The 113,627-nt window shown below is 68.1% G+C and carries 100 protein-coding genes, 1 tRNA gene, 4 pseudogenes and 1 riboswitch (2 of these 106 running past the window's edge); of the genes and pseudogenes, 53 read left to right on the top strand and 52 right to left on the bottom strand.

Annotated elements, in window-relative coordinates; translation table 11 throughout:
- From HV701_RS04645 to HV701_RS04625, 5 genes and pseudogenes are all read left to right on the top strand, one after another.
- Nucleotides 1-1,024, top strand: partial view of an autotransporter outer membrane beta-barrel domain-containing protein gene (locus HV701_RS04645; RefSeq protein ID WP_254595113.1) — the 3' portion only. Its footprint begins 302 nt before the window's first position; the window shows 1,024 of its 1,326 coding nt (coding positions 303-1,326); the start codon falls outside the window, past its left edge; its stop codon occupies nt 1,022-1,024.
- 43 nt (nt 1,025-1,067) lie between these two features.
- Nucleotides 1,068-1,913: an alpha/beta hydrolase family protein gene (locus tag HV701_RS04640; protein WP_175131897.1), complete on the top strand. Its 846-nt coding sequence runs from the start codon at nt 1,068-1,070 to the stop codon at nt 1,911-1,913.
- 147 nt (nt 1,914-2,060) lie between these two features.
- A complete protein-coding gene (locus HV701_RS04635) occupies nt 2,061-2,540 on the top strand; it encodes a carboxymuconolactone decarboxylase family protein (RefSeq protein WP_175131896.1) in 480 nt (159 codons plus the stop codon).
- Between the two features lie 9 nt (nt 2,541-2,549).
- Nucleotides 2,550-3,305: an SDR family oxidoreductase gene (locus tag HV701_RS04630; RefSeq protein ID WP_175131895.1), complete on the top strand. Its 756-nt coding sequence runs from the start codon at nt 2,550-2,552 to the stop codon at nt 3,303-3,305.
- Nucleotides 3,306-3,312: 7 nt separating this feature from the next.
- Nucleotides 3,313-3,480, top strand: a pseudogene (locus HV701_RS04625) (peroxiredoxin); the annotation flags it as partial.
- Between the two features lie 3 nt (nt 3,481-3,483).
- On the opposite strand, the gene HV701_RS04620 reads toward HV701_RS04625, so the two are convergent.
- The 3 genes and pseudogenes from HV701_RS04620 to HV701_RS04610 all read right to left on the bottom strand — a co-directional run bounded on the left by HV701_RS04620 (nt 3,484) and on the right by HV701_RS04610 (nt 6,048).
- On the bottom strand, nt 3,484-4,488 hold the full coding sequence (locus HV701_RS04620) for a LysR family transcriptional regulator (RefSeq protein ID WP_175131894.1): 1,005 nt from the start codon (nt 4,486-4,488) through the stop codon (nt 3,484-3,486).
- A 132-nt stretch (nt 4,489-4,620) separates the two neighbouring features.
- Nucleotides 4,621-5,056, bottom strand: a pseudogene (locus HV701_RS04615) (cupin domain-containing protein).
- Between the two features lie 113 nt (nt 5,057-5,169).
- A complete protein-coding gene (locus HV701_RS04610; protein ID WP_175131893.1) occupies nt 5,170-6,048 on the bottom strand; it encodes an RNA polymerase sigma-70 factor in 879 nt (292 codons plus the stop codon).
- Nucleotides 6,049-6,362: 314 nt separating this feature from the next.
- On the opposite strand from HV701_RS04610, the gene HV701_RS04605 reads away from it, so the two are divergent.
- The gene (locus tag HV701_RS04605) at nt 6,363-7,475 is read left to right on the top strand and encodes a porin (RefSeq protein ID WP_175131892.1); all 1,113 of its coding nucleotides are present in this window, start codon (nt 6,363-6,365) and stop codon (nt 7,473-7,475) included.
- A gap of 244 nt (nt 7,476-7,719) precedes the next feature.
- Here HV701_RS04605 and HV701_RS04600 read toward each other — a convergent pair whose 3' ends face one another.
- The gene (locus HV701_RS04600; protein WP_175131891.1) at nt 7,720-7,980 is read right to left on the bottom strand and encodes a hypothetical protein; all 261 of its coding nucleotides are present in this window, start codon (nt 7,978-7,980) and stop codon (nt 7,720-7,722) included.
- A 207-nt stretch (nt 7,981-8,187) separates the two neighbouring features.
- Between HV701_RS04600 and HV701_RS04595 the strand changes: the two genes are divergently transcribed.
- The 13 genes from HV701_RS04595 (at nt 8,188) to HV701_RS04535 (ending at nt 20,814) form a co-directional block, all read left to right on the top strand.
- Complete coding sequence (locus tag HV701_RS04595; RefSeq protein ID WP_175131890.1) at nt 8,188-9,312, top strand: cupin domain-containing protein; 1,125 nt, start codon at nt 8,188-8,190, stop codon at nt 9,310-9,312.
- Between the two features lie 90 nt (nt 9,313-9,402).
- Nucleotides 9,403-10,314: a fumarylacetoacetate hydrolase family protein gene (locus tag HV701_RS04590; RefSeq protein WP_175131889.1), complete on the top strand. Its 912-nt coding sequence runs from the start codon at nt 9,403-9,405 to the stop codon at nt 10,312-10,314.
- A gap of 46 nt (nt 10,315-10,360) precedes the next feature.
- Nucleotides 10,361-11,530: an ABC transporter substrate-binding protein gene (locus HV701_RS04585; RefSeq protein ID WP_175131888.1), complete on the top strand. Its 1,170-nt coding sequence runs from the start codon at nt 10,361-10,363 to the stop codon at nt 11,528-11,530.
- Complete coding sequence (locus HV701_RS04580) at nt 11,527-12,441, top strand: branched-chain amino acid ABC transporter permease (RefSeq protein ID WP_175131887.1); 915 nt, start codon at nt 11,527-11,529, stop codon at nt 12,439-12,441. Before HV701_RS04585 ends, HV701_RS04580 begins: the two co-directional genes overlap by 4 nt.
- Nucleotides 12,438-13,424, top strand: a complete 987-nt coding sequence (locus tag HV701_RS04575) for a branched-chain amino acid ABC transporter permease (RefSeq protein ID WP_175131886.1) — start codon at nt 12,438-12,440, stop codon at nt 13,422-13,424. The genes HV701_RS04580 and HV701_RS04575 overlap by 4 nt, the downstream gene beginning before the upstream one ends.
- Nucleotides 13,414-14,181: an ABC transporter ATP-binding protein gene (locus HV701_RS04570; protein WP_175131885.1), complete on the top strand. Its 768-nt coding sequence runs from the start codon at nt 13,414-13,416 to the stop codon at nt 14,179-14,181. The genes HV701_RS04575 and HV701_RS04570 overlap by 11 nt, the downstream gene beginning before the upstream one ends.
- Nucleotides 14,168-14,860 (top strand): ABC transporter ATP-binding protein, encoded by a 693-nt coding sequence (locus HV701_RS04565; RefSeq protein WP_175131884.1) that lies wholly within the window; start codon nt 14,168-14,170, stop codon nt 14,858-14,860. The genes HV701_RS04570 and HV701_RS04565 overlap by 14 nt, the downstream gene beginning before the upstream one ends.
- 21 nt (nt 14,861-14,881) lie before the next feature.
- Nucleotides 14,882-15,919: a carbon-nitrogen hydrolase family protein gene (locus HV701_RS04560; RefSeq protein WP_175131883.1), complete on the top strand. Its 1,038-nt coding sequence runs from the start codon at nt 14,882-14,884 to the stop codon at nt 15,917-15,919.
- 81 nt (nt 15,920-16,000) lie between these two features.
- Nucleotides 16,001-16,762 carry a GntR family transcriptional regulator gene (locus HV701_RS04555; RefSeq protein WP_175131882.1) on the top strand — a complete coding sequence of 254 codons (762 nt, stop codon included), beginning with the start codon at nt 16,001-16,003 and terminating at the stop codon, nt 16,760-16,762.
- Nucleotides 16,755-17,642, top strand: coding sequence for an alpha/beta hydrolase (locus HV701_RS04550; protein ID WP_175131881.1), 888 nt, complete (start codon nt 16,755-16,757; stop codon nt 17,640-17,642). The genes HV701_RS04555 and HV701_RS04550 overlap by 8 nt, the downstream gene beginning before the upstream one ends.
- Before the next feature lie 11 nt (nt 17,643-17,653).
- Nucleotides 17,654-18,568 carry a LysR family transcriptional regulator gene (locus tag HV701_RS04545; RefSeq protein WP_175131880.1) on the top strand — a complete coding sequence of 305 codons (915 nt, stop codon included), beginning with the start codon at nt 17,654-17,656 and terminating at the stop codon, nt 18,566-18,568.
- A 206-nt stretch (nt 18,569-18,774) separates the two neighbouring features.
- Nucleotides 18,775-19,767 carry a Bug family tripartite tricarboxylate transporter substrate binding protein gene (locus HV701_RS04540; RefSeq protein WP_175131879.1) on the top strand — a complete coding sequence of 331 codons (993 nt, stop codon included), beginning with the start codon at nt 18,775-18,777 and terminating at the stop codon, nt 19,765-19,767.
- Nucleotides 19,768-19,869: 102 nt separating this feature from the next.
- Complete coding sequence (locus tag HV701_RS04535; protein ID WP_175131878.1) at nt 19,870-20,814, top strand: M14 family metallopeptidase; 945 nt, start codon at nt 19,870-19,872, stop codon at nt 20,812-20,814.
- A gap of 66 nt (nt 20,815-20,880) precedes the next feature.
- Here HV701_RS04535 and HV701_RS04530 read toward each other — a convergent pair whose 3' ends face one another.
- Genes HV701_RS04530 through HV701_RS04520 form a run of 3 tightly spaced genes read right to left on the bottom strand, consistent with a single transcriptional unit; the run spans nt 20,881 to nt 23,937 of the window.
- Nucleotides 20,881-21,402, bottom strand: a complete 522-nt coding sequence (locus tag HV701_RS04530; RefSeq protein ID WP_175131877.1) for a lipocalin family protein — start codon at nt 21,400-21,402, stop codon at nt 20,881-20,883.
- 38 nt (nt 21,403-21,440) lie between these two features.
- Nucleotides 21,441-23,012, bottom strand: coding sequence for a glutamate--cysteine ligase (gene gshA, locus HV701_RS04525; RefSeq protein WP_175131876.1), 1,572 nt, complete (start codon nt 23,010-23,012; stop codon nt 21,441-21,443).
- Between the two features lie 31 nt (nt 23,013-23,043).
- Nucleotides 23,044-23,937 carry an alpha/beta hydrolase gene (locus tag HV701_RS04520; RefSeq protein ID WP_175131875.1) on the bottom strand — a complete coding sequence of 298 codons (894 nt, stop codon included), beginning with the start codon at nt 23,935-23,937 and terminating at the stop codon, nt 23,044-23,046.
- 60 nt (nt 23,938-23,997) lie between these two features.
- On the opposite strand from HV701_RS04520, the gene HV701_RS04515 reads away from it, so the two are divergent.
- Nucleotides 23,998-24,537 (top strand): hypothetical protein, encoded by a 540-nt coding sequence (locus tag HV701_RS04515; protein ID WP_175131874.1) that lies wholly within the window; start codon nt 23,998-24,000, stop codon nt 24,535-24,537.
- On the opposite strand, the gene HV701_RS04510 is transcribed toward HV701_RS04515, so the two are convergent.
- Nucleotides 24,527-24,772: a helix-turn-helix domain-containing protein gene (locus HV701_RS04510; RefSeq protein ID WP_175131873.1), complete on the bottom strand. Its 246-nt coding sequence runs from the start codon at nt 24,770-24,772 to the stop codon at nt 24,527-24,529. The two genes, HV701_RS04515 and HV701_RS04510, sit on opposite strands and share 11 nt — an antisense overlap.
- A 117-nt stretch (nt 24,773-24,889) precedes the next feature.
- Between HV701_RS04510 and HV701_RS04505 the strand changes: the two genes are divergently transcribed.
- The 3 genes from HV701_RS04505 (at nt 24,890) to HV701_RS04495 (ending at nt 31,837) form a co-directional block, all read left to right on the top strand.
- Nucleotides 24,890-25,789 (top strand): AEC family transporter, encoded by a 900-nt coding sequence (locus HV701_RS04505; protein ID WP_175131872.1) that lies wholly within the window; start codon nt 24,890-24,892, stop codon nt 25,787-25,789.
- Nucleotides 25,790-26,255: 466 nt separating this feature from the next.
- Nucleotides 26,256-27,749 (top strand): hypothetical protein, encoded by a 1,494-nt coding sequence (locus HV701_RS04500; protein WP_175131871.1) that lies wholly within the window; start codon nt 26,256-26,258, stop codon nt 27,747-27,749.
- Between the two features lie 8 nt (nt 27,750-27,757).
- Nucleotides 27,758-31,837 (top strand): putative Ig domain-containing protein, encoded by a 4,080-nt coding sequence (locus tag HV701_RS04495; RefSeq protein WP_175131870.1) that lies wholly within the window; start codon nt 27,758-27,760, stop codon nt 31,835-31,837.
- Nucleotides 31,838-31,918: 81 nt separating this feature from the next.
- Here HV701_RS04495 and HV701_RS04490 read toward each other — a convergent pair whose 3' ends face one another.
- The 5 genes from HV701_RS04490 to HV701_RS04470 all read right to left on the bottom strand — a co-directional run bounded on the left by HV701_RS04490 (nt 31,919) and on the right by HV701_RS04470 (nt 36,613).
- Nucleotides 31,919-32,926 carry an Ldh family oxidoreductase gene (locus tag HV701_RS04490; RefSeq protein WP_175131869.1) on the bottom strand — a complete coding sequence of 336 codons (1,008 nt, stop codon included), beginning with the start codon at nt 32,924-32,926 and terminating at the stop codon, nt 31,919-31,921.
- Between the two features lie 30 nt (nt 32,927-32,956).
- Nucleotides 32,957-33,892 carry a hydroxyacid dehydrogenase gene (locus HV701_RS04485; protein WP_175131868.1) on the bottom strand — a complete coding sequence of 312 codons (936 nt, stop codon included), beginning with the start codon at nt 33,890-33,892 and terminating at the stop codon, nt 32,957-32,959.
- Nucleotides 33,893-33,907: 15 nt separating this feature from the next.
- Nucleotides 33,908-34,921 carry a Bug family tripartite tricarboxylate transporter substrate binding protein gene (locus HV701_RS04480; protein WP_175131867.1) on the bottom strand — a complete coding sequence of 338 codons (1,014 nt, stop codon included), beginning with the start codon at nt 34,919-34,921 and terminating at the stop codon, nt 33,908-33,910.
- A gap of 203 nt (nt 34,922-35,124) precedes the next feature.
- Nucleotides 35,125-36,300: a UxaA family hydrolase gene (locus HV701_RS04475; RefSeq protein WP_175131866.1), complete on the bottom strand. Its 1,176-nt coding sequence runs from the start codon at nt 36,298-36,300 to the stop codon at nt 35,125-35,127.
- Nucleotides 36,301-36,331: 31 nt separating this feature from the next.
- A complete protein-coding gene (locus HV701_RS04470) occupies nt 36,332-36,613 on the bottom strand; it encodes a UxaA family hydrolase (RefSeq protein WP_049070913.1) in 282 nt (93 codons plus the stop codon).
- A 182-nt stretch (nt 36,614-36,795) separates the two neighbouring features.
- Here HV701_RS04470 and HV701_RS04465 point away from each other — a divergent pair, with 182 nt between their 5' ends.
- The 4 genes from HV701_RS04465 to HV701_RS04450 all read left to right on the top strand — a co-directional run bounded on the left by HV701_RS04465 (nt 36,796) and on the right by HV701_RS04450 (nt 40,938).
- Complete coding sequence (locus tag HV701_RS04465) at nt 36,796-37,551, top strand: GntR family transcriptional regulator (RefSeq protein ID WP_175131865.1); 756 nt, start codon at nt 36,796-36,798, stop codon at nt 37,549-37,551.
- A gap of 89 nt (nt 37,552-37,640) precedes the next feature.
- A riboswitch (SAM riboswitch) is annotated at nt 37,641-37,722 on the top strand.
- The gene (metX, locus tag HV701_RS04460; RefSeq protein ID WP_175131864.1) at nt 37,712-38,977 is read left to right on the top strand and encodes a homoserine O-succinyltransferase MetX; all 1,266 of its coding nucleotides are present in this window, start codon (nt 37,712-37,714) and stop codon (nt 38,975-38,977) included. It overlaps the preceding riboswitch by 11 nt.
- Nucleotides 38,974-39,588 (top strand): methionine biosynthesis protein MetW, encoded by a 615-nt coding sequence (metW, locus tag HV701_RS04455; RefSeq protein ID WP_175131863.1) that lies wholly within the window; start codon nt 38,974-38,976, stop codon nt 39,586-39,588. The genes metX and metW overlap by 4 nt, the downstream gene beginning before the upstream one ends.
- A 102-nt stretch (nt 39,589-39,690) precedes the next feature.
- Nucleotides 39,691-40,938 carry a muropeptide transporter gene (locus HV701_RS04450; RefSeq protein ID WP_175131979.1) on the top strand — a complete coding sequence of 416 codons (1,248 nt, stop codon included), beginning with the start codon at nt 39,691-39,693 and terminating at the stop codon, nt 40,936-40,938.
- 38 nt (nt 40,939-40,976) lie between these two features.
- Here the strand turns inward: HV701_RS04450 and HV701_RS04445 are convergent, their stop codons facing one another.
- On the bottom strand, nt 40,977-41,849 hold the full coding sequence (locus HV701_RS04445) for a universal stress protein (protein ID WP_175131862.1): 873 nt from the start codon (nt 41,847-41,849) through the stop codon (nt 40,977-40,979).
- A 257-nt stretch (nt 41,850-42,106) separates the two neighbouring features.
- Between HV701_RS04445 and HV701_RS04440 the strand changes: the two genes are divergently transcribed.
- Both HV701_RS04440 and HV701_RS04435 read left to right on the top strand, forming a co-directional pair.
- On the top strand, nt 42,107-42,745 hold the full coding sequence (locus tag HV701_RS04440) for a trimeric intracellular cation channel family protein (RefSeq protein WP_175131861.1): 639 nt from the start codon (nt 42,107-42,109) through the stop codon (nt 42,743-42,745).
- Nucleotides 42,746-42,832: 87 nt separating this feature from the next.
- The gene (locus HV701_RS04435; protein WP_420867807.1) at nt 42,833-43,558 is read left to right on the top strand and encodes a GntR family transcriptional regulator; all 726 of its coding nucleotides are present in this window, start codon (nt 42,833-42,835) and stop codon (nt 43,556-43,558) included.
- A gap of 77 nt (nt 43,559-43,635) precedes the next feature.
- Here the strand turns inward: HV701_RS04435 and HV701_RS04430 are convergent, their stop codons facing one another.
- The 4 genes from HV701_RS04430 to HV701_RS04415 are packed head-to-tail and all read right to left on the bottom strand — an operon-like array spanning nt 43,636 to nt 46,597.
- A complete protein-coding gene (locus HV701_RS04430) occupies nt 43,636-44,406 on the bottom strand; it encodes a LamB/YcsF family protein (protein ID WP_175131859.1) in 771 nt (256 codons plus the stop codon).
- Entirely contained in the window at nt 44,403-45,410 is a 1,008-nt protein-coding gene (locus HV701_RS04425; RefSeq protein ID WP_175131858.1) for a 5-oxoprolinase subunit C family protein, read from the bottom strand. The genes HV701_RS04430 and HV701_RS04425 overlap by 4 nt, the downstream gene beginning before the upstream one ends.
- Nucleotides 45,407-46,141 carry a 5-oxoprolinase subunit PxpB gene (gene pxpB / locus HV701_RS04420; RefSeq protein ID WP_175131857.1) on the bottom strand — a complete coding sequence of 245 codons (735 nt, stop codon included), beginning with the start codon at nt 46,139-46,141 and terminating at the stop codon, nt 45,407-45,409. The genes HV701_RS04425 and pxpB overlap by 4 nt, the downstream gene beginning before the upstream one ends.
- 24 nt (nt 46,142-46,165) lie before the next feature.
- Entirely contained in the window at nt 46,166-46,597 is a 432-nt protein-coding gene (locus tag HV701_RS04415; RefSeq protein WP_054503561.1) for a VOC family protein, read from the bottom strand.
- A gap of 141 nt (nt 46,598-46,738) precedes the next feature.
- Here HV701_RS04415 and HV701_RS04410 point away from each other — a divergent pair, with 141 nt between their 5' ends.
- Nucleotides 46,739-47,614, top strand: coding sequence for a LysR family transcriptional regulator (locus tag HV701_RS04410; protein WP_175131856.1), 876 nt, complete (start codon nt 46,739-46,741; stop codon nt 47,612-47,614).
- A gap of 11 nt (nt 47,615-47,625) precedes the next feature.
- Here the strand turns inward: HV701_RS04410 and HV701_RS04405 are convergent.
- The 7 genes and pseudogenes from HV701_RS04405 to phoB all read right to left on the bottom strand — a co-directional run.
- Nucleotides 47,626-48,072, bottom strand: a pseudogene (locus HV701_RS04405) (TonB-dependent receptor domain-containing protein); the annotation flags it as partial.
- 67 nt (nt 48,073-48,139) lie between these two features.
- Nucleotides 48,140-49,294 carry a phosphoglycerate dehydrogenase gene (gene serA, locus HV701_RS04400; RefSeq protein ID WP_254595112.1) on the bottom strand — a complete coding sequence of 385 codons (1,155 nt, stop codon included), beginning with the start codon at nt 49,292-49,294 and terminating at the stop codon, nt 48,140-48,142.
- A 195-nt stretch (nt 49,295-49,489) separates the two neighbouring features.
- Nucleotides 49,490-51,277 carry a copper resistance system multicopper oxidase gene (locus tag HV701_RS04390; RefSeq protein WP_175131855.1) on the bottom strand — a complete coding sequence of 596 codons (1,788 nt, stop codon included), beginning with the start codon at nt 51,275-51,277 and terminating at the stop codon, nt 49,490-49,492.
- Nucleotides 51,278-51,400: 123 nt separating this feature from the next.
- Nucleotides 51,401-52,801, bottom strand: coding sequence for a heavy metal sensor histidine kinase (locus HV701_RS04385; RefSeq protein WP_175131854.1), 1,401 nt, complete (start codon nt 52,799-52,801; stop codon nt 51,401-51,403).
- Entirely contained in the window at nt 52,798-53,484 is a 687-nt protein-coding gene (locus HV701_RS04380; protein ID WP_175131853.1) for a heavy metal response regulator transcription factor, read from the bottom strand. The genes HV701_RS04385 and HV701_RS04380 overlap by 4 nt, the downstream gene beginning before the upstream one ends.
- A gap of 51 nt (nt 53,485-53,535) precedes the next feature.
- Nucleotides 53,536-54,843: a phosphate regulon sensor histidine kinase PhoR gene (gene phoR, locus HV701_RS04375; protein ID WP_175131852.1), complete on the bottom strand. Its 1,308-nt coding sequence runs from the start codon at nt 54,841-54,843 to the stop codon at nt 53,536-53,538.
- A gap of 12 nt (nt 54,844-54,855) precedes the next feature.
- Nucleotides 54,856-55,554 (bottom strand): phosphate regulon transcriptional regulator PhoB, encoded by a 699-nt coding sequence (gene phoB, locus HV701_RS04370; protein WP_006386862.1) that lies wholly within the window; start codon nt 55,552-55,554, stop codon nt 54,856-54,858.
- A 161-nt stretch (nt 55,555-55,715) separates the two neighbouring features.
- Between phoB and ubiE the strand changes: the two genes are divergently transcribed.
- Nucleotides 55,716-56,492 carry a bifunctional demethylmenaquinone methyltransferase/2-methoxy-6-polyprenyl-1,4-benzoquinol methylase UbiE gene (gene ubiE, locus HV701_RS04365; RefSeq protein ID WP_175131851.1) on the top strand — a complete coding sequence of 259 codons (777 nt, stop codon included), beginning with the start codon at nt 55,716-55,718 and terminating at the stop codon, nt 56,490-56,492.
- A gap of 365 nt (nt 56,493-56,857) precedes the next feature.
- Here the strand turns inward: ubiE and HV701_RS04360 are convergent.
- The 6 genes and pseudogenes from HV701_RS04360 to HV701_RS04335 all read right to left on the bottom strand — a co-directional run.
- Nucleotides 56,858-57,223: pseudogene (locus HV701_RS04360) on the bottom strand (biotin/lipoyl-containing protein); the annotation flags it as partial.
- A gap of 1 nt (nt 57,224) precedes the next feature.
- Nucleotides 57,225-58,268 (bottom strand): alpha-ketoacid dehydrogenase subunit beta, encoded by a 1,044-nt coding sequence (locus tag HV701_RS04355; RefSeq protein ID WP_175131850.1) that lies wholly within the window; start codon nt 58,266-58,268, stop codon nt 57,225-57,227.
- A gap of 3 nt (nt 58,269-58,271) precedes the next feature.
- A complete protein-coding gene (locus tag HV701_RS04350; protein WP_175131849.1) occupies nt 58,272-59,504 on the bottom strand; it encodes a 3-methyl-2-oxobutanoate dehydrogenase (2-methylpropanoyl-transferring) subunit alpha in 1,233 nt (410 codons plus the stop codon).
- A 312-nt stretch (nt 59,505-59,816) separates the two neighbouring features.
- Nucleotides 59,817-62,291, bottom strand: a complete 2,475-nt coding sequence (locus HV701_RS04345) for a TonB-dependent siderophore receptor (RefSeq protein ID WP_175131848.1) — start codon at nt 62,289-62,291, stop codon at nt 59,817-59,819.
- A 61-nt stretch (nt 62,292-62,352) separates the two neighbouring features.
- Complete coding sequence (locus tag HV701_RS04340) at nt 62,353-63,324, bottom strand: FecR domain-containing protein (RefSeq protein WP_175131847.1); 972 nt, start codon at nt 63,322-63,324, stop codon at nt 62,353-62,355.
- The gene (locus tag HV701_RS04335; protein WP_175131846.1) at nt 63,321-63,833 is read right to left on the bottom strand and encodes a sigma-70 family RNA polymerase sigma factor; all 513 of its coding nucleotides are present in this window, start codon (nt 63,831-63,833) and stop codon (nt 63,321-63,323) included. The genes HV701_RS04340 and HV701_RS04335 overlap by 4 nt, the downstream gene beginning before the upstream one ends.
- 170 nt (nt 63,834-64,003) lie before the next feature.
- Here HV701_RS04335 and HV701_RS04330 point away from each other — a divergent pair, with 170 nt between their 5' ends.
- Nucleotides 64,004-64,330, top strand: a complete 327-nt coding sequence (locus tag HV701_RS04330; RefSeq protein ID WP_175131845.1) for a hypothetical protein — start codon at nt 64,004-64,006, stop codon at nt 64,328-64,330.
- Nucleotides 64,331-64,397: 67 nt separating this feature from the next.
- Here the strand turns inward: HV701_RS04330 and HV701_RS04325 are convergent, their stop codons facing one another.
- The gene (locus HV701_RS04325) at nt 64,398-64,991 is read right to left on the bottom strand and encodes a nitroreductase family protein (RefSeq protein ID WP_175131844.1); all 594 of its coding nucleotides are present in this window, start codon (nt 64,989-64,991) and stop codon (nt 64,398-64,400) included.
- Between the two features lie 130 nt (nt 64,992-65,121).
- Complete coding sequence (gene cadR, locus HV701_RS04320) at nt 65,122-65,556, bottom strand: Cd(II)/Pb(II)-responsive transcriptional regulator (protein ID WP_175131843.1); 435 nt, start codon at nt 65,554-65,556, stop codon at nt 65,122-65,124.
- 96 nt (nt 65,557-65,652) lie between these two features.
- On the opposite strand from cadR, the gene HV701_RS04315 reads away from it, so the two are divergent.
- Nucleotides 65,653-68,022 carry a heavy metal translocating P-type ATPase gene (locus HV701_RS04315; protein ID WP_254595105.1) on the top strand — a complete coding sequence of 790 codons (2,370 nt, stop codon included), beginning with the start codon at nt 65,653-65,655 and terminating at the stop codon, nt 68,020-68,022.
- A gap of 137 nt (nt 68,023-68,159) precedes the next feature.
- Here the strand turns inward: HV701_RS04315 and speG are convergent, their stop codons facing one another.
- Together speG and HV701_RS04305 are read right to left on the bottom strand one after the other, a co-directional pair.
- Nucleotides 68,160-68,744 carry a spermidine N1-acetyltransferase gene (gene speG / locus HV701_RS04310; protein ID WP_175131841.1) on the bottom strand — a complete coding sequence of 195 codons (585 nt, stop codon included), beginning with the start codon at nt 68,742-68,744 and terminating at the stop codon, nt 68,160-68,162.
- A gap of 240 nt (nt 68,745-68,984) precedes the next feature.
- Nucleotides 68,985-69,899 (bottom strand): LysR family transcriptional regulator, encoded by a 915-nt coding sequence (locus tag HV701_RS04305; RefSeq protein ID WP_175131840.1) that lies wholly within the window; start codon nt 69,897-69,899, stop codon nt 68,985-68,987.
- A gap of 181 nt (nt 69,900-70,080) precedes the next feature.
- On the opposite strand from HV701_RS04305, the gene HV701_RS04300 reads away from it, so the two are divergent.
- The gene (locus HV701_RS04300) at nt 70,081-71,382 is read left to right on the top strand and encodes an MFS transporter (RefSeq protein ID WP_175131839.1); all 1,302 of its coding nucleotides are present in this window, start codon (nt 70,081-70,083) and stop codon (nt 71,380-71,382) included.
- An 18-nt stretch (nt 71,383-71,400) separates the two neighbouring features.
- A complete protein-coding gene (locus HV701_RS04295) occupies nt 71,401-72,894 on the top strand; it encodes a M81 family metallopeptidase (RefSeq protein ID WP_175131838.1) in 1,494 nt (497 codons plus the stop codon).
- Between the two features lie 109 nt (nt 72,895-73,003).
- Here HV701_RS04295 and HV701_RS04290 read toward each other — a convergent pair whose 3' ends face one another.
- The gene (locus tag HV701_RS04290) at nt 73,004-73,708 is read right to left on the bottom strand and encodes a riboflavin synthase subunit alpha (RefSeq protein WP_175131837.1); all 705 of its coding nucleotides are present in this window, start codon (nt 73,706-73,708) and stop codon (nt 73,004-73,006) included.
- Between the two features lie 110 nt (nt 73,709-73,818).
- On the bottom strand, nt 73,819-75,255 hold the full coding sequence (locus HV701_RS04285) for an aldehyde dehydrogenase family protein (protein ID WP_175131978.1): 1,437 nt from the start codon (nt 75,253-75,255) through the stop codon (nt 73,819-73,821).
- Nucleotides 75,256-75,588: 333 nt separating this feature from the next.
- Here HV701_RS04285 and HV701_RS04280 point away from each other — a divergent pair, with 333 nt between their 5' ends.
- Nucleotides 75,589-76,392, top strand: a complete 804-nt coding sequence (locus HV701_RS04280; RefSeq protein WP_175131836.1) for a FadR/GntR family transcriptional regulator — start codon at nt 75,589-75,591, stop codon at nt 76,390-76,392.
- Nucleotides 76,393-76,506: 114 nt separating this feature from the next.
- Nucleotides 76,507-77,283 (top strand): 3-oxoacyl-ACP reductase, encoded by a 777-nt coding sequence (locus tag HV701_RS04275; protein ID WP_175131835.1) that lies wholly within the window; start codon nt 76,507-76,509, stop codon nt 77,281-77,283.
- Nucleotides 77,284-77,311: 28 nt separating this feature from the next.
- On the opposite strand, the gene HV701_RS04270 is transcribed toward HV701_RS04275, so the two are convergent.
- Nucleotides 77,312-80,653: a DEAD/DEAH box helicase gene (locus HV701_RS04270; protein WP_175131834.1), complete on the bottom strand. Its 3,342-nt coding sequence runs from the start codon at nt 80,651-80,653 to the stop codon at nt 77,312-77,314.
- 278 nt (nt 80,654-80,931) lie between these two features.
- Between HV701_RS04270 and HV701_RS04265 the strand changes: the two genes are divergently transcribed.
- The 4 genes from HV701_RS04265 (at nt 80,932) to HV701_RS04250 (ending at nt 83,327) form a co-directional block, all read left to right on the top strand.
- The gene (locus HV701_RS04265) at nt 80,932-81,243 is read left to right on the top strand and encodes an addiction module antidote protein (protein ID WP_175131833.1); all 312 of its coding nucleotides are present in this window, start codon (nt 80,932-80,934) and stop codon (nt 81,241-81,243) included.
- A 94-nt stretch (nt 81,244-81,337) separates the two neighbouring features.
- A complete protein-coding gene (locus HV701_RS04260; protein ID WP_175131832.1) occupies nt 81,338-82,273 on the top strand; it encodes a hypothetical protein in 936 nt (311 codons plus the stop codon).
- Nucleotides 82,274-82,397: 124 nt separating this feature from the next.
- The gene (xth, locus tag HV701_RS04255; protein WP_175131831.1) at nt 82,398-83,180 is read left to right on the top strand and encodes an exodeoxyribonuclease III; all 783 of its coding nucleotides are present in this window, start codon (nt 82,398-82,400) and stop codon (nt 83,178-83,180) included.
- 71 nt (nt 83,181-83,251) lie between these two features.
- Nucleotides 83,252-83,327 (top strand) — tRNA-Ala (locus HV701_RS04250).
- A 102-nt stretch (nt 83,328-83,429) separates the two neighbouring features.
- Here HV701_RS04250 and HV701_RS04245 read toward each other — a convergent pair.
- The 6 genes from HV701_RS04245 to HV701_RS04220 all read right to left on the bottom strand — a co-directional run bounded on the left by HV701_RS04245 (nt 83,430) and on the right by HV701_RS04220 (nt 89,130).
- Complete coding sequence (locus tag HV701_RS04245; protein WP_254595104.1) at nt 83,430-84,137, bottom strand: metallophosphoesterase; 708 nt, start codon at nt 84,135-84,137, stop codon at nt 83,430-83,432.
- A gap of 93 nt (nt 84,138-84,230) precedes the next feature.
- Nucleotides 84,231-84,431: a hypothetical protein gene (locus HV701_RS04240; RefSeq protein ID WP_175131830.1), complete on the bottom strand. Its 201-nt coding sequence runs from the start codon at nt 84,429-84,431 to the stop codon at nt 84,231-84,233.
- Nucleotides 84,428-85,492 (bottom strand): Lnb N-terminal periplasmic domain-containing protein, encoded by a 1,065-nt coding sequence (locus tag HV701_RS04235; RefSeq protein WP_175131829.1) that lies wholly within the window; start codon nt 85,490-85,492, stop codon nt 84,428-84,430. The genes HV701_RS04240 and HV701_RS04235 overlap by 4 nt, the downstream gene beginning before the upstream one ends.
- Nucleotides 85,476-86,174 (bottom strand): MarC family NAAT transporter, encoded by a 699-nt coding sequence (locus HV701_RS04230; protein WP_272909348.1) that lies wholly within the window; start codon nt 86,172-86,174, stop codon nt 85,476-85,478. Before HV701_RS04230 ends, HV701_RS04235 begins: the two co-directional genes overlap by 17 nt.
- A 218-nt stretch (nt 86,175-86,392) precedes the next feature.
- Entirely contained in the window at nt 86,393-87,793 is a 1,401-nt protein-coding gene (locus HV701_RS04225; RefSeq protein ID WP_175131828.1) for an amidase, read from the bottom strand.
- The gene (locus HV701_RS04220) at nt 87,790-89,130 is read right to left on the bottom strand and encodes an MFS transporter (RefSeq protein ID WP_175131827.1); all 1,341 of its coding nucleotides are present in this window, start codon (nt 89,128-89,130) and stop codon (nt 87,790-87,792) included. Before HV701_RS04220 ends, HV701_RS04225 begins: the two co-directional genes overlap by 4 nt.
- A gap of 140 nt (nt 89,131-89,270) precedes the next feature.
- Here HV701_RS04220 and HV701_RS04215 point away from each other — a divergent pair, with 140 nt between their 5' ends.
- From HV701_RS04215 to HV701_RS04205, 3 genes are all read left to right on the top strand, one after another.
- Nucleotides 89,271-90,311 (top strand): LacI family DNA-binding transcriptional regulator, encoded by a 1,041-nt coding sequence (locus tag HV701_RS04215; protein WP_175131826.1) that lies wholly within the window; start codon nt 89,271-89,273, stop codon nt 90,309-90,311.
- Between the two features lie 199 nt (nt 90,312-90,510).
- Nucleotides 90,511-91,311, top strand: coding sequence for an N-formylglutamate deformylase (gene hutG / locus HV701_RS04210; protein ID WP_175131825.1), 801 nt, complete (start codon nt 90,511-90,513; stop codon nt 91,309-91,311).
- Nucleotides 91,312-91,336: 25 nt separating this feature from the next.
- The gene (locus HV701_RS04205) at nt 91,337-92,350 is read left to right on the top strand and encodes a LysR family transcriptional regulator (protein ID WP_175131824.1); all 1,014 of its coding nucleotides are present in this window, start codon (nt 91,337-91,339) and stop codon (nt 92,348-92,350) included.
- Between the two features lie 37 nt (nt 92,351-92,387).
- Here HV701_RS04205 and HV701_RS04200 read toward each other — a convergent pair whose 3' ends face one another.
- The gene (locus HV701_RS04200; protein ID WP_175131823.1) at nt 92,388-93,575 is read right to left on the bottom strand and encodes an NAD(P)/FAD-dependent oxidoreductase; all 1,188 of its coding nucleotides are present in this window, start codon (nt 93,573-93,575) and stop codon (nt 92,388-92,390) included.
- Between the two features lie 162 nt (nt 93,576-93,737).
- Nucleotides 93,738-94,709 (bottom strand): LysR substrate-binding domain-containing protein, encoded by a 972-nt coding sequence (locus HV701_RS04195; RefSeq protein ID WP_175131822.1) that lies wholly within the window; start codon nt 94,707-94,709, stop codon nt 93,738-93,740.
- A 93-nt stretch (nt 94,710-94,802) separates the two neighbouring features.
- On the opposite strand from HV701_RS04195, the gene cydC reads away from it, so the two are divergent.
- Nucleotides 94,803-98,417, top strand: a complete 3,615-nt coding sequence (gene cydC, locus HV701_RS04190) for a thiol reductant ABC exporter subunit CydC (RefSeq protein ID WP_175131821.1) — start codon at nt 94,803-94,805, stop codon at nt 98,415-98,417.
- On the opposite strand, the gene HV701_RS04185 is transcribed toward cydC, so the two are convergent.
- Entirely contained in the window at nt 98,383-100,974 is a 2,592-nt protein-coding gene (locus HV701_RS04185) for a penicillin G acylase (protein ID WP_175131820.1), read from the bottom strand. The two genes, cydC and HV701_RS04185, sit on opposite strands and share 35 nt — an antisense overlap.
- A 151-nt stretch (nt 100,975-101,125) precedes the next feature.
- Here HV701_RS04185 and HV701_RS04180 point away from each other — a divergent pair, with 151 nt between their 5' ends.
- Nucleotides 101,126-102,124, top strand: a complete 999-nt coding sequence (locus tag HV701_RS04180; RefSeq protein WP_175131819.1) for a LysR family transcriptional regulator — start codon at nt 101,126-101,128, stop codon at nt 102,122-102,124.
- Between the two features lie 269 nt (nt 102,125-102,393).
- Nucleotides 102,394-104,292: an ABC transporter ATP-binding protein gene (locus HV701_RS04175; RefSeq protein ID WP_175131818.1), complete on the top strand. Its 1,899-nt coding sequence runs from the start codon at nt 102,394-102,396 to the stop codon at nt 104,290-104,292.
- A gap of 82 nt (nt 104,293-104,374) precedes the next feature.
- Here the strand turns inward: HV701_RS04175 and HV701_RS04170 are convergent, their stop codons facing one another.
- Nucleotides 104,375-105,004 carry a LysE family translocator gene (locus tag HV701_RS04170; RefSeq protein WP_175131817.1) on the bottom strand — a complete coding sequence of 210 codons (630 nt, stop codon included), beginning with the start codon at nt 105,002-105,004 and terminating at the stop codon, nt 104,375-104,377.
- 132 nt (nt 105,005-105,136) lie between these two features.
- Here HV701_RS04170 and HV701_RS04165 point away from each other — a divergent pair, with 132 nt between their 5' ends.
- Entirely contained in the window at nt 105,137-105,619 is a 483-nt protein-coding gene (locus tag HV701_RS04165) for an Lrp/AsnC family transcriptional regulator (protein WP_175131816.1), read from the top strand.
- Here the strand turns inward: HV701_RS04165 and HV701_RS04160 are convergent.
- Entirely contained in the window at nt 105,576-106,280 is a 705-nt protein-coding gene (locus HV701_RS04160) for a DJ-1/PfpI family protein (protein ID WP_175131815.1), read from the bottom strand. The genes HV701_RS04165 and HV701_RS04160 overlap by 44 nt on opposite strands.
- Nucleotides 106,281-106,370: 90 nt before the next feature.
- Between HV701_RS04160 and HV701_RS04155 the strand changes: the two genes are divergently transcribed.
- Complete coding sequence (locus HV701_RS04155; protein ID WP_420867806.1) at nt 106,371-107,255, top strand: GlxA family transcriptional regulator; 885 nt, start codon at nt 106,371-106,373, stop codon at nt 107,253-107,255.
- Between the two features lie 20 nt (nt 107,256-107,275).
- Here HV701_RS04155 and HV701_RS04150 read toward each other — a convergent pair whose 3' ends face one another.
- Genes HV701_RS04150 through HV701_RS04140 form a run of 3 tightly spaced genes read right to left on the bottom strand, consistent with a single transcriptional unit; the run spans nt 107,276 to nt 109,400 of the window.
- On the bottom strand, nt 107,276-107,683 hold the full coding sequence (locus tag HV701_RS04150; RefSeq protein ID WP_175131813.1) for a hypothetical protein: 408 nt from the start codon (nt 107,681-107,683) through the stop codon (nt 107,276-107,278).
- A 2-nt stretch (nt 107,684-107,685) separates the two neighbouring features.
- Nucleotides 107,686-108,408 carry an SDR family oxidoreductase gene (locus tag HV701_RS04145; protein WP_175131812.1) on the bottom strand — a complete coding sequence of 241 codons (723 nt, stop codon included), beginning with the start codon at nt 108,406-108,408 and terminating at the stop codon, nt 107,686-107,688.
- Nucleotides 108,405-109,400, bottom strand: coding sequence for a Bug family tripartite tricarboxylate transporter substrate binding protein (locus HV701_RS04140; protein ID WP_175131811.1), 996 nt, complete (start codon nt 109,398-109,400; stop codon nt 108,405-108,407). The genes HV701_RS04145 and HV701_RS04140 overlap by 4 nt, the downstream gene beginning before the upstream one ends.
- Before the next feature lie 157 nt (nt 109,401-109,557).
- Here HV701_RS04140 and HV701_RS04135 point away from each other — a divergent pair, with 157 nt between their 5' ends.
- The 4 genes from HV701_RS04135 to HV701_RS04120 form a co-directional block, all read left to right on the top strand.
- Nucleotides 109,558-110,592, top strand: coding sequence for a cyclase family protein (locus tag HV701_RS04135; protein ID WP_175131810.1), 1,035 nt, complete (start codon nt 109,558-109,560; stop codon nt 110,590-110,592).
- Between the two features lie 4 nt (nt 110,593-110,596).
- Nucleotides 110,597-112,204, top strand: a complete 1,608-nt coding sequence (locus tag HV701_RS04130; protein WP_175131809.1) for an AMP-binding protein — start codon at nt 110,597-110,599, stop codon at nt 112,202-112,204.
- Nucleotides 112,205-112,215: 11 nt separating this feature from the next.
- A complete protein-coding gene (locus tag HV701_RS04125) occupies nt 112,216-112,959 on the top strand; it encodes a GntR family transcriptional regulator (RefSeq protein WP_175131808.1) in 744 nt (247 codons plus the stop codon).
- 170 nt (nt 112,960-113,129) lie between these two features.
- Nucleotides 113,130-113,627: the 5' end (the start) of an ABC transporter substrate-binding protein gene (locus HV701_RS04120; RefSeq protein ID WP_175131807.1), read on the top strand. The gene runs 789 nt beyond the window's last position; the window shows 498 of its 1,287 coding nt (coding positions 1-498); it begins with the start codon at nt 113,130-113,132; its stop codon lies beyond the right edge, outside the window.

The following is a 113,627-nucleotide window of genomic DNA, read 5'->3' as shown; positions in this document are numbered from 1 at the left end:
GCTGCAGCGCGCGCTGGACACGATCGTCAACAGCAGTAACAGCAGCGAAGTCAACGCCGTCGTGCAGCAGACGCTGCCGCTGCTGACGGGCAACGGGCTGTCGCTGGCCAACAATACGATGGCCACGGTCAATTCGGTGGTGCAGGCGCGCATCGACGCCGGTCGCGGCATGGCCTCGGGCGACGGCTTTTTCAGTGACCGTCATATCTGGATCAAGCCTTTTGGCACGCACTCGCGTCAGCAGGACCAGGACGGCGTGACCGGCTACAGCGCCGATACCGGCGGCCTGGTCATCGGCCTGGATGGCAGCTTGAGGCCCGGTACCGACCTGGGCCTGGCCTTTGCCTATTCGCACACCGACGTGTCGAGCAACCCGAGCGGTCCGCGGCAGAAGTCCGACATCGACAGCTATCAACTGATTGCCTATGGCGCGCAGGCGCTGGACAGCCGGTCCGACCTGTTCTACCAGTTCGATGGCGGCCGGATGCGCAACAAGGGCCAGCGACAGATCGACCTTGCCGGCCTGAGCGCGCAATCGCGCTATGACAGCAAGACCGTGCATGCCGGGATTGGCGTGGACCGGCGCTACGCGCTGAGTGAACGCAGTGTCTTCGCGCCGTCGTTGCGCCTGGACTACACCTGGATCAAGGATGACGCTTATCGCGAGCAGGGCGCGGGCGGCCTGAACCTGCAGGTCAAGTCCCGCAGCACGGATGCGTTGGTGCTCGGGCTGGACGGCAAGTTCACGCACGCGCTGACGGACCGCTTCACCGCCACGGCCAATCTGGGCGCCGGCTATGACCTCTACAACCGCGATGCCCGCATCACGGCCGCTTTCGCCGGCGCGGCCGACGCGGCCTTCGTGACCTACGGCACCAGCCAGTCTCCCTGGCTGTTGCGCGCTGGGGCGGGCCTGGCGTACACCACGCAGAATGGCACGGAGATCTCGGGCCGCTATGACGCCACACGTCGCGATGGCTTCTTCGGCCAGACGGCTTCGCTGCGTGTCCGCTGGCTGTTCTAAGGGCGCGCGCCGTCGTCCTGGCGGCCTGGCCTGGCGGGCCGCGTTGGCGGCGCTGCTGGCGCTGGCCGCCGGCTGTAGTGTGCCCCCGACGCGGGATGCGCGCGTCGCGCACGCCGACGCAGTGGCCGCGTCGCGCGGTTGGACCGCGTTGACCTTGCCCGCGGCCGGTTTTGCGCTGCGCGCGTATGTGCCGCTGGCGCGGCCAGCGCAGCCGGGATGGCTGACCGTGTACATCGAAGGCGATGGCCTGGCGTGGCTGACGCCATCCCAAGCGTCAGGGGATCCGACGCCGGCAGAGCCTGTCGGGTTGCGCCTGGCCTTGGCGCAGCCCGACGGGCTGGCCGCCTATCTGGCGCGTCCCTGCCAGTACACGGGCGCGCAACGCCCGCCCTGTTCTGCCGCGTATTGGACCGCGCGGCGTTTCTCGCCGGAAGTGGTGGCCGCTACCAATGCGGCGCTGGATGCCTTGCAACGCCGGCTGGGGCCGCGCGATCTGGTGCTCGTCGGGTACTCGGGCGGGGCGGCGATTGCGGCCCTGGCGGCCGCTCGCCGTCATGACGTGATCGGGCTGGTGACCGTGGCCGGCAACCTCGACCTGGCCGGCTGGGCGCGCTTGCATGACCTGGCGCCATTGACCGGATCGCTCGATCCCGCCCTGGAAACGGACCGGCTCGCGGGCATGGCGCAATACCATTTCACCGGCGCGCGCGATACGGTTGTGCCGCCGGCGCTCGCGCGCGGCTATGCCGCCCGCTATCCCCAGCCCGCGCGGCCACCGGTCGTCAGCGTCCCGGACGCGACGCACCATTGCTGCTGGCAAGCGCAGTGGCCGGAACTGTGGCGCCGCGCCGCGGCTTTCCTGGCCTCCGCCCACGCCGGTACGCGCTGATTGTTGCCGCCAGGGCAACACCGTGTGCCCGGCGCCGTACCTACCGCGGCCTGCCGGGCTGACCTACGATCTGGGCATCATTGTTCCAGCAGGCGCGCCGTCCGGCGCGGTACGGGCTGGACGCACCTGTCCATCGAGGGAATCACCATGAGTCAACGCCTGAACGCTTTCGCCCAATCGCCCGAACTGTTCAAGAAATTCGTCGAGTTCGGCATGCTCGTGAAATCCGGCGCGATCGAGCCGTCAATCCTGTCCCTGGTCGAAATCAGGGCTTCGCAGATCAACGGCTGCGGCTTCTGCCTGGACATGCATGTGAAAGAAGCCAAGATCCACGGCGAGCGCGAACTGCGCCTGCATCACGTCGCGATCTGGCGCGAGTCGACCGAATTCTCGCCGCGCGAACGCGCCTGCCTGGCGTGGACCGAGGCCCTGACCACGCTGGGCGCGCAGGGCGTGCCTGATGAGGTGTACGAGCGCGTGCGCACGCAATTGTCGGAGAAGGAGATTGCCGACCTGAGTTTCGCCATCATGGCGATCAATGGCTGGAACCGCTTGAACGTGGGCTTCCGGACCGTGCCGGGTTCGGCCGATAAAGCCTATGGCCTGGACAAGGCCAAGTTCAACTGAGGAGACAGCATGAAGATCCTGGTAATCGGCGGCACAGGCCTGATCGGCGCCAGACTCGTCAGGCGACTTGTCGAGCGCGGCCATGACGCAATTGCCGCATCGCCCGCGACGGGCGTCAACACCCTTACCTGCGAAGGCCTGGACGCCGCGTTGGCCAGCGTCGACACGGTGGTCGACGTGGCCAACTCGCCATCGTTCGAAGACCAGGCCGTATTGGCGTTTTTCCAGACGTCGGGACGCAATCTGCTGGCCGCCGAGGCGCGCGCCGGTGTGCGCCACCACGTGGCGCTGTCGGTGGTGGGCACGCAGCGGCTGTCCGAAAGTGGCTATTTCCGCGGCAAGATCGCGCAGGAGGCCCTGATCCAGGCGGCCGGCATTCCCTACACCATCGTCCATAGCACGCAATTCTTCGAGTTCCTGGCCGGCATCGTGCAGTCGAGCACCGAGGGCGACCAGGTGCGGCTGTCGCCGGCCTACGTCCAGCCGATCGCTGCTGACGACGTGGCGTTGGCCATGGCCGATGCGACGCTGGCCGCGCCCGTCAATGGCATCGTGGAAATCGCCGGGCCTGAGCGCGTGCGCCTGGCCGAGCTGGCGCAGCGCTATATGGCCCGGATCGGCGACCTGCGAAGTGTGCAGGCGGATGCGCAGGCGCGCTATTTCGGCGCGGCGCTCGATGACGCGACGTTGGTGCCAGCCGCCGGCGCGCGCCTGGGCGCGATCGACTTCGATACCTGGTTCGGCCGCTCGGGCGCGCGACCGTAGCGAAGGGCTCGCCTTTGGTCGCGACCCGGTCGATGGCCTGTTCGCGTTGAGCGCGGACGTCAACATCCATCTGCCCGGCGTCGACCAGGCGCTGGTGCGCGACACCGAGCGCCTGTGTCCCTACGCCAAGATGACGCAAGGCGGCATCGAAAGCGTGGTGGCGCTGACGCAATGAGCGTCACGTGGCAGGCGGCGACAGGCTGTCGATGATCTGCAGGTCCAGCGCGCGGATGCGTTCGGTCATGTAGTCGATGAAGACGCGCATGCGCGTCGGCAGGTGCTGCCGGCTCAGGAAGCACAGGTAATGTCCGCGGTCGTCCGGCGCGTGTTGCGGCAGGCAGGCCACCAGCGTGCCGGCGCGCAGGTGTTCACAGGCCTGGTAGCCGGCGATCTGCGCCAGGCCGTGGCCGTCCAGTACCGCCTGCAACACCAGGTCGGCGTCGTTGAACGTGAGCATCGCGGGTGGGGTCACTTTGCGCAGGCGGCCGTCGACCTTGAATTCCCATTCGTAGACCCGGCCCGAGGCCAGCCGGAAGTTGACGCAGCGGTGGCGGCCGATGGCGTCGACGCTGTCCGGCAGACCGTGGCGTGCCGCATACTCCGGCGAGGCGCACAGCATCATCTGCATGGGAATCACCTTGCGGGCGATCACCTGGCTGTCTTCCATGCGGCCATTGCGGAACGAGATGTCGACGCGGTCGGTGGTGAAGTCGGTGGGGCCGTCGTCCAGCAACAGTTCCACCGAGATGCCCGGATGGGCGGCGCGGAACGCCTGCAGCAGGGGCGCGACCACCTTGCGGCCGAACCCCACGGTCGAGCACACCCGCAATTGGCCCGCGGGCGGCCCCTCGCGCAGCTCGCGCATGTCGTCCAGGGCCCGCACGATGTGTTCCACGCCGGGGTGGCACTGTTCATAGAAGCGCTTGCCTTCGACGGTCAGTGAGGTGCTGCGGGTGGTGCGCAGGAACAGGCGCGTGCCCAGTTGGTCTTCCAGCTTCTGGACGCTGCGGCTGACGGCCGAACGGCCGATACCCAGGCGGTCGCCGGCTTTGGCGAAATTGCCTTCGGCGGCGACGGCGATGAAGGCGACCACGCCGGCATAGCTGGTGGCGAAACTGTCGGCCAGCGAATCCGACGCGGCGCACGCGGGGGAAGAAGACGAGGCGAGAGGGGAGATCGACATGATGGCGGCTCGGCGAGTGGGTTGATCCTACCCTCCAAGACGCGGCGCCCGCCGGCTTTGTGACATCGTCCCCGAAAAAAAGCGGTCTGCATCGGCGGCCCCTGGGGCATGCGGGGCCGCCATGGGTATTGCCTACTGGATGGGAACCAGCGCGGGCGCGCCGGGATTCTTGATCAGCACCACCAGGAAGCGGGCGGGCCGGGTCTGGCTGGCGTTGCGCCCCACCGTGTGAATGTCGTCCGGCCCTTCGTAGTAGGTCTGGCCGGCGGTCAGGGTGACCGCCTTGCCGCCCTTGACCTGCATGACGATGCTGCCTTCGAGCACGTAGACGAAGGCGGAGGCGTCATGGCGGTGGATGGGGTCGGCGGCGCCGGGCGGGTAGTCGACGGTGATCATCAGCGCTTCCTTGCCGGGGACGCCCGGCAAGGCCTTACTCATGAGTTCCGTGACGACCGGATCGGCCGCGCCGCCGGTATGCGGGGAATGGGGGGGCGGCCTGGGCCAGCGGGCCCAGCAGCGACACGCCGGCGGCGGCAAGGGTGATGGCGATCTTCCTGGGCGTTGACATGGCCGGTCCTCGATTCAATGGAGACAGGCGCATCGTAGAAGTGCCGCCGGCCAGGCGGTAGTCCCCTGCAGGGGATCACCATGTTGCCCGCCAGGCACCAACGCGGCGGGCGCTCAGGCGTGGGCCAGCGTGGCGGCGATGCGTGCCAGTTTGTCGGGATTGCGCTGCACCAGGACGCGCGTCAGGCGTTCACCATCCGTGTCGTAGGACTGCACGGATTCGAGCTGGCCGTCGATGAAGCGCAGCAGCGTCCATTGCCCATTCACTTCGACCACCTCGATGCGCAGCGCGTCGCGGTAGCGGCGCTTGCCCGCATAGAACAATTGCGCCAACCGTTTGCCACCCACCAGGCTGGCGAAGCTGCCGACCTTGCCGCCGCCATCGCCGATGAGTTCGGCGTCATCGCTCAACAGGGCGTGCAGGCCATGGAAATCGCTGCGCTGCATGGCGTCGGCGAAGGCCAGCAGCAGGCGCCGCAGCGTGGCCCGCGGCACGGCCTCGCGCGGGGCGCCCTGGCGCAACTGCAAGCGGGCCCGGTGCACCAGCTGGCGGACCGCGGCGGGACGCTTGTCCAGGGTCCGCGCGATGTCTTCGTAGTCGGCGTCGAAGACATCGCGCATCAGGAAGGCGGCGCGGGCGTCCGGCGACAGGCGTTCCAACATGAACAGGAACGCCACCGATACGTCATCGGCCCGTTCGTGGATCTGCTCGGGCGTGGCCGGGGCGGCCATCAGCATGGGTTCGGGCAGCCACACGCCGACGTAGCGTGCGCGCTCGGCCTTGGCCAGGCGCAGGCGGTCGATGGCCAGGCGGGTGGTGGTGGTGACCAGCCACGCCTCGGCGTTGTCCACGCGGGCGCGGTCGGCGCCGTGCCAGCGCAGCCAGGCATCCTGCACCACGTCCTCGGCCTCGGCCACTTCACCGAGCATGCGGTAGGCGATGGCATACAGGCGGGGGCGATGACGATCGAACTGGGTCACCGAATCGGTCATGGCGGGGAGGAGAGAGAAGGCAGGGTACGAACATTTTGCCGCAGCCGGCCGGGGCCAGACAAGCCGCGCGCACTTTCATAGCACATCGCAATGACAGGCCTGGGCGCGTGGGCGAGGCCAGGGCGGATGTCGGCTGCGCGCCACGATGCCGTCCGATTCCCGTGAATTGCGCGGATTGCGCGGCTTTTGCGGCGCCGCGCAAAAAGACTGACATACAGCGTCCCTAGAATCCGTTCCGGTCATGCGCGGAAGCCGCCGCCTGCGTGGCGTGCCGCTCCGCATATGCATGTCTTGTCAATCAACGGGAATCTGTAATGAAGAAAACTCTGCTCGTCACCGCTCTCTTCGCCGCGCTGTCCGGCGTGGCGCAGGCTGAAACCTCGGTGACTCTGTACGGCCTGATCGATACCGGCGTGGGTTTCCAGCGCATCAAGGGTAACGATGGCTACAAGGAATCGAAGGTCGGCATGTCCAACGGCGTGTCCAGCGGTTCGCGCTGGGGCCTGCGCGGTGCCGAAGACCTGGGCGATGGCCTGAGCGCGGTGTTCACGCTGGAAAGCGGCTTCAACTCGACCAACGGCCAGTCGGGCCAGAGCGGCCGCCTGTTTGGCCGCCAAGCCACCGTCGGCCTGAAGAGCAATGCCTGGGGCCAGCTGGACTTCGGCCGCCAGACCAACATCGCTTCGAAGTACATCGCCCCGATCGATCCGTTCAGCGCCAGCTACGGCCAGGCCAACGTGGGCGCTGCCTTCAGCGCCGCCAACACGGTCCGCTACGACAACATGGTCATGTATCAGACCCCGTCGTTCAGCGGCTTCCAGTTCGGCTTGGGCTACTCGTTCAACGTGGCCGACACGACCTCCGCGCAAACCGGCTTCAAGACCGCCGACAACACGCGTGGCATCACCACCGGCCTGCGCTATGTCAACGGTCCCCTGAATGTGGCGCTGACCTACGACCAGTTGAACCCGGCCAACCAGCTCGGCACCGACGAGACGCCGAAACAATGGATCATTGGCGCTTCGTATGACTTCGAAGTGGTCAAGCTTGGCCTGGCTTATGGCCAGACGCGTGACGGCTGGTTCGGCGGCCAATCGATCAACGCCTTCGGCAGTGGCAGCCCCGCCGCCAAGGGCCTGAGCACCAATGCGATCGCCAAGGACTTCAAGTCGAATGCGTACCTGGTCGGCCTGTCGGCGCCGCTCGGTGGCGCTGGCAACCTGATGGTGTCGTGGCAGCGTGCCGACGCCAACAACACCTCGTTGACGGGCGACGATGCGACCATGAACATCTACAGCCTGGGCTACACCTACAACTTGTCCAAGCGCACCAACCTGTACGCGCTGGCGTCGTATGCGACGAACTTCGCCTTCGTCGACGGCGTGAAGAGCACCGTCGGCATGGTGGGCGTGCGTCACCGCTTCTAAGCGGCGGCCAGCGCTCCGGCGGCGCGCGCGGGATGCGCGTTGCCGGAGCGCCGCGGTTGTATTGAGCGGACTGGGCGTCTTACCCGGCCACAGACGCGAAAAAAGCGGCCACCTCCCTAGCTCCACTCTCAGTCCGCTCACCCCAACTTCGGCGGGATGCGCACACGTTCAGCGGTCCATGCGCCGCCGGCGCCGCGATGTGGCGTCGGCGGCGTTGGCATTGGGCGCGGCCAAGGCGGCGCGGTCAGTCGTCCAGCGACGGCACCGTGCCGATCTGCGCCAGGATGCGCGGCGACTCCATGTCGCCGGTTTCCTTGTCGATCATGACCTCGTAGGCGGCCACGCCGGCGAACTTGGCAGCCATGGCGTTGGCGATGCGGATGGCGCCGAACTCGCTGCTGGCGGGCCGGATCTCGCCGGGGGCCACGCCATTGGCGGCGGCGCGGTAGGGAACGACGATGTATTGGATGACGTGAGTCTGGGCGATATGGGCGGCTTCGGACACAGGAGTCTCCTGGACGACGTTTCTGGGGCGAGCGAAATGTAGCACGGTGAACTGTGTTTTTGTACAGTATTTTTCGTGGCGCTGACGGTTTTTTTCGCCAGGAATGACGGGCTCAAGGAAAACCCCTAGCGCGCAATCATTGCCCGATTCCACCGTCACCTCTAATATTTTCGAAAATCTTTTGATTTTTATAAAAAGAGGCAAGGGATGGAAGCGAACAGGTACGACGCCTATCGGGAAGACACCGCCGGCCGCGCCAACGTGGCGGATTCGCCCGAGCGCATCGCCTATTACCAGGACCTGGCGCGGCTCGAAACCGGCGCGCTCTGGACCGTCGCCAACAAGATCGAACCGTGGGCGCCGCGCTCGGCGTCGGTGCCGGTGGTCTGGCGCTACCAGGAGCTGCGCGGCCACGTGTTGCGCTCGGCCGAGCTGGTGTCGCCCGAAGAAGCCGGCCGCCGCGTGATCTACCTGAACAACCCGGGCCGGCGCGACGTCGCCGCCGCGGTCGGCTGGCTGTATTCGGGCCTGCAGGTGATGCGGCCGGGCGAACTGGCCTCGGCGCACAAGCATTCGCATTCGGCGCTGCGTTTCATCATGGAAGGCCAGGGCGCCTTCACGGTGGTGGACGGCCACAAGATGACGCTGGGCGCGAACGATTTCGTGCTCACGCCCAACGGCACCTGGCACGAACATGGCGTGGCCGAAGACGGCACCACCTGCATCTGGCAGGACGGCCTGGACATCCCGCTGGTCAACGCCTTCGAGGCCGGTTTCTATGCCGTGCATCCCGACCTGAACCAGACCGTGACGCACCCGGTGGATGACACCAGCGCCGCCTGGGGCAATGCCGCGCTGCGGCCGCAGACGACGGGCTGGACCAAGCCGTATTCGCCGCTGTTCAAGTACGAATGGGAGCCCACCTACGAAGCGCTGCGCCGCCATGCGCGGGTGTCGGCGGGCAGCCCCTACGACGGCATCCTGATGGAGTACGTCAACCCCGCCACCGGCGGCCCGGTCATGCCGACCATCGGCGCCAGCATGCAGCTGCTGCGTCCGGGCGAGCACACCAAGGCGCACCGCCACACCGGCAGCTTCCTCTACCAGGTGGCCAAGGGCAGCGGCTTTTCGGTCATCGACGGCAAGCGCTACGACTGGACCGAGCGCGACATCTTCTGTGTGCCGTCGTGGGCCGTGCACGAGCACGCCAACCTGTCGTCCAACGACGATGCCTGCCTGTTCTGTTTCAACGACCTGCCGGTGATGCGCGCGCTGGCGCTCTACCGCGAGGAAGCGGTCAAGGACAACGACGGCCACCAGAAACTGATCTAGCGGCTGGCGCCCACCCTACTGAATCTTTATCCGCCGCCCGGCGCAAGCCGGGCGCCTGTCTCAACTCGTTTTGAATTTCCTGGAGTTCCTATGCGCTTGGTAACTTTTCGCGCCCATCCCACCGCCGCCGCCCGCCTGGGCGCGCTGGCCGAAGGCTATGTGATCGACCTGGCCCTGTTGGGCGCGGCCGGCGGCGTGGCGCTGCCGGACGACATGCTGGCCTTCATCGATCTGGGCCCCGTGGCCGTGGCGCAGGCCGCCAGGCTGATGGAGGCGTACCGCGGCGCCTGGCCCGTGGGCACCGCGTTGCCACAGGAGAACGTCAAGCTGCTGGCGCCGATTCCGCGCCCGCGCAAGAACATCTTCGGCATCGGCCTGAACTACGTCGAACACGTGGCCGAGTCGAGCCGCACGCTGGATACCTCGGCCGACCTGCCCAAGCAGCCGGTGATTTTCTCCAAGCCGCCCACTACCGTGATCGGCCCGGGCGATCCCATCGAGCACAACGCCAAGATCACCCAGCAACTGGATTGGGAAGTGGAACTGGCGGTGATCATGGGCCGCCGCGCCTCGCGCGTGGCCGAGGCCGATGCGCTGTCGTACGTGTTCGGCTACAGCGTGATGCTCGACATGAGCGCGCGCGACTGCCGCCGCGCCGGCCAGTGGATCTATTCCAAGGGCCAGGATACCTATGCGCCGTTCGGCCCCTGCATCGTCACGGCCGACGAGATTCCCGATCCGCAGGTGCTGGACCTGTGGCTGACGGTCAACGGCGAGAAAAAGCAGGGCTCGAACACGCGCCACATGTTGTTCAAGGTGCCATTCCTGATCGCGGACATCAGCGCCGGCATCACGCTGGAGCCGGGCGACATCATCGCCACCGGCACGCCGGAAGGCGTGGGCGCGGGCCGCAAGCCGCAGGAATGGCTGTGGCCGGGCGATGTGGTGGTGGCGTGCGTGGAAGGCATCGGCACGCTGCGCCATCCGGTGGTGGCGGTCTAGGCGAAATTCCGGCGCGCGCCGCGCGGCGGTCTCCAAGGGGAAAACAATGATCAAGCAAACACTGTGGGCGGCGGGCCTGGCCTGGACGCTGGGCGGCGCGGCGCAGGCGGCCGAACCGGTCAAGATCGGCTTCATCGCCACGCTGTCGACGCCGGCCGGCTATATCGGCGAGGACGAGCGCGACGCCTTCAACCTGGCGATCAAGCAGGGCGGCGGCATGCTGGGCGGGGTGCCGGTGCAACTGGTGATCGAGGACGATGGCTTGAAGCCGGCCAACGCCAAGCAGGCGGCGGACCGCATGCTGCAATCGGGCATCAAGCTGTTCACCGGCGTCAACTTCTCGAACGTGCTGGCGGCGGTGGTGCCGGGCGTGGTCAGGTCGGGCGCGTTCTACGTCAGCCTGAACCCGGGGCCGTCGAACTTCGCCGGCGAGAAGTGCGACCAGAACTACTTCGTGGCTTCGTACCAGAACGACGCCTTCCACACGGCCGGCGGCGTGGCGGCCAACGAACTGGGCTACAAGCGCGTGGCGCTGCTGGCGCCCAACTACCAGGCCGGGCGCGATGCCATCGAAGGCTTCAAACGCACCTACAAGGGCGAGGTGGGCGCCGAGATCTACACCAAGCTGGACCAGTCGGACTTCTCGGTCGAGCTGGCGCGGGTGCGGTCGCTGGCGCCGGACGCGGTCTACCAGTTCCATCCGGGCGGCACCGGCATCAACTTCGTCAAGCAGTACGCGGCGGCGGGCCTGAACAAGACTGTGCCGATGCTGATGCCGAGCTTCTCGATGGACGCGCGCATGATCAAGGCCACCGGCGAGGCGTCACTGGGCGCGTACACCACCGGCATCTGGTCGCAGGACTTCGACAATCCGCAGTCCAAGGCCTTCGTGCGGGCTTTCAAGGAGGCCTATGGCCGCGTGCCCACCGACTACGCCATGCAGGCCTATGACACGGCGCAGCTGATCGGCGCCGGCCTGAAGGCCACCGGCGGCGACCTGTCGCGCCAGGCCGAGTTCCGCGCTGCGCTGCGCCAGCCGGCGTTCGCCTCGCTGCGCGGCAAGTTCAGCATGAACACCAACCAGCACCCGGTACAGGACCTGTACCTGATGCGGATCGAGAAGGATGCCGACGGCAACCTGGCGCCGCACCGGGTGCGCAAGCTGGTGTCCGATGACAAGGACGCCTACGCCCAATTCTGCAAGATGCCGTCATGACCTTGTTCTTCGAACAGATGCTCAACGGGCTGCAGTTCGGCGCGATGCTGTTCCTGCTCGCGGCCGGGCTGACCCTGATCTTCGGGATCATGGGCGTGGTGAATCTGACCCACGGCTCGTTCTACATGGTGGGCGCGTACTGCGCGGCCTATGCCATCGGCACCACCGGCTCGTTCCTGGCGGGCGTGCTGGCGGCGCTGCTGGGGGCGGGGCTGTACGGCGTGTCGGTGGAGTTGCTGGTGATCCGCAAACTGTACAAGCGCGATCACCTGTACCAGGTGCTGGCCACGTTCGGCCTGCTGCTGTTCTCCAACGAGGCGGTCAGCCTGATATTCGGGCGGCGGCCGCCGCTGGTGGGCATCCCGTCCTTCCTGGAAGGCGCGGTGACGCTGGCGCCGGGGTTCCAGTATCCGCTGATCCGGCTGTCGTTCATCGCGGTCGGCGCGCTGGTGGCCGTGGGGCTGTGGTGGCTGGTGAACCGCACCCGCATCGGCATGCTGATCCGGGCCGGCGCCGACGACCGCGAAATGGTCGACGCGCTGGGCGTGGACATCAAGAAGCTCTACACCCTGGTGTTCGGCCTGGGCGCACTGCTCTGCGGCCTGGCGGGGGTGATGGCGGCGCCGCTGCTGGCGGTGGAAATCGGCATGGGCGAACGCATCCTGATCACCACCTTCGTGGTCATTGTGATTGGCGGCGTGGGCTCGGTGCGCGGCGCGCTGGCGGGGGCGCTGCTGGTGGGCATGGTCGACAGCATGGGGCGGGCCTTCCTGCCGCAACTGCTGGGCGCGGTGTTTTCCCCGGCCACGGCCGATCCGCTGGCGGCGGGCCTGGCATCGGCCAGTATCTATGTGTTGATGGCGATTGTGCTGATCGCCAAGCCGGGCGGCCTGTTCCCGGCGCGGGGATGATGATGGCAAAGAGACTTTCGAATCGCGCGCGCTGGGGGCTGGCCGGGTTGATCCTGCTGCTGGCGCTGCCGGGCGCGGCGGCGGCCACGGACACGCCGTTCCTGGTCGGCGTGGTGACGCGCTTTCTGATCTACGGCCTGGCCGCGGTCAGCCTGGACCTGGTGATCGGCTACGGCGCCATGGTCAGTTTCGGCCATGCGATGTTCTTCGGGCTGGGCGGCTATGCGGTGGGCATCATCGCCTTCCACACCACGGAAGCCGGGCCGTTGTTCGGCTGGGCCGGCAGCAACGCCGCGCTGGTGGTGTGGCCGATCGCGCTGGTCGTGTGCGCGCTGGCGGGCTGGTTGTTCGGCTACCTGGCGCTGCGCACGCGCGGCGTGCAGTTCATCATGATCACCCTGGCGTTCGGGCAGATGGTGTATTTCATCCTGGTGTCGCTGCAGTTCTATGGCGGTGACGATGGCTTGATGATCTCGCAGCGCAACGTGCTGCCAGGCCTCAACCTGGAGAATCCGCTGACGTTCTACTACGTCTGCCTGGCGCTGCTGACGCTCTGGACGCTGCTGTGCATCCGCTTCACCAACTCGCGTTTCGGCATGGTGTTGCAGGCGCTGCGCCAGAGCGAGCGGCGCGCCATCAACCTGGGCGTGGCGCCCACGCCGTACCGCCTGAGCGCCTTCGTGCTGTCGGCGGTGGGCACGGGGCTGGCGGGCGTGCTGTGGGCCAACTACGCCGGGCTGGTGACGCCCGACATGGCGGCCTGGACCAAGTCGGGCGAGCTGATGGCGATCGTCATTCTCGGTGGCGTGGGCACGCTGCTGGGCCCGATCGCCGGCGCGGCGGTGTTCCTGGGGCTGGAGCAGATGCTGTCGTCGCTGACCGAGCATTGGCTGCTGTACATGGGGCCGATATTGGTGCTGGTGGTGCTGTGGGGCCAGAAGGGTCTGTTCGGCCGCCTCTTGGAGACGCGCCATGCGGATTGAACCCACCTCCCTGCTGCGCCTGACGCAGCTGCGCAAGGCGTTCGACGCGGTGGTCGCCACCAATGGCGTGGACCTGGACGTGCGCGCCGGGGAAATCCACGCCATCATCGGCCCGAACGGCGCAGGCAAGTCGACGCTGATCGCACAGATCTGCGGCGAGATCCGGCCCGACTCGGGCACCATCGAGCTGGACGGGCGCGACGTGACGGCGCTGCGCGCCTTCGAGCGCGCCCGACTGGGGCTGGGGCGCTCGTTCCAGATCACCGAACTGTGCCAGGAATACACCGCGCTGGAAAACGTGATCCTGTCCAGCATGCTCAAGGGCGGCCGCGCCTTTGGGGCCTGGTCCGATCCGCGTCGCGATGCCGGCCTGAAAGCGCAGGCCATGCAATGGCTCACGCACGTCGGGCTGGCCGAGCGCCGCCACGTGCGCACCGCGGACCTGGCCCACGGCGAGAAGCGCCAACTGGAACTGGCGGTGGCCCTGGCGCGCGCGCCGCGCCTGCTGCTGCTGGACGAGCCCATGGCCGGCATGGGGCCGGAGGAATCGGCGCGCATGACCCGCCTGCTGCTGGGCATGAAGGGCGACTACGGCATCCTGCTGGTCGAGCACGACATGGATGCGGTGTTCGCGCTGGCCGACCGCATCAGTGTGCTGGTCTACGGCAAGGTGGTGTTCAGCGGCGCGCCCGACGAGGTGCGGCGTCATCCGGAAGTGCGCGCCGCCTACCTGGGAGAAGAGCATGTTGAAGGTTGAGGGCCTGACCGGCGGCTACGGGTCGAGCAAGGTGCTGTTCGGCATGGCCTTCGAGGCCGCCGAGGGCGAGGTGATCTCGCTGATCGGCCGCAACGGCATGGGCAAGACCACCACCATCAAGACACTGATGGGCATGCTGCCGGCCACCGGCGGCCAGGTGCAATTCCGGGGCCAGGCGCTGTCGCGGCCGGCGCCGAGCGCGGTGGCGCGGCTGGGCGTGGGGCTGGTGCCGGAAGGGCGGCGCGTGTTCGGCTCGCTTTCGGTGGAGGAGAACCTGGTGGCCACCTCGCGCGCCGCGCCCGGCGGCTGGGACCTGGCGCGCGTCTACGCGCTGTTCCCGCGTCTGAAGGAACGCCGCGCGCAGTCGTCGCGCACGCTCTCGGGCGGCGAGCAGCAGATGCTGGTGGTGGGCCGCGCGCTGATGACCAATCCCAAGCTGCTGATCCTGGACGAAGCCACCGAAGGGTTGGCGCCGCTGATCCGCCAGGAGATCTGGCGTTGCCTGCGCGCGTTGAAGGCCGAAGGCCAGACCATCCTGGTGATCGACAAGAATCTGCCCGAAATGGCGACGCTGGTGGACCGCCACTACATCGTCGACAAGGGCCGCGTGGCCTGGTCCGGCGCGCCCGCGGAATTGTCCGCGCAGCCCGAACTGGCGCAACGTTATCTCGGCATCTGACCGTATCTGGGAGCCATACGCATGTTGAACCTGCCCGTCTTCAAGGCCGCTGCCGTCCAGGCGGCCCCGGTGTTCCTGGACACCGACGCCACCGTCGACAAGACCTGTGCGCTGATCGCCGAGGCCGCCGGCCACGGCGCCACCCTGGTGGCCTTTCCCGAGGTGTTTGTTTCGGCCTATCCCTACTGGAGCTGGGTGATGAACCCGGTGCAGGGCAGTCCGTGGTTCGAGAAACTCTGCAAGAGCGCGATCGAACTGCCAGGGCCGGAGATCCGCCGCATCGCGCAGGCCGCGCGCCAGCACCGCGTCAACGTGGTGGTGGGCGTGAACGAGCGCAGCCGCCATGGCGTGGGCACGATCTACAACACCATGGTCTTCATCAACGACGAGGGCCGCATCCTCGGCCGCCACCGCAAGCTGGTGCCGACCTGGGCCGAAAAGCTGACCTGGGCCCACGGCGACGGCGAATCGCTGCGCGTCTATGACACCTCGGTCGGCAAGCTCGGCGGCCTGGCCTGCGGCGAGAACACCAACACGCTGGCGCGCTTCGCGCTGCTGGCGCAGGGCGAAATGGTGCACGTCGCCAGCTATATCTCGCTGCCGGTGGCGCCGCCCGACTACGACATGGCCGAGGCCATCCGCCTGCGGGCGGCGGCGCACTCGTTCGAGGGCAAGGTGTTCACGGTGGTGTCCTGCTCCACCATTTCCACCGAAATCCAGGACGCCATCAGCGCCAGCCATCCGGAGGCGCGCGAAATGCTGGCGCGCCGCAACAGTGCGTTTTCGGGGATATTGGGGCCGGACGGCCGCGTGATCGGCGAGCCGCTGATCGACGACGAAGGCATCGTCTATGCCGATATCGACCTGTCGCGCTGCATCCAGCCGCGCCAGATGCACGACATCGTCGGCCACTACAACCGTTTCGATGTGTTCGACCTGCGCGTGAACCGGCGGCCGCTGCAGGCGGCGCGCTATGACGACCTGGCCGACTCGGGCGCGGCCGACCTGGATGGCGGCTTCGAACCCTTGCCCGAGGCGCCGCGTGAGGCGCGCGGGTGAGGGCGGCCGGGCCGCGGGTAGAATGGGCCGCCTGAGCGCCCGCCGGCCCCGGCCCCAGGCCGCTGACATCTGGAGAGCACGTTGAAGCCAAGAATCAAAGCTTCCCGCCAGGACGAGCCCGGCGCCGACGGGAGCGCCGAGGTCGAGGAAATCACGCTGTCCGAGCAGGTCTACCGCCTGCTGCGGCGCGACATCATGAGCGGCGCGTTCGCGCCCGGCCAGTCGTTGCGCCTGGAGTTGCTCAAGCAACGCTATGGCAGCAGTTTCTCGCCGATCCGCGAGGCGCTGAACCGCCTGCGCAGCGAACGCATGGTGATCACCACCACCTCGCGCGGCTTTCGCATCGCGCCGCTATCGGTCGAGGAAATGTGGGATGCCTGCGAAACCCGCATCCTGATCGATTGCGATGCCTTGCGGCGCTCGCTGGCCAACGCCGACGACGCCTGGGAGGCGCGCCTGGTCGGCGCCTACCACGCGCTGACGCGGGCCGCGCAGCGCGCCAGCGAAGCCGTGCCGCCCAGCCAGGAGCTGGAAGACTCGCTGGAAGCGCGCCATCTGGATTTCCATCACGCGCTGATCGGCGCCTGCCGCTCGCACTGGCTGCTGGACCTGTCCACGCAGCTGTATGCGCAGACCGAGCGCTACCGGCGCCCGGCGCGCGCCGGCGCCACCGCCTATGGCCCCGAACGCAATGTCGACGACGAGCACCGCCAACTGCTGGAGGCGGCGCTGTCGCGCGATGCCGAGCGCTCGGTGGCGATGCTGGCGGCGCACTATCGCAAGACCGCGCAATTCATCGAACACATCATTTCCCAGGACGACAGGCAGGCCATTCATGCGTGACTCGGTTATCGATCTCTTTTTCCCCACCATCGCCGAGCGCGAGGTGCAATACAACGCTCGCGAGTCAGTGGCGGATTTCGACGCCTGCGTGCGCCGCTACGCCGAATCGGCCGCCGCGGTGAAATCGCGCCGCCCGGGCCTGCTGGACCTGCGCTACGGCATGGGCGAGGACGAGCGGCTGGACCTGTTCCTGCCCGCCGCCAGCCGCGCGCCGGCGCCGCTGTTCGTGTTCATCCACGGCGGCTATTGGCGCGCGCAGCGCAAGGAAGACGCGCCGGTCATGGCCGAAGCCTTCAACGCGGCCGGCGCGGCCGTGGCGGTGCCGGAATACACCCTGGCGCCCGAGGCGACCCTGCCCGAAGTGGTGCGCGAAATGCGTTCGGCGCTGGCCTGGCTGTACCGCAACGCCGCCACCTACGGCATCGACCCCGACCGCATTTATGTTGGCGGCAGCTCCGCCGGCGGCCATCTGGCGGGGATGCTGGCCGCGCCCGGCTGGCCGGCCCGCTACGGGGTGCCGGACGACATCGTCAAGGGCACGCTGGCACTGAGCGGCCTGTTCGACCTGCGGCCGCTGTGCGACATCCTGCCCAATACCTGGCTGCAGCTGACGCCGGACCAGGCGGCGCGTCACAGCCCAATCTTCAACCTGCCCGAGCGCGCGGGCCCGATGCTGCTCGCGGTGGGTGGCCTGGAGACGCAGGGTTTCAAGAACCAGACCGAGGCGTTCGAGCGGGCCTGGACCGGCGCGGGCCTGCAAGCCACGCGCGTCCCCACGCCGCATTGCAATCACTTCGACCTGGTGAACGAACTGGAGGACCCGGCCAGCGACCTGACCCGCGCCACGCTGGCGATGATGGGCCTGGCGCCGCAGCCGTAAGCGGGCGCGTCATGGCCGACCTGAAGCTGCTCGAAGACCTGATCGCGCTGGCGCAGAGCGGCAGTTTCGTGCGCGCCGCCGAGGCGCGGCACGTGACGCACCCCGCGTTCGGCCGCCGCATCCGCGCCCTGGAGGCCTGGGCCGGCGCGCCGCTGGTGGACCGCCAGCGCGTGCCGGTCACGCTGACCGCCGAAGGCGAGGCGCTGCTCAAGACCGCCACCCAGGTGGTCGAGCAGATGGGCTTGGTGCGCCACCGGATCCGCAGTTCCGGCGCGGGCGGCGAAGCGGTGCTGCGCATTGCCACCGGCCGCAGCCTGGCGCGCACCCTGGTGGCCGACTGGATCGCGCGCCTGCGGCATCGCGCGCCCAAGGTGTTGACCGAGGGCACCCAGCTGGAAATCTCCACGGGCAAGATGGAAGACATGGCGGTGCGGCTGGAGCAGGGCAAGGTCGACCTGCTTTGCTGCTACGAGCATCCGGCCCTGTCGATGCCGCTCAATCCGGTGCGCTACCGCTACATGACGCTGGGCACCGACAAGCTGGTGCCGGTGAGCCAGGCCGATGGCCGCGGTCGCGCCCGTTACGTGTTGGGCGAAGGCGGCCATCCGGTACCGCTCATCACCTACGCCGGCGGCTTGTCGATGGAACGCATCCTCGGCGATCGGCTCGAATCCACGCCCTATGCGCTGGTGCCGTTTGTGCGCAGTGATTCGCTCGACGCCGCCCATGGCGCGGCGGCCAAGGGGCTGGGCGTGGCCTGGCTGCCGTGGTCGATGGTGGCGGCCGATTGCCGCCGTGGCACCCTGGTATCGCTGGGCGGACGCAGCGACGAAATCGCTTTCGAAGTGCGCCTGTACCGCTCGCGGGCGCGCCTGGCGGACGTGGCCGAGGCGGCCTGGGAAGCCACCGCCAACCGCAAGGCCTAGGGCCTGGGCGAGGCGTCTTTCAGGGAGGCTGCCGCGGGCCGCCCGGCGTACGGGCGAACATCGTGAAGCTTGCCGCCTGCCAACCCAATCAGCACGGGAATGTGCTGATTTGGCACATTATGGCCGGGCAGCGCGCCGCAGAATGTCTTCCGACATTTCAAACGAGACGGCGCCGCCGTCCACGACAGCACCCCAGGGAGAAACTCATGATTTCCATTACGCATCCGCTACGCGGCGCGTTGGCCGCGCTCTGCGCCGCGTCGACGCTGGCCATCGCCGCGCCGGCCGGCGCCGCCGGCTACCCCGATCATCCGATTTCGCTGGTCGTCGGTTATCCCGCCGGCGGCAGCGTCGACCTGACCGCGCGCCTGTTCGGCGAGGAACTGGCCAAGCGCCTGGGCCAGAGCGTGGTGATCGAGAACGCCGGCGGCGCCGGCGGCACCATCGGCGCGCAGCGGGTGGCCCGGGCCGCACCGGATGGCTACACGCTGCTGCTGGGCGCGACCAATGAGATGGTCATCGCCCGCATGATCAACAGCGCCGTGAAGTACGACGGCGCCAAGGATTTCACCGCGCTGGGCGTGATCGCGTCCCAGCCCATGCTGTTGGCGGCCAGCAAGCAGTCGGGCGTCAAGAACGCGGCCGACTATCTGCAGAAGCTGCGCGCCGCGGCGCCGGGCACCTTCAATTACGGCTCATCCGGCGTGGGCACGTCGCTGCATCTGGCCGGCGAAATGGTCAACCAGTCCACCGCCACGCGCGCCGAGCATGTCCCGTACCGCGGCGTGTCGCCGCTGGTGACCGACCTGATGAGCGGACAGCTGGACTTCGGCATGCTGGTGCTGTCATCCGGCCTGCCGCAGGTCCGTGGCGGCAATATCGTGGCGGTGGGCGTGACGCAGAAGCAGCGCTCGCCGGTGGCGCCGGACATCCCCGCGCTGGCCGAGACTCCGGGCTTCGAAGCGGTCGATGTCAGCGTGTCGTTCTCGCTGTATGGCCCGGCCGGCCTGCCGGAACCGGTGGCATCGAAGCTGCGCGCGGCGCTGGCCGACACGCTCAAGTCTGAACAATTCCGCACCAAGATGCAGGAGGCCGGCGGCGTGCTGGCGCAAGTGGGCGTGGATCCGGTGGCCTACCAGGCCGAGGAAGCGCGCAAGTACGGCGCGCTGGTCAAGGCCGCCAGGATCGAGGCGCAGTAGCGCGCATCCGGGCCGGACGGCGACGGCCGCCCCTTGGCGGCCGTCGCCGTGTCCGGCTACACGTTTTCCATCATCCTTTTCCGCAGCAACGCAGGCAACACCATGGATTTCACGCTTCCCGTTCCCGACCTCGCCGCCGAGCGCCTGGGCAATACCGACACACCGGGCGTCTGGCATTTCGATTCGGGCTTGCCGGGCCGCGCCCTGATGCTGTCGGCGCTGGTGCACGGCAACGAACTATGCGGCGCCTGGGCGCTCAAGGATCTGCTGGCGGCGGGGCTGCGGCCGCGGCGTGGGCGCCTGACATTGGCCTTTTGCAACCTGCCGGCGTTCGACCGTTTCGATCTGGCGCGCCACGACGCCTCGCGTTTCGTGGACGAGGATATGAACCGTGTCTGGAGCGCCGAGCGGCTGGACAATCCCACCAGCAGCGATCGCCGGCGCGCGGCGCAATTGCGGCCCTGGGTCGAGCGCGCCGACTGGCTGCTGGACCTGCATTCCATGCATGAACCGGGCGCGCCCCTGCTGCTGACCGGTGTGCTGCCGCGCAATATCGCGCTGGCGCGACGCCTGAAGGCGCCGCAGCACGTGATCGTGGACGCCGGCCACAAGGACGGCGTGCGCATGCGCGACTATGGCCGCTTCGGCGATGCATCGAACGACGACGCCTGCGCGTTGTTGATCGAATGCGGGTTTCATGGCGATCCAGCCGCGCGCGGTGTGGCGCGCGACATGGTGGCGCGCATGTTGGTCGAGTCGGGCGTGATCGATGCGGACGATGTGCCGGCCGGCTGGCGGCAGCCGGACGCGGCCACGCAGCGCGTGCTGGAAGTCACCGACGCGGTGGTGGCGCCGTCGATGGACCTGCGCTTCTCGCAACCCTGGCAGGGCCTGGAAACGCTGGAGAAGGCGGGGTCGGAGATCGGCCGCGCCGACGGCCGGGCGATCGTCACGCCCTATGACAATTGCACCCTGGTGATGCCGTCGCTGCGCCAGCTCAAGCCGGGCGTGACGGTGGTGCGGCTGGCGCGTGACTATGCGGGCTGAAGGCGCGCACAGCGCACGGTGAGCGCGGCGCCGCGGTTGTCGACCGCGGGCGGCGCCCCGAGGCCGTCACTGCTGCGGCGTATAGCGCAGCTCGTCGAGCTGATAGCCTTGCGCGGTCGCGGCCGCCAGGGCGCGGTCCAGGTCTTCCTTGGGCAACTGCGGCGAGCGTGACAGGATCCACAGGTACTTGCGGTTGGGCGTGCCGACCACGGCCCAACGGTAATCCGGATCGAGTCCGATGATCCAATAGTCGCCTTTGAACGGCTTGAAGAACGACACTTCGAGCTTGGCGTTGTTGCTGCCTTCGACCACGGTGGCGGTGCCCGAGGCCGAGTCGATGTCGCCGTCCTTGGTGCGGCAGCGGTTGTTCACCCCGACGGTGCCGTCCGGGTGTTGCGTGTACTCGGCGGTGGTGTCGCCCACGCAGTTGCGCTGGAAGAACATCGGAAAATTGGCGATCTCGTACCACTTGCCGGCATAGCGCTTCAGGTCGACCGATGCCACGGTCTGCATGGGCGGCGGCGCGGCGTGGGAGATCCCGGCCGCGCCGGCGGCCAGGGCCAGCAGTAATGTTGCAATGCGGCGCATGGGGAAAGCCTCCTGATCCAAAACCCTAACAATACGCCTTATTTGCGCGGGGCCTTCAGGGCGGCGTGATAGCGGGCGACGTAGGTGTCGAAGTCGACGTCATCGGACTGCTCGATGCGCAATTGTTCGGCGCTGGAATCGAGCGCGGCCTGGCGGTACTCGGCCGCGACCGCTGCGGCCAGCGGCTCGGCGCGCAGGGCCTGCGCATGGCCCCGGCTCTGGCGCAGCGAATAGTCGTGGAACGATTCGCCGCTGTCGTTCAGCGCGGCCAGCAGGCGCGCCGACGGCGTGGCGTCGGGCTGGCCGAGCTTGGCGCGCTGCACGGCCAGGCTGGCGGCGTAGGCGCTGCCGCCCAGGGCCGCGTCGTACAGGGCGGCATAGGGCGCGATCTGGTCCAGCAGTTCCTGGCCCCATTGCGCCAGGCCGATGGCCTGGCCGTCGCGGTTCAGCTGCAGGCCGGGCTTGCGGCCTTCCTTGACCACGGTGGCGAAGTTGTCGGCGCTGCGTTGACAGTAGCCGTTGGCGGGGAAGAACGGGCTGTCGGCGGCGGCGCAGAACAGCAGAAAGGCGTCAACGAAGCGGCTGGTGTCGGCGTCGATGCCCACGGGCGAATCGGGGTTGATGTCCAGGCAGCGCACTTCCACGTACTGCACGCCGCGCTCGGCCAGCGCGGTGATCGGGCGTTCGCAGCGGCCGGTGGCGCGCTTGGGGCGGATGCTGGAGTAGTACTCGTTTTCGATCTGCAGCACGTTGGTGTTGAGCTGGATCCATTCGCCGTTGCGATGCGTGCCGATCTTCTGGTAGTCGGGCCAGGGCTGCGTGACCGCGTCGTACAGGCGGCCCAGGAACGTGTCGAGGTCGTTGTAGCAGAGCTTGAGCTGCGATTGGGCCTTGTTCTGGTAGCCCAGGTCGCTCATGCGCAGGCTGGTGGCATGGGGCAGGTACAGGGTGTGGTCGCCCAGCCGCTGCAGGCCGTGTTCGCCATCGCGCAGGAAGTCGCGCGCCAGCGCGGGCGCGGCGCCGAACAGGTACATCAGCAGCCAGGAGTAGCGCGTGAAGTTGCGGATCAGGCCGATGTAGCCGCGCGAGCGCCGCTCCTGGTCGGTGCCGGGCTGGGTGTCGAGCACTTGCCACAGCGCCTCGGGCAGCGAGAAGTTGTAATGCACGCCGGCAATGCACTGCATGGTCTTGCCGTAGCGCTCGGCCAGGCCGCGGCGATAGACATGCTTGAGCATGCCGGTGTTGGACGTGCCGTACCAGGCGATGGGAATGTCGGCCTCGGCCGGCAGGGTGGCCGGCATCGACTGGTTCCAGATCAGTTCGTGGTCCAGCACGCTGTAGACGTGGAGGTGGGTGGCGGTCAGCTCGGCCAGCAGGGCGTCGACGTTGTCGTGGGTGCCGGTGATCAGTTCGAGCAGGGATTCCGAATAGTCGGTGGTGACGTGTTCGTTGGTCAGCGCGGAGCCGAGCCCGGCCGGGTGCGGCGTGCGGGCCAGGATGCCCTGCTCATCGACGCGCAGGCCTTCTTTTTCGATGCCTCGCAGGGTCTGGGCCAGGAGCGCGCGGTTGGCTTCCAGGCGGGAGAGGCGTTGGGCGGCGGTATCAGTCACGGAATCTTCTCGGAGGGGTCGTCGCCGGATTTTACGGGGTGCTGGCCTCCTCTGCCGAGGGAGCCAGTACTGGAGACAGGGACAATTGTGCGGCGGTGCGCGCCAGCCATTCGTCCAGGTCGGCGTAGACCGGGTCGGCGATGGGGGCGGTTTCGTTGAAAATCTCGTGCCAGGCGGTGTCGTACCAGCGCAATGTCAGCAATTCGGCCGGGGCCCGCTGGGCGAACTGGCGGCTGCCTTCGGCCGCCACGATCGAGTCGTCGCCGGCCACCATCAGCAGGGTGCGACAGGGCAGCAGGTGCGCCTCGCGCAGCGATTCGCGGCCACCTTCGTCGACGAAACGGGCCAGCCGGCCCGTCATGCTGCGGCGCACCAGCGGGTCGGACCGGTACGCCTTGACCACGGCCCGGTCATGCGAGATGCGGGCCGGCGCCAGGCCGTGGGGGACCCGCAGGTCGGGCGCGTGCAGCGACATCCAGGTCAGGGTGCGGCGCACCCAGGGCGGCACATTGACCACAAACGGGGGCGAACTGAGCACCAGGGCGTCGATGGGCGCCAGCTGCCGCAGCGCGAGCCGCACCGCCACCAGGGCGCCCAGGCTGTGGCCCAGCAGGATGGGCGGACGGCCCTGGGCGCTGCTCCAGGCGGCCAGGCGGGCGGCGGCGTCGGTCACCAGGTCTTCCTGGTGCGCCAGGGTGGCCGGGCGTCCGCCCGAGCGGCCATGGCCGCGGTGGTCATGCGCGCCCACGGTCCAGCCGCGGGCGGCCAGCCAGCGCGCCAGCCGGTCGTAGCGCCCGGCATGCTCGCTCAGGCCGTGCAGCAGGTAGATGCTGGGCGTGCCCGGGCCGACTACCGGCGGGGGCACATTCGGGGCGGCGGGCCAGACATAATTGGCCAGGGGCGTGCCGTCGGGCGCTGGGGTCATCGAAATCGGCGACAATTTGGGGCTGTCCTCGAAATGAAAAGACCGTGGGTCTTTACGGTAATGACGATTTCATCGCTGTTTCGTTTCATGTTCAAGAAAGCCGGCGTAATTCTTGCGCTGGCGCTGCTGGTCAGCGCCTGTTCGCCGCGTTACAACTGGCGCGAGGTCGATGTGGCCGACGGCCACGCGCGGGCGGCTTTCCCGAACCGGGTGCAGACCGAGACCCGTAAATTGCGGCTGGATACCCATACGCTGGATTTCACCCTGGCCAGCGCGACCGTTGGCGAGGCGGTGTTCGCCATCGGCTCGGCGCCGCTGCCGCCCGAGATCGCCGCCGATCCGGTAGCCCGCCAGGCGCTGGGCGTGGCGCTGATGCGCTCGTTGTACGTCAACATGCAGGCGCCGCCGCCCACCGCATGGCCGCCCTACGGGCAGGACATCGACGTGCAGGGCAAGGCCATGGGCAAGCCCGGCTGGCTGCGGGCGCGGGTGTGGATCACCGACACCATGCTGATCGAGGCGGTGGCGGCGGGCACCGAGGCCAGCCTGCCCGAGGAGCGGGCGCGTGAATTCCTGAGGTCGGTCGTGGTCAAGCCGTGACCGGATGCAGCAGTCCGCGCCTGATGGCCGTCGCCACCGCGGCGCGCCGGCCCCGCACCTGCAGCTTGCGGCAGGCGTTGCGCAGGTGGAAGTTGACGGTGCTTTCGCTGATGTCGAGGATGCGGGCGGTTTCCCAACTGGTCTTGCCGATGGCGCTCCAGTGCAGCGAGGCCGATTCTCGCGGCGACAGCCGGACGACGGCGGGCGGAGGGGCGAAAGCGGATTTGGCGGACATGGCGGATTCGGCGCGAAGTGGCTGGCAAAGACAACCCATGCTCCGATCGGCGGCGCGCAGCCGACAAGCGCCGATGCCGGCACGTATCTCACTTTGAATCTCTGATGGAATAAACGGATGCTGGCCATCGTGCAGTTCTATTTGTCGGCCATCGTATTGATGTTGCCGCTGCTGTCCTGCGTCGGCATCGGCGTGTTCTGGGGCAAGCGCGACCTGCCGTTCGGCGGCGCCTTCATCACCACGCTGGTGACGTCGGTGACCACGCCGGCGCTGGTGTTCCACACCTTCGTCACCACGCGTCTGGACGACCGCGCGCTGGCCGACGTGGCGGCCGCCACGCTGCTGGCGTTATTGCTGTGCGCGCTGGCTTGCGCCGCGCTGCTCAAGCTGGGCCGCCTGCCGGTGCGCACGCTGCTGCCGACGGCGTTCCTGCCCAACGCCGGCAACCTCGGCCTGCCGATTTCGCAACTGGCGTTCGGCGATGCCGGCCTGTCCGTGGCGGTGGCGTTCTTCGCTGTCAACTCGTTTGTCATGCACACCATCGCGGTGCGGTTGTTGCCCGGGGTCAACACCAAGGGCAGCTGGAAAAGTCCCATCCTGTTGGCGTCGGTGGTGGCGGTCGCGATGCGGCTGCTGAATATTCCGGTGCCCGCCTGGCTGATCGAGACGGCCCGCATGCTGGGCGCGGTGACGGTGCCCCTGATGCTGCTGAGCCTGGGCCACGCGCTGGCGCTGATCCCCGCCAACGGCCTGCGCGATGGCGCCAAGGTGGCGCTGATGCGGTTGGTGACCGGCCTGGCCGCGGGCCTGGCGATTGTCTGGGTCCTCAACCTGGAACCGGTGCTGGCCGGCGCCCTGACCTTGCAGATGGCCATGCCCTGCGCGGTGGTCAGCTACATGTACGCCAAGCGCTACACCGCCATGGGCGATACCGCCGCGGGCGCCGTACTGGTGTCAACGGTGGTGTTCCTGCTGCTGGCGCCACTGATGCTCTGGTTCAGCCACGCCGGCATGTAGCACGGCCGTGGTCCTGCCGCCGCGCGGCGCCGGTCAACGGCGGCCGCGTTTTTTTGCGCCGCGCGCACGTCCGCCGCGCGGGCGCAATGTCACGCACCGTGTCATTTCCTCGCCCGGTTTTCCGGCAATCGACGGCTGCGCATTCAGGCTGTCCGATTCTGGGCGGCATGCGCTTCTTTCACGCCCGGCCTTCAGATATTTTTCATAGCCAATTGGCCGTGATGGTCGATTCACTCACTTGGTTTGGTGTGTCGGACCTGAGGCGCATGGCGCCGCTTCCTGCTACCCAGAATCAACGCGTCACCTGTGATTCCCGGCTCCGGCGCCTCGCCGTGGCCGATGTTGGAAAACAATCAAAATGTCTCAACCTGTCCGTCCGCGGAAACCTCACCGGCCGTCGCGTGGCCCTGCAATCTCCGACTGCCGGCGGGCGGGGTTTCCATCCCGCCCGGTGCCTGTCCGCGGCATGTCGATGCTGTTGCTGGCGCTGGCCGCTGCCTGGTGCGTACCGGCATGGGCCGCGCTGCCAGACCTGCCCGCGCCGCAAGCTTCCGACAAGCGTGAACTCGAACGCGCCTTCGCGTCGTTCCTGCGGGAAGCGGCCCGGTCCGAGCAGGCGCGCCGCGATGCGCGCGGCAATCCGCTGATGGCCGCGGCCAGCGGCGCGCGCGCGGGCGCTTCGAGGCCCAGCCTGACCGTACCCTTGGGCGACAGCCGCCTGTCGCTGGCGCGGGACGCTTTCGCGCTGTCCACGCCCGATTCGCGTTTCCGTATCGGCGGCGGCGCCATGGACGATGCGCCGATCGGCCGCGTCGAATATTCCCGCCTCATCACCGACCGTTTCGCGTTGGGCGCAAGCATGCAGGTGGGCCAGTACCAGCGCGAACTGATCGGCCGCGGCATCTTCGTCGATGCCAGCAAGCAGTATGAGTTCGATGCCGCCGTGTCGCTCATGAAGGGCCGGCCATCGTTCGATTTCGATTCAGGCAGCGCGCGCGTGCCGGTCACGCAGCTGGCCGGCGTGCTGGCCGCGCGCCGGCTGTTCGCGCCGGAATCGGGGGTGGGGCTGCAGTCGCTGGGCGCGTCCGCGTGGGGCGCGCGGGCCCGCAGCCCCAACGACCTTTCCAGCCGCACGGTGATCCAGGACTACGCCGACTACACCCGGCTGCTCTACGATCCGCGGCGCATCTCCACCGGCCGGTTGTACGGCGCCAGCCTGGACCTGCAATACGCGCCGTTCTCCTCGCTCGTGCTCAGCACTTCGCTGGGCATGGAGCACGAACGCTACCCGATGGGCGATGGCTCCGTCGAAAGCCGCCGCCGTCCCTACCTGTCGGGCGGGCTGAAGTTCGAGTTCTACAAGGACTACCTGCTGGACATGCGCGTGTCGAACGGCGTGTCGCGCGATTTCGTCGCCACCCTGGCTGGCGACAAGGCGCGCCTGTCGTTCGGCCTGTCGCGCGGCCGCGACGGCGCCCTGAACAGCAAGACGGTCATGGTCTACGTCGACCTGATGAAGCTGATCTCGCCCGCGCGCTACACGGCTGACGCCAGTTCACTGGCGATGCGCGAATCGTTGCGGCAATTCACGGGCGAGCGCCTGCTCGACAAGGCCGTTTCGCGTCCAGACCATATTCCGCAAACCTTCCTGGCCAAGGTCGATCGCACCGGCGTTCGGGAAGTCTTCGTCGAGAAGGCCGGCCTGCCGCCGGGCGCCACCGTCAGCGCCGACGGCCAGCGCCTGGTCGTGGCCGTGGGCAGCGGCGGCCTGACGCTGGACGCCGTGCAGAGAAACGGCGCCGTGCTGTCCGCGCCGCCGCAGTTCTCGGTCGCGCCGGCGCAACTCACGGTCGACTTGTTCACGCTGCCCGTTCCGGCGCAGATCGACGAGTACGTCGCGCGTGTCACCGACGCCACCATGGCCTCCTACAACGTCAAGATCACCGTGGGCCGTAAATGAACCGTCCGATGAAGATGTCCAAACCCCTCCAAGCGGCTTCCGAGCTGGTTTTCCACTGCCTCATCGGGGCGGGCTTTGTCCTGTCCGTGTCCAGCGCTGGCGCGGCGTTCGCCGCGTCGCGGCTCGACGTGGTCAATGTGGTGATCGAGCGGCTCAGCGCCACCCCGAATATGGTCTTCCGGGACCCGGCCCCGCTCGCGGTCCGGGTCGGGGGCGTGCTGGCCAACCCGGCAAGCAGCGACCAGCCCGCCAGCAAGGGCGCCATCAGCTACCTGTCGAGCGATCCGGCGATCGCGCTGGTTGCCGCCGATGGCTCGGTCGAAGCGGTCGCGCCCGGCACGGTCACCATTACCGCCGTCCAGGCTGCCGACCCACCCGCTTTCGAGGCGGGCACCGGCAGCTATCCGCTCAGCGTCATCGGCGGTTGGGCGGCTGTCACCGCCCTCACGTCGCGGACCTGGCTGGTCGATGAGCCCGTCGAGCCGTTCACGCCCGTGGGCGTTACCGGCGCCATCAACGGCCCGCTGCGCTACACCATCACGCCGGCGTTGCCCGCCGGGCTGACCTTTGCCGCCGATACCGGCGTGCTGTCGGGCAGCGCCACGGCCGAATCGCCCTTGACCGCCTATACCGTGCGGGTCAGCGACACCGGCGCATCGGCGCCGCCGATCGAAGCGACGTTCACGCTGGGCGTGGCGCCCGCGTTGCGGTTCGACGTCACGCATGGCGACATGACGGCGCTGGCGAACACCCCCTTCACCGGAACGGCGCCGCTGACCGTCGCGGGCGGGGTCGGCACACTGCGCTATGCCATTACCCCGGCGTTGCCGGCTGGCCTGACCATGGACCCGGACACCGGGGCCATCAGCGGTACCCCGGCGGCCGTTTCGGCCGCGGCCAACTATACCGTCACCGTCACCGACGGCGCCTCGCCCGCCCACACGATCACTGGCAGTTTCACGCTGGCCGTCAATGGCATGCTCGCGGCGACGCCGGTGGCGGCGAACCAGGACGTCGTGGCCGGCGATGCCATCGACTTCCACCCGGTGACGGCCGCCGGCGGCGTCGGCAGCCTGCATTACGCGGTATCGCCCACGCTGCCCGCTGGCCTGCATCTGGATGCGGCCACCGGCGCCATCACGGGCACGGCCACGACGGCCTCGCCCGCCACCACCTACACCGTCACCGTCGCGGACGACGCCTCGCCCGCCCACACCACCACCGGCAGTTTCACGCTGGCTGTCAATGGCATGCTTGAGGCGACGCCCGCGGTGGCGGACCGGAGCGTCATGGCCGGCGATGCCGTCGACTTCCACCCGGTGACGGCCGCCGGTGGCGTCGGCAACCTGCATTACGCGGTATCCCCCACGCTGCCCGCTGGCCTGCGCCTGGATGCGGCCACGGGCGCCATCACCGGCACGGCCACGACCGCCTCGGCCGCCGCCACCTACACCGTCACCGTGACGGACGACGCTTCGCCCGCTCACACCACCACCGGCAGTTTCACGCTGGCCGTCAATGGCGTGCTCGCGACGACGCCTGCGGTGACGACCCAAAACGTCGTGGCCGGCGATGCCATCGACTTCCGTCCGGTGACGGCCACTGGCGGCGTGGGAGACTTGCATTACGCGGTATCGCCGACGCTGCCCGCTGGCCTGCGCCTGGATGCGGCCACCGGCGCCATCACGGGCACGGCCACGACGGCCTCGCCCGCCGCCACCTACACCGTCACCGTGACGGACGGGGCCTCACCCGCTCACACCACCACCGGCAGTTTCACGCTGGCCGTCAATGGCATGCTTGCGGCAACGCCCGCAGTGACGAACCAAAGCGTCATGGCTGGCGATGCCGTCGACTTCCGCCCGGTGACGGCCGCCGGCGGCATGGGCAACCTGCATTACGAGGTAACACCCACATTGCCCGCCGGGCTGCGGATGGATGCGGCCACCGGCGCCATCACGGGCACGGCCACGACGGCCTCGCCCGCCGCCACCTACACCGTCACCGTGACGGACGGGGCCTCGCCCGCTCACACCACCACCGGCAGTTTCACGCTGGCCGTCAATGGCGTGCTCGCGGCGACGTCCGCGGTGACGACCCAAAACGTCGTGGCCGGCGACGCCGTCGATTTTCGCCCGTTGACGGCCGCCGGCGGCGTCGGCGACCTGCATTACGCGGTATCGCCGACGCTGCCCGCTGGCCTGCAGTTGGATGCGGCCACCGGCGCCATCACGGGCACGGCCACGACGGCCTCGCCCGCCGCCACCTACACCGTCACCGTGACCGACGACGCCACGCCCCGGCATTCGATCAACGCCAGCTTCTCGCTGGGCATCGCCGAGAGCCTGTCGGCCACCAAGGCGGCGACTGTCGCGCAGGTCGTGGTCATGGGCGATACCGTTAGCATCACACCGGTGACAGCCGCCGGGGGCGCCGGCACGCTGCACTTCGGCGTGGCGCCGCCCCTGCCGGCCGGGCTGACGATGAACGCCACCACCGGCGCCATCACTGGCACACCGACGGCCGAATCGAAGGAAACCACGTACACCGTCACGGTCACCGACGACGCCGCGCATTCGGCCACCGCCACCTTCCCGCTGCAGGTCAATGTGGGCCTGACGTCGAATTTATTCAACGCGGCCGAGACGCACCGCGTCACGGACCCGGTGGACTACACGCCGGCCAACACCTTCGGTGGGGTGCCGCCATATCAGTTCTCGGTGACGCCGGCGCTGCCCGCGGGCCTGTCCATGGACGCGGCCACCGGTAACATCAAGGGGGTCGCGACCGCGCCGTCTCCGTACACCACCTACACGTACACCGTGTTGGATAGCGCCACGCCAACGCCCCATTCGGCGAGCGGCAGCTTCTCGCTGGAGATCGCGGCGGCGCTCGCCGCGACGGTCCAGGCGCAGACGATATCCGTGCTTGCCACGGACACGGTCAATGTGACACCGGTCAAGGCTGAGGGCGGCCTTGGGTTGCATCACTTCAGCGTGCAACCCGACCTGCCCGCCGGTCTCAAGATGGATGCCTTGAGCGGCACTATCGAAAGCGTTGCCGGGACCCCCATAGAGGTGTCCGCCGCCCGCGAATACACCGTCACCGTTGTCGACAGCGCGGAGCCCCGCCAAACCGTGACTGGCCGATTCACCCTGGCGGTGGCCCCAGGCATCGTCGCCGCGCCCGCGGCCACGCCGTTGCCGCCGATGGCCCTCAATCAACCGCTGGCCGCCACCGGCAGTCCGGTGACGGTCTCCGGCGGGGTTGGGGCGTTCACGTATAGCGTGAGCCCGCCATTGCCGGCCGGCCTGGCCATGGACCCGGCCACCGGCGTGATCTCCGGGACGCCGACCGCCGAGCAGATCGACGCCGATCCCGAGAAATACACCGTCACGGTCACCGACAGCGCCACCCCCGCGCACACGGCCACCGCCCGGTTCGGTCTCGTGGTGTACGAGCCCGTGACGGCGACCGTCCTGGAGGCCAAAAAGACCTACATGCTCGGCGATGCCATCAGTTTCCAGCCCGTGAAAGGCACGGGCGCGGGCAACCGGCAGCTCAAGTACCGCATGAATGGCGGAGGCTTGCCGGCGGGAATGCAGATAGATCCCGATACCGGCGTCATCACCGGCACCGCGAACGAGGCGCTCGGAGAGGACACCTACAGCGTCGGGGTCTGGGACCCGGCGGTGGCAGGGGTGGTGGCCCAGGGCGGCTTTTTCAGCCTGGAGATCCGTCCAGCGCTTGAAGTGACGCTGACGACGGACGTTCTGGTCAGGTCCAACCAGGTTAATGACGTTTCCGCCGATGATTTCGCGACGGTGTCGGGCGGGGTCGGAAACGTCACCATCACCCTGAAGCCGGATGAATCCACGGACGCGACATTGATGAAGTACATCACGGTGTCGGACGGCGGCCCAACCGGCCGCGATGCGATCAAGGTCGTGGTGGCCCGGCATCCGGAAACGGTTACCGACCCCACCGCGCACATCGTCGGGTTCTTCGAGCTGACGGCCACCGATGCGGCGGGGCACCAGATCATCGAGGAGTTCCAGGTCGACTGGGTTGGCTTGATGGAGGGCTGACGCGGCCAATCCCTAGCGCCCCCGGGGCCGGCCACGACGCGCCTGGCGCGTCGCGGTCGGGCGGTGGCGTGCGGCCAGCGCTTACGCCGCGCCCGCCATCGCGCGTAGTTGTGCCATCAGCGCATCGGGAATCTCCACGCCATGCTTGAGCGCCTCGTCACGCAGTTTGCGACGGCGGTCGCCGGGCAGGCGCACGCCGTCGTCTTCCAGCATCGCTTCCACCAGGGTCTCGACCCGCTCCAGGTAAGCGTCGTCGCCGGCCAGCGCGCCAGGGTCGATGGCCATGAAGGCCTGGCCCAGCCGCGCCGGGCCGCCTGCATCGACGAAGAACGACTCCGTCTCGAAACCGAATTGTGAGCCGGTCAGGGCGCACGCCAGCAGTTCAATGATCAGCGCCAGCATCGCGCCCTTGACGCCGCCGGCCGGCAGCATGCTGCCGGCCAGTCCGGCCTTGGGGTCGGTGGTGGGCTGGCCATCGGCGTCCAGCGCCCAGCCCAGCGGAATCGGCTGGTTGTCGCGCGCGGCGATCATGAGCTTGCCGCGCGCCACCTGCGACAAGGACAGGTCGATGACGATGCGGCCGCCGCCGCGCCGGGGGAACACGGCGGCGATCGGGTTGGTGCCGAACAGCGGGCGTTTGCCGCCCCAGGCCGGCATGGCGGCGGGCGAATTGCTCAGCGCCAGCGCGACCAGGCCGGCGTCGGCCAGGGCTTCCAGGTGATAGCCGGCCTCGCCGAAGTGGTGGCTGTTGGCCACCCCGATGAAGGCCACGCCCTGCTCGCGCGCGCGGCGGCCGGCCTCGGCCACCGCCAGGGCGCAGGCCGGGAACGCCAGGCCCGAGCCGGCGTCGATCAGCGCCGCGCCGCCGCGCTCGCGCACGATGCGCGGCACGGCGCTACCGATGGCGCGGCCGGTGCGCAGGTGGCCGGCATAGAACGGCACGCGCGACAGGCCATGCGAGCTCAGGCCCTGGCTTTCGGCGAAGACCAGCGCGCGGGCGGTGCTATCGGCCATGGCCGGGTTGGCGCCCGCGGCGGCCAGGCCTGCCGCGGCCAAGTGTTGCAGTTCGTCCAGATAAATGTGAGTCATATCCTTCCCGTCAGCGAGGCGCGCCGCGTTTCATTCGGCGCCGCCGGTAAGCGCTATTGTCACCCCGGCGGCCACCATATCGGAAACCCGGGTGTTGGCTTCCTGAGTCAGGCCGGCAATGTGCGGGGTCAGGATCAGGTTGGGAGCGCCGGCCAGCGCGCCGCCGGCCGGCAGGGGTTCCTGTTCGAACACGTCCAGCGCCGCGCCGCGCAACTGGCCGGCGCGCAGCGCCGCCGCCAGCGCGGCCTCGTCGACGATGCCGCCGCGCGCCGTGTTGATCAGTACCGCACCCGGCCGCATGGCGGCGATACGGTCGGCGTCCAGCAGATGCCGGGTGGCGGCGGTCAGCGGCACATGCAGGGTGACGGCGTCGGCCTGGGCCAGCAGCTCGTCCAGTTCCAGCCGCGTGGCCCCGGTCTCGGCCCAGGCCGGGTGGGTCGCCGGCAGCGCCGCGTCGCAGGCGACCACGCGCATGCCCAGGCCGGCGGCCAGCCGCGCGGTCAACTGGCCGATGCCGCCAAAGCCCACCACGCCCAGGGTGCGGCCGTGCGCCTCCAGCCCTTGCGACAGGACCGTGCGCGGCCACTGGCCGGCGGCCACTTCGGCGCTGGCGGCATACGCGCTGCGCAGTAGCGCGAGCAGCGTGCCGATGACGTATTCGGCCACCGCGCGCGCGTTGGCGCCGGTGGCTGGCACCACCTGGATGCCGCGCGCCGCGCAGCCGGGCAGGTCGATGTTGTCCAGCCCCACGCCCAGCCGGCCGACCGCCCGCAGGCGCGGCGCGGCCGCCAGCAGCGCCGCGTCCACCTGGCTGCGGTTGCGCACGATGAGGGCGTCGGCCGCGCTGGCCGCCCGCAGCAGGTCGTCGCGCCGTTCCACCAGGTCGGGGGCGTAGCGCACGTCGAAACGCTGCCGCAAGGCATCGACGGCGGGCGCGTCCATGAACTCCGAGATAAGCACATGCATGGGTCGGCTCCGGCGTCAGGCGATCTGGATGTTGGCGTCGCGGATGATCTTGGCCCAGCGGTCCACCTCGGTGCGCAGGTAGCTGCCGAATTCCGCCGGTCCGCGCGGCTGTGGCACAAAGCCCAGTTGTGTCAGCGCCTGCTTCATGGCGGGTTGCGAGACCTGCTTGACGATGGCATCGCCGATGCGCTGCACGAGTTCCGGCGGCGTGTTGGCCGGCGCCATGACCCCGGTGAAATTCTCCACGATCAGGTCGGGCAGGCCGGCCTGCGCCACCGTCGGCACGTCGGGCAGGTCGGCGCTGCGGGCGCGCGTGGTGATGGCCAGAGCGCGCAGCGAGCCGTTCTTCACGTGCGCCAGCGATTCGGGGTAATTGGAGAAGACCACGTCCAGGTGGCCGCCGATGAGGTCGGTCAGCGACGGCGCGCCGCCTTTGTAAGGCACGTGCATCAACTGGACGCCGGTCAGCTTCTGGTAGAGCGCCAGCGTCAGGTGCGGCGGCGTGCCGTTGCCGCTGGAGCCGGCCGCCAGCGGCTTGGCGGCGGCCGCGCGTGCCAGGTCCGCCATGGTCTTGATGGGGCTCTTGGCGTTGACCACCACCATGATGGGCGAAGACGCCAGCCCGGCCAGCGGCACCAGGTCGCGGGTCAGGTCGTAGCCTGCCTTGCCGGCGAACAGCGTGGCATTGGCGGCATGCGACAGGGTGATCGCCAGCCAGGTGTAGCCATCGGGCGCGGCGTGCGACACATGCGCCGCGCCGATGTTGGCGCTGCCGCCGGGGCGGTTCTCGATCACGATGTTCCAGCTTTCGGCATCGTTCAAGGCCTTGCCTACCTGGCGCGCGGCCACGTCGGTCAGGCCGCCGGGCGGGAACGGCACAACATAGCTGATGGGCCGGTCCGGCCAGGCGCCTTTCTGCGCCAGCGCCCGTTGCCATGGGGTCAGCGCACAGAGGCCGGCCGCGCCGAGCGTGGCCAGTACGCGGCGGCGCTGGGCGTCGTCGATAGGGGGGTGTTGCTCGCGATTCATCTGTCTTCCTCCTTGGGGGTGGCGCCCGGGTAGGAATGCTTACGCCTGTGCTGCCGTGGCGGCTTGCGCCCGGGTCTGCATGCTTTTGTGCGTGTGCTGCGAGGGAACTGCGGTGCTGCGGGAACGCCGTCCGTACGGCATGGACGGCGGTTGGCGCGCGGCGCGGCCGGGTTGCGGCGCAACCCGGCCGCGCCGGTGCGCCGTCAGGCGCTTTCGAAGATGCGGGTCAGGACGAATTCGCGGTGGCCCAGGGCTTCGGCCGCGGTCCAGCGGCCGTTGGCGGTGGCCAGCATGGATTCGAGCAGCTTGTCGCCAGCCTGGTTCAGGTCGATCTCGCGCTGCAGCAGGCCGCTGGTGTCGACGTCGATGTGTTCCGACATGGTGCGCACCGTGCGCGGGTTGGCGCAGATCTTGATGACCGGCAGGATCGGGTTGCCGATGACGTTGCCCTGGCCGGTGGGAAAGAAGTGCACCGCGTAGCCGGAGGCCGCGCACAGCGTCACCATCTCGGCCGCGGCTGAGGACGAATCCATGAACCACAGACCCGGGCCGTCGGGGATCTCGGCCTTGTCCAGCACGCCGTCGACGCGGCACTGCTTGCCGATCTTCTGGATGTTGCCCAGCGCCTTTTCCTCGATGGTGGTCAGGCCGCCGGCGATGTTGCCCTTGGTGGGTTGCGATTCGGACAGGTCGCTGGTCTTCCAGCGGTCGATCATGGCCTGGTAGCGGTCGAACATGAACATGAAGCGCTCGCGCACCGCGTCGTTGGCGCAGCGCGCCGCGACGATGTGCTCGCCGCCGGTCAGTTCCGAGGTTTCGCCGAACACCAGGGTCGAGCCCAGCGCGTAGAGCTTGTCGAAGGCGTTGCCCACGGTCGGGTTGGCGCCGCAGCCGGAGGTGGTGTCGGACTCGCCGCATTTGGTCGAGACCCACAGGTCCGAGATCGGACACGTGCTGCGGGTCAGGGCGGTGGCGTAGTGCACGAACTCCTTGGCGCAGCGCGAGGCCCGCATGATGGTGTCGTGGTCGCCATGCAGTTCGATGCTGAAGCCCATGACCGGCTTGCCGGTGGCGGCGATGCCGTCGACCACGCGCTTGGTCCAGCCTTCCTCGATGCCGATCACCACCACTGCCGCCACGTTGGGGTTGCAGCCGGTGCCGATGAGCGTGCGGAAGTGCAGTTCCAGGTCCTCGCCGAATTGCAGGCGGCCGTAGGGGTGGGGCAGGGCCAGGGTGCCCTTGATGTTGTTGGCCACGGCCTCGGCCGCGGCGTTGGAGATGTCGTCCACGGGCAGCACGATGACGTGGTTGCGCACGCCGACCCGGCCGTTGTCGCGGCGGTAGCCCTGGAAGGTGGTCTGAGCATTGATGACGGACATGATGGTTTCCTGTGTGGGCGAAGGGAGCGGCTTACCAGCGCTTGGTCTTGATGTTGTGCACATGGGCGTGCTGGCCGGCCTGGATCGGCGCCACCACGCGGCCGATGTCCACGCCGTACTTGTAGACCGTGTCGCCCACGGCCATGTCCTTCATCGCCACCTTGTGGCCGATGGGGATGTCCTGCGAGGCCCGCACATGGACGATCTTGTCCTCGTCCATGATCCAGGCATTGAGCTCCGTTCCGGCGGTCAGGCCTTCCACCACGGCGACCGCCACCGTGTCCTTGGCATCGTGCAATACGGCGTGAATCATCGTCTTCCTCTCCTGGGTGAGCGCCGCGGCGGACTGCCGCGGGCGCTTCGGATCACAACGTCCGGCAAATCTTAGGGCCGGCTTTTTTCCATGTCAACTAAATCATATATATGAACTGAATGACTTGAGAAGGTGCCGCGCGCGCCGCTACACTGGAGGTCCTGATTTATTGCGATGCACCCATGAACACCAGCCTGTCATCGACTGTGCCTTTGGGCAGTCCCTTGTACGAGCAGGTCAAGCTGGCCGTGCTTGCCGCGCTGGCGCAAGGCGAGTGGAAGCAGGGCGAGGCGATTCCGCCGGAGAAGCACCTGGCCGAGCGTTTCGGCGTGTCGATCGGCACGCTGCGCAAGGCGATCGACGAACTGGCCGCCGAGAACATCCTGGTGCGGCACCAGGGCCGCGGCACCTATGTGGCGGCGCACACCCGCAACCACCACTTCTTCAAGTTCTTCCGCATCCTGCGCCAGGATGGCCACAAGTCGTACCCGACCACCGAGCTGCTGCGTTTTCGCCGCGTCAAGGCCTCGGCCGAGGCCCGCGACAAGCTCGGCCTGGCCGCGGGCGCTTACGTGTTCGAATTCCTCAACATGCTGTCGCTCAACGGCGACGTGGTGATGGTCGACGACATCTGCCTGCCGGAATCGCGCTTTCCGGGCATGACCGAAGCGCACCTGCGCGAGCGCGCCAGCACGCTGTATGCGCTTTACCAGGATGTGTTCGGCGTCAACGTCATCGCCACCGACGAACGCCTGCGCACCTGCCTGGCGGACCGTGCCCACGCGCGCTGGCTGGGCGTGGCCGAAGGCGCGGCGTTGCTGGAGATCCGCCGCGTGGCCTATTCGTACAACCGCCAGCCGGTCGAATGGCGCATTTCGCGCGTCAACACCGGGCGCTATGAATACCTCGGCCATGAACCCTGGGAGGCGGGCGCCTGAGCCGGACCGGGCGCGGACCCGCTGCCCGCCGCCCGCCCAGCCGCTTGCCGACCCCGCCGCCAGCAGTGCTAGAATTCCTGCCGCACCACCCAATTTTCGGCGCCGATTTGCCTGATCCGCTTGCGGGCGCCTTCCAATAAATCCAGCTAAAGAGGTCCGTATGACCACTCCTGCCCAGAATTTGGCCGGTGATCCGGCCAGTGCCGCGCCCGCGAACCTGCCCGCCGCCATTGTTCGGTCCGATGCCGCTGATCCCGGTTCCGTCGGACCGGTCGCTCCCGTCTTCCTGCGTTTCGACGAGCCCTTGCCGCTGCTCAGCGGCCAGTCGCTGGCCAGCTACGAGCTGGCGGTCGAAACCTATGGCACGCTCAACGCCACCCGCAGCAACGCGGTGCTGATCTGCCACGCCCTGAATGCCTCGCACCACGTCGCGGGCCAGGCCGCGGACAACCCCGGCGACGTCGGCTGGTGGGACAACATGGTGGGCCCGGGCAAGCCGGTGGACACCAACGTGTTCTTCGTCATCGGCGTCAACAACCTGGGGTCGTGCTTCGGCTCGACCGGGCCGGCCAGCATCAACCCCGAGACCGGCAAGCCCTGGGGCGCGGCGTTTCCCGTGTTGACGGTGGAGGACTGGGTGCGGGCGCAGGCGCGGGTCGCGGACCATTTCGGCATCGAGCGCTTCGCCGCCGTGATGGGCGGCTCGCTGGGCGGCATGCAGGCCCTGAGCTGGGCCATCACGCTGCCCGAGCGCGTGGCCCACTGCGTGGTCATCGCCAGCACGCCGCGCCTGTCGGCGCAGAACATCGGCTTCAATGAGGTGGCGCGCCGCGCCATCATCACCGACCCGGATTTCCACGGCGGCGATTACTACGCGCAGGACACCGTGCCGCGCCGCGGCCTGTCGGTGGCGCGCATGATCGGCCATATCACGTACCTGTCCGACGACGACATGGCCGAGAAATTCGGCCGCGCCCAACGCGAGCCGGCCGCCGACGGCGCCTACCGCTATGGCTACGACGTTGAATTCGAGGTCGAGTCGTACCTGCGCTACCAGGGCGAGAAGTTCACGCGCTATTTCGACGCCAATACCTATCTGCTGATCACCCGCGCGCTGGATTATTTCGATCCGGTCCGCGAGACCGGCGGCGATCTGGCGCGCGCGCTGGCGCCGGCCAAGTCGGATTTCCTCTTGGTGTCGTTCACGACCGACTGGCGCTTTCCGCCGGAGCGCTCGCGCGAGATCGTGCGCGCCTTGCTCAAGAATTCCAGCCCCGTCACTTACGCCGAGATCGACGCGCCGCACGGGCACGATGCCTTCCTGCTGGACGATGCGCGCTACCATGCCGTGGTGCGCGGCTATTACGAGCGCATTGCCCGCGAATTGGGGCTGACCGCCGCTCAGACCGAAGGACGCTCCGCATGAATCCCGTGACTCCCCGTCCCGCCGTCAACACGCTGCGCCCCGACCTGGCGCGCATCGCCAGCTGGATCGAACCCGGCAGCCGGGTGCTGGACCTGGGGTGCGGCGACGGCGCGCTGCTGGCGCACCTGCGCGACCACCGCCAGGTGCGCGGCGCGGGCGTCGAACTGGACGACACCTGCGTCATCGCCTGCGTGCGGCGCGGCGTCGAGGTGATCCAACAGAACCTGGAAGACGGCCTGGCGCTGTTCGACGACAAGCAGTTCGACACCGTGGTGCTGTCGCAGACGCTGCAGTCCATGCACCGCACCGAGCACATCCTGCGCGAGATGGCGCGGGTGGCGCGCCATGGGGTGGTGTCGTTTCCCAATTTCGGCTACTGGCCGCATGGCTGGGCCATCCTGCGCGGCCGCATGCCGGTGACGGGCCAGATGCCCTACCAGTGGTACAACACGCCCAACATCCACCTGTGCACGTTGCGCGACTTCGAGCAACTGGCCGCCGAACTCGGCCTGCGCATCCTGGAGCGCGCCACCTTCAACGAAGGGCGCGAGATCAAGGTCTTTCCGAGCTGGCGCAGCACCCTGGCGGTGTACCGCTTCGCCTCGCCCTGACATTCTGAAACGCCGGCTGACGGCCTGGGTGGCAGCGCCTAAAATGCCGCAGGCCCGCCGCGCCCGACCGCGCGTGGCGCCGGCCCGTTTCAGGAGACCGTCATTTTCTTTGCTTCCAATGTCTACACCAGTCGCCGCGTTGCGCCTCTGCTGGTCCTGGGGTTCGCCAGCGGATTGCCGCTGGCCCTGACCAGCGGCACCTTGCAGGCCTGGGCCACGGTGGCCGGCGTGCCGCTGCAGCAGATCGGTTTCCTGACCCTGGTGGGTTCGGCCTACACGCTCAAGTTTCTGTGGGCGCCGCTGGTGGACCGCTATGCGCCGCCGCTGCTTGGAAGGCGCCGGGGCTGGATGCTGGTGACGCAGGTGTTGCTGGGGCTGGCGATCATGGTCATGGGCACGATGTCGCCGTCGTCGGCCTTGCAGGGGCTGGCCCTGCTGGCGGTGCTGGTGGCGTTCCTGTCGGCCACGCAGGACATTGCCTTCGACGCCTATTGCACCGATGTGCTGCGCAAGGATGAACGCGGCGCCGGCGCGGCCATCAAGGTCATGGGCTACCGCGTGGCCATGATCGTCTCCGGCGGGCTGGCGCTGATCATGGCGGATCGATGGATCGGCTGGGGCTATACCTACGTGGTGATGGGGGGGCTGATGCTGCTGTGCGCGTTTGCGACGTTGTGGGCGCCCGAACCGGAGCAGCTGTCGCAGCCCCCGCGCAGCCTGGGCGAGGCGGTATCGGCGCCGTTGCAGGAATTCTTCACCCGGCGCGGCGCGCTGGCGATATTGTTGTTGATCGTGCTGTACAAGCTGGGCGACGCCTTTGCCGGCGCGCTCTCGACTACCTTCCTGATCCGCGGCGCGGGCTACACGCCCACCGAGGTCGGCGCGGTCAACAAGGTCATGGGCATGGCCGCGACCGTCATTGGCGCCCTGGCCGGCGGCCTCGTCATGTCGCGCTGGAGCCTGTACCGCTCGCTGATGGTCTTCGGGCTGCTGCAGGCGGTGTCCAACCTGGGCTACTGGCTGATCTCGGTCAGTCCCAAGAACATCTGGCTGATGGGCGCGGCGGTCGGGCTGGAAAACTTGTGCGGCGGCCTGGGCACGGCGGCCTTCGTCGGGCTCTTGATGGCCCTGTGCCGCCAGCGCTTCTCGGCCACGCAGTTCGCGCTGCTGTCCGCGCTATCGGCGGTTGGCCGCACCTACCTGGCCGGGCCGCTGACGCCGCCCCTGGTCGAGCACCTGGGCTGGCCCGGGTTCTTCCTGGTGACGGTGGCGATCGCCTTGCCGGGCCTGCTGCTGCTGCATGCGATGCGCGGCCGCATCGAGGCCATGATCCAGAACGGCGACGGCTGACGCCGGGGCCGCCTGTGGGCCCGGCGCCCGCCTTCGCGTTATTCCTCGCCGGTCAGCCGGACGATCAGCACGTCGCTGGGCAAGGCTTCCAGCAACCGCTCGGCGACGCTGCCGATGGCCGTGCGCAGCAGGCCGGTACGGCCATGGGTGCCGGTGACGACCAGATCGGAACGATGGTTGAACGAATATTCCGACAGCACCGTTTCCGGCTGGCCGCATTCCATTACGACCTTGGGCGGCGCCACGTCGGCCAGTTCTGGCGTGGCGGCGATGAACTCGCGCGAGCTCTGCTCGGCCGCGTGGTAGAAGCTGCGGGTCACGGCGTCGTCCGGCACGGGGTTCTTGCCCTGGAACGGCACGTCGTAGGCATGGAACAGCGTCAGGCTGGCGTTAGGCACCAGTTGCAGCGCGGCGCGCAGCGCCTGGCGCGAGCCGGCCGAAAAGTCGGTGGCGACCAGCACGTCGCGATACGGCTTGCGCGGCCGGTTCTTGACCACCAGCACGGGCTGGCGCGCCTGGCGCACCAGCTTTTCGACCGTGGTGCCCAGCAGCAGGCGGCCCAGGGTTTCGTCGCGCGCGATGCCGGCGATGATCAGCGAGCAGCCGAAGCTGTCGGCCGTTTCCATGATGCATGTCAGCGGATCGCCCTTGGTGACCACGACTTCGGTGGGCACGCCAGCGTTGGCCAGGTCCTCGGCCAGTTCACGCTCGGCCAGGGCCTTGTGGTCGGCCGCCAACCGCCGCCAGACCGGCGTGGTCAGGCGGGCCGGCGCGGCATGGTTTTCCATGACGTGCAGCACCACCAGTTTGGTATTGAGTTCCTTGGCCAGTTGCAGCGCGCGGTCCAGGGCGCGATCGCCCCGCGCGCTCAGGTCCGTGGCCAGAAGGATGGGGCCGGTGTGTTGTGACATGCGTTTCTCCCGATATGGGGCCGGCCGTTGGCTCCCGCTAGCCTCCGGCTGGCCGAAATCGCCCTTGCGGGCATACCCCATTGTCCCGCCGGACCAGGGGCGGCGGCTTGACCGATATCAACGCGCTTCCAGCGTCAGACAGGCGCGCGCGGGCGGCAATCGCCCGGCGGCCGCGCTGTCAATACAATGAGGCCTGCCGTCCGCCGCGCGACCGTCTCCGGTTCTGCCGCGGACCTGTCCGTCCACCGGCCCGGTCCATGTTCTACGATCTTTCGCCCGTTCTGCTGCATTCCCTTTACCTGGTCGCCATCGTGGCCGAGGCCATGACGGCGGCGCTGTCGGCTGGCCGCCGCGACATGGACTGGATGGGGGTCTGCATCATCGCCTGCGTCACCGCGCTGGGCGGAGGTTCGTTGCGCGACGTGCTGCTGGGGCACTATCCGCTGACCTGGGTGATCCATCCCGAATACCTGTGGATGACGGCGGGGGCGGCGTTGCTGACGGCGCTGATCGCGCCGGTGATGCGGCGCCTGCGCAGTGTGTTCCTGCTGGCCGATGCGCTGGGCCTGGTGGCGTTCACGGTGATCGGCTGCCAGGTGGCGCAGCTGATGCAGCTGCCGATCACGGTGGTGCTCATCAGCGGCATGATCACCGGCTGTGCCGGCGGGGTGCTGCGCGATGTGCTTTGTAACGAAGTGCCACTGCTGTTCCGCAAGGAACTGTATGCCAGTGTGTCAGTGGTGACCGGGGCGCTTTACCTGGGCGCGCAGGCCCTGGGCCTGCCGGCCAATGCGGCGGTGCCGATCGCCCTGGCGGCCGGGCTGGCGCTGCGTTTGCTGGCGCTGCGCTTCAATTGGCAGATGCCGAAGTTCGTGTATCGGGACGATTGGCACTGAGCCGGGTGTCGGTGCGCATTCCTGCAACAATTTTCCTATTTATGTTTCAATTTTTTTCTAGTATCTTCTCGATATCGCAATACTTGCATCACGCAGTACAAGGGGAGACGATTGGACGTCAAAGCGCCCGCCACGATTCCGTACTTCCTACAGGAACAGATTCGTGAGTTGATAGTGGATGGCACTATCAGGCCCGGGCAGCCATTGCGGGAACAAGAACTGGAGCAGCGTTTCGGCACCAGCCGCAGCCCCATCCGGGAAGCGCTGCGCCTGCTGGAACTGAGCGGCCTGGTGACTCATGTCCAGCGCAAAGGTTTCCGGGTCACCCTGTATACCGAAGGCCAGATCCGCCACCTGTACAAGCTGCGCGCGGAACTGGAGGCCTATTGCATTCGCCAGGTCGCCGAGGTGGACGATATTTCGCCGCTGGTGGCCGAGTTGCAAGGCTATGACGCGGCGATTGCCGCCGCCTTGGCCAAGCGCGACGTGCGCGCTTACATCGTGGCGCAGCGCGAGTTCTACCTGGCCATTGCCCGCTACACCGGCAACTCGCCGCTGGCGGACGTGCTGACCCGGCTGTACGAGCAGGTCGAGCCGCTGCGCTACCTGCGGGCGCGCCAGAGCATGGAATCGAACAATCTGCAGGCCTATCCCCACGGCATCACGCAGGCCCTGGCCAGCCGTGATTTCGACCGTGCCGCCGAGCTGACCCGCAACTACGTGCTGGAAGTGTTGCCGGGAATCCTGCGCGCCTACCGCGAGGCTTCGCTGCTGGACGCGGAAGAGCCGGCGCCACGCTACGGGCGCGGCTAGCGCCGGCGGCCCGCCGCGCCGGTGGCGCTAGCCGGCGGCCAGGGCGCGCCTCGCCGGCCGGCGGCCCAGACGGGGTCTCAGGCCTGTGCCGACGGCGTGCGCACGGCGATGCCGGCCTGTTCCAGCGCCTCGCGGATGGCGCGGGCGAAGACCAGCGCATTGGGCTGGTCGCCATGGATACAGAGCGTGTCGGCCTGCACCGCTACGTCCTTGCCGTCGACCGAGCGCACCTTGCCTTCCCTGACCATGCGCACCACCTGCGCCACCGCCTGGCCGACGTCTTCGATCATGGCGCCGGCGCGGGTGCGCGGGGTCAGCGAGCCATCGTCCTGGTAGGAGCGGTCGGCGAAGACCTCGTTGGCCGCCGCCAGCCCGATGGCGCGCGCGGCGTCGATCAGCTTGCTGCCCGCCAGCCCGTACAGCACCAGCGAGGCATCGACGTCCTTGACCGCCTGGCAGATGGCGCGCGCCAGGCCTTCGTCCTTGGCGGCCATGTTGTAGAGCGCGCCATGCGCCTTGACGTGATGCAGCCGCGCGCCTTGCGAAGCGGCCACGCCGGCCAGCGCGCCGATCTGGTAGACCGTGATGTCGTAGGCCTCGTCCGGCGTGGTCGGGATGGCGCGGCGGCCGAAGCCGGCCAGGTCCAGCAGGCTGGGGTGCGCGCCCAGCGCCACGCCCTGCGCGAGGGCGGCGGCCACGGTCTTGCGCATGGTGGCGGGGTCGCCGCCATGGAAGCCGCAGGCGATGTTGGCCGAGCTGACGAAGGCCAGCACCGCGGCGTCGTTGCCCATGCTCCAGGCGCCGTAGCTTTCGCCCATGTCGCAGTTCAGGTCGATGCTTGTGCTCATGAGGGGGTTCCTGTCGTTGCCAGCCGCGCGCGCAGCGGCGCCAGCGCGTCCAGCAATTGGGTGAAGGCGCGCTCGCGCTCGCCGTCCAGGCGCTGCGCCTCGTCCAGCTCGATGCGCGCAAAGCGCAGCGTGCGGCCGGGCGCCGATTGCGCCAGTAGCGGCAGGTCGACGGTGGCGATCTGCGCGATCTTGGGATAGCCGCCAGTGGTCTGCCGGTCGGCCATGAGAATGATGGCTTCGCCGCCGGCCGGCACCTGCACGGTGCCGAAGCAGGCGGCTTCCGACAGCATCTGGCGCGGCTGGCTCATGGACAGCGCCGGGCCTTGCAGGCGGTAGCCCATGCGGTCCGACTGCGGACTGATGCGGAACTCGGCGCCGCCAAAGGCCTGGCGGCTGGCCTCGGTGAATTCCTGCCACTGCAGGCCGGGCAGGAAGCGGATGGTGTCGCGCTGCTTGGCGCCGAGCGCGCCGGGCAGGTAGATGCGCAAGTCCCACAGCGCCTTTTGCAGCGCGTCGAGGTCGTCGCCGGCCAGCGTGTGGCGCAGGCCGACCTGGTCGCCCTTGGTCAGCGCGCGGCCCTTGAAACCGCCGAAACCGCTGCGCAGGTAGGTGGTTTCGCTGCCCATCACCGGCGTCAGCGCGAAGCCGCCATGGACGGCCAGATAGCCGCGCACGCCGTTGGCGGGCCGGGCGCCGAAGGCCAGCACGTCGCCGGCGCGGGCGATCAGCGGGCGATGCAGCGCGATCTCCTGGCCGTTGAGCGTGGCGCCCAGGTCGGCCCCGGCCAGCGCGAAGCAGGCCGGCGCGTCAAAGCGCAAGGTCGGGCCGGTCAGCGTCATTTCGAGCGTGGCCGGGTCGCCGCTGTTGCCGGCCAGCGCGTTGGCCAGGCGGTGGCCGCGTTCGTCCATGGCGCCGGCGGCCGGGATGCCCTGGTGCTGGTAGCCCTCGCGGCCGCGGTCCTGGAAGCTGGACAGCATGCCCGGCTTGATGACGGTGATGCTCACGGCCGGGCCTCCCGCAGGCGCTCGAATTCGTCGGCGCTGATCGGCACGAAGCGCACCGAGTCGCCCGGTTGCAGGTAGGCGGCGGGTTCGCGTGCGGGGTCGAACATGGTCAGGGGCGTGGTGCCGATGATGTGCCAGCCGCCCGGCAGGCGGTTGGGGTAGATCACGGTCTGGCGGTTGGCGATGGCCACCGCGCCGGGCGGCACGGCGGTGCGCGGCGAGGCGCGTCGCGGCAGATTCAGTTTTTCGTCGTGTACGCCCAGGTAGGCGTGGCCGGGGGCGAAGCCCAGCATGAACACCATGCTGCGCGGGCCGCTGTGCAGCGCGATGACCTGGTCGGCAGTCAGGCCGGCGGCGCGGGCGACCTCGTCGAGGTCGGGACCGTGCTCGCCGCCGTAGCAAACGGGGACGTCGATCTCGCGGCCGGCGGCGGCGTCCACCGCGATGCCGTCGGCCAGCAGCGCTTCGATGCGCTCGGCCAGATCGGCGTAGGTGGGGCCGTTGCCCAGGCCGTCGGGCCGGTAGTGCACCGCCACCGCCACGAACGACGGCACCACGTCGGTCACGCCCGGCAGGCCGGCCTCGCGCAGTCGGCGCGCCGCCGCCAGGCAGGTACGGCCGATGGCGGCGTCGATCTGGTCGCCGAACGTGATGAGCAGGCAGCGATCACCCTGGGGCTGGATGCGCCAGGCGGCTTCGGCCGGAGAAGATGTGTCTGATATTGCGTTCAACGGCACGAAACCTGTAGAGACGGATTACTTGGCGAACAACGAGTCCAGGTTCTTGAACGCCTTGAATTCCAGCGCATTGCCCGACGGGTCCAGGAAGAACATGGTGGCCTGCTCGCCGACTTCGCCCTTGAAGCGGATGTAGGGCTCGATGACGAACTCGGTGCCGGCATCGGTCAGGCGCTTGGCCATGGCTTCCCATTGTTCCATGGAAAGCACCGCGCCGAAATGGCGCACCGGCACATTGTGCGAGTCGACCGCGCTGGTGGCCTTGTGGCCGCACTCGCTGGGGGCCAGGTGGGCGACGATCTGGTGGCCGTAGAAATTGAAGTCGATCCAGTCGGGCGAGCTGCGGCCCTCCGGACAGCCCAGCTTTTCACCATAGAAGGCGCGGGCTTCGGCCAGGTCGCGGACCGGGAAGGCCAGGTGGAACGGCGGCAGATTGGTTTGAGCGGTCATGAAAAGCTCCGGGTCAGACGGAAAAGGTAATTCAGAATGCGGACCGTCACCAGTGGGGCGTGTCCGGACCCGTAAGTTTATGAATTGTTTTTTTGATTGAAAAACGATATTTTTTGTGTCTTAGCATCGAAAATATTGATTGTGATCAAAGAATTCAAAACCTTCATCGCGGTCGCGCGCGACGGTACCTTCACCGGGGCGGGGACCCGCCTGGGCCTGACGCAGTCGGCGGTCAGCGCCCAGATCCGGCGGTTGGAGGACTACCTGGGGGTGGCATTGTTCGATCGCAGCGCGCGCGCCGCGGTGTTGAACGCCCACGGCCGCGAGATGCTGCCGCAGGCCGAGGAACTGGTGGCCATGGCCGAGCGCATGGCGGCCAGTGCCGGGGGCGGCCATGTCAGCGGCTCGCTGCGCATCGGCGCCATCGCCTCGGCGCAGCAGGACCTGCTGGTGAGGGCGCTGGCCGAATTCCGCGCCGGCTACCCCGACGTGCGCGTGCGCATCGTGCCCGGGGTGTCGCTGGCGCTGCTGGGGCAGGTGGACGCGGGCGAGGTCGACATGGCGCTGCTGATCCGGCCGCCGTTCGCGCTGCCGCCGGAACTGGGCTGGCAGCCGCTGCTGCGCGAGGAAGTGGTGCTGGCGATGCCCGCGGCGCTGGCGCCGACGCCGTGGCGCGAGGCGCTGACCACGCAGCCGTTCATCCGCTACGACCGCGCCTCGTTCGGGGGGCGGGTGGTCGACCTGTTCCTGAAGAAGCAGCGCATCGCCGTGCACGAAGCGGTGGAACTGGACGAGATCGAGGCCATCGCCAACATGGTGCGCCATGGCTTGGGCGTGGCGTTGCTGCCGCGCCTGCGCGGACTGGACACGGACGGCCTGCGGCTGGTGTCGCTGGGGGAGGCCGCCTTTTACCGCGAGATCGGCCTGATCGGACGGTTGCCGTTTGACTCGGGCAGCGTCGGCGGCAAGATGGCGGAGTGCCTGGCCAGGGCGGCCGGCGCGATGCCGGCCCCCTGACACCGGCCGCGCTAGAACGCCGCGGTCACCGACAGCAGCAGCGTGCGCGGCGCCGCCACGGTCAGGCCTTCGCGCGCGGCGGATTGCCAGTAACGCTTGTTGAACACGTTTTCCAGCGTCGCCCGCAAGGTCACGGGCGTGCGGTTGATGTTCGTCGCATAGCGCGCGCCCACGTCGAAGCGGGTCCAGCCCGGCAGTTGCTGCGTATTGGCCGCGTCGACGTACTGGGTGCTGGTGCGCAGCACGCGCGCCGTCAGGGTCAGGCCCTGCGCGAACGGCGTGTCCCATTCCGCCGCGGCGTTGAATTGCCAGCGTGGCACGGCGGGCGCGGCGTGCCCGTCGTTCGCGCCGCCGCGGGTCTTGGTCAGCATGCCCTGGGTATAGGCCACGCCGCCAAGCAGGCGCACACGCCGCGCCAGTTCGCCTTGCAGCAGGAATTCCACGCCGCGGTTACGCTGCCGGCCATCGGCCTGCCCTTCTCATCAAGCCCGCGTATCGTGGGCTGCGGGGGGACGTGGCCGCGTCTTAGACGCGGTCGCAGCGCACCGTGATCGGATGATCGCGCAGCGCCGTCATGACGACGTCGTCGACCTGGCCTTCGACGTCGGTGATGACATAGCCGATCTGGCCCTTGGTCTGCAGCGTCTGGCTGACGATGTTCAGGCCGTGCTGCGCCATCAGGTTGTCGAGCGTGCCGAGCGCGCCGGGGGCGTTGCGGTGCACATGCAGGATGCGCGTGGCGCCGGCCGGCTCCAGGTAGGGCAGCTCGGGGAAATTGACCGCGCCCTTGGTGGTGCCGGCCTGCAGGAAGCGCACCAGTTTTTCGGCCACTTCGCGGCCGATGTTCTCTTGCGATTCCTGCGTGCTGCCGCCGATGTGCGGGGTCAGGATGACGTTGGGCAGGCCGATCAGCGGGCTGGCCAGCGGTTCATCGGCGCTCTTGGGTTCGGTGGGGAACACGTCGAGCGCGGCGCCGGCCAGGTGGCCGGACTTGAGCGCGGCGTGCAGGGCGTCGATGTCGACCACGGTGCCGCGCGAGGCGTTGATGAGGATGGCGCCGCGGCGCATGCGCGCGATGGTCTGCGCATTCATGATGTTCTCGGTCGACTTGCCGCCGGGCACGTGCAGGGTGACCACGTCGGCCTGTTCCAGCAGGTCGTTGAGCGAGCCGGCCGGGCGCGCGTTGCCCAGCGGCAGCTTGGCTTCGACGTCATGGTAGATGACGCGCATGCCGAGGCCTTCGGCCAGGGTGCTGATCTGCGAGCCGATATTGCCGTAGCCGACGATGCCGAGGGTCTTGCCGCGCGTTTCGAAGGCGCCGGCGGCGCTCTTGTCCCAGTGGCCGAGATGCACGCGGGCGTTCTTCTCGGGGATGCGACGCAGCAGCAGGATGGCTTCGCCCAGCACCAGCTCGGCCACCGAGCGGGTATTGGAGAAGGGCGCGTTGAACACCGGGATGCCACGCTGCATGGCGGTGTCGAGGTCGACCTGATTGGTGCCGATGCAGAAGCAGCCGACGACGCGCAGGTCGGGATTGCCGGACAGCAGGGCGGCATCCAGATGGGTGCGAGAACGGATGCCGACGACATGGGCGCCGCGCAGGGCGTCCTGCAGCTGCGCCGGCGGCAGGGCCGCGGCGGGCGTGCCGTGGTCCATGCCGGTCATGGACGAATGATCCATGGCGGGCGGTGTCGCCGGCTGCGGCTTGGGGGCGCCCGGGTTCATGTCTGGCATCGAACCGTGATCCATGCCGGCGTGGTCGCTCATGGCCTGGCCCAGGGCGGGCTGGCCGGCCAGGAACGCCAGCAGGGCGGCGGCGGGCGCGGCGCGGCGGAACAGGGGAAAGGAAGTACGCATTGTCCGGTTTCTCATCGCCTACGCCACCACGACCGCCCTGAACATGCCGGCCTCCATGTGGTACAGCAGGTGGCAGTGGTAGGCCCAGTTGCCGCGCGCATCGGCGCTGACGCGGTAGCTCAGGCGCTGCGCGGGGTTGAGCGACAGGGTGTGCTTGCGTACCTGGAAGGCGCCGTCGGGCGATTCCAGGTCGCTCCACAGGCCGTGCAGGTGGATGGGGTGAGTCATCATGGTGTCGTTGACCAGCACGAAGCGCACGCGCTCGCCGTAGCGCAGCAAGATGGGCTTGGCGTCGGAGAACTTCACGCCGTTGAATGACCACATGTAGCGTTCCATGTTGCCGGTCAGGTGCAATTCGATCTCGCGGGTCGGTGCGCGGTTGTCGTCGGGTTCGCGGATCGCGCGCAGGTCGGCGTAGGTCAGCACGCGGCGGCCGTTGTCGCGCAGGCCGATGCCGGGGTCGTCCAGGCGGGTGGACACCACGTCGGGCAGCATCGAATTGCCGGGGCCGCGTTCTGCCGGATAGGGATGCCTGACCTCGACGATGCCGCCCTGAGCGGCGCCGTCGCCATGGCTGGCGCCGTGGTCCATGCCCGCCATCGCGTCGGCGGCGGGGGCCGTCCCGTGGTTCATGCCGCTCGTCCCCGCCATGTCGTGGCCGCCGCCGCCCATGTCGTGCTTCATGCCCATGTCCATCATGCCGAGCAGTTGCACGCGGTCCACCTGCGGCACCGCCGCCTGCATGCCGGGGCGCGGCGCCAGGGTGGCGCGGGCGTAGCCGGAACGGTCCATGGCCTGCGAGAAGATGGTGTAGGCGCGGTCTTCGGCGGGCTCCACGATCACGTCGTAAGTCTCGGCCACGGCGATGCGGAATTCCTCCACCTCGACCGGCCGCACGTCCTGGCCGTCGGCCGCCACCACCGTCATCTTCAGGCCGGGAATGCGCACGTCGAAATACGTCATGGCCGAGCCGTTGATGAAGCGCAGCCGCACGCGCTCGCCGGGCTTGAACAGCCCGGTCCAGTTGCCGGCGGGCGTTGCGCCGTTGGTCAGGAAGGTATAGGTGGCGCCGGACACGTCCGCCAGGTCGGACGGGTTCATGCGCATCTGTTCCCACATCAGGCGCTCGGACAACGCCGCGCGCCAACCCTTCTCACCCGCGTCGCGGATCAGGCTCTGCACGCTGGGCTGGTTGTGGTTGTAGTAGTCGGGCATGGCCTTGAGCTTGTTGAAGACCCGCATCGGATCTTCGTCCGTCCAGTCCGACAGCAGCACGATGTAGTCACGATCCGAAGCGATGGGATCGGGCCGCCGCGGCTCGATCACGATGGCGCCGTATAGGCCGGTCTGTTCCTGGAAGCCCGAATGGCTGTGGTACCAGTAGGTGCCGCTCTGGCGCAGGTCGAAGCGGTAGGTGAAGGTCTGGCCCGGATCGATGCCGGCAAAGCTCAGGCCCGGCACGCCGTCCATGCCGGTGGGCAGCAGGATGCCGTGCCAGTGGATCGAGGTCTGTTCGCGCAGGCGGTTGGTGACGTGCAGCGTGACCGTGTCGCCCTCGCGCCAGCGCAGCAGGGGCGCGGGCACCTGGCCGTTGACCGTGGTGGCGATGCGGGCGGCGCCGGTGTAGTTCACCGGGGTCTCGCCGATCTCCAGGTGGAATTCGGTGCCGCGCAGTTCGGCGGGCATGGCCGGGGCCGCAGGCGGGGTCGCGCTGGCGGCGCGCCAGCCGCCCAGCGCCGCCAGCGCGCCGCCGGCAGCCAGCCCCTGCACGAAGCGGCGGCGCGCGGGAATGGGGAAGGCTTTCATGGCGGATTGGCGGCGACGCCGCGGGTGATGCGGGGCAAAGTGCCTGTCATGCTGTTCCCTTAATAGGGGTTGACCATGGCGGCACTTTAGGAAAACCGGGGTGACCCGGTTCTGTCGGTTGGATTACTTCTTTGTAATGTTGGCGCCGACGGCCGTGGGCGCGGGCCCGCGCAGGGTGATGCCGACCACCGTGCCGGCGGCGCCGCAGGCGGCGTCGACCTCGCCGCCGTGCATGCGGGCGATGGCGCGCACGATCGCCAGGCCCAGGCCGTGGCCTTCGCTGCGCGGCGCGTGCGCCTGGCCCGAGCGGAAGAAGCGGTCGAAGATGCGTGGCAGGTCGGCGGCCGGGATCGGCACGCCGGGGTTGCGTACCTCGATCCGCGCGCCGGCCGGCAGCGGTTGGCAGGCCAGCACGATCTCGCCGCCGCGCGGCGTGGCCCTGATGGCGTTGGAGATCAGGTTGGCGAGCGCGCGGCGCACCAGCCCGGGGTTGGCGGCGACGCGGGCATCGCCGTCGCAGCGCAGCGTGACGCCGCTGTCCTCCAGCGCTGCCTCGTAGAAGTCGGCGACGCGCCGGGCCTCGGCGGCCAGCGACACCGGCGCCAGGTCGGCGGCCCGTTCGCCGCGGTCGGCGCGGGCCAGGAACAGCATGTCGTTGACCAGCGTCTTCAGGTCTTCCAGCGTTTCCAGGTTGGATTCGAGCGCGTCGCGCAGTTCGGCGGCATCGCGGCCGCTGGACAGGGTCACCTGGGTGCCGTTGATCAGCGTGGCCAGCGGCGTGCGCAGTTCGTGCGCGACGTCGGCGTTGAAGCCTTCCATCTGCTGGTAGGCGGTCTGCAGCCGCTCCAGCGTGCGGTTGAACGACAGCACCAGTTCATGCAATTCGCGGTCGGTGTCGCGCAGCGGCAGGCGCACGGCCAGATTGTCCGGCTGGATGCGCGCGGCCTGTTCCGACAGCCGCCGCGTGGGCGCCATGCTGCGGCGCACGGCCCAGGCCGCCAGCACAACAGTGGCGCCGACCCATAGCGCGCAGATCAGCGCCAGTGCGGTGCCGTAGGCATAGAGGAACTGCGAGCTGGTGCGGGTGCTGACCGCCACCGTCAGTTGCGCGCCGGGCAGGATGCGGTCATCGACCGCGACACGCAGGCCGCGCATGCGGGTGCCGTCGGCGCGCTGCAGCAGCACCTGCCGGTCCGGCAGAGTCTGCAGCGTGTCGGGCGCCTCGCCGCCGTAGACCGGGTGCCCTTGCGCGTCGACGATCCAGATGCCCAACTGGCTCTGGCCGGCGCGCATGTCGTCGAAGGTGGCGGCCAGCTCGCGCAGCCCGCGCGCGCTGTTCTGCATGTCGATCAGGTGATTGATCAGCTCCAGCTTGCCGCTGACTTCGGTGATCTCCTGGCGCTCGACTTCGCGCTTGAGGGCCCAGAACAGGGTGGCCCCGGCCAGGCTGGAGACCAGCAGGGCGATGGCGCCCAGCAGCAGGGTCAGGCGCGCCTGCATCGAGCGCACGCGCGGCAGCTTCATTCGCGCGCCGGCTCCGGCCGCGCTTCGAGCACGTAGCCCATGCCGCGCACGGTGTGCAGCAGCTTGGCCTCGAACGGGTCGTCCAGCTTGCCGCGCAGGCGCCGCACGGCCACGTCGATGACGTTGGTGTCGCTGTCGAAATTCATGTCCCAGACCTGCTCGGCCAGGGTGGTGCGCGACAGCACCTGGCCCTGGCGCCGCAGCAGCAAGGCCAGCAGGTTGAATTCCTTGGCGGTCAGGTCCAGGCGGCGGCCGCCGCGCGCAACCTTGCGGCGCGCCAGGTCCAGCTCCAGGTCGGCCAGGCGGAACACGGTGGGTTCCTGCGAACGGCCGCGCCGCAGCAGGGCCTGCACGCGCGCCAGCAGCTCGGAGAAGGCGAAGGGCTTGACCAGGTAGTCGTCGGCGCCGCCTTCGAGCCCGCGCACGCGGTCTTCGACGGCGTCGCGCGCGGTCAGCATCAGGATCGGCGTGTCCTTGTTGGCGCGCACGGCGGCCAGGATGCCGAAGCCGTCCAGGCCGGGCAGCATCACGTCCAGCACGATCAGGTCGTAGGCGACTTCCAGCGCCAGGTGCAGGCCGTTGACGCCGTCGCGCGCCAGGTCGACGACGTGGCTCTGTTCCGACAACCCTTTCTTGAGGTAGTCGGCCAGCTTGGGTTCGTCTTCGATGACCAGGATGCGCATGGCCGGAAATTTACCATCCGTGCCGCGCTTGCGGCACGGGGGCGAGGCGGCTCAGGCGGCCGGGTCGATGGCGATGCGGTCGGGCGGGAAGCGCAGCGCGAACACGCTGCCCTTGCCCGGCTCGCTGCTGATGAGCAGTTCGGCGTCGTGGCGCATGGCGATGTGCTTGGTGATGGCCAGGCCCAGGCCGGTGCCGCCGACGGCGCGCGAACGGCCGCGGTCGACGCGGTAGAAGCGCTCGGTCAGGCGCGGGATGTGCCGCGCGGGGATGCCGATGCCGGTGTCCTGCACGCTGTAGCGGGCGCCGCCGTCGGCTTCGCGTTCCCAGCGCACGGTGATGGTGCCGCCGTCCGGCGTGTAGCGTACGGCATTGGTCAGCAGGTTGGACAGGGCCGAGGTCAGTTCGGTCTCGGCGCCAAGCACGTCGAGGGTTTCGTCGACGTGCCATTCGAGCACGTGGCGGCCGCCCGACAGGGCCTCGATCTGCTGGCGCGCCTTCTGCAGCAGCGCGCCCATGTTGACCGCGCGCGGGTCGCTGCCGGGCGACGACTCCAGCGTCGATAGTGTCAGCAGGTCCTCGACGATGGCCTGCATGCGCTGCGCCTGCTCGTGCATCATGTCCAGGTACTGCGCGCGCTGCTCGGGCGGCAGGGCGTCGGCGGGCATGTCGCGCAGCGTTTCGAGGAAGCCGGCCAGCACCGTCAGCGGCGTGCGCAGTTCGTGCGAGACGTTGGCGACGAAATCGCGGCGGGTGGTTTCGAGGCGCTCGATCTGGGTGACGTCGCGGGTGATGAGCAGGCGCTGGTTGCTGGCGTAGGCCGTCAGTTGCATCATCATCAGCCGTTCCTGGCCGTTCTGGCCCAGGCGCACCAGGATCGGGTCGGGCCAGGCGGCGCGGTGGGCGTACTCGACGAATTCCGGCGCGCGCAGCAGGTTCAGCAGGTTGTGGCCGCGGTCGGCCGGCAGCCGCAGGCCCAGATGCTGGCGCGCCATGCGGTTGCACCAGTCGATCTGGAAATCTTCATTGAGCGTGACCGCGCCGTCCGGCAGGGCCTGGGCCGCCGCCAGCATGCCTTGCATGGTGTCGCGGGTTTCGGCCAGCTCGCGGGCGCGGGCCCGGGTGTAGCGGTAGAGCGGGGCGAGGATGTCGTCCCAGGGGCCCACCGAAGCGGGCGGGGAGGTGTCCGGGTGCCTGGCCCAATGGGAAACCAGGTGCAGGCGCCAGCTGCGCCACAGCAGCATGGTGACCAGCGCGGCGCTGAACAGCGCCCAGCCGGCCGGATCGCCAATGAGCCATTGCGCCAAGAGCGCGATCGCCGCCCACAGGGCGACCAGGATAAGGGTGCGCAGCCAGATCATCGTGCGGCAGTTTTACCGCGCCGGGACCTGTGCCGTAAACCGGTAGCCGCTGCCGCGCACCGTTTCCACGTGCGCATCGTGACCGCTGGGTTCCAGCGCCTTGCGCAGGCGGCGGATGTGGACGTCGACGGTGCGTTCCTCGACGAACACGTGATCGCCCCAGACCTGGTCCAGCAGTTGCGAGCGCGAGAACACGCGTTCCGGGTGGGTCATGAAGAAATGCAGCAGGCGGAATTCGGTGGGGCCGATCTGCAGCGATTGGCTGTTGCCCGACAGGCGGTGCGTGACGGGGTCCAGCTTGAGGCCGCCGACGTCGATCACGTCGTCGGTCAGCTGCGGCGCGCGGCGGCGCAGGACGGCCTTGATGCGGGCCATCAGCTCCTTGGGCGAGAAGGGCTTGGTGATGTAGTCGTCGGCGCCGGCTTCGAGGCCGTCGACCTTGTCCTGCTCGGAGCCCTTGGCGGTCAGCATGATGACCGGCACGGCGCGGGTGCGCTCGTCGTTGCGCAGCTTGCGCGCCATGGCCAGGCCGGAGGTGCCGGGCAGCATCCAGTCCAGCAGAATCAGGTCCGGCAGTTCGGCGCGGATCAGGGTCTGGGCCTGGTCGGCGTCGAACGCGCGCAGCACTTTGTGGCCGGCGAAGGACAGGTTGACGGCGATCAGTTCCTGGATGGCGGGTTCGTCTTCGACGACGAGGATGGTGCTGGACATGGCGAATTGGGCACGCTTCTGAGCGCCGGCGCGGCGCGAACATTGCGATAGTATGGCCGCAATATTTCAGGTATGTGACCGCTAGGCGTCGTCCCGCGTCCGAGGGCGGCATTCGGCGGCCCCCGATAGGCTACCATTGGACGATATATCGGGAATTCACCATGCAAAACCCCTCCGAATCGCAACATTCCGCGGATTCCGCGCCCCAATCGACGCATTTCGGCTTCCAATCGGTGCCGGAAACCGAAAAAGCCCGCAAAGTCGCCGAAGTCTTCCACTCGGTCGCGCAGCGCTACGACATCATGAACGATTTCATGTCGGCCGGGCTGCACCGCGTCTGGAAGGCCTTCACCATCGGCCGCGCCGCCATCCGCCCCGGCATGAAGGTGCTGGACATTGCCGGGGGCACGGGCGACCTGGCCCGCGCCTTCGCCAAGCGCGCCGGCCCCACCGGCGAGGTCTGGCTGACCGACATCAACGATTCCATGCTGCGGGTCGGCCGCGACCGCCTGGCCGATGCCGGCCTGCTGGTGCCCACCGCCGTCTGTGACGCCGAGCGCCTGCCGTTCCCGTCGGGCTATTTCGACCGCGTCAGCGTGGCCTTCGGCCTGCGCAACATGACCCACAAGGACCGCGCCCTGGCCGAGATGACCCGCGTGCTCAAGCCGGGAGGCAAGCTGCTGGTGCTGGAGTTCTCGCGCATCGCCAAGCCGCTGGCGCCGGCCTACGACTGGTATTCCTTCAACGTGCTGCCCTGGCTGGGCAAGACCGTGGCCAAGGACGAAGCCAGCTACCGCTACCTGGCCGAATCCATCCGCATGCACCCCGACCAGGAAACCCTGGCCGACATGCTGCGTACCGCCGGCCTGGAACGGGTGCAGTACTTCAACCTGACCGCCGGCATCGCCGCCCTGCACGAGGGCGTGCGCCTGGCCTGACGCGCCTTGGTCCGATACGGCTTGCCTTCGCCCCGGGGGAACTTGTGGGGCGACGGCTTGTCCGTTATTCTTACGTCATTCAGATTAATGTAAGGAAGTCGCGCTGAAGGACCGCACGATCCGTGCGGCTTTCCGCTGCTCGGGGCAGCGGGGGCGCGGGTACGAGGGAGCACATCCATGACCAAATTCTGTTTCTCGCGGTTTGTCGCCGCGGCGCTCATCGCCATTTCCGGCGCCGCGCTGGTAACGGCGTCGTTTGACGCCGAAGCCCGCCGAGCCGGCGGCGGCGGCAGCTTCGGCCGCCAATCCTCCAATGTGACCCAGCAGCGCCAGGCCACCACGCCGCCGACCGCCGCCAGCAACACCGCGGGCGCCACCGCGGCGCCGGCCGCCGCGGGCGCGGCGGCCGGCGCGCTTGCCGCTGGCGCCGGAGCCGGCGCTGCGGCCTGCGGCTTCTGCGGCGCCGCGTCGCCCTTGACGTTGCCCTCGCCCTCGACTTCCAGGCGGATCAGTTCGCCGCCCACGGCCATGACCTGACCGACTTCGCCGCCCAGCGCGACCACGCGGCCGACCACGGGCGACGGGATCTCGACCGTGGCCTTGTCGGTCATGACGTCGGCCAGCGGCTGGTCCTCGGCGACGGTGTCGCCCACCTTGACGTGCCAGCCCACCAGTTCGACCTCGGCGATGCCTTCGCCGATGTCGGGCATCTTGATGACATGAATACCCATCTCACACCTCCATCGCGCGTTTGAACGCTTCGCCGACCCGGCGCGGGCCGGGGAAGTACGCCCATTCCTGTGCGTGCGGATAGGGAGTGTCCCAGCCGGTCACGCGCTCGACGGGCGCTTCGAGGTGATGAAAACAGTGTTCCTGCACCAGCGCGATCAGTTCCGCGCCAAAGCCGCAGGTGCGCGTGGCTTCGTGCACCACCACGCAGCGGCCGGTCTTCTTGACCGAGTTGACGATGGTTTCCAGGTCCAGGGGCCACAGGCTGCGCAGGTCGATGACCTCGGCGTCGATGCCGGTTTCCTCGGCCGCGGTCAGCGACACGTGCACCGTGGTGCCGTAGGTCAGCACCGTCAGCGCGTTGCCGGGCCGCACGATGGCGGCGGTGTCCAGCGGCACCGTGTAGTAGCCGGTCGGCACCACGCTGCCCGGGCGTCCGGTCCACGGCGTCACGGGACGGTCGTGGTGGCCGTCGAACGGCCCGTTGTACAGCCGCTTGGGCTCCAGGAAGATGACCGGATCGTCGTTCTCGATGGACGCGATCAGCAGGCCCTTGGCGTCGTACGGGTTGGACGGCATCACCGTGCGCAGCCCGCAGACCTGGGTGAACATCGCCTCCGGGCTCTGGCTGTGCGTCTGGCCGCCGTAGATGCCGCCGCCGCAGGGCATGCGGATGGTCATGGGCGCGATGAACTCGCCCACCGAGCGGTAGCGCAGGCGCGCCGCTTCCGACACGATCTGATCGGAGGCCGGGTAGAAGTAATCGGCGAACTGGATCTCGCACACCGGCCGCAGGCCGTAGGCGCCCATGCCCACCGCCACGCCGACGATGCCGCCTTCGGAGATCGGCGTGTCGAACACGCGCGAGGTGCCGTATTTGGCCTGCAGGCCCTCGGTGCAGCGGAACACGCCGCCGAAATAGCCCACGTCCTGGCCGAACACCACCACGTTGCCGTCACGCTCCAGCATCACATCCATGGCCGAGCGCAAAGCCTGGATCATGGTCATCGGCGCGGACGCCGGACCCCCATTGTTATCGATAGCCATGACTCACACTCCGAGCTGCTGACGTTGCCGGCGCAGATGCTCCGGCATGTCCTTGTAGACGTCTTCAAAGATGCTGGCGGCGCTGGGGACGTGGCCGTCCACCAGGGTGCCGTAGCTTTCCGCTTCCTTCTGCGCCGCCTGGATCTCGGCGTCGAGCTCGGCGCGCACCGCGTCGTGCTCGGCATCGGACCAGAGGCCTCGCTGGATCAGGTGCTTCTTGAAGCGCTCGATCGGGTCGCCCAGCGGGAAGTGGCTCCAGTCGTCGCCGGGGCGGTACTTGGAGGGGTCGTCGGAGGTGGAGTGCGGGCCCGCGCGGTAGGTCACCCATTCGATCAGGGTGGGGCCGAGATTGCGGCGGGCGCGCTCGGCGGCCCAGCGCGAGGCGGAATACACCGCCAGGAAATCGTTGCCGTCCACCCGCAGCGAGGCGATGCCGCAGCCCACGCCGCGGCCGGCGAAGGTAGCGCCCTCGCCGCCGGCGATGGCCTGGAAGGTGGAGATGGCCCACTGGTTGTTGACCACGTTCAGGATCACCGGCGCGCGGTACACGTGGGCGAAGGTCAGCGCCGTATGGAAGTCCGCCTCGGCGGTGGCGCCGTCGCCGATCCAGCCGGACGCGATGCGGGTGTCGCCCTTGATGGCCGAGGCCATGCCCCAGCCCACCGCCTGGATGAACTGCGTGGCCAGGTTGCCCGAAATGGTGAAAAAGCCGTTCTCGCGATCGGAATACATCACCGGCAGCTGGCGCCCCTTGAGCGGGTCGCGCTCGTTGGACATCAGCTGGCACATCATGGTCACCAGCGACACGTCGCGCGCCAGCAGGATGCTCTGCTGGCGGTAGGTCGGGAAACACATGTCGCCCTGCTCCAGCGCCAGCGCATGGGCCGAGCCGATGGCCTCTTCGCCCAGGCTCTGCATGTAGAAGGAGATCTTCTTCTTGCGTTGGGCGGTCAGCATGCGGCCGTCGAAGATGCGCGTCTTGAGCATGGTGCGCATGCCAAGGCGCAACAGCTCGTCGCTGATCTCCGGCGCCCACGGACCGACCGCGCGGCCGTCATCGTCGATGACCCGCACCAGGCTGTAGGCCAGGCTGCCGGTATCGATCGCGGCGACATCAATGGGGGGTTTGGGCACCTCGCCGGGCGGCGACAGGCGCAGGTAGGAAAAGTCGGTCTTGCAACCCGGACGCCCGGTAGGCTCGGGGACGTGCAACTTCAGCGGCCCGTATTGGCTCATGAATTGTCTCCACGCTTGATCGTGTCATGCGCATTCTTCTTACCAAGACACTGCCCGGGGGGGTGACCTCGGACATTGCCATCGTCGGCCTGTGCAAAGGGATAAACATGCACGGCCGGAAGCCAGAGTAGCACAGGTATCACATACCCCGACCGCAGGCTCAACGCCAATCGGTTAAGGTCTTGCACCACGGCGAACCATGCAAAAAGGAGCGCACTTCGCGCTCCTTTTTTGCATCCTTGGCAGCCTGGATGGCTATCGCTCAACGCTTAACCGACTGGCATCAGCCGCTGACCGACGTTATGCCATCATTTAGAATGAGTATTCCAAACTGCCGATTATCTGGCGCCCCGGCCCATAATTCGCAAAACTGGGATACAAACTGCTGTAATGCCTCGCATCAAAAATATTGTTCAAATTTACTTGAACCATCGATCGATTGTTAATTCGATACTTTGCCATGGCATTCATCGTAACATACCCAGGGACCGACGCAGAGTTTTTCGTATTCGTATAAGTTTTCCCTGTATACGCGGCCCCAGCGCCAACATATAACTTTTCCGTGAGTTTATATTTTGTCCACAATGTCGCGGCCTTTTCAGGAGCCAAAGGAATTCTATTTCCGATTTCCGAGGATCGAGTACTACGGGTGATTTTCGAATCAAGCCAGGAATACCCGCCAAATATGGACCACCTGTCGGTAATATTTCCTTCCACATTGAATTCGATGCCTTTCACCCCCTGCTCGCCAATTGGTTCCGACACGTTCGGCTCAACCGCAAAGTGGCCGTTCTTTTGCTTGGTATCGAACCACGAAAGGCCAAGCAGCATTTGTTCGGACAACGGAGACCACTTAACGCCGATCTCGAGGTTAGTAAACTTCTCTGGCTTGAAGTTTTCTTTATTTTTATCGGCGATACCACCCTGAATGGCGTCCGAGTTGGCGGGATTGCTGGAAGTGCTCCAAGAACCGTACAGGCTTACTGCCTGAACAGGATTCCACACCATGCCCGCGTGGTAATTAAACAGCCAGTTACTGGTGTTCACGTTATCCGATGGCTTGCCGATCGCATCCACATGCGTCTTATAATAGTCATAACGCCCACCAACGGAGACGGTAATATCATCCGTCAGATTCACGCTATCGAATAAATAACCTGAAACGGTTTTGTTTTTTGTGCTCGTGGCGGGATAGGCTCCCTCCTGCTCCCAGGTTTTTTGCCCGAGCCATGGACTGTACGGATTCCATACGCCGACCGGAGTGCACGTATAGGTTGGCATTCCTTGTGCAGCGCACGAGAATCCTCTGGGCTGGGAACGAATGTTCCATGCCTTGCCCGAAGGATCTTTTACCGTCAACATCATGCTTTTACGCTTGTTTTCTTCCACGGTATATTCGAAACCCGCCGAGATCTTATGAAGCATGGATGCGATGCGGAACTGTTTAGTGAAATCCGTCAAGTTACTGAACGTCCTGGTTCTGAAATCGCCACTTTTCCCCTGAAGGAACAGCATATTGGATTCACCCGCCTCTTTCGATATGGCAGGGCTTGTGGCAATGAATTGCTGTACCGTCCTGGAATACAATGTTGTATTCCTCACTGTCGCGCCATTGCCGAACTCGTGACTGAACACCATCTCCGGTGTATCCACGCGATTAATGATGTAATCCCGATTTTTAGCGCCGTAGAATAAGTCCCTGGGCGTATCAAGAATTTCGCCTGTTTTTTTATCGAAAGGAGTGGAATAATCAGGCGTATCGTTCGAATACAAATGATAATAACTCAACAGCAACGATGTTTTCTCATCTATTGAAATGAGAATGGATGGCGCCGCACCCCATCTCGAATAATTCACAAGATTTCTCTTGGGCTTGTCACTCTCGTGCCACATCAGGTTCACACGAGCCGCGACATTTTCTCTCAAGTCAATATTGGAATCTATTGTCGCACGCCTATAATTATCGGAACCCAATCCCGCTGACGCCTTGGTGATTGATTTACCCAAAAAGGGCTTCTTGGCTACGATATTAATGCTCCCGCCAGCGTTCCCTCGTCCGTTATATATGGCCGCGGGGCCTTTTATGACTTCAACACTTTCAATATCAAAGGATTCCCTGGCCTGAGAAGCTGTATTCCGAACGCCATCAAGCGTGATGGCATCTGTAGCATCAAAGCCACGAAGCGTGGGATGATCGCCCCCAGGTCTGGCAAGGGCATCGCCGCTTTTAAAAGACATTCCTGGAACGTATTTGAGCGCTTCATTAAGTGAAGACGAACTCGTGTCCTGAATCAATTGCTGAGGAACCACTGTAATGGATCGAGGCGTATCTTTAATGGAATCCACGAACTTGGCGGAATTGTCCATATATTTATTGACATATCCCCCAGTCGACTCCGCCGCGCCGGTCACGCGCACCGGCTCCAGCAGGGTCGCCCCGCCCGCCTGCGGCAGGGGCCGTGCGCTGAAAGTGCCATTGGCGGTGATGCGCAATTCCAGGCCGCTGCCCGCCAGCGCCTCTCGCAAAGCCTGCTCGGGGGTGTAGGTGCCGGCGACCGCCAGGGCCTGGCGGCCGGCCACCAGCGCCGGATCGACCGACACCGCGTGGCCGCTCTGGCGCGCGATACGGGTCAGGGTCTCGGCCAGCGGCGCGGCGGGCAGATCGTAGCGTTGCGGCATGGCCGCGCCCGATTGGGCGCCGGTCTGGGCCTGGGCGATACCAGCCGGCGCGGCCAGGGCAATGAGAAACGCGGCCGCCAGCTGCGGCGCGGGACGAACGGGAAACATGGAATCTCCTGCGACAAAGGGGTGCTTCAGGAGGTATGTCCAGCGAGCCCGCCGCAAGCGATCATTTTTTTTGGACGGCATCGGCGCGCAGGTCGATGCTGACGAGCCAGCCGCCCAGCCCGCCGACCTCGATCGGCAGGGTCTGGCGCAGGGATTCCAGAACGCGATCGGTATTGTCCAGCGGGAAGGCGCCCAGCACCCGCAATCGCGCGGCCTCGGGGGAAATGCGCAGGAAGCCGCGCCGATAGGGCCGCAACGCCGCCACCACCGCGCCCAGCGGCTGGTCGCGCACCACCAGCATGCCATCGTGCCAGGCCGCGGTCTCGGCCAGCGCGGCATCCGGCGCGTCGATCCCGCCGGCGCCGAAGCGCGCGCCCTCGCCCGCCACCAGGACGCGCCGCTGGCCCGCCGCCCGGACTTCGACGCTGTGCTCGATCACACAGGCGACGCTGCCCTGCTCGTCGCGCGCCACGCCGAACACCGTGCCCAGTGCCTGCACGTCGCCATCGGGACTGGCGACGATGAAGGGCCGCGCGGCGTCGGCCGCGACCCGCACGTACACCGCGCCCGCGCGCAGCCGCAGCACGCGGGCGCGGCCGTCGAACGCCAGGTCGACGGCGGAACGCGCGTTCAGGGTGACCTCGCTGCCGTCCGGCAGCGGATAGGTGTGGCGTTCGCCCGTCCCGGTGCGCAGGTCGGCGGCCAGGGTCCGCAATGGCGTCTGGCGGTCGGCCAGCGCGGCCAGCCCGCCGGCCGCCAGCGCCAGCATCAGGGCATTGCGCAGCGCGCGGCGGCGCGAGACAGGCGCCAGCAGCGCCGCGCCCGCGGCCTGGACCGAGGCGCCGTCGCTCAGCGGCGCGAACGTGGTTTTGACGGCGCCGGCAACCATCTCCCAGGCGGCGGCGTGGCGGGAATCGGCCCGGAACCAGGCCTCGAAGCGGGCGCGATCGGCCTCGGCCGCCTCGCCCGACGACAGCAGCACCATCCAGTCGACCGCGGCCTCGATGGCCGCCGGCAGCGCCGGCGCGCTCATGCGGCCAGGCGCGCCGCCACGCACAGCGTGATGGCCTGTTTCATGCTGCGCCTGACGGTGATGGCGGAGACGCCAAGGCGTTCGGCGATCTGCGGATAGGTCAGCTCGTGCAACTGGCTCAGGAGGAAGACCTGGCGAACGCGCGCCGGCAGGCACTGCAAGGCCCGGTCAATCTGCATCAGGGCCTCGACCACCAGCGCGCGCTGCTCTTCACTGGGAACGCAGGCATGCGGCAGGGCCTCGAGGCTGTCGAGATAGGCGCGCTCGAGTTCGCGGCGGCGCCAGAACGTATACAGCGTACGCTGCGCCAGCGTGGTCAGGAACGCGCGAGGTTCGTGGATCGGCTCGGTCGGGCGGCCGGCCAGTACCCGCACAAAGGTGTCGTGCGCCAGGTCGGCGGCATCCTGGCGGCAACCCAGCCGGCGGCGCAGCCATTCCAGCAGCCACGGATGATGGGCCTCGTACAGCTGGGCGGCGGTGTGCGGCGTCGGCTGCGCAGGATGGGACATGGCGAGGGAATGGGAGGGCGGGCTAATCAACAATAAGAATTATTGTCATTTATTGATCGCCGCGCAAGCCTGCCCCGTGAAGCCGGACGGCAAGCAACGTCGGCGTGCCTCGGTGGACCACAGCAGGGCGACCTCTATACTTGCGTCATCCGATTCTCCTGGAAACCAACGTGCCTGGATTGACCGCCTCGAAAGGGTTCAGCTGGACCGGCATCGTGTTTGCCGCGCTTTACCTTGCCATCGCCGTCCTCTGCATCGCCGGCGCGCTGTCCGCCGACGGCGACGACAAGGGGCGCTTCGTGCTGCTGCAATTGCCATTGGCCTTGCAGCTCGCGCTGCTGCACGAACTGAACCTGGACCGGCTGCTCGGTCAGCTGTCGTGGGTCGGCGGGTACCTGTTGATCGGGCTGCCGACGCTGGCCCTCTTCTATTTCGCGGGCTGGGGCCTGGAGAAACTCGTGCGCGCGGCCTTCCGGCCCATCGGGGCGCAACGGTAAGGCGACGCGCGCCGCAAGAAAAAACCGGCCAGCGGCCGGTTTTCGCATGGCGGACGGCGCCCCCGCCTCAGACCGGACCGGTCCACTCGGTGACGAACTCGCGGTAGTCCGGGCGGTTGGCCGGCGGCACCGCGCACGCCGGCGTGCCGATCGCCAGGAAGCCGAGAAAGCGGTAGTCCAGCGAATCCAGGCCCAGCGCCGCCTGCACGTCCTCGACGTAGGTGCCGATGCCGGTGCTCCAGAACGCGCCATAGCCCAGCATGTGGGCGGCGTTCAGGATGTTCATGGTGGCGCAGCCGGTGGCCAGCAATTGCTCGGTCTCGGGGATCTTGGTGTTGTCGTGGGCGATCTTCTGCGCCACGGCGATGAACAGCGGCACGCCCGCCATCCACTCGCGCACCGACTTCTCCTTTTCCGGCGTCATGCGCGGATCGCCGCTGCGCTTGACGGCTTCCAGCGCCACGTCGGCCAGCTTGCCGATGGCCTCGCCCTGGATCACCACGAAACGCCACGGACGCAGCGCGCCGTGGTCGGGCGCCGACATCGCGGCCTGCAGGATCTGTTCCAGTTCGGCGGGTTTGGGCGCCGGACCCCGCAGGAACTTCATGGAACGGCGCGAGGTGATGGCGTGCAGCGGGGTGATGGTATTGGTCTGGGTCATGGGGGCAAGGCGTGAATGGGATACCGGGATGGGCGGGCTTCCCAAATAGGAAAGAGAAGGGTTCTCATATTACGCCATGGCCGCCGGGGGAACGGCTATCCCCCTGCCCGGCGCATGGCGACTGGCGGATTCAACCCAGGTGGGTATGGCGCTCCGGGCGTTCCTCGACCTGCATTTCCGACAGGCCGTGCAGGATGCCGCAGTCTTCCGCGTCGGGCCGCGCCGATAGGCAGCGCTGGCGCAAGTCGGTCAATTGCGTCTTCAACTGGGTCAGCTCGGCAATGCGTTCATCCACGTGGGAAATGTGCTCGTCGAACAATTCATTGATGGGGCCGCATCCGGCCCGATGATTGTCGGCCAGCGACAGGATGGCGCGGATCTCGTCCTGCGTCATGTCCAGCGCGCGGCAGTTGCGGATCAGCCGCAGGCGCTCCAGGTGGGGCTGGCCATAGCTGCGGTAGTTGTTCAGCCCCCGTTCCGGGGCGGGCAGCAGCCCTTCTTTCTCGTAATACCTGACGGTTTCGACCGTGGTGCCGGCCGCCGTGGCCAATTCGCCGATACGCATCGTGCCTCCCGGACGCATCCGATGGATTTGGGGGTTGACCCTATAGTAACTCCAAGGTGTGAAATGCGCTCAATGGCTTACGAAAAGGCAATGAGAATGTCTTGCGCATCGACCCGACACCCCGAACACCCCACCCGCGACGCCCAGGCCGGTGGCTGCTGCGGCGGCCACCCACCGGCTGCGGCCGGCCAGGACGGCGGCCATGACCATGCCCACGGCGATGATCACAAGCACGGCCACGACCACAACCACGAGCATGATCACGCCGGCACCGCCTGCTGCGGTCATGCTTCCGGCGACATCCGCATGTCCGCGGGTGTCGCGGCCATGCTGCAGGCCGGTCCTGGCCAGTTGCTGGCCCGCCTGCGCATCGGCCAGATGGACTGCCCCACCGAAGAAACGCTGATCCGCAAGAAGCTCGACAGCGTCGACGGCGTGCACGCGCTGGACTTCAACCTGATGCAGCGCATCCTGACGGTCGTGCATGCCGAGGGCGCGCTGGAGCGCATCACGGCGGCCATCACGTCGCTGGGCATGACGCCCGAACCCCTGGCCGAGGATGCGCCGCGCGCGCCGGCCCCGGCCGCCGCGCCCGTGAACTGGTGGGCCATCGGCGGCGCCGGCGTGCTCGCCGGGCTGTCCGAGGCCGCGCACTTCGCCGGCATGCACTGGGGCGTCACCGCCGCGCTGGCGCTGGCCGCCATTTTGGCCTGCGGCATCAGCACTTACCGCAAGGGCTGGATCGCCGTGCGCAACGGCAACCTGAACATCAACGCACTGATGAGCATCGCCGTCACCGGTGCGGTGCTGATCGGCCAGTGGCCGGAAGCGGCCATGGTGATGTTCCTGTTCAACGTGGCCGAATTGATCGAGGCGCGTTCGCTGGACCGCGCCCGCAACGCCATCCGCGGCCTGCTCGACCTGGCGCCCGAAACCGCCACCGTGCGCCAGGCCGATGGCAGCTGGCAGGCGCTGCCGGCGGCGCAATTGCAGGTCGACGACGTGGTCCGCGTGCGGCCAGGCGAGCGCATCGCCGCCGATGGCGTCATCGTCAGCGGCCGCTCGACGGTCGACCAGGCCCCCATCACCGGCGAAAGCCTGCCGGTCGAAAAGGCCGAGGGCGACCCGGTGTACGCGGCCACCGTCAACGCGGCCGGCTCGTTCGACTACCGCGTCACCGCGGCGGCCGGCAACACCACGCTGGCGCGCATCATCCACGCCGTCGAACAGGCCCAGGGCGCGCGCGCCCCGACCCAGCGCTTCATCGACCGCTTCTCGCGCATCTACACGCCCGCCGTGGTCGGCGTGGCCGTGCTGGTGGCGGTGGTGCCGCCGCTGCTGTGGAGCCAGCCCTGGTTCGATGCGATCTACCGCGCGCTGGCGCTGCTGATCATCGCCTGCCCCTGCGCCCTGGTGATCTCCACGCCGGTCAGCATCGTCAGCGGCCTGACGGCGGCCTCGCGCCGCGGCATTCTGGTCAAGGGCGGCGTGTACCTGGAAGAAGGCCGCAACCTGAAGTGGCTGGCGCTGGACAAGACCGGCACCCTGACCCACGGCAAGCCGGTGCAGACCGACCTGCAGGACTGGGACGTCTCCGACCTGACGCGCCAACCCGCGGCGCTGCTGGCCGCCAGCCTGGCGGGCCGCTCCGACCACCCGGTGTCGCTGGCCGTGGCCAACGCCGCGCGCGATGCCGGCCAGACGCTGCTGGAGGTGGACGACTTCACCGCCCTGCCCGGCCGCGGCGTCAGCGGCAGGATCGACGGCACGGCGCTGCAGCTCGGCAACCGCCGCCTGATGCGGGAGCTGGGCGTCTCCAGCCCCAGGCTGGAAGCCCGTTTCGACGAACTGGAACAACAGGGCAAGAGCGCCATCGCGCTCAGCGACGGCCAGCGCGTGCTGGCGCTGGCGGCGGTGGCCGACACGGTCAAGCCCACCAGCGCGGCCGCCATCGCCGACCTGCACGCGCTGGGCGTGCGCACCCTGATGCTGACCGGCGACAACACGCCCACCGCGCAGGCCATCGCACGTCAGGTCGGCATCGACGAAGCGCGCGGCGACCAACTGCCGGAAGACAAGCTGGCCGCCATCGAAAGCAAGCTGGCGCCCTCGGACATGGTCGGCATGGTCGGCGACGGCATCAACGACGCCCCGGCCCTGGCCCGCGCCGACATCGGCTTCGCCATGGGCGCGGCCGGCACCGGCACCGCCATCGAGACGGCCGACGTGGCGCTGATGGACGACGACCTGCGCAAGATCGGCACCTTCCTGCGCCTGTCGCGCGCCACCCACCGCGTGCTGGTGCAGAACATCGCGCTGGCGCTCGGCATCAAGGTGGTGTTCCTGGCGCTGGCCATGACCGGCCACGCCACGCTGTGGATGGCGGTGTTCGCCGACGTCGGCGCCAGCCTGCTGGTGGTGGCCAATGGCTTGCGCCTGCTGCGGGCCGCGCCGCAGGCCGCCTGAACCCGGCGCCATCATGAGAAACGCCCCGCGGGGAACTTCCCCGCGGGGCGTTGCCGTTTGCGCGCCGGCCTGTCGCCATGCCGATGGGCAAGGCCGATGCGGCCTCGCGCGGGCAACGGCGGTGCATCGCGCAGTTGTCAGCCGGTCTGTTCTTCCTGCGGCCAGTCGCGCAGCACCGGCGCGTCCGGCGCGCCCGGTCCGACGTCGCGCAGGTGGTCGTGCTGCAGCAGCGCCATGCGGTAGGCGTCGCGATAAGTACCGTTGGAAAAGAACTCTTCCTTGAGCAGCCCTTCGATCTGGAAACCACAGCGCTCGTAGACGTGCACGGCGGCGCGGTTGTCCTTGTCCACCACCAGGTAGACCTTGTGCAGGTTCAACACGCGAAAGGCGTAGCCCACCGCGATGCGCGTGGCGGCCTTGGCGTAGCCGCGCCCCTGGTAGCTGGGCGCGATGATGATCTGGAATTCGGCGCGACGGTGGATGTAGTCGATTTCCACCAGTTCCACCAGGCCGGCCGGCTGGCCGGTATCGTGCTCGATGATGAAACGCCGCTCGTTCTGGTCGTGCAGATGGCGGTCATAGAGGGCGACCAGTTCGTCGTAGGCCTCGTAAGGCTCTTCGAACCAATAACGCATGATGACGTCGTTATTGTTGATCTTGTGCACGAAGTGCAGGTCGCCGCGCTCCAGGGGGCGTATTTTGATATCGGATATTACCGACATAGAAACCTCCGAAAGTGCACCCATTGTAGCTGTAACCCCCCCGAAGCGCCCGTTACACGGCGGTTTCAAATAAAGAATGGCTTGCGCATTGGCTCCAGAACATAAAATGCCTGAAAAAGCGCATGAATGCTGGATTCAAAACGCCAAGACCTTCCGCATCGGTAACGAAATGCGCCGGCGCCGCGCCTCGCCACGATCCCCCCGCCGGCGCGCGCTCGCCCCGCCCCGGACATGACGCCGTCACGGCGCCGCGAACGCCGGCAGGCGCTGCTCGATGCGCCGTACCACCTCGTTGGCGGCCGATGACAGCGGCCGCCCGAGCCGCAGCAGCACCTGGCATTCGGGCGAACTCAGGATCGGATGCGCGATCGGCAGCGCCACCAATTCACCGCTGGCCAATTCATGGTGCACGCCCAGGTTCGGCATCAGCGTCACCCCGGCGCCGCTGATCGCGTACTGCTTGAGCACGCGCAGCGAGTTGGTGGTCAGGCTGGGCGTGAGATGGATGCGCTCGGTGAATTCGAGCAGATCGACCGCCTGGCGCAAGCCATAAGGCGCGGACATCAGCGCGAACGGATACGGCAGGATGTCGGCGATCGTCAGCGGCGCGCGGCGCCGCGCCAGTGCATGGCCCGGCACCGCCAGCAGGCAGACCGGATGCTTGCGGCTGACGCGGCAGCGCAGGCGCGGATCCACGGGCGGGTTGTAGGCCAGGCCAATGTGCGCCGCATCCGTGGCCACGGCCTCGACCACTTCATTGACCGAACCGACATTGACGCTCAGGTCGATGCACGGATGCTCGATGCAGAATGGCCCGACCACGCGCTCCATCAGGCTGTCGATGAAGCCTTCGCTGATCATCAGGCGGACGTTGCCGCGCCGCATGCCGCGCAATTCCTGCAGGCGCGTGTTCAGGTGTTCCTGCTGGGCGCGGCAGGCGCGGTGATACTCCAGCAGCATGTCGGCGGCCTCGGTCGGCGTCAGGCCGCGCGCGCGGCGCTCGAACAGCGCCACGCCCAGTTCCTTTTCCAGCAGTTGGATCTGGCGGCTGATGACCGACGGCGCGGTGCCGAGCTTGTCGGCCGCGCCGCGGATCGAGCCGCAGGCCACCACCTCGTTGAAGTACTTCAGCCGCGCCTGGCTGATTTCCGCCATGGTTTCCCCCTGTGTTTTGTGCCGCTCTTTTCGTTGCCCTGAAGGCAACGATAATTTATCACCCAGGTCATTGTTTCGAACACTGCGTGCTCGCAATATGGACGCCGCGCGGACCCGCCCCGGTTCCGCCGCCACCCCAACCACCGCGGCGGGCGCAGACTCGCCCGCGAGGAGACACGCAATGCCCCATCAGGCCACGCCAGGCGCCGACCCGCGCCTGGCTCCGCTCTACCGCAAGATCACCTGGCGCCTGCTGCCGTTCCTGCTGCTCTGTTATGTGTTCGCCTACCTGGACCGCATCAACATCGGCTTCGCCAAGCTGCAGATGCAGCAGGACATCGGCATCTCGGATGCCGTCTATGGCCTGGGCGCGGGCATCTTCTTTCTCGGCTACGTGATGTTCGAGGTGCCCAGCAACCTGCTGCTGACGCGCATCGGCGCGCGCCGCACCATCAGCCGCATCATGGTGCTGTGGGGCCTGACCTCGGCCTCGATGCTGTTCGTGCAGGGCGAATGGAGCTTCTACGTCCTGCGCTTCATGCTGGGCGTATTCGAGGCCGGTTTCGCCCCCGGCATGATCTTCTACCTGACCTACTGGTACTCGCAGTCGCGCATGGCCGGCGTGATGGCGGTGGTGATGCTGGCCGACCCCATCGGCGGCATCGTCGGCGGCCCGGTGTCGGCCTGGATCATGACGGCCTTCTCCGGCGCGCACGGCCTGGACGGCTGGCAATGGATGTTCCTGCTGGAAGGCCTGCCGTGTGTGCTGCTGGGCGTCATCGCCTTCCGCTACCTGGACGACAAGCCGGCCGAGGCGCGCTGGCTGACCGCCGAGGAAAAGGCGCTGCTGGCCGCCGACCTGAACAGCCGCGGCGCGCACAAGAAACACGCCTTCGCCCAGGTGCTGCGCGATCCGGCCATCTACGGCATGGCGCTGACCTACTTCTGCCTGATCTGCGGCATTTACGCCGTCAGCTTCTGGCTGCCGACGCTGCTCAAGCTGGCGGGGGTCCAGGACACCATGCAGATCGGCCTGTACTCGGCCATCCCTTACCTGGCCGCGGCGGTCTTCATGCTGTGGTTCGCGCGCAGTTCCGACCGCCTGCAGGAACGCCGCTGGCACACGCTGGTGCCCGCGCTGCTGGCCGGCGTGGCACTGTGCATCGCCACCGCGGCGCCCACGCAATTCGCGCTATCCCTGACGGCCATTACCTTGGCCACCGGCTTCATGTGGGCCGCCTACACGGTATTCTGGGCGATTCCGTCGCAGTACCTGCAAGGAGAAGCCGCGGCGGGCGGCATCGCGCTGATCAACAGCATCGGCTTGCTGGGCGGCTTTCTCAGCCCGTCCATCATCGGCTGGGTCAAGCAATCGACCGGCAGCCTGGCCGGCGGCCTGTACGCGATCTCCGCCCTGCTGGTGGCCGGCGCCCTGCTGCTGCTGGTGAATCGTCCTGCCCAATCCGCGCCCGCGCGCGCCTGACGCTCCAAGGAATCGATCATGCATATTCTGGTGGCTGGCTTCCAGCACGAGACCAATACCTTCGCGCCGTCCAAGGCGGCTTATGAGAACTTCGTGCGCGGCGAGGGCTTTCCCGCCATGGTGCGTGGCGAAGACATGCTGGCGCTGCGCGAGGTCAATATCCCCGCCGGCGGCTTCATCAACGCCGCGCTGGCGCAGGGCCACACCGTGCGCACGGTGATCTGGGCCGGCGCCAGCCCCTCGGCCCACGTCACCCGCGACGCCTACGAGCGCATCGCCGGCGAGATCGTCGACGCGGCGCGCGCCGGCGGCTTCGACGCCATCTACCTGGACCTGCACGGCGCCATGGTGGCCGAGCACCTGGACGACGGCGAAGGCGAACTGCTGGCGCGGGTGCGCGCGCTGGTCGGCCCGGCCGTGCCGGTGGTCGGCAGCCTCGATCTGCACGCCAACGTCACCGCGCGGATGCTGCGCGAGGCCGACGGCCTGGCCGCCTTCCGCACCTATCCGCACGTGGACATGGCGGTGACCGGCGAGCACGCCGCGCGCCTGCTGGCCGCGCGCGTGGCGGCCGGCGACCAGTGGGTGCGCGCCGAACGCCGCCTGCCCTTCCTGATCCCGATCAACGGCATGTGCACCATGCTGCAGCCGTCGCAGGGCGTGTATGAAGAACTGGCGCGCCTGGAGCAGACGCCTGGCGTGGCCTCGATCTCATTCGCGCCGGGCTTTCCGGCGGCCGACTTCCCCGAATGCGGGCCGGTGGTGTGGGCCTACGGCACCGACGCCGCCGCGGTCGAACGCGTGACCGAGGCGCTGTATCAGCGCGTACTGGCACTCGAACCGCAATGGTCGCCCGACTTCCTGACGCCGGCCGACGCCGTCGAGCGCGCCCAGGCGCTGGCGGTGGGCGCCGCGCGCCCCGTAGTCATCGCCGACACCCAGGACAATCCGGGCGCGGGCGGGGACGCCAACACCACCGGCATGCTGCGCGCGCTGGTCGAGGCCGACGCGCAGAACGCCGCGCTGGGCCTGTTCTACGACCCCGATGCAGTGCGCCAGGCCACCGCTGCTGGCGTGGGCAACAAGGTGCGGCTGCGCCTGGGCGGCCAGTCCGGCGTGGCCGGCGACGCGCCGTTCGAAGGCGAATTCCTGGTCGAGACACTGTCGCCCGGCAGGCTGCGTTTCGACGGCCCGATGATGCACGGCATGGAGGTGGACCTGGAGGCGGTGGCCGGCCTGCGGCTGGGCGGCGTGCGGGTGGTGGTCAGCGCCACCAAGTCGCAGATGCTGGACCGCAACCTGTTCCGCGTCGGCGGCGTGCAGCCCGAGGAAATGGCGATCCTGGTGGTGAAAAGCTCGGTGCATTTCCGCGCCGACTTCCAGCCCATCGCGCATGAGGTCCTGGTGGCCAAGGCGCCCGGCCCGATGCAGGCCGATCCCGCCGACCTGCCCTGGACCCGCCTGCAGGCGGGCATGCGCATCAAGCCGCTGGGGCCTGCATTCTCATCCTGACGCAAACGCGCCGGCCACGCGAATGCGTGGCCGGCGCAGGCGCAAAGAAAAGCCGACTGATGCGCCGGCGCCGCTGGCGCGGTGGGTCCAGGTCGCGAACGGACCCGGCTTACTTGAGCTTGTCCTGCGGGCTGACGAAATCCTCCAGCGTCAGCCCTTTTTCCTTGAGGATGGCTTCCAGCAGCGGTTGCAGCTTGCCCAGGCTTTCCTGGACGGTCTCGCGCACCGTGTCCACCACCACCTGGGTGCTGCGCTCGATCTCGATATTGACGCGGTCGCCCACCTGCTTGTCCTCGAACACTGTCATGCGACGGGTCTCGGGAATCAGCCAGACTTCGAACCAGCCGTCGGCGCGGTTCACTTCGGACACGGTCAGGCTGGCGCCATTGATAGCGATGTAGCCCTTGGCGAACACATACTTGCGGAACGCCTCGGGGATGCTGAAGCGCATCAGGCGATTGGTGTCCGACGACTTCACCAGAATCACTTCCGAAGTGAAGTCGACGTGGCCGGACAGCGGATGGCCGCCGATCTCGGCGCCATCCTTGGCGGCGCGCTCGACGTTGGCGCGGTCGCCTTCCTGGTAGTTGCCCAGCGTGGTGATGGCCAGGCTTTGCAGCATGACATCGAAGGTGGCGTGGTTGGGGTCGAGGATTTCGGTGACCGTCAGGCAGACGCCGTCGGTCGAGACGCTGGCGCCGATCGCCAGGTCCTGGCAGAAGCCCTCGGGAAACGCCAGCGTGAACGTGCGCAGGCCTTCGCGGTCCGCGATTTTCGCGATCTTCGCGGTGCCTTGAACAATACCGGTGAACATGCTGATCCTGGATACGGGGCGTGGCGCCCCTGGCAAAACGTCAAAGGTAACCGATATTTTGCCACCGGGCGCCCGCCCCCATCGGGGGTGGGCGCCCGGCCGCCGCCGGATCAGTGGCGGATGGCGATGGTCTTCAGGGTGGTGAAGCCGTACAGCGCCTCGAAGCCCTTTTCACGGCCATAGCCCGACTGGCGCGAGCCGCCGAACGGCAGTTCCACGCCGCCGCCGGCGCCGTAGTTGTTGACGAACACCTGGCCGGCGCGCAGCTTGCGCGCCAGGCGCAGCTGGCGGCCGCCATCGCGGGTCCAGACGCCGGCCACCAGGCCGTAGAGCGTGCCGTTGGCGATTTCCAGCGCGTCTTCCTCGGTGTCGAACACCATGGCGGCCAGCACCGGGCCGAACACTTCTTCCTGCGCCAGGCGGCTCTTGGGCGGCACGTCGCGGAACAGCACGGGAGGCTGGTAGAAGCCGGCCTCGGGCGCGCCGTCCTTGAGCTTGCCGCGCGCGGCGACCTTCAGGCCCTCGGCTTCGGCCTCGGCCAGGAACGCGCGCACGCGGTCGTGCTGGCGGGCGCTGATCAGCGGCCCCACATCCAGGTCCTGCGCGGCCGGGCCGGTGACGGTGGCCGAGAATGCCTCGCCCAGGCGCGCCAGCACTTGTTCGTAGACGCCGCGCTGGATCAGCACGCGGCTGCCGGCCGAGCAGGTCTGCCCCGCGTTCTGGATGATGGCGGCCAGCAGCACCGGCATGGCGGCGTCCAGGTCGGCGTCGTCGAACACGATCTGCGGCGACTTGCCGCCCAGTTCCAGCGTCACGGGCACGTGGTTCTCGGCGGCGGCGTGCGCCACCATCTTGCCGGTCTGCGGCGAGCCGGTGAACGAAATGTGGTCGATGCCGGGATGCGCCGACAGCGCCGCGCCGGCCTCATGGCCATAGCCGGTGCAGATGTTCAGCGCGCCGGCCGGCAGGCCGACTTCGGCGGCGATCTCGGCCAGCTTGAGCAGCGACAGGCAGGCATCCTCGGCCGGCTTGACCACGCAGGCGTTGCCCGCGGCCAGCGCCGCGCCGACGCTGCGGCCGAAGATCTGCAGCGGATAGTTCCACGGCACGATGTGGCCAGTCACCCCATGCGCCTCGCGCACGGTCAGCACGGTGAAGCCGGGGGTATAGGGAATGGTCTCGCCGTGCAGCTTGTCGACCGCGCCGGCGTAGAACTCGAAATAACGCGCCACGGCGGCGGCATCGGCGCGCGCCTGCTTGATCGGCTTGCCGGTGTCCGCGGATTCCAGTTGCGCCAGTTCCTCCTGACGCTCGAGCAGCGCGAAGGCGATGCGCATCAACAGGCGGCTGCGGGCAGCCGGGGCCATCTGGCCCCACTCGCCCTCGAAGGCCGCGCGCGCGGCGGCCACGGCGCGGTCCACGTCCGCCTCGCCCGAGCGCGCAATGGCGTCGAACGCCTTGCCATCGGACGGGTTCAGGACGGGGATGGTCTCGCCGCTGGCGGCGGGCACCCATTGATTGGCGATAAAGTTCTTCTGAGTCACGATGTGCGGAGTAAAGTAGCGGCCGGTCGGCCGGTTGCGGAACGCGCGGATGCGGGGGTCTCCTGGCGCGCCCCGGGCAACCGGATCGCGCCACCCGGGCGTCGATGGCGCGCGGTGTGGTTATAGGGTGTAGCGAATCCGCTCAAGGTAAGGGAGCGGCGCATAATTTGTCAATTGGATTGACAGCTTTCGTCCCAAGCTTCAGGAAATCTTTCATCCAACTCGGGTTATCCCTAGGAAGTCGCGCCCATCCGGCGCATTGCCTCGCACGGGACGCCCGGTTGCATTTGTCATGACACAGAACAAACCCGGCGCAAGCGCCACAGGAGCAAGGCCATGAGCAAACTGCGCGACCCGCAACTGGACAAGCTGCTGACCGCGGCCAGCCGGCCGCGGCCGGAACTGGACGTGCTGGCCGAGGTGGCCTCGGGCCTGGGCTACGTGCGCGCCGAACGCTTCGCCGAGCGCGTCTACGAAAGCCTGTTCTACGCCATCGCCACCGGCAAGATCGCGCCGGGCGCCAAGCTGCCGACCGAACTGGAGCTGGCCGCGCTGTTCGAGGTGTCGCGGCCGGTGGTGCGCCAGGCGCTGGACCGGCTGCGCGAAGACCAGTTGGTCGAGTCGGTGCGCGGCTCGGGCAGCTACGTCCGCGCCAAGCCCGACCTGATGGGCGGCATGCCCGCGGTCGATCCGGCGCGCCGCGTCGGCCATATCCTGGAGGGCCTGGAACTGCGCAGGGTGATCGAACCGGAATGCGCCTACCTGGCCGCCCTGCGCCGCACCGACGACGACCTGCGCGAGATGGACCGCATGCTGGCCGGCTACGAGGCCGCCGATGCCGCCGGCGCCATCGCCCACCATCACGACTACGGATTCCACCGCGCGATTGCCGCCGCCACCGGCAACCAGCGCTTCGTGCAGGTCCTCAAATCACTGGAGTACGACGTCAGCCATGCCGTCAACATGATGCGCCATCTGGTCCACAGCGAACCCTGGAAGCGCACCCGCGCCGCCATCGACGAGCACCGCCAGATCTACCGCCTGATCCGCGACCAGGACGCCGAGGGCGCCCGCCACATCATGTGCGCCCATATCGAAAAAGCCCGCAGCCGCATGCTCAACAGCGGCTCGGAACAGTGACCCCCGGCATTGCCCTGCCCGCGCGGCGGCCCCGCTGCGGCTCATGCCGCCCGCCCGGCGCCGCCGCATTTTTTGACTCGATTCACTGCCTGATTTCCCGCCTGATGCACCAACATGCCTAGTCACCCCCTCCCGCTGGACCAGCAACTCGTCATCGTCACCGGCGCCAGCCGCGGCCTGGGCGCGGCCATCGCCCGCGCCTTCCTGCGCGAAGGCGCGCGGGTCGTCATCAACTACCTGAACAGCGAAACCGCAGCGCGCGGACTGGCCGCCACCACCCCGGACCACGCGCTGGCCGTGCAAGCGGACGTGCGCGATGCCGAGGCCGTGGCCGCCCTGGTGGCCTACGCCAGCGAGCACTTCGGCCTACCGGTGAGCACGGTGGTCAACAACGCCCTGCCCGCCTTCCAGTTCGACGGCGATGCCCGCCCCCACGCCGATACGCTCGACTGGGCGCGCATGCATGCGCAACTCGAAGGCAGCGTGCGCGCCGCCCTCAACACCACCCAGGCCGCGCTGCCATCGATGCGCGCGGCCGGCGGCGGCCGCATCATCAACGTTGGCACCAACCTGGTCCAGAACCCGGTGGTGCCCTATCACGACTACACCGCCGCCAAGGCCGCGCTGCTGGCGTTCACGCGCACGCTGTCGCATGAACTGGGCGCCGATGGCATCACTGTCAATATGGTGTCGGGCGGCCTGCTGCGCACCACCGATGCCTCGGCCGCCACGCCCGCGGCGGTGTTCGACCTGATCGCCGCCAGCACGCCGCTGCGCGAAGTGACCACACCCGAACAGTTCGCCGACGCCGTGCTGTTCTTCGCCAGCCCGTGGGCGCGCGCGGTGACGGGGCAGAACTTGATCGTGGATGGCGGGTTGGTGAAGGGGTGAGGCGGCGCCGTCGCGCCGGCCGATGCGGTCAATGCGAGCACGCCTCGCCGCCAACACCAAGGCGCTGGTCGAGAACGCGGAAATAAGGGCGTTGGCCCCAAGCGGCACGATCGCCGATCACATACAGCCGGGCCTTGGCCCGGCTGACCGCCACATTGAGCAGGTTGGGGCTTTGCGCAGCCCAATCCTTGGCCCCCGGGCGCTGCGGATTGCCGCCCAGCACCAAGATAACGACTTCGGCCTCCTTGCCCTGGGTCGTGTGCACCGTCCCGGTCTTGGCGGGATCGAGCCCAAGCATCCTGGCCATCGCGCGCAGTTGCGTTGCCGCATCCTTGAACGGCGAGATCAGAAAAATGTCCTTGGGCGCGACCTGATGCTCAGCCTGTAACGATCGCAACAGCTTCCTGGCAGCCTCCCCTTCCTCGGGCACCCAATTGCCCGCACCGATTTGCGCGCGTACGTCGATCCAATGGCAATGCGGCCACGAATGGGCGGACGGCGATTTCCCTTGCACCATCAGCCCGTCATAAGCAATCTCGTTGCTGATGGAGAACATCGGATCATCGCAGCGGCGATGTACACGCAGAGGCGAGCCGACCCAGACTTTCCCGTTTTCCTTGCCCGGCAGCCAGGTCCCCATCGACATGCTCTGATCCGACAGGCACTGCGCCGATGTGAAGCTGGGCCACCAATCCCGAGGTACATCATAGTGCCGAGCCAGTGCGCCCTCGACCGCTGCCGGCATGCCCAGTACGGGTTCAAGCTGGTTGGGATCGCCCACCACGACGGTGCGCGCCGCACGCCAGATGGCACCGGCGGCCTGTTGAGGCAATGCCTGGCCAGCTTCGTCGATCAAAAGCCAGCCGATCGACTCCCGCCCAAGCGAATGGAACATGCGAGGAATCGAGGCGAAGGTCGTGGAAATCACCGGCACCACGAGTGCGAGGCTACCGAGCGCCACGCGCGCCATGTCTTCGGGCATGCCCTTACCTTGGAGCCAGTTCGAGGCCAAGCCAAGGTTGTCGATGATCTCCTGGGGATGGGACTCGATGAAGGCACGATGCACATCCAATCCGGCCAGAAACAGATCTTGCCGCGCGCGGCGCCAAGCCGGCGTGGACCAGGGCGAAGACAATTCGCGGACGGCGTCATCGGCGCTCGTTTGCGGCCAGTACGCCCCCAAGCGTTGCATTGCCTGCCGGCACGCGTGTCCGGCCGCTTCGAGCCTGTCCAATGCCTGCTGATGAGCGACCTGCTTTTGCCGCAAGGCTGTCCTGAGCTTCTCGTCCCCACCGGCCGCCTCCTGATGAGCAGCCTTGGCCTTCTTGCACTCTGCGGCCAGAGTATCGTGATCCGCCCTGGATTGCCTGACTTGGGCATCGATCTGGTTGCGCCGGTTCCACCATTCCCGGTGTGAGCGTCCCCAAGTCGAAAGCCAGATCAGCAATCCTGGCCTGGCCCGATCGTGGCCGGCCAATTCGTCTTGCGCCGCAGCACACTGTTTGAGCGCACCGGCCATCCGCGCTTGCAGGTTGTCGACGCGCTCCTGTAGCGTCGGCAGCGCGACTTGTCGCGCCGCGAGTTCGACCTGGATAGCGTGCATGCCACGTTCTAGTTCCTCGGCCTGGGCGCGCGCCTTGAGGACAGCCTCCGGAAGTTTCGCACTCGCCTCCAAGACGCTTCGGCATTGACGTTCGGCCTCCTGCGCCTGTTCGAACCGGGCCACGGCCTGTGTCCAACTCATCTCTGGTTTGCGCCCGCCCTCGATGATCCGGCTCAGGTGATAGCGTAGCCCTTCCCCACTTTCGGCAAAGGGATTGGCGTCCCACCGAGCCAGAAGCGCCGCGTGGGTGGGATCGTCTTGCGCGTCCGGCTGATTTTTCCTGGAATGGACGCCAGGTGGATTCTTCCACCAGAAGCTGTTCATGAACGCGCCACGGTTGGCCTTCGATCCCATGCGCGCCGCCAGGAGCCCCCAGGCGGCATTGCCCAGAACGTTGCCGGCCAGGCATTTGTAGTAACCATCCGGATGCGCACTGCGCTCGACCGCATCGGCAGGGACGGCCTTGACGCCCGGCAGTTCCAGCGAAATGTTCTCCACCGCGCCGTTGTTGGCGGACGCCACAACGATGGCGAACCCGCTCAGGTCAGCGTGCAACGGTCGATAGTTGCACCAGAATTCACCCAGTTTCTTCTTCGTCCGCCCGGCAAAGGCCTGCCCTCCCAACCGCGCCAGGTGTGCCGCGCGCGCAGTGACAACCGCCGCCACCACATCGCGTAGCAAGGTGGTCTTGCCCGTGCCCGGGGGGCCATTGATGGCAAAAATTCCAGGTTTGGCTTCGAGCTGGCGCCACAGTTCATTGACGGCCAGTTGCTGGCTGAACGCAAGCGGATGATCCGAGGGCCAACTTCCCGCAGGAAAAGCCGCGGGGTTTAACGCCGCGAAGGCAGTCGCCACCCCATGTTCCTCGCGCAGATCCACGCGCGCACGATCCGACCTTGCCACAGCCTGGATATATTCGGCCAGCCCTTTCCCGACATTGCCATTGACCCAGGCACGGCTCAGCGCGTTGAGATCGCCAACAAAGAAACTATTCAGCAGATCATCCCCAGGCTGGGGATCGGAGACACCCTGATCGCCCGCCGCTTCGGCTCTCTTGACCTGGACGCATTTGGCGGCGTGGGTCGAGGAGATCATCCCCTCGGGCAGCAGACACAGGGCGGCAATGCGCCCGCTCAACGCATCGAGCCAGGCACGGGTGGGCGGCGCTTTTTCCTGTCTGGCCGCAGCCGTGGTGTCAACGAGCCACTGCATAAGCCGGCGAACCAGCATGTCGAAGCCCGCATAGCCGCTGTTCGGACTCGGTATCTCCGGATTGGCTTCCGGCAAGCCGGTCGTGACGATCCTGCCGCCGTCTTCCAGCACCGCGATGCCGTCAGGGTAATGCAGGATCTGCCCCGCCGCCCAACACGCCAGGGACAGGACGAAACTCTGCGGCAGAGGATAGCCGTCTTCGTCGAAAGCCAGGTCAAAGAGGCGGGCTTGGCCGCTGGGGCGGCGCTCGTCGTACACATCCTCGTGCGCCCCCAGCTTGACTTCCAGCAATGCCGCAAACCGCTCAATATCGTAAAGCCCCGCCTGCAGCGTGTAGCGCCAGGCAAGGCGCGGCGCAATGCGTTTGGACTGGTGTTTCGGATCGAACCAGGGCAAGGACTCGTCCGCGCGTAACCGGTAGACAGGCTCGGCGGGGTGGGCGGGGTTGGCTTTCTCGGCCTTTTGCGGAACGCACGCCTCGACGGCGCGCCAGAACCCTAATATGCGCGGTGCTTGAGATGTTGCAGGCTGCCGGCCCTGCTGTTGTTCTGCCATTGTTTTATTCTCTTTCAGGACTGCGAAACTTCCGATCAGGGACGGATATTGGCGTTTGGAAAATTATACAAATTGATAATAATTTATACGAATGCAATGACTTTCCGATTCGGATTGAACGCACTTTTGGTTCACACAAATTGCAGAAAGCAGTGAACCATTCGTGAAGCGCTACCCCTCGACGTTTCCTGCAGTTTCGGACACAAGGAAGGGTCGACTCGCCAAGCCCTCCTGCCCCCCCTTGCTAGATTGCTGAGAAACGACGAGGAAGACCAATCATGAGCAAGAAGACGATCAAGGTTTCCGAACTGCCAACCTTCGACCCTGCGCGTTATCTGCGCGACGACAAGGGCATCGCCGCCTACTTGACACAGGTGATCGAGGACGGAGACTTCGGTGAGCTTGCCCAGGCGTTGGGAGTTGCCGCGCGCGCTCGCGGCATGACGCAAATTGCCGAGACTGCCGGTATTGGCCGGGAATCCCTGTACAAGGCGTTGCGCGCAGGCGCGAGTCCGCGCTTCGACACCATCGCCAAGGTATGCAAGGCACTGGGCGTACGCCTTGTCGTCCAGGCCGAACATCCGGCCTAGGCCCGCATGACGAGCATCGCGGCCAAATCGAAAACCCAAGCCGCGCAGAAACCCAGCCGTCCCGGCGGAGTCGGCGGGAGAGGAACTGAAGAACATGTCGATGAAATTTGGCCGTGCCTATTGCGAAGAGCTTGGAGCGCTCTTGTCTCCATATCGAGCACGCGAACTCTACACCGACGAAGAGGGCGAGCACTGCGGCAAGCAGTTTACGTTCGGCTGCGAAGACCCTGACTGTCGAACTCGTTTGACGCCTGTCGGCATCTACATGGTGCGCAAGTCAAAGCGCGCGATGCACTTTCGCACGAAAGAAGACCACAAGGCGGGATGCGCCTTCCTGACACCCGTTGACGGCAGCAAGGTACGAAAGCCGTCCGAACGCGAGGACGACTACAAGCCGACCGACTTCCCGACAGAACTGGATCTGACCCCGCGCAAGCGCAAGGGAAATGGCGGCCTCGGCCCTGGCGAGGGCGCCGACGACGAGAGGACGGGTGGTGGTAGCAGTCGTGGCCATGGCGGCGCAGGAGCCAAGCGAAAGACAAATAGTTGTACGCGCTATCTCGACCTTGTGGTGGACTGCTTTCTCTGCGGGGATGAAGGTGGCATGAATGGAAACCTCACCATCGCGGGAAAGACAAAGCCATTCGGTCGATTCTTCAAGAAGGTTCGGTACTTTGGAGACGAAATCGGGCTGATCTACTACGGTCCGATTGACGGCCTCAAGATATACAACGGCAAGGGCGTCGGACTGCGCTTCACCGATTCCGTTTGGGTTGAAAGACGGCCCTATCGGATCTGGGTTCATGTCTCCCAAGAAGTCATCGACGACTCCCGGAGAAAGAAGTCGTTCATGACAGAAATGGCAGAACTCAAGAAGGCCGTCGATGCCAAGGAGGAAGTTGTCGCATTCTTTGTCGGCGCCTATCCGGCCAGGACGACCGTCGAAATAAAGGGCGGCGCCACATTCGACCTGTACCGCGCAGAGCTATCGAGCATCAATCATCTGTCACTGGCATTCGCCAAGTCGTAGAGGATGGCGGTTACCGTAGCATTGATGCGCAGCGGCTCCAAATCGAGCCAAGCCAGTAGCCGGAAGCCAGGATTTCCTAGAGAATCCCTCCCAACCCTCTGAAACCATAAACTGCATTCTCCCCATGAAATTAGCCACCTGGAACGTCAACTCCCTCAACGTGCGCCTGCCCCAGGTGCTGGACTGGCTGGCCGCCAATCCCGTCGACGTGCTGTGCATCCAGGAACTGAAGCTGACCGACGACAAGTTTCCCGAGGACGCGTTCAAGGAAGCCGGTTATCACGCCGCCTGGGCCGGCCAGAAGACCTACAACGGCGTCGCCATCGTATCGCGCGCGCCGGGCACGTCCATGGTGCGCAACCTGCCAACCTACGAGGATCCGCAGCAGCGCGTGCTGGCGCTGACCTTCCCGAGCGCGGACGGCGACGTGCGCGTGGTCTGCGCCTATTGCCCCAACGGCCAGGCGGTCGGTTCCGACAAGTATGCCTACAAGCTCGAATGGTTCGCCGCCATGCGCGCCTGGCTGGCCGACGAGATCAAGCAGTACCCGCGTCTGGCGGTGCTGGGCGACTACAACGTCGCGCCGGCCGACGAGGACGTGCACAACCCCGAGAAATGGGAAGGCCAGGTGCTGGTGTCCGAACCCGAGCGCCAGGCGCTGCGCGACCTGGTCGACCTGGGGCTGGCCGATTCCTTCCGGCTGTTTGAACAGCCCGAAAAGTCGTTTTCGTGGTGGGATTACCGCCAGTTCGCATTCCGCCGCAATGCCGGCCTGCGCATCGACCATATCCTGCTGTCGGGGCCGCTGGTCAAACGCTGCACCGCCTGCGTGATCGACAAGGAACCGCGCCGCAACGAGCAGCCCTCCGACCATGCGCCGGTGGTGGCCACGCTGACATTCGATTGAGCAAAAAAATCCAGCGCGCCAGCTTGCACGGCACGCGGAAATTCCTGTATAGTTGCGCTCTTGCTTGATTTGGGGCGGTAGCTCAGCTGGGAGAGCGTCGCGTTCGCAATGCGAAGGTCGGGAGTTCGATCCTCCTCCGCTCCACCAAATTCCAGACGGAAAAGCCTTGGAAACACAATGTGTTCCAAGGCTTTTTTGTTTCTACAGGCCCGGTCTTGAAGATCCGCTTCCGTATCCCCGATACCAACCTCAGCGGCGTCCGTGCCACGGCTTGAGCGTGTGCAAGTCGAGCAGCGTGAACTTGCCGCTGTCCTGCCATCCACCCGTGTCGATGTAGAAGACATTGCCCAGTTGCGCCGGCTTGCGCAGCGTCATGTGCCCATGGACAACCGCCCGCACATTGCGGACAGGCCGGGCATATTGCAGTCGATAACGGTCTATGGACCACAGGCATGCATCCTCGTCCTGCGCGCTGAAGGTGTCATCATGGATCGCTTGCCAGTCGTCATACGGGAAGTCGGCATGCACCAGGCCGACGACACCGCCCGGCGTTTCCACCTCGATTGCCAACGGCAAGGCGTTCAGGCATGCCCCGATGCGGGCCAGGGTATCGCCATCGCATGCGTCCAGCCATGCGCCGCCGTGGACGCGATGGTCGACGTGGGGCAGCGGGTTGTTCAATGCCCGCCGCCACGTCATGAGATCGTGATTCCCGCAAATCGCATGAAACCACGGGCGCTCCAGCCAAGCCAGAACATCGGCGGACTCCGGCCCGCGGTCGACGAGGTCGCCTACCGCAAATAATCGGTCATTCTCGGGCGAGAACCTGGCAGCGGCCAGCGCGGCATCGAGCCGGCCGAAATGGCCGTGGATGTCGCCCACCGCCAAATCGCGGCCCGTGGCGTTCAAGCCGAAGCGCTGCACCCGCGAATTTCCGGGCCTCATGCCTGATTCCATGCCGTGTCCTGCCGCTTATCCCGAGCAATCCGTCATGATACGTGGTGACATCCCCGCGCAAGCCCCGTGCCCCCTGGCGCTGCTGCCCCGCCCCTACCCCGACTGACGCGCCTGATTCGCGCGCCGCGCCACGGTCTGGCCCTGGCGGCGCGGATCGCCCGCCGCCTGCCCGGCCTGCCGGCCGCGCAGGCGGTGGGCGATGACGTCATAGAGCCACACGCCCGGCGTACGCAGCGCCAGGAACACCAGCACGGCCAACAACAGCGCCAGCAATACGGCGCGCAACGGGATCATGGCGCGCCTCCCGACGGCTCGGCGCGCAGGTGGCGCCGGATCGTCCGCGAGAAACCGATGGAGTCTTCCCCCAGAATCGGCGGAATGCCGACGAAGCCGCGTTCGCGCAAGGACTGCAAGGGCACCTGGGTATCGAGCCCCCCCTGCTCATAGAGGTATTCGGGCAGATATCCCGACAGCAGGATACGGTAGTCCAGTGGCAGGCCGGGCACGATGGCCCGCACCATGCGGTACACCAGCGTGGTGCAGTTGGCGGTGACGGTGTGATAGAAGCGCGGCGTGTCGGCCAGCGCGTTGGCGGTACTGACATACGACAGGAACAGCTCGCGCATGGCGTCGGCCGGCATCCGCACCGGATAGATATAGACGTTCTCGGCGCGCGGCCCGGCGCGCACATAGAGGATGTCGCGCTCATCGGCGGCCACCACGCTCAGCTCAAATTTCTTGAAGAATCCGCCCAGCTCGGAGAACTGCTCGCCGCGTTCCTTGCGGATCTCGACCGAGAACACCACATGGCGGCCATCGGCGAAACCGAACGAGACCAGCGTGTGGGCAATGGCCGGACCGTCCCAGTACGACAGCACCATGTCGACCGAACGCAGGTCGTTCAGGTCATAGACCCGGGTCTCCCAGCGCGCCGTGTAGTCACTGTCCGAGCGCCATTTGAAGTCGCGCACATTGTCCAGCGTGACGATGCTGCCGCTGACGCTGCCGCGCAGCGTACGGGCGACGTCGTCGGCCCAGACCCGGTCATTGGAAGGCGCGATGCCCTGCCACCAGACCGCCAGCGCGATCACCGCCAGCAGATAGGCCCACAAGGCAGGGCGGCGCCGCCAGCGGCCGGCGCCATGCCACAGGCGCAGCAGGGCATACAACCCCAGCGCGACCCAGGCCAGCATCAGCACGCCCTTGCCCCAGGCCGCCGCCGGCCCCTGGTACCAGAACGCCAGGCAGGCCCAGGCGATGGAGAACAACATCAGCAGGCTGAGCACGACCCGGCCCAGTCCCCGCAGGCAGCGCACGGCCAGACCGGCCGGCCTGGCGTCAGAGAACGCCGCCATGTTGGCTCACGATTTCCAGCACGCCGTTGATGACGAACTGCACGCCCATGCAGACCAGCAGAAAGCCCATGATGCGCGAAATGGCCTCGACCCCGCCGTTGCCGATGAGGGCGACGATGCGGCCGGCCGAGCGCAGGCAAACCCAGAACAACACCCCCAGCAGCACGAAAACGATGAGCGGCGCGACGGCGATGGTCCAGGCGGGATAATGGCTCGCGGTCTCGCCCCCGGCCGTCGAAGCCGCGCTGATGATCATGGCGATGGTGCCGGGGCCCGCCGTCCCCGGCAGCGCCAGCGGCACGAAAGCGATGTTCGGCACCTGGCGGTGCAGCGCCACGTCGGCGGCGACGTCGGCCTCGCGCTCGTCGCTGGCTGCATTGGCGGCCGCCGGAAACAGCATGCTGAAGCCGATGCTGACCACGATCATGCCGCCGGCGATGCGCAGTCCCGGGATCGAGATGCCGAACGTGGCCATGATCCAGGCGCCGGCGTAGTACGTCACCAGCATGATGCCCACGACGTAACACGCGGCCTGCTGGATCTGGCGGTCGCGCTCCTTGTAGGGAATATGCTGCCCGAGGGACAACAGCATGGTCATGGACGTCAAGGGATTGGCCAGCGGCAGCATCAGCGCCAGGCCCAGGCTGACCAGCTTGCCCAGTTGAACCAGATCATCAATCATCGGCGGCGGAGGAAATAGCGGCGAAACGGAACGGAAGCACAACGCCCTCGTCCGGGAACGTCGATTGAGGTACACCGCAGAGTGTAATGTAAGCGAAGGCGAATCCCCGTCTTTACCCGGTATCGCCCTGCCGGACCCTGCTGTCGGGGCGGCCGCCCCGAGGATGAATGGGCGGCCGGGCCGGCGTCTTATCTGCAATCGGATGCTGGGGCTGGCGCCTAGCCGGCCATCCTGGCCCCGGGCCGGCGCCAATGGCGCGCCGCCAGCGCCAGCAGGCGCGCGTCGGCGCCTTCGGCCGCCACCAGTTGCAGCGCCACGGGCAGGCCGTCCACGAAGCCGGCCGGCAAGGCGATAGCCGGCAACCCCAGCAGGTTCCAGGGATTGGTCAGGCTCAGCAGCGTCTCGCGCACGGCGGCGCTGCCGGGACCGGCCACGCTGCGCTGCTGCAGCGCCGGCGCGGGAATCGCCACCGCCGGCAACGCCAGCACATCGACCTGCTCGAAGAGTCCCGCGAACACGCCGCGCAAGTGCTCGCGGACGTTGCGCGCGCGGACATATTCCCAGCCCTGCACCGGGCGCGAGGCGCGCAGGCGCTCCAGCACTTCGGGATCAAACTTGGCGGGCTCGTCCTCGACGCGCTCGGCATGCACCGCATAGGCCTCCGAACGCTGGATGGCGCCCAGCGCCGTCTGCAGCGCGCGGGCGTGGCGGGTGACCTCGGCGCCGTCGACCAGCACGCCACCGAAGCCTTCGGCGGCGGCCCGCACGCAAGCCGTGACGGCCGCAACGTCGATGGCGAACGGCGCGTTCGGCACCCACATCATGCGCGGCGCGGCCAGGCCGGGATCGGCGGCGTCGGCGTAGGGGCCGATGGCGCCGCCGGACAGCGCCTGCATGAAGACCTGCGCGTCCTCGACGCTGTTGGCCAGCACGCCGGCATCCTCGATGCTGGGCGCCAGCGGGAACACGCCGCGCGCCGATACGCGGCCATGGGTCGGCTTGAAGCCGACCACGCCGCACAACGCCGCCGGCACGCGCACTGACCCGCCGGTGTCGGTGCCCAGCGCCAGCGGCACCATGCCGGCGGCCACCGCGGCGCCGCTGCCGGCGCTGGAGCCCCCCGTGATCTGGCTGGTGCGCCAGGGATTGCGCGCCGCGCCCTGCGCGCTGCGGTCGCCGGTGGGGCCGTAGGCGAATTCGTGGGTGAGGGTCTTGCCGATGACGATGGCGCCGGCCGCGCGCAACAGCGCCACGCAGTCGGCGTCCGCCGCCGGCCGATGTCCCAGGAAATGCGCCGCGCCCATGGTGGTGGGCATGTCGCCGGTATCGACGTTGTCCTTGATGGCGACCGGGATGCCATGCAGCGGCCCGCGCACCTGGCCACGGGCCCGCTCGGCATCCAGCGCGCGGGCGGCGGCCAGGGCGGCGTCGACGTCCACGTGCACGAAGGCGTTCAATTGCGGGTTCAGGCGCTCGATAGCCGCCGCCGCGTGGCGCACCAGCGCCTCGGCGTCGAGCGCGCCCTGGCGCATGGCATCCTGCAGCCCGGCGACGGAGCGGCCGGCGAAAAAGCCGGGTTCGACGGCCAGCGCCGGGGTGGGGATCGCTTGCGGATTCATGGTGTAGCTCCCTGGTATTTGGCGGGCAGGCGCGGGCCGACGCCCGGACGCACCTGCAGCATGGCGATCATGCCAACCGCGGTGGCGACCGAGGCGGCCACGAACATGACCGAATAGCCGTGGCGCGCCGCCAGGTAGCCGGTCAGGGTCGGCGCCAGGATCGAGGCGATATTGGCAAAGAAGTGCATCAGGCCGCTGAAGGTGCCGACGCGGCTGGCGGGCGCGGTATCGATCACCACCGCCCAGTAGACCGAGTTGGGCAGCGCATTGAGCGCGTTGGCCAGGGTCATCAGCGCGATCACGGTGACCACCGATTGCGCCTGCGATACCAGCAGGAAGCACAGGGTGGTGGCCAGCAGGCAGGCCGCGGCCAGCCAGCTGCGCGCGATCTTCAGACTGCCGGTACGCTTGAACAGCAAGTCGGATATGCGGCCGCCCAGCAGCACCGTGACGCAGGCGCCGGTCCAGGGAATCATGCCCATGTACCAGAGCGACGACAGGCTGTAGCCGAAGGTGTCCTGCAGGTATTTGGGCGTCCAGGTCAGCAGCAGGAAGTTGACGTAGTTGAACGAGAAATAGCCCAGCGTGTTCAGCAGCAGGGTCTTGCTGCGAAAGAAGCTCCACCACGGCAGCGCCGGCCCGTCGCCGCCCTGCCCGGCGGCCGCCTGCTCGGCGCGCGCCGCCTGGATTTCGCTCAACTCCGCGGGGGACACGCGCGGATTGGTGTCGGGCCGGTCGGTGAAGATGCGCATGAACAGCACCAGCACCAGCAGGCCGGCCGCGCCCAGAATGTAGAACATGGCGCGCCAGCTGCCGGTCAGGCTCAGCAGGCCCACCGCCACCGGCGCCGTCAGCAGGGCACCCAGCGGCGTGCTGAGCAGTCCGAAGCCGACCACGAAGCCGCGCTCGCGCGGCGTGGCCCAGTTGGCGATGGTCTTGTTGATGATGGAGTACGCAGGCCCCTCGGCCGCGCCGAACAGGATGCGGATGGTGGCAAAGCCCGCCAGCGCCGAGCCGCCCAGGAAGGCCAGGCCGAAGTCGCCGGCCCAGGCGGTGGCGATCTCGAAGATCGACCAGGTCACGCCGGCCACGATCCAGACCTTGCGCGGGCCGAACCGGTCGGCCAGCATCCCGCCGAACAGCGCGCCGACCATGTAGCCGTAACCGAAGTAGCCCAGCACGGCGCCCCAGTCGCCGCGGTCCAGGCCGTATTCGCCGGTGATGTGGGCGGCGGCATAGGACATGGCGCCACGGTCGATGTAGTTGATCAGTGCCAGCAGCACGACCATCGAGAAAATTCGGTAACGGAACCGCGAGTTCCGGGATTCAGGTGTCATTGCGATCAATCCAGTCGATATACCCAAACGTTTGGGTCGCGCAATGCTAAGGGCTCGGAAAACAAAAATCGACACCGTGTAAACCCTAGGTTGCCGCCAAAGCCCCTAAGACGGTATTCGTGCGTGTATCCTCCAGCCCCATGAACAAATCCCGCCCTGTCACGCTGCAAAGCCTGGCGCGGCAGCTCGGTCTGAACGTGTCGACCGTGTCCCGCGTCCTCAACGGATCCGACGACGACGCGCGCGCCGCCGCCGCGCCCGACACGGTCAAACGGGTCCGAGCGCTGGCCGCCGAGTTGCAGTATCGGACCAATCCGCACGCCGCCAGCCTTAAGACGCGTCGCAGCCGCACCATCGGCATGCTGGTGCCGCGCCTGTCGGACATGGTGCTGGCCACCATCTACGAAGGCATCGATGAGGCCGCCGCCGAACACGGCTACCTGACCTTCGTCTCCAACACCCAGGACGTGCCCGACAAGCAGCGCAAGCTGATCGACATGGCGCTGGCCAGGCGGGTGGACGGCCTGATCCTGGGCGATGCCCACAGCTACGCGGACGCGGCGCCCAATGCGCTGCTGGCCGAACTGGCGCAGCGCGACGTGCCCTTCGTGCTGGTCAGCCGCCACGCCGACGACCACTGCGCGGTGACCTGCGACGATGTCGAAGGCGGCCGGCTGGCCGCCGAGCACCTGCTGGCCATGGGCCACCGGCGCATCGCGGTGATGGCGGGCGAACCCTTCACCAGCACCGGCCGCGACCGCTCGGCGGGTTTCTTCGCGGCCTGTGCGCGGCACGGCGTCGACATCCCGCAGGCATGGCGCCTCGAGAGCCCGTTCGACACTGACGCCGGCCGCCAGGTGGGTGCGCGCCTGCTGGCCGGCCCGGACCGACCTACCGCCATCTTCGCGGTCAACGACTTCCTGGCGGTGGGCGTGATGGGCGCGGCGCGCGAGCACGGCCTGGAGGCCGGCCGCGACGTGGCCGTGGTGGGCTACAACGACACGCCGCTGGCGGGCGCCCTGCCCATCGGCCTGACCACGGTCCACTCGCCCATGCATGAAATGGGGCGGTTGGCGCTGGAGCTGCTGCTGCGCAAGATCGCCGGCGGCAACCCGGCCAGCGTGCGGCTGACGCCGTCGCTGGTGGTGCGCGGCAGCAGCGATCGGCCAATCGCGGGCTGAGCGGCCAGCGCGGCTCATCGCCCGGGCCGCGCATGCGCCCGCGTGTCCGGCCGGGCGCAATTTGAATCAGCTATCATGATGATCAGCATCGCTTCGTGCGATGCAAATGTCCGCGCCCGGCAGCCTGCCTAGCATAGCGCGGCACTGAGCCGGCCTTCGCGCCGCGCCTGCCTGACCCGCCTTACCCCCGGAGTTTTTCTTGAGCGACATCTATCACTTCAGCCGCGGCACCGCGCCGCTGCTGATTTCCATTCCCCACCTGGGCAGCCAGTTGCCCGACGCCCAACGTGCCCGCATGACGGAAGTCGGCCTGCAGTCCGGCGACACCGACTGGCACCTGGACACCCTGTACCGATTCGCCGACGCGCTGGGCGCGTCCGTGCTGGGCGCGCGCTACTCGCGCTACGTGGTCGACCTGAACCGCCCGCCCAACGACGAAAGCCTGTACCCCGGCCAGACCAAGACGGGCCTGTGCCCGACCCACACCTTCCGTGGCGAGGCGCTATACCTGAACCACGCGGCGCTGACCGACGACGAACGCGAACACCGCCTGCAGACCTATTGGCTGCCGTACCACGCCAAGCTGCGCGAGGAACTCGACCGCATCCGCGCCGAACATGGCACGGTGCTGCTGTGGGAAGCCCATTCGATCGCCAGCGTGCTGCCGCGCCTGTTCGACGGCAAGCTGCCCGACCTGAACCTGGGAACCGCCGGCGGCGCCAGCTGTGCGCCCGACATCCTGGACGCGGTCACCGCAAACCTGCCCGGCTGCGGCTATACCAGCGCCGTGAACGGCCGCTTCAAGGGCGGCTACATCACGCGCCACTACGGCTCGCCGGCAGAGGACATTCATGCCGTGCAACTGGAAATGTGCCAGTCCACGTACATGGACGAGTCCTACCCCTACGCCTACCAGCCGGACACGGCCGCCAAGGTGATCCCGGTGGTCGAAGGCATGGTGCGCGCCGCGCTGAACCAGACGCTGGCGCGCAAGCGCTGAGCCGGCCAACGTCCGGGACCGCCCGATGAACCGCCTGCCTGGCCGCGATGCCGATGCGTACCCCGAGTGGAGCCTGCTGCTGACCTGGGTCGCGGTGATGCAGGCCGCGTCGGTGTCTGGCGCGGCCCGCCTGCTGGGGTTGTCGCAGGCGGCGGTATCGCAGCGGGTCAAGCAACTGGAGGCGGCGCTGTCGACCGAGCTGCTCGATCGCAGCACGCGCCCGGCACGCGCCACGCCGGCGGGCGACCTGCTGTTCGAGCATGCTTCGCGCCTTCTGGCGCAGGCCGGCGATATGACCGAAAGCGTGCGCAACCTGAGCCGCGCGCGGCGCAACATCGTGCGCTTCGGCTGCGTCGACTCGTTCGCCGGCACGCTGGGACCCACGCTGATCCACGGCCTGTCCGGCGCCTCGCGCCAGATCCGGCTATGGTCCGGCATCACCCCGGTGCTGGACAAGCAGCTGGAAGAACGCCAGCTGGATCTGGTGATCAGCACCAGCGCCGCCGCCGATCCCCCCGCCATCCGCAAGCTCGGCCTGTTCAGCGAACCCTACCTGCTGGTGCTGCCGCGCACGGCGCCCCCGCAGGACGCGCACTCGCTGGCGGACCTGGCGCGCCGCAGCCCGTTCATCCGCTACAGCGCGCGTTCCCACATCGGCGCCGCCATCGACCGGCTGCTCGAATCGCGCGGCCTCTTCATCGAGCGCACCTTCGAATTCGACAACACCGATCCGCTGCTCAGCCTGGTCACGGCCGGCCTGGGATTTGCGATCAGCACGCCGCTGTGCATCTGGCAATCGCGCCATTTCGTCGACCAGTTGCGGGTGCTGCCGCTGGCGCCCTGTCTGGACAAGACCCGCGCCGACGCGCCCGACCTGGCCCGCAGCTTCTACCTGGCGGCGCGGCCGCACGAGGCCGGCAAGCTGCCGGCCGAGGCCCGCAACGTGATCCTGATGGCGGTCGAACGGCTGATGCAGCACGACATCGCGCCCGCCCTCGGCCTGCCGTCGGCCACGCTGTGGCGCAGCCTGCGGCGCTGAATCCATCGATGCGGCATGGCGGCGCGCGCCTGCCTCATCACGACACCGCGCCGCGCCCGTAGCGTCCCGTCAGCAGCGCGCCGCGCTCGAAGCGCGCCAGCGCGTATGGCGCCAGCGAGACGTCGGGCGCCAGCCCCAGCGCTTCCTGCGCCAGCATCCTTCCCACCGCCGGCGACAGCTTGAAGCCGTGTCCGGAAAAACCGAATCCGGCCACCAGCCCCTCCACCCCCGCGATGCGTCCCAGCACGGGATTCCAGTCGGGGGTGACGTCATACACGCCCGTCCACGACGCAGCCAGGCCGGCCTCGGCATAGGCCGGAAAGCGCGCGGCCACCTGTTCGCCGACCGCGGCCACGTAGTCCAGCGGCACGTCGCCCTGCTCCGCCTCGCCGGCCGCCAGCCTTTCGCCCTGCGTGCCTTCGCTGACCAGCATCTGGGTGCCGCCATAGCTGCGGCAATAGAGCATGCCGGGCGAGGCCAGGTCCTTGTAGACGGGCATGGTGTAGGCATAGGGCGCGGCGGCGCATTCCAGCGCCAGCACCGCGTGGCGTTCGGGCGCCAGCGGCATCGCCACGCCGGTCCACGCCGCCAGTTCGGCGGTCCAGATGTTCTGCGTGCTGACGACCACGGCGCTGGCGTAGTCGCCCTCGGCGGTGCGCACGCCGGTCACGCGGCCGTCCCGCATCAACAGACCACGCACGGCGACATGTTCGCGGATTGTCACGCCGCGCCGGCGCGCGGCGCGCGCGAAACTGGTGGCGACCAGGTAGGCGTCCGCGAAGCCCGCCTCGGGCTCGAAGCCGATCAGCGCGGCATCGGCGAAGTCGGCGATCGGCAGCAGTTCGCGCGCCTGGGCCGCGTCCAGCTCTTGCACCGGAATGCCCAGCGCGCGCTGCTGCGCCAGCGCGGCGGCCAGCGGCGCGCGCTTGTCGTCGTCGGCCGCGGCTATCAGGTAGCCGCAGCGGACCAGGCCGCTGGCGGCGTCGTCATCGCCCACATAGGCGGCAAAATCGGTGAAGGCGCCCCACGAACGCCGCGCCAGCTCGACGTTCTCGCGCACCGAATAGTGGGTGCGCAGGATGCCCGACGACTGCGCCGTCGTGCCGGCGCCGATGGTGGCGCGGTCCAGCACCAGCACATTGCGGGCGCCCAGGGCGGCCAGATGGAAGGCGACCGAGGCGCCGACCACGCCGGCGCCGATCACGATCACGTCATAACTTTTCACGGCCATGCTCCAGGAGGCAATGGCGGCAGTGTGGCGCGCACCGGTCCAGGCGCGCGTTATATCAGCGCGACGAATATTGAGTAGAAGCAGTTCAGGGAAAGCGAGGGCATGGCAACGGCGCCAGGGCGGTGGCATGGATAGGCGCCCGCAGCGCGGATCGCGCTAGGGTTGCGCCGCGCCCGGCGGGCGCCAGGACAGCGTTGCGCCCCGCCCTTCTTCGGCCAGGAATTCCACCAGCGCCGGCAGCGACGCGTCCATCGGCCGGTTGGCATGGACGCGCATCACGTAGCCCCACGATCCCGGCATGCGCAGGCCCGGCGTCAGCGCCACCAGCCGGCCGCTGGCCAGTTCCTCGTCGACCAGCGGCGCGCGTCCCAACGCGATGCCGACGCCGGCCGCGGCCGCCGCCACCACCGTGCTCAGGCCGCTCAGCACCAACGGGTCCTGGCCGGCGCTTTCCGGCAGCCCAAGACGCGGGCGCCAGGTGCGCCAGTCGGTCTCGGGACTGTCGACGTGCTTTTCCTCCAGCCAGCGATGGCGCGTGAAGACGGCCGGATCATCGCGTTCATCGGCCGCGACCAGCGCCGGGCTGCATACCGGCACCACGGTTTCGGTCATCAACGGAATATCGCCCGGCGCCGCCAGGTGCGGACCAAGGTCGCGCACGTGCAGAAAGGCCAGGTCGATGTCCTGCGCCTTCCAGGCAGGTTCCTGGCTGGCGTGGAGGAACACCTGGATGTCGATATCCGGGTGCAGTTCGATGAAGCGGCCGATGCGCGGCGCCAGCCACAGCGCGGCCAGCGACGGGTTGGCCGAGACATTCAGGTTATAGCGCCGCTTGCCGCGCGCGCTGCTGCGGGCATGGCGGCAGGCGGTCTCCAGCAGGGTCAAGGCCTGTTGTACCGACACCAGCAGCGCGGCGCCGGCCTCGGTGGTTTCGGCGCGGCGCACCGTGCCGCCCCGGCGCAGCAGGCTCACCCCCAGATCGGTCTCCAGCGCGCGCAGCTGATGGCTGACGGCGCTCTTGGTGACATTGAGCTCGGCCGCGGCGCGGCTGAGGCTGCCCAGGCGGGCGACGGCCTCGAAGGCGCGCAGCGCCGCCAGCGGTGGCGTATGGGTGGGCAGGGGCGACATGGGTTGAGTTTATCTCAACCCATGATTGAATAACTATCGCTATCGCGCGGGCGCCGGATGCGTGACCATGCAGGCTCTGGAGGGAGCATTGATATGTATTTCGATTCGAGGCTTTGGCAACTGACCGCGGGACTGCGCGCCGGCATGGCGGGCGGCATTTTCCTGGGCCTGCTGGCGCTGGCGGCGGGCATCGCCCGCTATGTCTTCCTGGGCCAGTTGCTGGCGCGGGTGTTCGACGGCGCGCCGTGGCGGGACTGGCTGGCGCCGGCGCTGTGCGTCGGCGCCATGGTGCTGCTGCGCGCCCTGCTCGACCACCTGCGCACGGTGCAGGCCAACCGCTGCTCGGCGCAGGTGCAGCAGACGCTGCGCGCGCGGCTCTACGACCGCATCGTGGCGTTGGGCCCGGCCTGGTTCGCCAACCAGCGCACCGGCGGCGTGATGCTGACGGTCGTCGATGGCGTCGAGCAACTGCAGACCTTCTTCGGCCAGTACCTGCCGCAGGTCGCCATTGCCGCGGCCGCGCCGTTCGCCATTTTCGCCGTCATCGCCTTCTGGGACGTGCCGACGGCGCTGGTGTTCCTGGTGGCGGCGCTGTTCGCGCTGTTCGGCCCGATGGCAGTGCACATGCTGGACCGCCGCGCCAGCCTGGCGCGCACCCGTTCGCTGAATGCGTTCGGCGAGGAATTCCTGGACGCGGTGCAGGGCTTGCCGACGCTCAAGTCGTATGGCCAGGGCAAGACCTTCGGCCGGCGCCTGGCCGCGCGCGCCCGGGCCCTGTCCGACAACACCTTCTGGGTGCTGTCGGTGAGCCTGCTGACGCGCGGCATCAGCGACCTGGGCGTGGCGCTGGGCGCCGCGCTGGCGCTGACGGTGGGCGCCTGGCGCGTGGCCGCCGGCGACATGAGCGTGGAAGCGCTGCTGATCGTGCTGATGGCCGGCACCGAGATCTTCCGGCCGCTGCGCGACCTGCGCGCGGTGCTGCACCGGGGCATGCTGGGCCAATCGGCCGCCGCCAGCATCCACGCGCTGATGGACGCGCAACCGCTGACCGCCGCCCCGGCCGTACAGGCGGGCGCTGCGCCCGCGCGGCTCGATCCGACCATTGAATTCGACGCGGTCGCGTTCTCGTACTCGCCGCAACGGCCCGCGCACCAGGGCCTGTCGTTCCGCATTGCCGCCGGCGAACGCGTCGGCATCGTCGGCCCCAGCGGCGCCGGCAAGTCCACCATCGTGCGCCTGCTGCTGCGCGAATGCGTGCCGCAGGCCGGCGCCATCCGCGTCGGCGGCCATGACGTCAACCAGCTCGACACGCAAACGCTGCTGGGCCAGATGGCGCTGGTCAGCCAGGACATCACGCTGTTCCACGGCACCATCGACGACAACCTGCGGCTGGGCCGGCCCGACGCCAGCCACGAACAAGTGCGCGCCGCCGCCCGCGCCGCCAACATCGACGACTTCATCATGGCGCTGCCGCAGGGCTACGCCACCCGCATCGGCGAGCGCGGCCTGCAACTGTCGGGCGGCCAGCGCCAGCGCGTGGCAATCGCCCGCGCGCTGCTGCGCGACGCGCCCATCCTGATCCTGGACGAGGCGCTGTCGTCGGTCGACACCGAGAACGAGGCGCTGATCCAGCAGGCGCTGGACCGGCTGATGGCCGGCCGCACCACGCTGATCCTGGCGCACCGCCTGGCCAGCGTGATCGGCGCCGACCGCTGCCTGGTGCTGGACCAAGGCCGCGTGGTCGAGCAAGGCCCGCACGACGCGCTGATGCGCCAGCGCGGCCTGTACTACCGCCTGATGCACGAGCAGGCCGTGGCGCTGGCCGCGCCGACCGCCCCACCCGTGGCCGCCACCGCCCAGGCCGCCGCGGCGCGCGACGCCGACGGCGATGCGGACGGCACCGGACAGGGCCCGGCGCTGCGCCCGCTGGACGCCGACGCCGAACAGGTCGGCTGGCGCGCCACGCTGGCCACCCTGCTGTCGGTGGTGCAGCCTTGGCGCGGTACCCTGATCGCCACCATCCTGCTGGGCGTGGCGCGCGTGGCCGCCTTCATCGGCGTCGGTGTGCTCAGCGCGCTGGTGGTGGCCGCCATCCGCGACGGTCGCGATACCTCGGCGCTGATCATCGGCCTCTTGGCCGCCGCGCCGCTGGCCGCGCTGTTCCACTGGCTCGAATCGTGGCTGGCGCACGCCATGGCCTACCAGTTGCTGGCCGACATGCGCGTCAAGCTCTATGACAAGCTCGAACGGCTGGCGCCCGCCTACCTGCTGCAACGCCGCTCGGGCGACCTGGTGGCGCTGGCGACGCAGGACGTGGAGATGGTCGAGTACTTCTACGCCCATACCATCGCCCCGGCCATCGTCTCGGTGCTGGTGCCGCTGTCGGTGCTGGGCTTCCTGGCCTTCTACAGTTGGCCGGTGGCGCTGGCGCTGCTGCCGTTCCTGGCCTATGCGCTGGTGTCGCCGGTGCGCGGCCGCCGCAAGGTCGACGCGCTGGGCGACCGCGCCCGCCACGCCCTGGGCGAGATGAGCGCGCACACCACCGACACTATCCAGGGCCTGGCCGACCTGACCGCGTTCCAGGCCACCGGCCGCCGGCGCGAGGAATTCCTCAAGGTGGCCGACCAGTACCGCGCGCGCCGCCTGGATATCCTGCGCGACCTGTCGCGCCAGACCGCCTGGTTCGAGACCGCCATGGGCCTGGGCGGGTTGGCCGTGGCCGTGGTCGGCGCGCTGCAGGTGTCGGCCGGCGCCCTCTCGGCCAGCATGCTGCCGCTCTTGGTGCTGATCGCGTTGGCGACCTTCCTGCCGGTGTCGGAGATCTCGCAGGTCAGCCGCCAGCTGGCCGACACCATTGCCGCCACGCGCCGCCTGCACGTGGTCAACAACGAGCCCGAACCGGTCAGCGACGGCCCGCTGCCGCCGCCGGTGGCGCCGCACGGCCTGTCGCTGGCCTTCGATCATGTGTATTTCGCCTATCCCGGCAAGCGCCAGGACACGCTGCGCGACCTGAGCTTCACCGTGCCGGCCGGCGCCACCGTGGCGGTGGTGGGCGCCTCGGGCGCGGGCAAGAGCACCGTGGCCAGCCTGCTGCTGCGTTTCTGGGACCCGCGCCAGGGCACGGTCAGGCTCGACGGCGTGGATGTGCGCCAGATGCAGTTGGACGGCCTGCGCGAACGCGTGGCGCTGGTGACGCAGGACACCTACCTGTTCAACGACACGCTGGAAGGCAACATCCGCCTGGCGCGCCCCGACGCCAGCCGCGAGGAACTGGCGCGGGCGCTCGAACAGGCGGCCCTGGGCGACTTCGTGCGCAGCCTGCCCGACGGCCTGGCCACGCGCGTCGGCGAACGCGGCATGCAACTGTCCGGCGGCCAGCGCCAGCGCATCTCGATCGCGCGCGCCTTCCTGAAGAACGCGCCGGTGCTGATCCTGGACGAGGCCACCTCGCACCTGGACACCCTGTCGGAACTGCAGGTGCGCGGCGCGCTGGAGGTGCTGATGCGGCACCGGACCACGCTGGTGATCGCGCACCGCCTGGCCACCATCCGCGACGCCGACCTGATCCTGGTGCTGGACAACGGCACGCTGGCCGAGGCCGGCACGCACGACCAGTTGCTGCGCAAGCAAGGCGTGTACGCCAGGCTTGCCAGCCACCAGGGTGCGCGCGACCTTACCGCGGGTAGCGCAACGTCTCTTCCGACGTAGCGTTGCGCCGCACCTCATCGGCCGTGAACCACACCCGTTTGCTGCCGAAGGTGTTGTACAGGTCGAACTGGTCGCGGGTGTGCGGTGACGGCGTGCCGTCCGGGGCGACGAAGCCGCTCTGCCCCGGCGCCACCACATCCACCGCGCGCACCGATTTGCCGTCGAACACCGTCATGTTGTTCTCGGTGCCGCGGTTCTGCGTGGCCCGATAGCGCAGCACCGCCTTGGCGTCGGCCTGCGGCACGCCCAGGAAGTTCTTGGGCGCGAACACCATCGGCGGCGCCGGGATCTTCCATGCCGCCGGATCCTGGCCATAGGCCTGGCGCAGCGCCGCCAGCGCATCGTCCAGCGCCGCGAGGATGACGTCGTCGGCGCGCGCGCCGTTGAAGAAGTCATAGCGCTGCGGCACGCCAGCCTCGGGCCCGGCCAGGGCGTTGAACAGCACCTTGACGCCGGTGGTCAGGTTGAGCGAGCCGGTGGCCGGCGCCTGCGGTGTCGGGTAGCCGGTGGCGCTGTACCACTTGAAGAAGTCGGCCGGCATCTCGTCGGCCAGCGTGCGCCGCAGCATGGCGCGCAGCCACGCGTCCATGACCGCCGGGCCGGCGTTGTCGAAGTAACCCGGTTGGCGCTCGCTGGTCATCATGCCGTCCCAGGCCGCCAGGCCGGCCACCAGGCGCACGCGCGGATCATCCGCCGGCAGCCCTTGCACCGCGCGTTGCAGGAACGGCAGGAAATGACGGCGGTTGACGTCGGCGTAGCTGGTGGTGCGGATCAGGTCCCACATCTGCTGCGCGCTGACCTTGCCGCCGTTCGCGGTCATGGCCTTCAGGCGCGTCTCGATCTCGGCGTAGCGGTCGGCCTGGCCCCAGACGATGGCGAACAGGTCGGTGGACGGGTAGCCGCGCATCGGCTGGTTGTTCCAGTTGGCGATGAAGCCCTGGCGCGGGTTGTAGACCTGCGGATTGGTGGAGAACGGCAGCAGGCCCAGCCAGTCCATCTCGCCGGTGCCGGGCACCGGCAGGCGCGGATCGTGGCCCGGACGGCGCCTGGGATAGAAGCCCGTGTGCGCGTAGCCGATGTTGCCGCGGTCGTCGGCGTAGTACCAGTTGATGGTCAGCGCATGGCGCGCCGCCTGCGCCTTCCACTGTTCCCAGTTGGCCGATTGCGTCTTGCGGGTCCAGGCCATCAGCGATTGCAGTTCATAGCCTTCCCAGGCGCGCGCCTTGGCGTAGGCCACGTGCTGCGCGTCGTCGAACTTGACGATCAGGCCATGCACGCTGCGGTACACGTCCAGCGTCACTGGCGCCGCGTCCTTCACCAGGATCAGGTCGGTGCGCTTTTCCAGCGTCTTCCATTGGCCGTCGTGGAAATAGCGCGTGCGGTCGGCGGGATCGAGCTTTTCGGCAAAGATGTCGACGTCATCGCCGAAGCCCGCGGTCGAGCCCCACGTCACGTGTGCATTGTGGCCGAACAGAATGCTGGGATAGGCGAACGGCGTGTTGCCGACCACGTCGAAGCCGGCGCCGTGCAAGCCGATGCCGTAGGTATAGGCCGGATTCCACCAGCCGAACTGCGGGCCGTTCAGCAGGATCGAGCGCGCGTCCTTGGCGTGGTCGCGGCCCACGATCCACATATTGCTGGTGGTCGGAAAGCCGGCGATGCCGGGCTGGCCCGATTGCGCGTATTGGGCGGCCAGTTGCGCCCGCAGCGTCGCCGGCGCGCCGTCGACCACGCCCCGCGTGGCCGGGTCGCGCACCACCCGCTCGAGCATCGGCGGCGTGCCGTCGTAGCGCGGCAGCGCGTAGGCCAGCGGGTCCGCGCCGTCCGGCTGGAACACCGGCGGCTGGTAGCTGCCCGCTTCGGCCGGCACCGTGGTCGGCGCGCGGCTGTCGGTCAGCCAGCGCAACTGGTTGAAGATGCGCATGGCATCGGCGGCGCCATGCCGGTCCTTCAACGCCGTCAGCAGCGCCAGGTTGTCGATCTCGCTGTTGGCGTCCGAAAAGCGGTTGGCCATGGTGCCGACGAAGATCATCGCCACGTCGTAGGCGGTCCAGTCGGCCGGCGCGAAACCCAGGTCATTGAATTCCTTGGGCATCAGTTGGCCCGGCTGGGCCCGCACCCGCGCCAGCCAGGCGTTCATGCCAGCCGCGTAGCCGTCCAGCACCTGGCGGTCGGCGGCCGGCAGCGCCGCCAACTGGCGCTGGATGCGCTCGGGCGAGAAATTGGCGCGGATCGACTTGTCGAAGCCCACCATCGAGGCGCCCAGCACCTCGGCCACCCGGCCCTGGGTGCTGCGCCGCGCCATCTCCATCTGGAACAGCCGGTCCTGCGCCACCGCGTAGCCGTAGCCGTAGAAGATGCCGTACACCGTGTCGGCATAGACATGCGGCATGCCGTAGGCATCGCGCCGGATCGTGACCTTGCCATCGGCGGTTTGGGGCCGTGCCGCAACCGCCTCGGACGTCTGGCCGGCGGCTGGCGCCACCGGCTGCGCCGCCATCGCGGGCAGGCACGAACTGGCCGCCAACAGGGCGGCCGACAACCATTGCTGCTTCATTGAATCTGTCTCCGTATCGAATGGGTCCGCGCCGCGAGCCTGCCGCGGGCGATCGGCGGCGCCTCTGCCGGGCGCCGTCCGCGAACCATGATACGGAGCCGCCAACTATAATTCCAATGCATTTGATTCATATGATTCATGCGGTTGCAACATGGACTTTCAGAAACTCAAGCACCTGCTCGCGGTGGTCGAACACGGCACCTTTTCGCGCGCCGCCGACAAGGTCAACCTGTCCCAGCCCGCGCTCAGCCGCAGCATCCAGGCACTGGAAGCCGAACTGGGCCTGCCGCTGCTGGACCGCGGCACCCGCCAGGTGCGGCTGACCCCCTACGGCGCCTGCGTGGCCGAACGCGCCCGCCGCATGCGCTACGAGGAAACCGAGCTGCGCCGCGAACTCAAGACCCTGGCCGGCGGCGAATCCGGCACCCTGTCGATCGGCCTGAGCCCCGCCCCCGCCTCGCTGCTGCTGACGCCCTTCCTGGCGCACATGGCGACCCATCACCCTCATGTGCGCGTCACCACCGAGCTCGGCGCCACCGGCGCCCTGCTGGAGCTGCTGCGCGCCGAACGCATCGATGCGATGGTCTGCGACGCCCGCATGCTCTACAGCGCGGCCGACCTCGAGACCCGCCCGCTCGCTCCCCTGCGGGCCGGCGTGGTGTGCCGCGCCGGCCATCCCATTCTGGCCCACCGCCGCCCCACCATCGACCACATCCGTCAATATCCCGTCGCCTCCAGCACCCTGAGCCCCGAAGTGTCCCTGCGCCTGGCCGAAACCCTCGGCCCCGCCGGCGCGCCCGAGCAGATGGTCACCGTGCGCTGCGAGAACCTCGACGCCCTGGCGCGCCTGGCCCTCACCACCGACACGCTATTGCTCGGCGTCCTCTGCATCACCCGCCCGCAACAGGAAGCCGGCCTGCTGGTCGAAGTGCCGCTCGCGCCCGACCCCCAACGCCAGGGCCACTACGCCCTGGCCCGCCTGGCCGGCCGCAGCCCGCTGAAGGCGCAGGATGCGCTGTACACCTTCACCCGGCAATGCTGGAGCGAGTTCGCCGCATTCCGGCCCAAGCAGCCCGCGCCGTGGAAAAAAACCCACATGGCGCAATCCCCCACCGCCGGCGCGGTTGATGCGCTTACACCACTTCTATAGAATCTTCAATTCGGGCCTGTGCCCATTCTTTTTTTCCTTCACCTACACCTGGGAGGCGCAAGATGATGAATCCGCATACCGCCATCCCGCGCGTATCTCCGCGACGCCATTAAGTCGTCGCCCGCGCGGCCCCATCGCCAGACGACCTGGCGACTGGTCCGCCGTGCCCGCCCTACCCCCCTGAACGCAATGCCCGCGCCGCGAGGCGCAGGTCGTATCACCTTCTTCCCACAAGGAATCCGGCGCCTTCGCGTTGCCGGGCGATCGCAATGAATCGAACAAAAATCGATCTGCGAGGACAAGCCTTCAAGGACGTCCTCGGCTTTACCTTCCGCTATTGGCGCGCCCAGCCGTGGCGCACCGCTTTCATCGTCGCGCTGGCGCTGCTGTCGGCCGTGGCCGACGTGCTGACCCCGCTGTACGCGGGCCGGCTGGTCGACGCGGTGGCTTCCGGCGCCGCGGCCGACGCGCAGGTCTGGGGCGCGGCCATCACCGCGTTCTGGCTGCTGATCGCGCTGGGCATCGGCGCCACGCTGCTGCGCCAGGCCGTGTTCCAGAACATCATCGTCTTCACCCTGAAGATGATGAACGGCATGGTCTCCAATGCTTTCTACCGGGTGCAGCGCTTTTCCACCGACTGGCACGCCAACAGCTTCGCCGGCTCGACCGTGCGCAAGATCACCCGCGGCATGTGGGCGGTGGACCTGCTGAACGACACGCTGCTGGTGGCGCTGCTGCCGTCGATCATCATGCTGCTTGGCGCCACCGTGCTGCTGGGCATCCACTGGCCGGTGATGGGCCTGGTGGTGGGCATCGGGTCGGTGCTGTACATCGCGGTCACGGCGACACTGTCGCTGGGCTACGTGGCGCCGGCGGCGCGGCTGGGCAATGCCTGGGACACGCGCATGGGCGGCGCGCTGGCCGACGCGGTCAGCTGCAACCCCGTGGTCAAGGCCTTCGGCGCCGAGACCCGCGAGGAAGCGCGCCTGGACCGGGTGGTCGACAAGTGGCGCCGCCGCACGCGCCGCACCTGGATTCGCGCCACGTTCAACGGCGGCGTGCAGGGCGCGATGCTGGTGGCAATGCAGGCCGGCATCCTGGGCGCATCGCTCTGGCTGTGGTCGCGCAACCAGGCCAGCGTCGGCGACATCACCTTCGCCCTGACCATGTTCTTCATGCTGCAGGGCCACCTGCGCGACGTGGGCATGCACATCCGCAACCTGCAGCGCTCGGTCAACGACATGGAAGAGCTGGTCGCGCTGGAAAAGCAGCCGCTGGGCGTGGACGACCGGCCCGGCGCCGGTGCACTGCGCGTCACGGCCGGCGAGATCCGCTTCGAGGACGTCACCTTCCGCTATGGCCGCCACGAAGCGCCGCTATACGAGGGCTTCTCGGCGCGCATCGCGCCGGGGGAGCGGGTCGGCCTGGTCGGGCATTCGGGCTCGGGCAAGACCACCTTCATCAAGCTGATTCAGCGCCTGTACGACGTCAACGGCGGCCGCATCACCATCGACGGGCAGGACATCGCCCAGGTCAGGCAGGCCTCGCTGCGCAGCCAGATCGCGATCGTGCAGCAGGAGCCGGTGCTGTTTCACCGCACCCTGGCCGAGAACATCGCCTACGCCCGCCCCGGCGCCTCGCAGGCCGAGATCGAGCAGGCGGCGCGGCAGGCCAGCGCGCATGACTTCATCATGGCCTTGCCCAAGGGCTACGCAACGCTGGTGGGCGAGCGCGGCGTCAAGCTGTCGGGCGGTGAGCGCCAGCGCGTGGCGATCGCCCGGGCCTTCCTGGCGGACGCGCCGATCCTGATCCTGGACGAGGCCACGTCGAGCCTGGACAGCGAGAGCGAGGTGCTGATCCAGCAGGCCATGGAGCGCTTGATGGTCGGCCGCAGCACGCTGGTGGTGGCGCACCGGCTGTCCACGGTGCGCGCGCTCGACCGCCTGCTGGTGATGGACCGCGGCCGCATCATCGAGGAAGGCAGCCATGACCAGTTGATCCGCTTGCAGGGCGGCCTGTACCGGCGCCTGTTCGAGCGCCAGGCCCTGGAACTGACCAAGGGCCTGACGCAGGCGGAACTGCTGGCCGATGGCGCCCGCCCCCTGCCGGCGCCGGCCGCCGGCGAGGAGCAGGATCAGGACGAAGCGTCCTTCGCGTTCGGCAAGTAGGCGCAGGGCCTGACTCGCGTCAGGCCCATTTCATGGCCGCCCACGGCCTGGGCAGCGCGCGGATCGCCGTGGACCGGCGGCCTCAGCGATTCAACGTCAGCCGCAGGCCGAAGGCGATCAGCGCGCCGCCGAATACGGCGCCCTGCCACTTCTGCACGCGCGGGTGCGCCGCCATCCAGCGGCCCAGCGCGCCGCCCGCCAGGGCGCACAGCACATCGAAGGTCAACCCCAGGCTCACCAAGATCACGCCCAGCAGGGCGAACTGCTGGCCGATCGCGCCCTGCGCCGGCGACACGAACTGCGGCAGCAGCACCGAGCAGAACAGCAGCGCCTTGGGGTTGAGAACATTGGTCAACACCCCGCTCAACAACGCCGCGCCGACCCCCCTGCCGCGCGCGGCCGCCTGCGCCTCGTGCGCCACGCCATACGACAGCGGCCCCGCGCGCAGCAGCCGCGCGCCCAGCCAGATCAGATAGCCGCCGCCAACGGTGCGCGCCGCATCGAAGGCCCAGGGATGCGCCTTGAACAGCGCCGCCAGCCCCAACGCCGCCAGCGTCACGTGGGCGGCGCGCGCCAGGGCCAGGCCCACCGCCACCGCCAGCGCCGGGCCTCGGCCGCGCAGGGCGCCGGTTTCGAGCAGCAGGATCATGTCCGGCCCCGGCACCACATACACAATCAACAATGCCCCGAGAAACAACGCCATGTCGGCCATACGCCACGCTCCGTGCTGCTGGAAATGGCGATCATTCTAGGGAAAAGGCATCGGCATGTGCTTGCTATTCCTGCCAACTTGAATAACATGATTGGCATATCCAACCAATCAAAATCCCATTATTTTTATTCCATGCCAAAACGCCAATTGGACGCCTACGACCGGCGCATACTCGAGGCCCTCCAACAGAATGGCCGACTGACCAATGTCGAGCTGGCCGAGCAGATCGGCCTGTCGCCCTCGCCCTGCCTGCGGCGGGTGCGGCTGATGGAGGAAGCCGGCGTGATCCAGGGCTATGAGGCCCGGCTGGCGCCGGACGAGGTCGGGCTGGGCCTGACGGTATTCGTCGGGGTCAAGGTCGAGCGCCACCACGAGCGTGATGCCGAGCAGTTCCGCAAGGAAGTCTGCGCCCTGCCCGAAGTGGTGGCGGCGCACCTGGTGTCGGGCGAATCGGACTTCCTGCTGCAGGTGGTGCTGCCGGACCTGCGCGGCTATGAACGCTTCCTGCTGGGCACGCTGCTGAAGCTGCCCGGCGTGAAGGACATCCGCAGCAATTTCGCGATCCAGACGGTCAAGCCGCAGAGTCCCCTGCCGCTGGACCACCTGGGGCATTGAGCGCCGCCTGCCGCACCTTGGCGCTGCGCTGCTCGAAGCGCGCCTGCGACTGCGCCAGGTAGCGCTGCACGATGGCCGGTTCCGAGGTCCTGGGCGTGCCGCCCGGGAATGGCGGCTCGGGGTCATACTCGATCTGCAGCTGGATCAGCTTGGCGGCCTCGTCACCGCACAACGTGGCCACCACCTTCAGGGCCATGTCGATGCCCGAGGTAACGCCGCCGGCGGTGAAGACATTGCCGTCCACGCACAGCCGCGCCTCGGTCGGCACGGCGCCGAAATGCGCCAGCAACTCGCGAGCGCGCCAATGGCTGGCGGCGCGCCTGCCGCGCAGCAGGCCGGCCGCGCCCAGCAGCAGCGATCCGGTGCAGATACCGAAGACGTATCGCGCGCCCAACGCCTGCCGGCGCGTGAACGCCACCCAATCCGGGTCGAGGATGGCATCATCCGTGCCCGGCCCGCCCGGCACCACCAGCAGATCGCAGGGCAGCGCCGACGCCAGCGTGCGGGTCGGCACGAAGCACAGGCCGCGATCGCTACGCACCGGTTCCGGCGATTTTGCGACAAAATCAATGCTGAAACCGGGCGCGGCGGCGAGCACCTCGTAGGGCCCGGTCATATCCAGCTGGGTCAGCCCTTCGAACAAGAGAATATTCACATGCACGACGATGCTCCTTGGCAGAACGGAACCTCCAGCGTAGACCGGGACCGCGGCGCGCGCGCGCCAAACAGCGGCACAATCGCGCCAAAACGCATTGTCTTCCTGGTGTACGACGGTTTCCAGCCGCTTGACCTGGCCGGTCCGTGGCAGGCATTCAGCAGCGCCAACGAGGAAGGCGGCGCCGGCTATCATCTGAGCACCGTGGCCGCCCGCCCGGTGGTCAGCACCTGGGACCAGGGCCTGCGCATGCAGGTCAGCGCCACTTTCGCCAGCGACGATGACGCGCCGATCGACATGCTGTTCGTGCCGGGCGGGCCAGGCATCGACTCGGCCAGCACCCATGGCGAAACCCTGGCCTGGCTGCGGCGCCGCAGCCCGCAGGCGCGCCGCACCTGCAGCGTCTGCACCGGCGCTTTTCTGCTGGCCGCGGCCGGACTGCTCGACGGCCGCCGCGTCACCACGCACTGGCGCTCGGCCGACCGGCTGCGTCAACTGCACCCCGGACTGCGGGTGGAAGACGACCGCATCTACATCGAGAGCGGCAACGTCTGGACCTCGGCCGGCGTGACCGCGGGCATCGACCTGGCGCTTGCGCTGATCGAGCGCGACGTGGGCGCGCGGGTGTCGCAGGACGTGGCGCGCCGCCTGGTGGTCTTCATGCGCCGCAACGGCGACCAGCGCCAGTACAGCCAGTCGCTGCGCCTGCAGGATCGCCTGGCGGCGCCGTTCCGCGACCTGGTGGAGAAAATCGAGGCCAGCCTCTCGGCGCGCTGGTCGGTCGACGACATGGCCGATGCCTGCCACATGTCGCGCCGCACTTTCCAACGCAAGTTCGTGGCGCATTTCGGCGTGACGCCGAGCGAGGTGCTGCGTCAACTGCGGCAGGAGCGCGCCAGCGCGCTGGGCGCCGCCGGCAAGCTGTCGGCAAAGGCCGCCCGGCGCGCGCTGGCGGACTACGGCCAGCCGGCCCAGGCGTGATGCGCCAATAGCGCGTCCCGCTAGCGCCTGGTCCAGTTGCGGCCATCGGTGGAGTAATAGCGTCCGCCGCTGCTGCAGCAGCCGCCTGCCCCCAGGGCCTGGCGGCCGACAAATGCCTCCACGCCCGGGGCCTTGGCCTGCAGGCTCTGGCGCGCGCAGGACATGAGCGACGGATAGAACTCGGGTTCCAGCACCTTGACCCAGCGGCGTGCGCCGGACGCGGGATCGGCCTCGTCCAGGTAGACCACGCAATCACTCACCACCAGATGCACCGCCTGGCCGTTCAGACGGCCCCTGAACTCGTGTTCGGGCGCCAGGTCGCGCAGCGATTGCGGGTCGAGACCGGACGGCGCGGGCCGTTCGTCGCAGCCGGCCATCAATGCCAGCGCCATCAGCCCGGCCCAGGCCCAACGGGCGCGCGCGGCCATGCCTATGCCGCCAAGCCGACCGACATGCCGCCGCACACATACAGCAGTTGGCCGGTCATGAAGCCGGCGCGCCGGTCCAGGAACAGCGCAACCGCGTGCGCCACGTCCTCGGGCCGGCCGACGCGGCCCACCGGGATGGACGCCTCCAGCGCCACCGTCCGCGGGTCGCCCGGCGGGTTCGACTGCTCGAACAGTTCGGTGGCGATCGGCCCGGGTGCGACGGTATTGACGGTGATGCCGTCCTTGCCCAATTCCAGCGCCCAGGTGCGCGTCATGCCGGCCAGGCCGGACTTGGTGGCGCCATAGGCCGAACGGCCCGGCTTGCCCAGCCCGGCGCGGCTGCCGATGTTGACCACGCGCCCGTAGCCCGCCTCGCGCATGCCCGGCAACAACGCCTGCAGCAGCAGTAGCGGCGCGGCCAGGTTCAACGCCACCGTACGCGCCAGATCCTCCTGGGTCACGGCGTCGATGTCCGCCACCTGGATCATGCCGGCGTTGTTGACCAGGTGCAGCACCGGCCGCGCCGCCGCCAAGGCCGACGCGGCCGCCGCCGTGGCAGCCGCATCGCCCAGGTCCACGGACTGGAAGGTTTCGCCGGGCAATGTCGCCTGCGGCGGGCGGCGGCTGAAGTTGACGACCTCGAAGCCGTCCTGCAACAGCCGCGCGACGATGGCGCGGCCGATGCCCCGGCTGCCGCCGGTGACCAATACGATGGGAGCGGTCATTGCGCGGTGATTCCCTTGTCCTTGATGAGACGGCCCCATTTGCCGCGTTCCTGGCGCTCGAACGCCGCAAGCTCGGGACCGAACAGCGTACCCGGTTTGGCGCCCATGGTGGCGAAGTTGGTGGCGATGGCCGGCGTGGCCAGCCCGCTGCGCGCCGCCTCGATCAGTTGCCGCACCACCGGCTCCGGCGTGCCGCGCGGCGCGTACAGCGCGAACCACGCCGTCACGTCAAAGCCCGGCAGGCCGGACTCGGCCACCGTGGGCAGGTTTGGCACCGAGGGATCGCGCGCGGCCGAGGTCACCGCCACCCCGCGCACCAGGTTGCCGTCTTTGATCTGCGCCAGCGCGCCAGGCAGGTTGTCGAACAACAGGTCGACCTGGCCGCCGGCCACCGCCGGCAGCGATGCCGAGGAGCCCTTGAACGGCACGTGCAGCAGGGTCACGCCGGCCATGGCCTCGAAATAGGCGCCCGTCAGGTGCACCGACGAACCCACTCCGGGCGATGCGTAGGTCAGCTTCCTGTCCTTGGACTGCCTGGCGGCCTGGATCACGTCGGCCACGGTCTTGTAGGGCGACTTGGCGCTGACGGCGATGACGTTGGGCGTGGTGGACACCAGCGCGATCGGCACCAGGTCGCGCTCCGGATCGAACGCCATATTGCTGTACAGGAACTGGTTGATGGTCTGGGTGCCGATGGTGCCCAGGCCCAGCGTGTAGCCATCGGCCTTGGCGCGCGCCACGTAGGCCATGCCGATGTTGCCGCCCGCGCCCGGCTTGTTCTCGACCAGCACGGTCTGCTTCAAGCCCGGCTGCAGCGCGTTGGCGATGGCGCGGCCGAAGATGTCGGCGCCGCCGCCCGGCGGATATGGCACCACCACAGTGATGGGATGCTCGGGATAGCCGGCGGCATGCGCCGCGGACATGGCCAGCGCGGCCAGGGCGGCCACGGCCAGCGCGCGCCGCCCGGCGCGCCTGTACAGGGAATGCGTCATGAATATGTCTCCTCGCGAATCCGCTGGTGCGGATTTCTTCTGGCTCCGCCTCGGGGCGGATGCTGTTGGTGGATGCCCGCGCAAGGCGGGCACTTCCTATAGTACGTAAATACGTACTATATTCACAAGAACACGAAATGGATACCGGAGACAAACCATGAAACGCTGGACGCGCCGTCCCGAGGGATCGACCTGGGGCGACTTCGGGCCGGACGACGAGATCGGCCGCCTGAACCTGCTGACCGAGGAAAAAGTGCTGCAGGGGGTGCGTGAAGTGCGCGCCGGCAAGGTCTTCTGCCTGTCGTTGCCGCTGGACCTGCCCGGCGGCAACGTACTCAACCCGCGCCGCCATCCGCCGCAGCTCAAGCCCACCTTCCGCGACGGCACGCCCTACCTGAACTTCGCCATGGCGCGGCTGCAAGCCGAGGCTGTCGACGTGCTGTCGGACGACCAGGTCACGCTCAGCCTGCAATACTCGACCCAGTGGGACGGCCTGTGCCACGTCGGCGCGCAGTTCGACATCCAGGGCGACGGCCAGGCCCGCCGTGTCTACTACAACGGCTATGCCGCCGGGGTGGACGTGTTCGGCGGCGACGATGCCGCGCCCGACGCCTGCTGCCCGCCGGGCGGTTCGTACGCGCGCAAGCTCGGCATCAACCGCTATGCCGAAAAAGGCATGCAGGGCCGCGGCGTGCTGATCGATCTGGCGCGCGCCTTCGGCCCCGGCCGCACGCGGGTGGGCCTTACCCAGTTGCAGGCGGCGATGCGCGAACAACAGGTCGTGGTCGAGCCGGGCGACATGCTGGTGCTGCGCACCGGCTTCGCCGAAGCGCTGCTGGAAATGGACGGCCGGCCGGATCCGCACCGCCTGGAGCAGACCGGCGCGGTGCTGGACGGCGCCGACGCGGCGTTGCTGGGCTGGATCAGCGACAGCGGCGTGGCGGCAATCTGCGCCGACAACTACGCGGTCGAAGCCTACCCGGCCCGCACCGCCGGCCCCGGTCATTCGATCCTGCCGTTGCACCATCACTGCCTGTTCAAGCTGGGCGTGCCGCTGGCCGAGCTGTGGTACCTGAAGGCGCTGGCCGACTGGCTGCACGCGCAGGGACGCAACCGATTCCTGCTGACCGCGCCGCCGCTGCGCCTGCCGGGCGCGGTGGGTTCGCCGGTGACGCCGATCGCCACGGTGTAAGGCCATGACGTCGCTCCCCACCCTGTTTTCGCATCATCTCGACACGCTGGCCTCGAATCACCCCGACCGTCCCGCCTTGATCGACCGCGACCGTGCCGTCAGCCACGCCGACCTGCGCGCGCGCAGCCGCGCCCTGGCCGCCGGCCTGGCGCGCATCGGCGTGCGGCCCGGCCAGCGCGTGGCGGTATGGCTGCCCAACTGCGCCGCCTGGGTCGAGACCTTCCTGGCTTGCGCCCACCTGGGCGCGCTGGTGCTGGCGGTCAACACCCGCTTTCGCGCGCTGGAGCTGGCCGACATCCTTGGCCGCGGCCGCGCCGATTGGCTGGTGTTCTGGCCCGGCTTCAAAGGCATCGACTTCCAGGGCATCCTGGACGGCGTCGCGCCCGAATGCCTGGAACGGCTGCAAGGCATCGTTGCCTTGTCCGAGACCGACGACGCGCTTGCGCTGGCGCTGCGCGGCAAGCCGCTATACCGTTATGCCGATCTGCGCGCCACGCCCGGGGAGCCTCCGCCGCCCCAGCCGGACGCCGGCGTGCTGTGCTTCACCACGTCCGGCACCACCTCGCAACCCAAATTCGTGCTGCATGACCAGCGCACCCTGCTGCGCCACGGCGCCACGGTGGCGCAGGCGTTCGGCTATGACGACGACAGCCGCGTGCTGGCCAGCGCGCCATTCTGCGGCGCCTTCGGCTTCGCCACGCTGGCAGGCGGGCTGGCGCGGGGCGTGCCGGTGGTGTGCGCGCCGGTATTCGACGCGGCCGAATCGGCCGCCGCGATCCAGCGCCACCGCGTCACCCACACCTACGCCAACAACGAGGCGCTGGTCGCCATGATGCGTGCGGCCGCGCCCGGCGCGTTCGCCTCGGCACGGCTGTTCGGCTTCGCCAGTTTCACGCCGGCGCTCGAGCACATGCTGGACCTGGCGCGCGCGGCCGGCGTGCCACTGACCGGACTGTACGGCTCCAGCGAGCTGATCGCGCTGGTGGCCGGCCAGCCGCGCGATCCCGGCGAAGGCGACGTGGCCGCGCGCCACCAGCCCGGCGGTACCCTGATCTACCCCGAGGCAAGGGTGCGGGCGCGCGATCCGGCCAGCGGCGCGGTCCTGCCGCACGGCGAATCGGGCGAGTTGGAAATCCTCTCGCCGAGCCTGATGCGCGGCTACCTCGACAACCCCGAGGCCAGCCGCCACGCCTGCAGCGATGACGGCTACTTCAAGACCGGCGACCTGGGCTACACCCTGAACCCGCGCCAGTTCGTGTTCCAGACCCGCATGGGCGACTCGCTGCGCTTGTCCGGCTTCCTGGTGAATCCGGTGGAAATCGAACAAGTGGTGGAGACCCTGCCCGGCGTGCGCGCCTGCCAGGTGGTCGGCGCCACCCGCGACGGCAAGACCGTGCCCTACGCTTTCGTGCTGCTGCAGAGCGGCGCCAACGCCGACGCCGCCGGCTGGACCGCGGCCTGCAAGCAGGCCATGGCCGGCTTCAAGGTGCCGGCCGGCTTCACGGTGCTGGACGCATTCCCTTCGGTGGAAAGCGCCAATTCGGTCAAGATCCAGAAGCACCGGCTGCGCGAGATGGCCGACCGCCTGCTCGCGGCCCCCGCCCCTACCTGACCGAGACGCCCATGCCCGCGCGCCCGCTTTTCTCGCACAGTCCCCAGCCGCTCTACCTGCAGGCGGCGGCGCTGTTCCGCAGCCACATCCAGAACCGCACCTGGCGGCCCGGCCAGCAAATCCCCCCGCTGGAAGCGCTGATGGAGACCTACGGCATTTCGCGCGCCACCATCCGTCAGGCCCTGGGCCAGTTGGAGCAGGACGGCCTGATCCGGCGCTCGCGCGGTTCGGGCACCTTCGTCAACGCCGACCTGCCCGAGACGCCAACCCTGCTGATTCCCAAGACCTGGGCCGAGACGGTGGAACTGAGCAACCAGCTCGGCACCGTGTCGCTGGTGGAGTCGAGCGCCGACTCGCCCTTGCCGGACACGCTTGGCATGCGCTGCGATGCCGACCGCGCCGGCCGCTTTCAGTATCTGCGGCGCGTGCACACCACCGACGCCGGCCCGTTCTGCTATAGCGAGGTATTCCTGGAGAGCAGCCTGTTCCGCAAGCACCGCGCCCGCATCCAGAAGAACACCGTGGCGCCCGTGCTGGACCAGTTCTACGGCGCGCGCATCAGCGAGGCGCGCCAGGTGCTGAACGTGATCGAGGCCGGCCAGGAGTCGGCCGAATCGCTGCGGATCCCGGTGTCCTCGCCCGTGGCCGAGCTGCGCCGCTACGCCTGCATCGATGGCCGCGTGGTGTATTTCGCGCGGCTGGAATTCCCGTTCCGCAAGGTGCGCATGGAATTCGACCTGTTGAGCCAACGATAGGGGGACCCGGCTTTTCCAGCAACGCCCGTGAAGACGCCCCTCGCCGCGAGCCTGCCCGCGGCCGGCGCCGGCGGCTTCCCCGCCCGTCCGATTCCATTACAAAAGCGCGGCCTTGAGGCCAAGCGCGCAGTTCCCGCAAACATCCGGCATAACCATAAATGGAGACAACCATGACCCCCATGCCCCGGATTTCGCAGCAACGCAGCATCTGCTCGCGCCGCTTCGCGCGCATATCCACCACGGCCGCCGCCTGCGGCGCCAGCCTGTTCCTGAGCGCCGCCGCCCTGGCGCAAAGCGCTCCCGCCGCCATCTCCGACGACGTGGTCCGCCTCGGCCTGATCCTGGACATGAGCGGCATCTATGCCGATGTGACCGGCAAAGGCAGCGCCACCGCCGCGCAGATGGCCATCGACGACTTCGGCGGCAAGGTGCTGGGCAAGAAAATCGACCTGCTGGTGGTCGACCACCAGAACAAGGCCGACATCGCCGCGGCCCGCGCCCGCGAGTGGTACGACACGCAGCAGGTCGATGCCATCATGGACGTGGCCGGCTCGGCCCCGGCGCTGGCGGTGCTGGAAGTAGCGCGCCAAAAGAAGAAAATCGTGGTCTTCAGCGGCCCCGGCACCGAACGCATCACCAACGACCTGTGCTCGCCCTACTCGGTGCAC

The organism is Achromobacter pulmonis (assembly GCF_902859765.1).
GTDB classification, from domain to species: Bacteria; Pseudomonadota; Gammaproteobacteria; order Burkholderiales; family Burkholderiaceae_B; genus Achromobacter; species Achromobacter pulmonis.
This window is presented reverse-complemented; position numbering and strand designations above follow the sequence as displayed.

Bases quoted from the DNA above. Each gene is read 5' to 3' on its own strand.
- HV701_RS04635 (WP_175131896.1), top strand. From the start codon at position 2,061: ATGAGTCAACGCCTGAACGCTTTCGCCCAATCGCCCGAACTGTTCAAG.
- HV701_RS04630 (WP_175131895.1), top strand. From the start codon at position 2,550: ATGAAGATCCTGGTAATCGGCGGCACAGGCCTGATCGGCGCCAGACTC.
- HV701_RS04620 (WP_175131894.1), bottom strand. From the start codon at position 4,488: ATGTCGATCTCCCCTCTCGCCTCGTCTTCTTCCCCCGCGTGCGCCGCG.
- HV701_RS04610 (WP_175131893.1), bottom strand. From the start codon at position 6,048: ATGACCGATTCGGTGACCCAGTTCGATCGTCATCGCCCCCGCCTGTAT.
- HV701_RS04605 (WP_175131892.1), top strand. From the start codon at position 6,363: ATGAAGAAAACTCTGCTCGTCACCGCTCTCTTCGCCGCGCTGTCCGGC.
- HV701_RS04595 (WP_175131890.1), top strand. From the start codon at position 8,188: ATGGAAGCGAACAGGTACGACGCCTATCGGGAAGACACCGCCGGCCGC.
- HV701_RS04590 (WP_175131889.1), top strand. From the start codon at position 9,403: ATGCGCTTGGTAACTTTTCGCGCCCATCCCACCGCCGCCGCCCGCCTG.
- HV701_RS04585 (WP_175131888.1), top strand. From the start codon at position 10,361: ATGATCAAGCAAACACTGTGGGCGGCGGGCCTGGCCTGGACGCTGGGC.
- HV701_RS04580 (WP_175131887.1), top strand. From the start codon at position 11,527: ATGACCTTGTTCTTCGAACAGATGCTCAACGGGCTGCAGTTCGGCGCG.
- HV701_RS04575 (WP_175131886.1), top strand. From the start codon at position 12,438: ATGATGATGGCAAAGAGACTTTCGAATCGCGCGCGCTGGGGGCTGGCC.
- HV701_RS04570 (WP_175131885.1), top strand. From the start codon at position 13,414: ATGCGGATTGAACCCACCTCCCTGCTGCGCCTGACGCAGCTGCGCAAG.
- HV701_RS04565 (WP_175131884.1), top strand. From the start codon at position 14,168: ATGTTGAAGGTTGAGGGCCTGACCGGCGGCTACGGGTCGAGCAAGGTG.
- HV701_RS04560 (WP_175131883.1), top strand. From the start codon at position 14,882: ATGTTGAACCTGCCCGTCTTCAAGGCCGCTGCCGTCCAGGCGGCCCCG.
- HV701_RS04550 (WP_175131881.1), top strand. From the start codon at position 16,755: ATGCGTGACTCGGTTATCGATCTCTTTTTCCCCACCATCGCCGAGCGC.
- HV701_RS04545 (WP_175131880.1), top strand. From the start codon at position 17,654: ATGGCCGACCTGAAGCTGCTCGAAGACCTGATCGCGCTGGCGCAGAGC.
- HV701_RS04540 (WP_175131879.1), top strand. From the start codon at position 18,775: ATGATTTCCATTACGCATCCGCTACGCGGCGCGTTGGCCGCGCTCTGC.
- HV701_RS04535 (WP_175131878.1), top strand. From the start codon at position 19,870: ATGGATTTCACGCTTCCCGTTCCCGACCTCGCCGCCGAGCGCCTGGGC.
- HV701_RS04530 (WP_175131877.1), bottom strand. From the start codon at position 21,402: ATGCGCCGCATTGCAACATTACTGCTGGCCCTGGCCGCCGGCGCGGCC.
- HV701_RS04520 (WP_175131875.1), bottom strand. From the start codon at position 23,937: ATGACCCCAGCGCCCGACGGCACGCCCCTGGCCAATTATGTCTGGCCC.
- HV701_RS04515 (WP_175131874.1), top strand. From the start codon at position 23,998: ATGACGATTTCATCGCTGTTTCGTTTCATGTTCAAGAAAGCCGGCGTA.
- HV701_RS04510 (WP_175131873.1), bottom strand. From the start codon at position 24,772: ATGTCCGCCAAATCCGCTTTCGCCCCTCCGCCCGCCGTCGTCCGGCTG.
- HV701_RS04505 (WP_175131872.1), top strand. From the start codon at position 24,890: ATGCTGGCCATCGTGCAGTTCTATTTGTCGGCCATCGTATTGATGTTG.
- HV701_RS04500 (WP_175131871.1), top strand. From the start codon at position 26,256: ATGTCGATGCTGTTGCTGGCGCTGGCCGCTGCCTGGTGCGTACCGGCA.
- HV701_RS04495 (WP_175131870.1), top strand. From the start codon at position 27,758: ATGAAGATGTCCAAACCCCTCCAAGCGGCTTCCGAGCTGGTTTTCCAC.
- HV701_RS04490 (WP_175131869.1), bottom strand. From the start codon at position 32,926: ATGACTCACATTTATCTGGACGAACTGCAACACTTGGCCGCGGCAGGC.
- HV701_RS04485 (WP_175131868.1), bottom strand. From the start codon at position 33,892: ATGCATGTGCTTATCTCGGAGTTCATGGACGCGCCCGCCGTCGATGCC.
- HV701_RS04480 (WP_175131867.1), bottom strand. From the start codon at position 34,921: ATGAATCGCGAGCAACACCCCCCTATCGACGACGCCCAGCGCCGCCGC.
- HV701_RS04475 (WP_175131866.1), bottom strand. From the start codon at position 36,300: ATGTCCGTCATCAATGCTCAGACCACCTTCCAGGGCTACCGCCGCGAC.
- HV701_RS04470 (WP_049070913.1), bottom strand. From the start codon at position 36,613: ATGATTCACGCCGTATTGCACGATGCCAAGGACACGGTGGCGGTCGCC.
- HV701_RS04465 (WP_175131865.1), top strand. From the start codon at position 36,796: ATGAACACCAGCCTGTCATCGACTGTGCCTTTGGGCAGTCCCTTGTAC.
- metX (WP_175131864.1), top strand. From the start codon at position 37,712: ATGACCACTCCTGCCCAGAATTTGGCCGGTGATCCGGCCAGTGCCGCG.
- metW (WP_175131863.1), top strand. From the start codon at position 38,974: ATGAATCCCGTGACTCCCCGTCCCGCCGTCAACACGCTGCGCCCCGAC.
- HV701_RS04445 (WP_175131862.1), bottom strand. From the start codon at position 41,849: ATGTCACAACACACCGGCCCCATCCTTCTGGCCACGGACCTGAGCGCG.
- HV701_RS04440 (WP_175131861.1), top strand. From the start codon at position 42,107: ATGTTCTACGATCTTTCGCCCGTTCTGCTGCATTCCCTTTACCTGGTC.
- HV701_RS04430 (WP_175131859.1), bottom strand. From the start codon at position 44,406: ATGAGCACAAGCATCGACCTGAACTGCGACATGGGCGAAAGCTACGGC.
- HV701_RS04415 (WP_054503561.1), bottom strand. From the start codon at position 46,597: ATGACCGCTCAAACCAATCTGCCGCCGTTCCACCTGGCCTTCCCGGTC.
- serA (WP_254595112.1), bottom strand. From the start codon at position 49,294: ATGGATCATTCGTCCATGACCGGCATGGACCACGGCACGCCCGCCGCG.
- HV701_RS04390 (WP_175131855.1), bottom strand. From the start codon at position 51,277: ATGAAAGCCTTCCCCATTCCCGCGCGCCGCCGCTTCGTGCAGGGGCTG.
- HV701_RS04385 (WP_175131854.1), bottom strand. From the start codon at position 52,801: ATGAAGCTGCCGCGCGTGCGCTCGATGCAGGCGCGCCTGACCCTGCTG.
- HV701_RS04380 (WP_175131853.1), bottom strand. From the start codon at position 53,484: ATGCGCATCCTGGTCATCGAAGACGAACCCAAGCTGGCCGACTACCTC.
- phoR (WP_175131852.1), bottom strand. From the start codon at position 54,843: ATGATCTGGCTGCGCACCCTTATCCTGGTCGCCCTGTGGGCGGCGATC.
- phoB (WP_006386862.1), bottom strand. From the start codon at position 55,554: ATGTCCAGCACCATCCTCGTCGTCGAAGACGAACCCGCCATCCAGGAA.
- ubiE (WP_175131851.1), top strand. From the start codon at position 55,716: ATGCAAAACCCCTCCGAATCGCAACATTCCGCGGATTCCGCGCCCCAA.
- HV701_RS04355 (WP_175131850.1), bottom strand. From the start codon at position 58,268: ATGGCTATCGATAACAATGGGGGTCCGGCGTCCGCGCCGATGACCATG.
- HV701_RS04350 (WP_175131849.1), bottom strand. From the start codon at position 59,504: ATGAGCCAATACGGGCCGCTGAAGTTGCACGTCCCCGAGCCTACCGGG.
- HV701_RS04345 (WP_175131848.1), bottom strand. From the start codon at position 62,291: ATGTTTCCCGTTCGTCCCGCGCCGCAGCTGGCGGCCGCGTTTCTCATT.
- HV701_RS04340 (WP_175131847.1), bottom strand. From the start codon at position 63,324: ATGAGCGCGCCGGCGCTGCCGGCGGCCATCGAGGCCGCGGTCGACTGG.
- HV701_RS04335 (WP_175131846.1), bottom strand. From the start codon at position 63,833: ATGTCCCATCCTGCGCAGCCGACGCCGCACACCGCCGCCCAGCTGTAC.
- HV701_RS04325 (WP_175131844.1), bottom strand. From the start codon at position 64,991: ATGACCCAGACCAATACCATCACCCCGCTGCACGCCATCACCTCGCGC.
- cadR (WP_175131843.1), bottom strand. From the start codon at position 65,556: ATGCGTATCGGCGAATTGGCCACGGCGGCCGGCACCACGGTCGAAACC.
- HV701_RS04315 (WP_254595105.1), top strand. From the start codon at position 65,653: ATGTCTTGCGCATCGACCCGACACCCCGAACACCCCACCCGCGACGCC.
- speG (WP_175131841.1), bottom strand. From the start codon at position 68,744: ATGTCGGTAATATCCGATATCAAAATACGCCCCCTGGAGCGCGGCGAC.
- HV701_RS04305 (WP_175131840.1), bottom strand. From the start codon at position 69,899: ATGGCGGAAATCAGCCAGGCGCGGCTGAAGTACTTCAACGAGGTGGTG.
- HV701_RS04300 (WP_175131839.1), top strand. From the start codon at position 70,081: ATGCCCCATCAGGCCACGCCAGGCGCCGACCCGCGCCTGGCTCCGCTC.
- HV701_RS04295 (WP_175131838.1), top strand. From the start codon at position 71,401: ATGCATATTCTGGTGGCTGGCTTCCAGCACGAGACCAATACCTTCGCG.
- HV701_RS04290 (WP_175131837.1), bottom strand. From the start codon at position 73,708: ATGTTCACCGGTATTGTTCAAGGCACCGCGAAGATCGCGAAAATCGCG.
- HV701_RS04280 (WP_175131836.1), top strand. From the start codon at position 75,589: ATGAGCAAACTGCGCGACCCGCAACTGGACAAGCTGCTGACCGCGGCC.
- HV701_RS04275 (WP_175131835.1), top strand. From the start codon at position 76,507: ATGCCTAGTCACCCCCTCCCGCTGGACCAGCAACTCGTCATCGTCACC.
- HV701_RS04270 (WP_175131834.1), bottom strand. From the start codon at position 80,653: ATGGCAGAACAACAGCAGGGCCGGCAGCCTGCAACATCTCAAGCACCG.
- HV701_RS04265 (WP_175131833.1), top strand. From the start codon at position 80,932: ATGAGCAAGAAGACGATCAAGGTTTCCGAACTGCCAACCTTCGACCCT.
- HV701_RS04260 (WP_175131832.1), top strand. From the start codon at position 81,338: ATGTCGATGAAATTTGGCCGTGCCTATTGCGAAGAGCTTGGAGCGCTC.
- xth (WP_175131831.1), top strand. From the start codon at position 82,398: ATGAAATTAGCCACCTGGAACGTCAACTCCCTCAACGTGCGCCTGCCC.
- HV701_RS04245 (WP_254595104.1), bottom strand. From the start codon at position 84,137: ATGGAATCAGGCATGAGGCCCGGAAATTCGCGGGTGCAGCGCTTCGGC.
- HV701_RS04240 (WP_175131830.1), bottom strand. From the start codon at position 84,431: ATGATCCCGTTGCGCGCCGTATTGCTGGCGCTGTTGTTGGCCGTGCTG.
- HV701_RS04235 (WP_175131829.1), bottom strand. From the start codon at position 85,492: ATGGCGGCGTTCTCTGACGCCAGGCCGGCCGGTCTGGCCGTGCGCTGC.
- HV701_RS04230 (WP_272909348.1), bottom strand. From the start codon at position 86,174: ATGATTGATGATCTGGTTCAACTGGGCAAGCTGGTCAGCCTGGGCCTG.
- HV701_RS04225 (WP_175131828.1), bottom strand. From the start codon at position 87,793: ATGAATCCGCAAGCGATCCCCACCCCGGCGCTGGCCGTCGAACCCGGC.
- HV701_RS04220 (WP_175131827.1), bottom strand. From the start codon at position 89,130: ATGACACCTGAATCCCGGAACTCGCGGTTCCGTTACCGAATTTTCTCG.
- HV701_RS04215 (WP_175131826.1), top strand. From the start codon at position 89,271: ATGAACAAATCCCGCCCTGTCACGCTGCAAAGCCTGGCGCGGCAGCTC.
- HV701_RS04205 (WP_175131824.1), top strand. From the start codon at position 91,337: ATGAACCGCCTGCCTGGCCGCGATGCCGATGCGTACCCCGAGTGGAGC.
- HV701_RS04195 (WP_175131822.1), bottom strand. From the start codon at position 94,709: ATGTCGCCCCTGCCCACCCATACGCCACCGCTGGCGGCGCTGCGCGCC.
- cydC (WP_175131821.1), top strand. From the start codon at position 94,803: ATGTATTTCGATTCGAGGCTTTGGCAACTGACCGCGGGACTGCGCGCC.
- HV701_RS04185 (WP_175131820.1), bottom strand. From the start codon at position 100,974: ATGAAGCAGCAATGGTTGTCGGCCGCCCTGTTGGCGGCCAGTTCGTGC.
- HV701_RS04180 (WP_175131819.1), top strand. From the start codon at position 101,126: ATGGACTTTCAGAAACTCAAGCACCTGCTCGCGGTGGTCGAACACGGC.
- HV701_RS04175 (WP_175131818.1), top strand. From the start codon at position 102,394: ATGAATCGAACAAAAATCGATCTGCGAGGACAAGCCTTCAAGGACGTC.
- HV701_RS04170 (WP_175131817.1), bottom strand. From the start codon at position 105,004: ATGGCCGACATGGCGTTGTTTCTCGGGGCATTGTTGATTGTGTATGTG.
- HV701_RS04165 (WP_175131816.1), top strand. From the start codon at position 105,137: ATGCCAAAACGCCAATTGGACGCCTACGACCGGCGCATACTCGAGGCC.
- HV701_RS04150 (WP_175131813.1), bottom strand. From the start codon at position 107,683: ATGGCCGCGCGCGCCCGTTGGGCCTGGGCCGGGCTGATGGCGCTGGCA.
- HV701_RS04145 (WP_175131812.1), bottom strand. From the start codon at position 108,408: ATGACCGCTCCCATCGTATTGGTCACCGGCGGCAGCCGGGGCATCGGC.
- HV701_RS04140 (WP_175131811.1), bottom strand. From the start codon at position 109,400: ATGACGCATTCCCTGTACAGGCGCGCCGGGCGGCGCGCGCTGGCCGTG.
- HV701_RS04135 (WP_175131810.1), top strand. From the start codon at position 109,558: ATGAAACGCTGGACGCGCCGTCCCGAGGGATCGACCTGGGGCGACTTC.
- HV701_RS04130 (WP_175131809.1), top strand. From the start codon at position 110,597: ATGACGTCGCTCCCCACCCTGTTTTCGCATCATCTCGACACGCTGGCC.
- HV701_RS04125 (WP_175131808.1), top strand. From the start codon at position 112,216: ATGCCCGCGCGCCCGCTTTTCTCGCACAGTCCCCAGCCGCTCTACCTG.